The sequence below is a fragment of the Paenibacillus glycanilyticus genome, from assembly GCF_051200795.1.
In the GTDB taxonomy this organism is placed as follows: domain Bacteria; phylum Bacillota; class Bacilli; order Paenibacillales; family Paenibacillaceae; genus Pristimantibacillus; species Pristimantibacillus glycanilyticus.
Genome location: NZ_CP195155.1, coordinates 5,652,914 through 5,768,256 on the forward strand (window position 1 = coordinate 5,652,914; position 115,343 = coordinate 5,768,256).

The 115,343-nt window shown below is 49.9% G+C and carries 104 protein-coding genes, 1 pseudogene and 1 other annotated feature (2 of these 106 running past the window's edge); of the genes and pseudogenes, 26 read left to right on the plus strand and 79 right to left on the minus strand.

Annotation, left to right across the window (positions count from 1 at the left end):
• The 5 genes from ACR9FF_RS25420 to ACR9FF_RS25440 all read right to left on the minus strand — a co-directional run.
• Nucleotides 1–622: the 5' portion of a sugar phosphate isomerase/epimerase family protein gene (locus ACR9FF_RS25420; RefSeq protein WP_435166124.1), read on the minus strand. Its footprint begins 236 nt before the window's first position; the window shows 622 of its 858 coding nt (coding positions 1–622); the start codon lies at nt 620–622; its stop codon lies beyond the left edge, outside the window.
• Nucleotides 623–797: 175 nt separating this feature from the next.
• On the minus strand, nt 798–2,273 hold the full coding sequence (locus tag ACR9FF_RS25425; RefSeq protein WP_435166127.1) for a sulfatase: 1,476 nt from the start codon (nt 2,271–2,273) through the stop codon (nt 798–800).
• Between the two features lie 7 nt (nt 2,274–2,280).
• Nucleotides 2,281–3,147 carry a carbohydrate ABC transporter permease gene (locus ACR9FF_RS25430; protein ID WP_435166130.1) on the minus strand — a complete coding sequence of 289 codons (867 nt, stop codon included), beginning with the start codon at nt 3,145–3,147 and terminating at the stop codon, nt 2,281–2,283.
• A gap of 9 nt (nt 3,148–3,156) precedes the next feature.
• On the minus strand, nt 3,157–4,029 hold the full coding sequence (locus ACR9FF_RS25435; RefSeq protein WP_435166133.1) for a carbohydrate ABC transporter permease: 873 nt from the start codon (nt 4,027–4,029) through the stop codon (nt 3,157–3,159).
• Between the two features lie 69 nt (nt 4,030–4,098).
• Nucleotides 4,099–5,403, minus strand: a complete 1,305-nt coding sequence (locus ACR9FF_RS25440; RefSeq protein ID WP_435166136.1) for an ABC transporter substrate-binding protein — start codon at nt 5,401–5,403, stop codon at nt 4,099–4,101.
• Between the two features lie 214 nt (nt 5,404–5,617).
• Here ACR9FF_RS25440 and ACR9FF_RS25445 point away from each other — a divergent pair, with 214 nt between their 5' ends.
• On the plus strand, nt 5,618–6,544 hold the full coding sequence (locus ACR9FF_RS25445) for a helix-turn-helix domain-containing protein (protein WP_435166139.1): 927 nt from the start codon (nt 5,618–5,620) through the stop codon (nt 6,542–6,544).
• 17 nt (nt 6,545–6,561) lie between these two features.
• On the opposite strand, the gene ACR9FF_RS25450 is transcribed toward ACR9FF_RS25445, so the two are convergent.
• The 7 genes from ACR9FF_RS25450 to ACR9FF_RS25480 all read right to left on the minus strand — a co-directional run bounded on the left by ACR9FF_RS25450 (nt 6,562) and on the right by ACR9FF_RS25480 (nt 19,270).
• A complete protein-coding gene (locus tag ACR9FF_RS25450) occupies nt 6,562–8,217 on the minus strand; it encodes a response regulator transcription factor (protein ID WP_435166142.1) in 1,656 nt (551 codons plus the stop codon).
• Nucleotides 8,178–9,887 (minus strand): sensor histidine kinase, encoded by a 1,710-nt coding sequence (locus ACR9FF_RS25455; RefSeq protein WP_435166145.1) that lies wholly within the window; start codon nt 9,885–9,887, stop codon nt 8,178–8,180. Before ACR9FF_RS25455 ends, ACR9FF_RS25450 begins: the two co-directional genes overlap by 40 nt.
• Nucleotides 9,888–9,922: 35 nt before the next feature.
• A complete protein-coding gene (locus ACR9FF_RS25460) occupies nt 9,923–11,443 on the minus strand; it encodes an ABC transporter substrate-binding protein (RefSeq protein ID WP_201008243.1) in 1,521 nt (506 codons plus the stop codon).
• Nucleotides 11,444–11,583: 140 nt separating this feature from the next.
• Nucleotides 11,584–16,008: an S-layer homology domain-containing protein gene (locus ACR9FF_RS25465; protein WP_435166149.1), complete on the minus strand. Its 4,425-nt coding sequence runs from the start codon at nt 16,006–16,008 to the stop codon at nt 11,584–11,586.
• Between the two features lie 121 nt (nt 16,009–16,129).
• Entirely contained in the window at nt 16,130–16,960 is an 831-nt protein-coding gene (locus tag ACR9FF_RS25470) for a carbohydrate ABC transporter permease (protein ID WP_435166152.1), read from the minus strand.
• 20 nt (nt 16,961–16,980) lie between these two features.
• Nucleotides 16,981–17,850, minus strand: a complete 870-nt coding sequence (locus tag ACR9FF_RS25475; RefSeq protein WP_435166155.1) for a carbohydrate ABC transporter permease — start codon at nt 17,848–17,850, stop codon at nt 16,981–16,983.
• 85 nt (nt 17,851–17,935) lie between these two features.
• Complete coding sequence (locus tag ACR9FF_RS25480) at nt 17,936–19,270, minus strand: ABC transporter substrate-binding protein (protein WP_435166158.1); 1,335 nt, start codon at nt 19,268–19,270, stop codon at nt 17,936–17,938.
• A 242-nt stretch (nt 19,271–19,512) separates the two neighbouring features.
• Here ACR9FF_RS25480 and ACR9FF_RS25485 point away from each other — a divergent pair, with 242 nt between their 5' ends.
• Both ACR9FF_RS25485 and ACR9FF_RS25490 read left to right on the plus strand, forming a co-directional pair.
• The gene (locus tag ACR9FF_RS25485; RefSeq protein WP_435166161.1) at nt 19,513–21,048 is read left to right on the plus strand and encodes a glycoside hydrolase family 31 protein; all 1,536 of its coding nucleotides are present in this window, start codon (nt 19,513–19,515) and stop codon (nt 21,046–21,048) included.
• A 29-nt stretch (nt 21,049–21,077) separates the two neighbouring features.
• The gene (locus tag ACR9FF_RS25490) at nt 21,078–22,379 is read left to right on the plus strand and encodes a Gfo/Idh/MocA family protein (protein WP_435166164.1); all 1,302 of its coding nucleotides are present in this window, start codon (nt 21,078–21,080) and stop codon (nt 22,377–22,379) included.
• A 48-nt stretch (nt 22,380–22,427) separates the two neighbouring features.
• Here ACR9FF_RS25490 and ACR9FF_RS25495 read toward each other — a convergent pair whose 3' ends face one another.
• The 4 genes from ACR9FF_RS25495 to ACR9FF_RS25510 all read right to left on the minus strand — a co-directional run bounded on the left by ACR9FF_RS25495 (nt 22,428) and on the right by ACR9FF_RS25510 (nt 27,293).
• Entirely contained in the window at nt 22,428–25,364 is a 2,937-nt protein-coding gene (locus ACR9FF_RS25495) for a DUF4832 domain-containing protein (RefSeq protein ID WP_435166167.1), read from the minus strand.
• Nucleotides 25,365–25,521: 157 nt separating this feature from the next.
• Nucleotides 25,522–26,550, minus strand: a complete 1,029-nt coding sequence (locus ACR9FF_RS25500; protein WP_435166170.1) for a LacI family DNA-binding transcriptional regulator — start codon at nt 26,548–26,550, stop codon at nt 25,522–25,524.
• 69 nt (nt 26,551–26,619) lie between these two features.
• A complete protein-coding gene (locus ACR9FF_RS25505; RefSeq protein ID WP_435166173.1) occupies nt 26,620–27,018 on the minus strand; it encodes a DoxX family protein in 399 nt (132 codons plus the stop codon).
• 20 nt (nt 27,019–27,038) lie between these two features.
• Nucleotides 27,039–27,293, minus strand: coding sequence for a DUF896 domain-containing protein (locus tag ACR9FF_RS25510; RefSeq protein ID WP_435166176.1), 255 nt, complete (start codon nt 27,291–27,293; stop codon nt 27,039–27,041).
• A 344-nt stretch (nt 27,294–27,637) separates the two neighbouring features.
• Here ACR9FF_RS25510 and ACR9FF_RS25515 point away from each other — a divergent pair, with 344 nt between their 5' ends.
• Nucleotides 27,638–28,024, plus strand: coding sequence for a hypothetical protein (locus tag ACR9FF_RS25515; RefSeq protein ID WP_435166179.1), 387 nt, complete (start codon nt 27,638–27,640; stop codon nt 28,022–28,024).
• 4 nt (nt 28,025–28,028) lie between these two features.
• Here the strand turns inward: ACR9FF_RS25515 and ACR9FF_RS25520 are convergent, their stop codons facing one another.
• Nucleotides 28,029–28,484: a DinB family protein gene (locus ACR9FF_RS25520; protein ID WP_435166182.1), complete on the minus strand. Its 456-nt coding sequence runs from the start codon at nt 28,482–28,484 to the stop codon at nt 28,029–28,031.
• 116 nt (nt 28,485–28,600) lie between these two features.
• Between ACR9FF_RS25520 and ACR9FF_RS25525 the strand changes: the two genes are divergently transcribed.
• Nucleotides 28,601–29,491 carry a YihY/virulence factor BrkB family protein gene (locus ACR9FF_RS25525; protein WP_435166185.1) on the plus strand — a complete coding sequence of 297 codons (891 nt, stop codon included), beginning with the start codon at nt 28,601–28,603 and terminating at the stop codon, nt 29,489–29,491.
• Here the strand turns inward: ACR9FF_RS25525 and ACR9FF_RS25530 are convergent, their stop codons facing one another.
• From ACR9FF_RS25530 to ACR9FF_RS25550, 5 genes are all read right to left on the minus strand, one after another.
• Nucleotides 29,492–30,031 (minus strand): RDD family protein, encoded by a 540-nt coding sequence (locus ACR9FF_RS25530; protein WP_435166188.1) that lies wholly within the window; start codon nt 30,029–30,031, stop codon nt 29,492–29,494.
• 94 nt (nt 30,032–30,125) lie between these two features.
• A complete protein-coding gene (locus ACR9FF_RS25535; RefSeq protein ID WP_435166191.1) occupies nt 30,126–31,265 on the minus strand; it encodes a toxic anion resistance protein in 1,140 nt (379 codons plus the stop codon).
• Between the two features lie 21 nt (nt 31,266–31,286).
• On the minus strand, nt 31,287–32,975 hold the full coding sequence (locus ACR9FF_RS25540) for a VWA domain-containing protein (RefSeq protein ID WP_435166194.1): 1,689 nt from the start codon (nt 32,973–32,975) through the stop codon (nt 31,287–31,289).
• Between the two features lie 12 nt (nt 32,976–32,987).
• Nucleotides 32,988–33,719 (minus strand): hypothetical protein, encoded by a 732-nt coding sequence (locus tag ACR9FF_RS25545; RefSeq protein ID WP_435166197.1) that lies wholly within the window; start codon nt 33,717–33,719, stop codon nt 32,988–32,990.
• Between the two features lie 265 nt (nt 33,720–33,984).
• Nucleotides 33,985–34,701, minus strand: coding sequence for a DUF6199 family natural product biosynthesis protein (locus ACR9FF_RS25550; RefSeq protein WP_435166200.1), 717 nt, complete (start codon nt 34,699–34,701; stop codon nt 33,985–33,987).
• A 300-nt stretch (nt 34,702–35,001) separates the two neighbouring features.
• Here ACR9FF_RS25550 and ACR9FF_RS25555 point away from each other — a divergent pair, with 300 nt between their 5' ends.
• Together ACR9FF_RS25555 and map are read left to right on the plus strand one after the other, a co-directional pair.
• Nucleotides 35,002–35,586 (plus strand): TetR/AcrR family transcriptional regulator, encoded by a 585-nt coding sequence (locus ACR9FF_RS25555; protein WP_435166203.1) that lies wholly within the window; start codon nt 35,002–35,004, stop codon nt 35,584–35,586.
• Nucleotides 35,587–35,593: 7 nt separating this feature from the next.
• A complete protein-coding gene (gene map / locus ACR9FF_RS25560; protein ID WP_435166206.1) occupies nt 35,594–36,340 on the plus strand; it encodes a type I methionyl aminopeptidase in 747 nt (248 codons plus the stop codon).
• 62 nt (nt 36,341–36,402) lie between these two features.
• Here map and ACR9FF_RS25565 read toward each other — a convergent pair whose 3' ends face one another.
• The 21 genes from ACR9FF_RS25565 to coxB form a co-directional block, all read right to left on the minus strand.
• Nucleotides 36,403–36,843 (minus strand): cell wall hydrolase, encoded by a 441-nt coding sequence (locus tag ACR9FF_RS25565; protein WP_127495350.1) that lies wholly within the window; start codon nt 36,841–36,843, stop codon nt 36,403–36,405.
• A 322-nt stretch (nt 36,844–37,165) separates the two neighbouring features.
• Entirely contained in the window at nt 37,166–37,816 is a 651-nt protein-coding gene (locus ACR9FF_RS25570) for a DUF3885 domain-containing protein (RefSeq protein ID WP_435166209.1), read from the minus strand.
• A 62-nt stretch (nt 37,817–37,878) separates the two neighbouring features.
• The gene (locus tag ACR9FF_RS25575) at nt 37,879–38,568 is read right to left on the minus strand and encodes a DUF4304 domain-containing protein (RefSeq protein WP_435166212.1); all 690 of its coding nucleotides are present in this window, start codon (nt 38,566–38,568) and stop codon (nt 37,879–37,881) included.
• Nucleotides 38,569–38,605: 37 nt separating this feature from the next.
• A complete protein-coding gene (locus tag ACR9FF_RS25580) occupies nt 38,606–39,082 on the minus strand; it encodes a hypothetical protein (RefSeq protein ID WP_435166215.1) in 477 nt (158 codons plus the stop codon).
• 150 nt (nt 39,083–39,232) lie between these two features.
• Nucleotides 39,233–39,607 carry a DUF2185 domain-containing protein gene (locus ACR9FF_RS25585; RefSeq protein WP_435166218.1) on the minus strand — a complete coding sequence of 125 codons (375 nt, stop codon included), beginning with the start codon at nt 39,605–39,607 and terminating at the stop codon, nt 39,233–39,235.
• Nucleotides 39,608–39,786: 179 nt separating this feature from the next.
• Nucleotides 39,787–40,326, minus strand: a complete 540-nt coding sequence (locus tag ACR9FF_RS25590; protein ID WP_435166220.1) for a hypothetical protein — start codon at nt 40,324–40,326, stop codon at nt 39,787–39,789.
• Nucleotides 40,327–40,543: 217 nt separating this feature from the next.
• Complete coding sequence (locus ACR9FF_RS25595; protein ID WP_435166223.1) at nt 40,544–41,089, minus strand: GrpB family protein; 546 nt, start codon at nt 41,087–41,089, stop codon at nt 40,544–40,546.
• Nucleotides 41,090–41,498: 409 nt separating this feature from the next.
• Nucleotides 41,499–41,912, minus strand: coding sequence for a hypothetical protein (locus tag ACR9FF_RS25600; RefSeq protein WP_435166225.1), 414 nt, complete (start codon nt 41,910–41,912; stop codon nt 41,499–41,501).
• Between the two features lie 144 nt (nt 41,913–42,056).
• Entirely contained in the window at nt 42,057–42,440 is a 384-nt protein-coding gene (locus ACR9FF_RS25605) for a hypothetical protein (RefSeq protein ID WP_435166228.1), read from the minus strand.
• A gap of 516 nt (nt 42,441–42,956) precedes the next feature.
• Nucleotides 42,957–44,243 carry an IS110 family transposase gene (locus tag ACR9FF_RS25610; RefSeq protein ID WP_435166230.1) on the minus strand — a complete coding sequence of 429 codons (1,287 nt, stop codon included), beginning with the start codon at nt 44,241–44,243 and terminating at the stop codon, nt 42,957–42,959.
• Nucleotides 44,244–44,595: 352 nt separating this feature from the next.
• Complete coding sequence (locus tag ACR9FF_RS25615; RefSeq protein WP_201008376.1) at nt 44,596–45,909, minus strand: ABC transporter permease; 1,314 nt, start codon at nt 45,907–45,909, stop codon at nt 44,596–44,598.
• Nucleotides 45,902–46,807, minus strand: a complete 906-nt coding sequence (locus ACR9FF_RS25620; protein WP_435166232.1) for an ABC transporter ATP-binding protein — start codon at nt 46,805–46,807, stop codon at nt 45,902–45,904. Before ACR9FF_RS25620 ends, ACR9FF_RS25615 begins: the two co-directional genes overlap by 8 nt.
• A gap of 86 nt (nt 46,808–46,893) precedes the next feature.
• Nucleotides 46,894–47,802 carry an ABC transporter ATP-binding protein gene (locus tag ACR9FF_RS25625; protein ID WP_435166235.1) on the minus strand — a complete coding sequence of 303 codons (909 nt, stop codon included), beginning with the start codon at nt 47,800–47,802 and terminating at the stop codon, nt 46,894–46,896.
• A gap of 3 nt (nt 47,803–47,805) precedes the next feature.
• Nucleotides 47,806–48,195: a GntR family transcriptional regulator gene (locus ACR9FF_RS25630; RefSeq protein WP_248757888.1), complete on the minus strand. Its 390-nt coding sequence runs from the start codon at nt 48,193–48,195 to the stop codon at nt 47,806–47,808.
• 19 nt (nt 48,196–48,214) lie between these two features.
• Nucleotides 48,215–48,940 (minus strand): hypothetical protein, encoded by a 726-nt coding sequence (locus tag ACR9FF_RS25635; RefSeq protein ID WP_435166238.1) that lies wholly within the window; start codon nt 48,938–48,940, stop codon nt 48,215–48,217.
• Between the two features lie 163 nt (nt 48,941–49,103).
• Complete coding sequence (locus ACR9FF_RS25640) at nt 49,104–49,568, minus strand: DUF420 domain-containing protein (protein ID WP_015846848.1); 465 nt, start codon at nt 49,566–49,568, stop codon at nt 49,104–49,106.
• 33 nt (nt 49,569–49,601) lie between these two features.
• Nucleotides 49,602–50,531: a cytochrome c oxidase assembly factor CtaG gene (gene ctaG / locus ACR9FF_RS25645; RefSeq protein ID WP_435166241.1), complete on the minus strand. Its 930-nt coding sequence runs from the start codon at nt 50,529–50,531 to the stop codon at nt 49,602–49,604.
• Between the two features lie 86 nt (nt 50,532–50,617).
• A complete protein-coding gene (locus ACR9FF_RS25650; protein ID WP_015846850.1) occupies nt 50,618–50,935 on the minus strand; it encodes a cytochrome C oxidase subunit IV family protein in 318 nt (105 codons plus the stop codon).
• Between the two features lie 3 nt (nt 50,936–50,938).
• Nucleotides 50,939–51,556 carry a cytochrome (ubi)quinol oxidase subunit III gene (locus ACR9FF_RS25655; protein WP_201008371.1) on the minus strand — a complete coding sequence of 206 codons (618 nt, stop codon included), beginning with the start codon at nt 51,554–51,556 and terminating at the stop codon, nt 50,939–50,941.
• Complete coding sequence (gene ctaD / locus ACR9FF_RS25660; RefSeq protein WP_435172213.1) at nt 51,553–53,397, minus strand: cytochrome c oxidase subunit I; 1,845 nt, start codon at nt 53,395–53,397, stop codon at nt 51,553–51,555. The genes ACR9FF_RS25655 and ctaD overlap by 4 nt, the downstream gene beginning before the upstream one ends.
• 67 nt (nt 53,398–53,464) lie before the next feature.
• The gene (coxB, locus tag ACR9FF_RS25665; protein ID WP_015846853.1) at nt 53,465–54,511 is read right to left on the minus strand and encodes a cytochrome c oxidase subunit II; all 1,047 of its coding nucleotides are present in this window, start codon (nt 54,509–54,511) and stop codon (nt 53,465–53,467) included.
• Nucleotides 54,512–54,881: 370 nt separating this feature from the next.
• On the opposite strand from coxB, the gene ACR9FF_RS25670 reads away from it, so the two are divergent.
• A complete protein-coding gene (locus ACR9FF_RS25670) occupies nt 54,882–55,631 on the plus strand; it encodes a hypothetical protein (protein ID WP_127495362.1) in 750 nt (249 codons plus the stop codon).
• A 43-nt stretch (nt 55,632–55,674) separates the two neighbouring features.
• Here the strand turns inward: ACR9FF_RS25670 and ACR9FF_RS25675 are convergent, their stop codons facing one another.
• Nucleotides 55,675–56,829 (minus strand): MFS transporter, encoded by a 1,155-nt coding sequence (locus ACR9FF_RS25675; RefSeq protein ID WP_435166246.1) that lies wholly within the window; start codon nt 56,827–56,829, stop codon nt 55,675–55,677.
• A gap of 76 nt (nt 56,830–56,905) precedes the next feature.
• Nucleotides 56,906–57,880: an aldo/keto reductase family protein gene (locus ACR9FF_RS25680; RefSeq protein ID WP_127495364.1), complete on the minus strand. Its 975-nt coding sequence runs from the start codon at nt 57,878–57,880 to the stop codon at nt 56,906–56,908.
• Between the two features lie 153 nt (nt 57,881–58,033).
• Between ACR9FF_RS25680 and ACR9FF_RS25685 the strand changes: the two genes are divergently transcribed.
• Nucleotides 58,034–58,372, plus strand: coding sequence for a winged helix-turn-helix transcriptional regulator (locus ACR9FF_RS25685; protein ID WP_127495365.1), 339 nt, complete (start codon nt 58,034–58,036; stop codon nt 58,370–58,372).
• Between the two features lie 436 nt (nt 58,373–58,808).
• Here ACR9FF_RS25685 and ACR9FF_RS25690 read toward each other — a convergent pair whose 3' ends face one another.
• Genes ACR9FF_RS25690 through ACR9FF_RS25705 form a run of 4 tightly spaced genes read right to left on the minus strand, consistent with a single transcriptional unit; the run spans nt 58,809 to nt 63,080 of the window.
• Complete coding sequence (locus ACR9FF_RS25690) at nt 58,809–60,113, minus strand: GerAB/ArcD/ProY family transporter (protein WP_435166250.1); 1,305 nt, start codon at nt 60,111–60,113, stop codon at nt 58,809–58,811.
• A 1-nt stretch (nt 60,114) separates the two neighbouring features.
• Nucleotides 60,115–60,348, minus strand: a complete 234-nt coding sequence (locus tag ACR9FF_RS25695; RefSeq protein ID WP_435166253.1) for a hypothetical protein — start codon at nt 60,346–60,348, stop codon at nt 60,115–60,117.
• Nucleotides 60,349–61,524, minus strand: a complete 1,176-nt coding sequence (locus tag ACR9FF_RS25700) for a Ger(x)C family spore germination protein (protein ID WP_435166256.1) — start codon at nt 61,522–61,524, stop codon at nt 60,349–60,351.
• 26 nt (nt 61,525–61,550) lie between these two features.
• The gene (locus ACR9FF_RS25705) at nt 61,551–63,080 is read right to left on the minus strand and encodes a spore germination protein (RefSeq protein ID WP_435166259.1); all 1,530 of its coding nucleotides are present in this window, start codon (nt 63,078–63,080) and stop codon (nt 61,551–61,553) included.
• Between the two features lie 128 nt (nt 63,081–63,208).
• Between ACR9FF_RS25705 and ACR9FF_RS25710 the strand changes: the two genes are divergently transcribed.
• Entirely contained in the window at nt 63,209–63,352 is a 144-nt protein-coding gene (locus ACR9FF_RS25710) for a DUF6254 family protein (RefSeq protein ID WP_164775478.1), read from the plus strand.
• A gap of 427 nt (nt 63,353–63,779) precedes the next feature.
• On the opposite strand, the gene ACR9FF_RS25715 is transcribed toward ACR9FF_RS25710, so the two are convergent.
• From ACR9FF_RS25715 to ACR9FF_RS25765, 11 genes are all read right to left on the minus strand, one after another.
• Nucleotides 63,780–64,682: a carbohydrate ABC transporter permease gene (locus tag ACR9FF_RS25715; RefSeq protein ID WP_127495370.1), complete on the minus strand. Its 903-nt coding sequence runs from the start codon at nt 64,680–64,682 to the stop codon at nt 63,780–63,782.
• A 16-nt stretch (nt 64,683–64,698) separates the two neighbouring features.
• Complete coding sequence (locus ACR9FF_RS25720) at nt 64,699–65,661, minus strand: ABC transporter permease (protein ID WP_127495371.1); 963 nt, start codon at nt 65,659–65,661, stop codon at nt 64,699–64,701.
• 83 nt (nt 65,662–65,744) lie between these two features.
• Nucleotides 65,745–67,466, minus strand: a complete 1,722-nt coding sequence (locus ACR9FF_RS25725) for an ABC transporter substrate-binding protein (RefSeq protein ID WP_127495372.1) — start codon at nt 67,464–67,466, stop codon at nt 65,745–65,747.
• 91 nt (nt 67,467–67,557) lie between these two features.
• Nucleotides 67,558–69,117 (minus strand): response regulator transcription factor, encoded by a 1,560-nt coding sequence (locus tag ACR9FF_RS25730; protein ID WP_127495373.1) that lies wholly within the window; start codon nt 69,115–69,117, stop codon nt 67,558–67,560.
• A gap of 18 nt (nt 69,118–69,135) precedes the next feature.
• Nucleotides 69,136–70,935 (minus strand): sensor histidine kinase, encoded by a 1,800-nt coding sequence (locus tag ACR9FF_RS25735; protein WP_435166265.1) that lies wholly within the window; start codon nt 70,933–70,935, stop codon nt 69,136–69,138.
• Nucleotides 70,932–72,461 (minus strand): response regulator transcription factor, encoded by a 1,530-nt coding sequence (locus ACR9FF_RS25740; protein ID WP_435166268.1) that lies wholly within the window; start codon nt 72,459–72,461, stop codon nt 70,932–70,934. The genes ACR9FF_RS25735 and ACR9FF_RS25740 overlap by 4 nt, the downstream gene beginning before the upstream one ends.
• Before the next feature lie 199 nt (nt 72,462–72,660).
• A complete protein-coding gene (locus tag ACR9FF_RS25745; RefSeq protein ID WP_435166271.1) occupies nt 72,661–74,037 on the minus strand; it encodes an AraC family transcriptional regulator in 1,377 nt (458 codons plus the stop codon).
• Between the two features lie 84 nt (nt 74,038–74,121).
• Nucleotides 74,122–74,862, minus strand: coding sequence for a GTP cyclohydrolase II (locus ACR9FF_RS25750; protein ID WP_127495377.1), 741 nt, complete (start codon nt 74,860–74,862; stop codon nt 74,122–74,124).
• Between the two features lie 67 nt (nt 74,863–74,929).
• Nucleotides 74,930–75,856: a hypothetical protein gene (locus ACR9FF_RS25755; RefSeq protein WP_435166276.1), complete on the minus strand. Its 927-nt coding sequence runs from the start codon at nt 75,854–75,856 to the stop codon at nt 74,930–74,932.
• Between the two features lie 393 nt (nt 75,857–76,249).
• Nucleotides 76,250–76,450: a copper ion binding protein gene (locus ACR9FF_RS25760; protein ID WP_127495379.1), complete on the minus strand. Its 201-nt coding sequence runs from the start codon at nt 76,448–76,450 to the stop codon at nt 76,250–76,252.
• 20 nt (nt 76,451–76,470) lie between these two features.
• On the minus strand, nt 76,471–76,809 hold the full coding sequence (locus ACR9FF_RS25765) for a metal-sensitive transcriptional regulator (RefSeq protein ID WP_127495380.1): 339 nt from the start codon (nt 76,807–76,809) through the stop codon (nt 76,471–76,473).
• A gap of 171 nt (nt 76,810–76,980) precedes the next feature.
• Here ACR9FF_RS25765 and ACR9FF_RS25770 point away from each other — a divergent pair, with 171 nt between their 5' ends.
• On the plus strand, nt 76,981–77,712 hold the full coding sequence (locus ACR9FF_RS25770; protein ID WP_435166283.1) for a glycerophosphodiester phosphodiesterase: 732 nt from the start codon (nt 76,981–76,983) through the stop codon (nt 77,710–77,712).
• Nucleotides 77,713–77,717: 5 nt separating this feature from the next.
• On the opposite strand, the gene ACR9FF_RS25775 is transcribed toward ACR9FF_RS25770, so the two are convergent.
• From ACR9FF_RS25775 to ACR9FF_RS25810, 8 genes are all read right to left on the minus strand, one after another.
• Nucleotides 77,718–78,584, minus strand: coding sequence for a YitT family protein (locus ACR9FF_RS25775; protein ID WP_201008356.1), 867 nt, complete (start codon nt 78,582–78,584; stop codon nt 77,718–77,720).
• A 131-nt stretch (nt 78,585–78,715) separates the two neighbouring features.
• Nucleotides 78,716–79,738, minus strand: a complete 1,023-nt coding sequence (locus ACR9FF_RS25780) for an ABC transporter substrate-binding protein (protein ID WP_397369582.1) — start codon at nt 79,736–79,738, stop codon at nt 78,716–78,718.
• Between the two features lie 123 nt (nt 79,739–79,861).
• Nucleotides 79,862–80,854 (minus strand): ABC transporter permease, encoded by a 993-nt coding sequence (locus tag ACR9FF_RS25785; protein ID WP_127495436.1) that lies wholly within the window; start codon nt 80,852–80,854, stop codon nt 79,862–79,864.
• A 48-nt stretch (nt 80,855–80,902) separates the two neighbouring features.
• Complete coding sequence (locus tag ACR9FF_RS25790) at nt 80,903–82,402, minus strand: sugar ABC transporter ATP-binding protein (protein WP_435166287.1); 1,500 nt, start codon at nt 82,400–82,402, stop codon at nt 80,903–80,905.
• A 123-nt stretch (nt 82,403–82,525) separates the two neighbouring features.
• On the minus strand, nt 82,526–83,524 hold the full coding sequence (locus tag ACR9FF_RS25795; RefSeq protein ID WP_127495384.1) for a substrate-binding domain-containing protein: 999 nt from the start codon (nt 83,522–83,524) through the stop codon (nt 82,526–82,528).
• Nucleotides 83,521–85,311: a cache domain-containing sensor histidine kinase gene (locus ACR9FF_RS25800; RefSeq protein ID WP_435166291.1), complete on the minus strand. Its 1,791-nt coding sequence runs from the start codon at nt 85,309–85,311 to the stop codon at nt 83,521–83,523. Before ACR9FF_RS25800 ends, ACR9FF_RS25795 begins: the two co-directional genes overlap by 4 nt.
• Before the next feature lie 9 nt (nt 85,312–85,320).
• Nucleotides 85,321–86,937, minus strand: a complete 1,617-nt coding sequence (locus tag ACR9FF_RS25805; protein WP_435166294.1) for a response regulator — start codon at nt 86,935–86,937, stop codon at nt 85,321–85,323.
• 146 nt (nt 86,938–87,083) lie between these two features.
• Nucleotides 87,084–87,905, minus strand: a complete 822-nt coding sequence (locus ACR9FF_RS25810) for a PaaX family transcriptional regulator C-terminal domain-containing protein (RefSeq protein ID WP_435166297.1) — start codon at nt 87,903–87,905, stop codon at nt 87,084–87,086.
• Between the two features lie 133 nt (nt 87,906–88,038).
• Between ACR9FF_RS25810 and ACR9FF_RS25815 the strand changes: the two genes are divergently transcribed.
• Entirely contained in the window at nt 88,039–88,737 is a 699-nt protein-coding gene (locus tag ACR9FF_RS25815; RefSeq protein WP_435166300.1) for a metal-dependent hydrolase, read from the plus strand.
• Between the two features lie 18 nt (nt 88,738–88,755).
• The gene (locus ACR9FF_RS25820) at nt 88,756–89,682 is read left to right on the plus strand and encodes an AEC family transporter (RefSeq protein WP_435166303.1); all 927 of its coding nucleotides are present in this window, start codon (nt 88,756–88,758) and stop codon (nt 89,680–89,682) included.
• 11 nt (nt 89,683–89,693) lie between these two features.
• Here the strand turns inward: ACR9FF_RS25820 and ACR9FF_RS25825 are convergent, their stop codons facing one another.
• From ACR9FF_RS25825 to pruA, 3 genes are all read right to left on the minus strand, one after another.
• Entirely contained in the window at nt 89,694–91,379 is a 1,686-nt protein-coding gene (locus tag ACR9FF_RS25825; RefSeq protein WP_435166306.1) for a glycerol-3-phosphate dehydrogenase/oxidase, read from the minus strand.
• A gap of 110 nt (nt 91,380–91,489) precedes the next feature.
• Nucleotides 91,490–92,986: a glycerol kinase GlpK gene (glpK, locus tag ACR9FF_RS25830; RefSeq protein ID WP_435166309.1), complete on the minus strand. Its 1,497-nt coding sequence runs from the start codon at nt 92,984–92,986 to the stop codon at nt 91,490–91,492.
• A gap of 112 nt (nt 92,987–93,098) precedes the next feature.
• Entirely contained in the window at nt 93,099–94,646 is a 1,548-nt protein-coding gene (gene pruA / locus ACR9FF_RS25835) for an L-glutamate gamma-semialdehyde dehydrogenase (protein WP_435166312.1), read from the minus strand.
• Between the two features lie 92 nt (nt 94,647–94,738).
• On the opposite strand from pruA, the gene ACR9FF_RS25840 reads away from it, so the two are divergent.
• A complete protein-coding gene (locus tag ACR9FF_RS25840; RefSeq protein WP_127495392.1) occupies nt 94,739–95,656 on the plus strand; it encodes a proline dehydrogenase family protein in 918 nt (305 codons plus the stop codon).
• A gap of 702 nt (nt 95,657–96,358) precedes the next feature.
• On the opposite strand, the gene ACR9FF_RS25845 is transcribed toward ACR9FF_RS25840, so the two are convergent.
• Nucleotides 96,359–97,468: a M24 family metallopeptidase gene (locus tag ACR9FF_RS25845; RefSeq protein ID WP_435166316.1), complete on the minus strand. Its 1,110-nt coding sequence runs from the start codon at nt 97,466–97,468 to the stop codon at nt 96,359–96,361.
• 181 nt (nt 97,469–97,649) lie between these two features.
• Between ACR9FF_RS25845 and ACR9FF_RS25850 the strand changes: the two genes are divergently transcribed.
• The 3 genes from ACR9FF_RS25850 to ACR9FF_RS25860 all read left to right on the plus strand — a co-directional run bounded on the left by ACR9FF_RS25850 (nt 97,650) and on the right by ACR9FF_RS25860 (nt 99,812).
• The gene (locus ACR9FF_RS25850) at nt 97,650–98,882 is read left to right on the plus strand and encodes an aminopeptidase (RefSeq protein ID WP_435166318.1); all 1,233 of its coding nucleotides are present in this window, start codon (nt 97,650–97,652) and stop codon (nt 98,880–98,882) included.
• Nucleotides 98,883–99,414: 532 nt separating this feature from the next.
• Nucleotides 99,415–99,591, plus strand: a complete 177-nt coding sequence (locus ACR9FF_RS25855) for a hypothetical protein (protein ID WP_435166321.1) — start codon at nt 99,415–99,417, stop codon at nt 99,589–99,591.
• Nucleotides 99,592–99,635: 44 nt separating this feature from the next.
• A complete protein-coding gene (locus tag ACR9FF_RS25860) occupies nt 99,636–99,812 on the plus strand; it encodes a hypothetical protein (RefSeq protein ID WP_167200763.1) in 177 nt (58 codons plus the stop codon).
• Nucleotides 99,813–99,849: 37 nt separating this feature from the next.
• Here the strand turns inward: ACR9FF_RS25860 and ACR9FF_RS25865 are convergent, their stop codons facing one another.
• Together ACR9FF_RS25865 and ACR9FF_RS25870 are read right to left on the minus strand one after the other, a co-directional pair.
• Nucleotides 99,850–101,274, minus strand: a complete 1,425-nt coding sequence (locus ACR9FF_RS25865; protein ID WP_435166324.1) for a hypothetical protein — start codon at nt 101,272–101,274, stop codon at nt 99,850–99,852.
• A gap of 161 nt (nt 101,275–101,435) precedes the next feature.
• Nucleotides 101,436–101,609 (minus strand): annotated as a pseudogene (locus ACR9FF_RS25870) (DinB family protein); the annotation flags it as partial.
• Nucleotides 101,610–101,675: 66 nt separating this feature from the next.
• On the opposite strand from ACR9FF_RS25870, the gene ACR9FF_RS25875 reads away from it, so the two are divergent.
• The 4 genes from ACR9FF_RS25875 (at nt 101,676) to ACR9FF_RS25890 (ending at nt 104,253) form a co-directional block, all read left to right on the plus strand.
• Nucleotides 101,676–102,350, plus strand: coding sequence for a PspA/IM30 family protein (locus ACR9FF_RS25875; RefSeq protein ID WP_127495396.1), 675 nt, complete (start codon nt 101,676–101,678; stop codon nt 102,348–102,350).
• A 115-nt stretch (nt 102,351–102,465) separates the two neighbouring features.
• Nucleotides 102,466–102,867 (plus strand): DUF350 domain-containing protein, encoded by a 402-nt coding sequence (locus ACR9FF_RS25880; protein ID WP_127495397.1) that lies wholly within the window; start codon nt 102,466–102,468, stop codon nt 102,865–102,867.
• A 30-nt stretch (nt 102,868–102,897) separates the two neighbouring features.
• Nucleotides 102,898–103,404: a DUF4178 domain-containing protein gene (locus tag ACR9FF_RS25885; RefSeq protein ID WP_201008341.1), complete on the plus strand. Its 507-nt coding sequence runs from the start codon at nt 102,898–102,900 to the stop codon at nt 103,402–103,404.
• Between the two features lie 111 nt (nt 103,405–103,515).
• On the plus strand, nt 103,516–104,253 hold the full coding sequence (locus ACR9FF_RS25890) for a DUF4247 domain-containing protein (protein WP_201008340.1): 738 nt from the start codon (nt 103,516–103,518) through the stop codon (nt 104,251–104,253).
• 90 nt (nt 104,254–104,343) lie between these two features.
• Here the strand turns inward: ACR9FF_RS25890 and ACR9FF_RS25895 are convergent, their stop codons facing one another.
• The 3 genes from ACR9FF_RS25895 to ACR9FF_RS25905 form a co-directional block, all read right to left on the minus strand.
• The gene (locus ACR9FF_RS25895; RefSeq protein WP_127495400.1) at nt 104,344–106,050 is read right to left on the minus strand and encodes an extracellular solute-binding protein; all 1,707 of its coding nucleotides are present in this window, start codon (nt 106,048–106,050) and stop codon (nt 104,344–104,346) included.
• Between the two features lie 65 nt (nt 106,051–106,115).
• Nucleotides 106,116–107,030, minus strand: coding sequence for a carbohydrate ABC transporter permease (locus ACR9FF_RS25900; protein WP_435166330.1), 915 nt, complete (start codon nt 107,028–107,030; stop codon nt 106,116–106,118).
• A 58-nt stretch (nt 107,031–107,088) separates the two neighbouring features.
• Entirely contained in the window at nt 107,089–108,042 is a 954-nt protein-coding gene (locus ACR9FF_RS25905) for an ABC transporter permease (RefSeq protein WP_127495402.1), read from the minus strand.
• Between the two features lie 478 nt (nt 108,043–108,520).
• On the opposite strand from ACR9FF_RS25905, the gene ACR9FF_RS25910 reads away from it, so the two are divergent.
• From ACR9FF_RS25910 to argS, 3 genes are all read left to right on the plus strand, one after another.
• Nucleotides 108,521–109,474: an L-lactate dehydrogenase gene (locus tag ACR9FF_RS25910; protein WP_127495403.1), complete on the plus strand. Its 954-nt coding sequence runs from the start codon at nt 108,521–108,523 to the stop codon at nt 109,472–109,474.
• A gap of 49 nt (nt 109,475–109,523) precedes the next feature.
• On the plus strand, nt 109,524–109,847 hold the full coding sequence (locus ACR9FF_RS25915; protein WP_127495404.1) for a thioredoxin family protein: 324 nt from the start codon (nt 109,524–109,526) through the stop codon (nt 109,845–109,847).
• A 39-nt stretch (nt 109,848–109,886) separates the two neighbouring features.
• Nucleotides 109,887–110,134 (plus strand) — a binding site (T-box leader).
• 54 nt (nt 110,135–110,188) lie between these two features.
• Complete coding sequence (argS, locus tag ACR9FF_RS25920) at nt 110,189–111,883, plus strand: arginine--tRNA ligase (RefSeq protein ID WP_435166336.1); 1,695 nt, start codon at nt 110,189–110,191, stop codon at nt 111,881–111,883.
• Between the two features lie 51 nt (nt 111,884–111,934).
• Here argS and ACR9FF_RS25925 read toward each other — a convergent pair whose 3' ends face one another.
• The gene (locus ACR9FF_RS25925) at nt 111,935–112,423 is read right to left on the minus strand and encodes an NUDIX domain-containing protein (protein ID WP_435166339.1); all 489 of its coding nucleotides are present in this window, start codon (nt 112,421–112,423) and stop codon (nt 111,935–111,937) included.
• A gap of 143 nt (nt 112,424–112,566) precedes the next feature.
• Here ACR9FF_RS25925 and ACR9FF_RS25930 point away from each other — a divergent pair, with 143 nt between their 5' ends.
• Entirely contained in the window at nt 112,567–114,039 is a 1,473-nt protein-coding gene (locus ACR9FF_RS25930; protein ID WP_435166342.1) for a hypothetical protein, read from the plus strand.
• A gap of 101 nt (nt 114,040–114,140) precedes the next feature.
• Here the strand turns inward: ACR9FF_RS25930 and ACR9FF_RS25935 are convergent, their stop codons facing one another.
• Complete coding sequence (locus ACR9FF_RS25935) at nt 114,141–114,419, minus strand: hypothetical protein (protein ID WP_041613660.1); 279 nt, start codon at nt 114,417–114,419, stop codon at nt 114,141–114,143.
• 183 nt (nt 114,420–114,602) lie between these two features.
• Between ACR9FF_RS25935 and ACR9FF_RS25940 the strand changes: the two genes are divergently transcribed.
• Nucleotides 114,603–115,343: the 5' portion of an LLM class flavin-dependent oxidoreductase gene (locus ACR9FF_RS25940; protein WP_435166345.1), read on the plus strand. It continues 273 nt past the right edge of the window; 741 of the gene's 1,014 nt are visible here — the first part of the coding sequence; it begins with the start codon at nt 114,603–114,605; the stop codon falls past the right edge of the window.

Sequence of the window (115,343 nt, forward strand, 5' to 3'; positions counted from 1 at the left end):
AGAAGTCTTTAATATGTACCATAGCCGCATACTCGATATTATTGGAGACGCCAACAGCCGGATTTTCGTCTACGCAGACGAAGTTGCCGACGTCCAGCGTTGTTTTGAAATTGTCCCGGTCCGTTGCATGCAGGAGAGCCTGGACGCGATCGCTGGCTTGAAGGAAATAACCGTGGTTTTCAACCGTTGTCGTAATTCCCTTCGCAGCCGCGTAATCGGCGATCCGGCGGCAAGCCTCTGCCAGCTTGGGAAGCTCGTTGTTGAAATTTCGGATCGACGTATCCGGCGACGATGCCACGTCGTGGCGCATCAGACCAACGCCAAGCTTCGCCGCAATATCCACTTCCCGCATAACCCGCTCAATCTCTTGCTCGTATTCCGCTTCGCTTTTAACGGCGAAATTGGCTCCTATCAGATAATTGGAGATAACAATGCCCACCTCGTCCGCTTTACGGCGGATGTCATCAATTAATTCCGGATTCTCCGTCAAATTGAAGCCAAGCGGCACAATTTCAACATGCTCGCCGCCAATTTCGGCAATCGTGGCAATGACGTCAATAACGTCCATTTCCCCTGATTGAAGCGCTTGATAGTAGCTATAGGTGCTGATCCCAAATTTCATCGCTGAATCTTCCTCCCCTTTATGGCTGACTCATTCATTCACGTTATAGCCAAGCTAGTTTACCTATCTATCAGAATAATACCATGGTTTGGATATTGCGGATATGGAGGATTGCAGCTCACGCCAAAAACCAACTGGATTCATTTGGAAACCAGTTGGTTTTGATTCGTTACTTTTACGTATTCTCAAGACCTAGACGTTCATATTGCTCGACTGGCGAATCGTTCTCTTTCATCAGCTGTGTCAGCAGCTTTACCATCCTTGCCTCAACCTCCGCATTGTCCAAAGGCTGGGTTTGCCGCGGATCCAATTCGACATCGAATAACAAAGTACCGTATTCATGCAGATTTCCAAAAGTCTTTGCCGGAATGCGGAGCGTTTTGATGCCTTTCGTAAATGTAAATGGCTTGGCCAGCTCCAATTGCTGCAGCTCATTCGGATGGAACCGGCTGCGCATATGCGTAGGCATCAACGTGTAATCGTACAGCGGCGTATTGTCTTTGGACGCCGCCGCCTTCATATACACATAACGGCCGTCCGTCACGTTAACATGCCCGCCGTGGATGCCGAACAACGCTGCTTCGCGAACCGGCTCGTCTTTCTCAATCGTATAACGCAATGGCTTCCCTTGCATATCCTTCGGCAGCTCCACTTGGAAGAAGTCGAGCAGCGTCGCCGGAAGATCGATGGTCTGCACCAGGCTGTTTCTTCGCTCGCCCTTGACTCCTGTCCGCGGATCCCAGATAAAGAGCGGCGTATGCGCTACTTCATTGTAGAATGGCTGTACGCATTTGGCCCATTGCTCATGCTCGCCCAGCAGGAAACCGTGGTCCGTGTTTACGATCAGCAGCGTATCCTTCCACAGATCAAGGCGGTCCATCGTATCAAGAACTTTCCCTAAATAATGATCGCACATCGTCAGCAAGGCTGCATATTCGTAGCGCATATGCTCTACTTCTTCCGGTGATTCCGTAACCGGACCATACACGGGCCAATCGGCAAGCCGACCCTCATACTCATGCTCGTAGAGCTTCTTGAATTCCTCCGGACTGTAGAAAGGCTCATGCGGGTCAAACGTCTCAAGCTGGAGAAACCAGTTATCTTCCTCATGATTGGTCTCGATAAACTCCAGCCCCCCGGCGAACGTCAACGCCTGCGGAAATTGACCGGCATCTACAATATATTTGCGGTTAATCCGATCCTGACGGTACATTTTGCGGGCAATGGGATGAAGGTTGTTCAGATTGACGCTTTCCGGATTACGAACCTCTCCCTTCCATGGATCTCCTTCTTGGCCTCTGATCAGCTCGAATGACTGATAACGCGGATGATAGGTCCCGCCTCCATCTTCCCAATAATGCTGATGGTCGGTAATTAAATGGGTATACACGCCCGCTTCACCCAATCGTTCGATTGCGGAATCGTCAAAGGGCTCGAGCGGTCCCCAGCTGCGATGCAGGAAATTATATCTTCCCGTATGCAGCTCGCGGCGGGCCGGCATGCAGGGCATGCTCCCGACGTAGCTTTTATCGAACACGACGGTCCGTTCCGCCAATCGCTTGAAATTTGGGGTTCGAATCCAATCCGGCCCGCCATATGCGGATAACATATGCCGATTTAACGTGTCAAACATGACCATAATGGCTTTCATCTATTCCTCATCCTTTCACACTGGACGCCATAACGCTGCGAATGAACTGCTTCTGAAACACGAAGAACATCACGATAATCGGAAGCGATACGAGCAGGGACGCTGCCATGAGCAGGTTGTATTGAACCCCATGCTCGCCTCGGAACACTTGCAGGCCAAGCTGAAGCGTCCGCATCGACTCGCTGTTCGTGTAAATTAACGGATGGAAGAAATCATTCCATACGCTAACGAACTTGAAGATGCCAAGCGTCGCAACCAGCGGCCCGCTCTGCGGCAAATAAATCGTAAAGAATAAACGCAGATAGCCCGCTCCGTCAATAAAAGCCGCTTCGTCAAGCGCCTTCGGAAACTGCAAATAAAACTGACGTGCCATAAAGATACCAAATGCCCCTGCCAACTCGGGTATGATTAGAGCATAATAGCTATCCAGCCAGCCGTTGCCTCCCGAGCCAACAAAGTTATTCCCTCCAAATAGCGGAATCGACTTCATAATCAGAAATTGCGGGATAATGACAACCTGTGCAGGCACCATCATCCCCGCCAGCATGGCCAGGAAGATAGGCTGATTGCCTTTAAAGGAAATACGAGCGAAAGTAAAGCCCGAAAGCGAGTTGATCAGCAGGCTTCCGATTACGACAACAATCGTGACGATGGCGGTATTTTTGAAATAAGTAGGCCAATCCCCCTTCTGCAAAGCTTTCGCATAATTGTCCAGATGCCAGGTTTCCGGCAAGAGACTCATGGCTCCAAGCGAAAATTCGGCATCTCCCTTCATGGAGGTGAAGAAAGCGATCAGAAGCGGTAAGACCGTTATCGCAGAGATCAAGACAAGGACGAAATACGCCATGCCTTGTTCTGTTTTTGTCAGTTTCATTGTTCACCTCTATTCGGCCGACGCATTCCGGCTGCCCACGGCGTATTGAATAACCGTCACAACAAAGGTTGCGGCGAGGAGGAATACGGCCATGGCCGACGCATAGCCCATTTTATACTCCTGAAAGCTTGCCCCTACGATTTGGGTAACGACGGTCGTACTGGAATTGGCCGGACCGCCTCCCGTCAGCACGAAGACAAGATCGAATACCTGGAAAGAACGAATCGTAGCGGTAATAAAAAGGAACAGCGTCATCGGCTTAAGCAGCGGTATTGTAATATGCCAGAACTTGCGTAAGCCGGACGCCCCGTCGAGACTTGCGGCTTCATATAAGCTTTCCGAGATACTCTGAATACCGGAGAGAAAAATAATCATGGCGTAACCGATGCCAACCCAAATCCCAATTAGAATAACGGAGCTTAGCGAAGTCTTCGGGTCCTGCAGCCAGTTGCGGCCTTCCAAACCGATTAACTTAAGGAAGCCGTTAATAGGTCCTTGGCGCGGATCAAACAACCACAACCAGGTCATCGCGACCGCTACGGATGAAATAACCCCAGGCAAATACAAGAATGCCCGAAAAAGGGCGAGCCCCCGAAGCCTCAAGGCCAGCAAGTTAGCCAGGATAAGTCCGATAACCATGCTTGGAATAACTGTACCGATCCAATACAACGCCGTATTTTTCACAGCCCGATGAAAGATTTCGTCTCTCCACAGACGTTCAAAGTTTTTGAAGCCTACCCATTCCGGAGCATTCAGCATCGTATAGTCCGTAAAGCTTAAATAGAGCACCCAAACGATCGGCAGCAAAATAAACAATACGAACAAAACGACGCTTGGGAATATAAGCATATACGGAATGAAGCGGTTTAACCCCTTGTTCATTAGTCGTGCCTCCCGGACAGGGAAAACAGCCCGTTATGACTTTCCGGGCCGCTCTCCTCTTAATCTCCCTTACTTGGCGCTCTCGATCTCCTCTCTTGCCAGATCCGCGTTCGCCTTCAAAGCCTCTTCAACAGGACGGATCCCGTTATAGGCTTCCTCCAGCGCGAGGCGCAAATATTTCACGTTAATTGCCCAATTTCCGGAGGCACCATAGCCTTTCGCGTCGTTTAAAGCCTCAAATGCCGCAGCGTACGCCGGGCCTAGCTTCACATAGTCGTCCTTCAACGATTGAAGCGGCGGAATAGCGCCGGTCTTTGTCGTAAACTCCAATACATTGTCATCCTCGAAGAAGAATTTGATAAACTCCCAGGCTGCTTCCGGATGCTTCGTCTTCTGGGCGGCAGTCAGGAATGTGCCAAGCATCAGCGCTGTTCGTTCCCCTTCGGGACCTGCCGGCGGCAGTGCCCATCCGATGTTCTCTTCCCCAACCGTTTTCCGGAGCTCTGCAATGCCTTGCGCGGAAGTGAAGGATATGGCGGCTTGGCTGTTTTGGAACGGAGTGCCGTTTATCTGCTGCTGGTTCGATGGAATAATGGCGCCGGATTTATATAAATCAACCATCTTTTGCACCAGCTCTATCGATTTTGGCGAATCAAACGTAGGGTTACCATCCGTATCGTAGAAGTCTTCGCCGAGCAAGAACAGCAGCGATAAATACGATTGTTCTCCGTTTGAAGTCTGAATATCAATACCCGCGCGTTCCGTTGTACCGCCATTTACGACCTTAAGCTTTTCTGCAAAATCGAATATTTCGTCAAATGTTTTAGGTGGAGTCTCGGGATCAAGACCGGCTTCCTTGAAGAAATCCTTGCGCCACGCCAATGGCCGAATTTCCGGAAGAAGCAGGCCGTACTGACCGCCCTTATATTGTCCCGCCTCAAGAATATCAGGGAAGAAATCTTTCTCGCCCGCCCACTGATCCTTTTGAATGTATGGCGTTAAATCCAGGTATTTACCTTGATTTACCGTCGAGATGAGCTGACCAAAGCCTAAGCCATGAACGTCTGGCTGCAGACCTCCCGAATAAGCGACCGTCAATTTTTGAAAATAATCCGCCCAAGGGATAAACGTAGGCTCCACATGGATATCGGGATGGGCTTGTTCGAACTTCGTAATGACATCCGTAACCGCCCCTGTCAAAATTTCGTCCGTTCCCGGATACCAGAATTTCAAGGTTACCTTCTCTGACTTTTCCGTACCGTTCGAAGAAGCATTAGCGCTGCTGGCACTGCTCTCCGAATTCCCCGACGAACATGCCGATAAGATAGCTGCCGTTGAGAGCACTACCGCAAGACCAAGCGTAACTTTTTTCATATAGGCTTCCCCCTGCCAATACATAATGTTGAGACAAGCAGCGCGCCATCCGGTTTTCCGGTCTGAAATGCAAGTTCACTATTCCTGCTGGATTACTTGTATTTATGCTTATCAATGTTTAGTATTATAGCATCTAGCCCTTTTCGAGTATTTATCAGAAATGAAGATTAATGTTTCAAAAATACAGATTTTTATAGTTAAGGGGGATTGGGAAATGAACAACTTTATGGAATTCAGCAATCAAAGCTCGCTTGATCATGTCAACATCAACATCCGCTGGCTGAAGGAATGGCGATTAACGGATGTCCATCATCGCCATTTGTTTATTTTTCCATACACCGCCTTTTGGCTCGTCCTGTCCGGCACGGCAACCATTGAGCTGAACCATGTCTCTTACAAGGTGAAGGCCGGCGATATCGTATCGATCCCCTCGAAATCGGCGCAGTCCTGGAAGGAGGTTGGTCAAGATGAGCCTTTCTGCTACTTGTCTCTTGCCTGCGAAGCTACGATTGGCGTCATTGATTTAATCCGGTCCTACAGCTTCCCCCCTATCGTCTCCGATATCCCGCAGGAAGAGATTAATCGGCTCATCGCCGAATGGAGATGCCTCGCGGACGAGTACAACGATTTCATCCAGCTCTTCGACGATAAGGATGTGAAATCCATGGAGAAAGGAAGCGGGTCCTATCCGGTGTTCAAGCTGAATACGGATCAGACGATACGCCATCTCCGGATTCGCGCCAAGGGCACGTTATGGGTGCAATTGCTATGCCAGACGCTCCGGTCCCGCCTGCCCGACGAACCTGTCGCCTTCGATAACCGGGTATTTGAGGTATGCGATTACGTGGAGAAGCGGCTGCATGAACCTCCTACCCTGGATGAGATGGCCGATTTTGTGTCGCTTAGCAAGGAGCAGCTCCGTACTCTCTTTCAAGCCGCTTACGGCATTTCCCCCGTAAAATACGTCCGTCACGTTCGGCTGCAGCGGGCAAGAGACTTGCTTATGCTAACCTCCTATCCCTTGAAGGAGATTGCCAGAATGATCGGTTTCCAGGACCAGCATCACTTCTCGCGGGCATTTCAGCAAGCCGAGAATATATCTCCTCAGGCGTATAGAAAAAGGATTGCTTCGAGGGAGTAAAAGCTTTAGCCAACTTTTCATAAACCGTTCTTAAACTCCTGCGGCGTCATTCCGTATTGGGTCTTAAACAGCTTAATGAAATACTGCGGCTTCTGGTAGCCGACCTCATGCGCGATTTGGCTTATCTTTAAGTCCTTGTGCCTCAACAATTGCACCGCTTTCTCCATTCGCAGCCGAAGCACGTAGTTCGAGAAATTTTCCTTTGTCTCCTGTTTAAACAGGTTGGATACATAGACGGGATGCAGATTGACATGATCGGCCACCGTTTGCAGAGTTATATCCTTTATATTTTCTTGTATGAACCGGCGGATTCGTTCCATCAGGTCAGACCGTATGTTGTCCGAACGGCTGTCGCTATAGGCTTTGATTTGAACATAGCTGCCGAACGCCCATTCCTTTAACGGCTCCACGCTCCAGCCGGCATCAATCTTCAGCATCTTATCGATTTCTCTTCCGAACACTTCGTAAATTCGTTTGCCCTTCTTGTGCAAATAATAAGAATAGGTTTGCAGCAAGGTAACGTAGATTTGCAGCCCGTATTCGCGCGCTCCGCCGCCCGCGCCTTCAAGCTCTACGAATATCCGGTTCAGCTTGCTCTCGAATCCGTTCCATTGCTCCAAATCGATCAATTCCATAAACGTTTGGGAACGATAAAGCTCCGCAAGCGGCTGGATTTCGAAAACCTCTTTTTTTTGCTTCGCGTCAAAAAAGCTTTCGGTCTGGTAGCCGATATAATCGGTGTAGATTGATAATGCAGAATGGTACATGGGCAAAATATCGTTCGGGAACCCGCCCCAGCTGCTAAGCACAACGGAAACCTTCGACTTCAAATAAAGCTTGATCTGATGCTGGGAGAGCCTCGCCAAGTCTTCTATTATCGCAGAGTGGTCTCTGCCTGATTGCACAGACGGATTAGGCTGAACCAGAAAAATCAAATAATCATGCGAATCCTTGCAATACGCCACATGATATTTGTCCGCAAAAACCTCTTCCACAATATTAAACATGGCGTATTCGATCAACGAAAGACTATAGAGATCCGTATTCGAATAGTCTTCCTCAACTCTCATGCACAAGAGAATGGCTTCCTTCTCGGCGGAAAAAGGAAGTCCGTACAATTGAAGCTTGTCCTGCAAAGCCGATAACGGGTAGCTTTTGCCGGATAACAATTCGAACAGGAACATTTCTCTTAATTTGGGCAGGCTTTCGCGGAACCGGTAAGCGAATTTCTGCTGATTGAGCAGCTCGTTTCCTTCTTCCCTAATCCGATCGATAATGGTGCGCAGCGTCTGCTCCAATTCCTCATTCGATACCGGTTTTAATAGATAGTCGCATACCTGCTGCTGAATCGCTTCCCTCGCATATTGAAATTCATCATAGCCGGTTATAATAACCGCCTTCGTATTTTTCCATTTTTCATTGATTCGGGCAATCAATTCAAGTCCGGTCATCCCGTTCATATGAATATCCGTTACCACGATATCGACGGAGCGGTAATTCAGCAGCTCTAGAGCTTCTTCGCCTGAATAGGCCTTGTAGACATTGGAAATCCCCATTTGCTCCCACGGAAGTCCAATGGCCAAGCTGTCAACCAAATGCGTATGATCGTCCACAATCAAAATTTCGTACATGCCTACACACCTTCCTTGCCGCTCCAGCTTAGTTGCACGCATAGTCCGCCTAACTCCGATTTGCTGAGATGTACGCCCGAATCGCTGCCGTACATTAACCGCAGGCGTTGGTGAACGTTTTTCAGACCGGATTCAATTTCCTCGCTGCTCGAATGAATCTTCTTGCGCATCGATTCAATCGTTTCGTAATCGCCCCCAGTGCCATTGTCCTCCACCGCTACATGGTTCATTCCTTCTTCGCTCCAGCATCTAATGCGGATCATGCCGAATTCGGATTGGTTATTGAACGAATGCAGGATGACATTCTCTACAAGCGGCTGTACGATTAACCGCGGAACTTCGAGCTCAGCGAGCTGCGGCTCAATCTCGATCTGATATTCGAAGTCATCCCTCAGCATGCAATGAATTTCCAGATAGAAATGGATCAAGTCCAGCTCCTCTTGCAGCCTCACCATTTTGCTTCCCGTCTTAGTCGTATACCGGTAATACTTGCTTAAGTTCATGGTCATCGAGATAGCGGCTTTATTTTCCTTGAGCTCTATCATGCTTTTGATATAAGCAAGCGTGTTGTACAAAAAATGCGGATTGATCTGCGACTGCAGCTGCTTCAGCGTTGCATCCTTGGACCTGAGCTGTTCCTTGTATACATCTACGATCAGCTCCTCGATCTTGGAGGCCATGGAGTTAAATCTGTCGTACAGAAACCGGTATTCCCCCTTGGGCTTATCCGTCATCCTTACGGAATAAATCCCTTTCTCGATCAGATTCATGTTCCGGATCATCTTCCGAAACGGAATTTGAATGTTGCGGTACATCACGAAAGCCAGATAAGCCCCCATGAACAGAAGCATGCCGCTTATGAGGTAAAACATGGTCTGGTTCCGGCTGATCGGCGCCATGATATGGCTGATCGGTACATAGTCGACGAGATACCAGCCAAGCGATTCCAGCTTCTGATAATGAACCTGATACTTCGTTTTGTCGGATCGAAGAAGCATGTACCCGCTTTCCGTTGAAGGATCGATCTCCTTAAGCCGGGGAAGAAATTCGTCGATTTGTTTTACGTTAACCGAATAATTATAGATAGGGTCCGCTCCGGGATGGTACAGGAACGGATCGCCCGAGCCATTCGCTTTGAATTCCGACAAGGCGCTTCGAAGCGCGGACACGCCGAATTTAAGCACAACCCGCATACGCGCCTCGCCCGTCTCCGCCGAGTTCTCGGGATAAGACAAGATTTCCATGAAATAATCCTCGTTAGAATCGGAATAGTACTGCCAAAAGGTATCCTGCAGGGGAAACTCCTTCGGAAGCGCATTCAAGCTGGAGTTGCTTTTGATGACGATACCGGTCTTGGGATAGAGAACCGCAATGACGGCTTTCCAATCGCCGTAACCGGCAAGCCGGTTAATTTCTTCCGAGACGGTTCGATTAACTCTGTATTTGCCCAGCACATCGTCCAATAAATCGGGATACGCTAAATTTCGCACGTCCGTGCTTTCGTACAGCATTTTCTTATACGTATCCAGCCGGAAGAACAATTGGTCGAGCTGATTGGCGAACGTTTCGATCTGATACCGCTTCACCTTTATAATTTCATCGGTCAACACATCCGTGCTTGTTCGGTTCGACACCGCAAACAGGAGCAGGATCGGGATAAGTAAAATCAACAACGTAGCGATCAATTTGGTAAATATGTTGAATCTGCTCATGACTGATCGTCCTCTCAGCCTCTTGCTCATGGCATTTAATGCTGGCGTTGAAATTCGGAGAACTGCTTTTTCAATTCGGCAAAAACAATATCAAAGCCCGCTTTCTTGAGAGCTGCGAGGGCATCGTCATAATATTGGTCGTAACTGGCTATCCCGAAGTTGATAGGCTCGAATTTTTCTTTATAGACCGCCATCACTTGCGCGATCTCGTTCTTAACGGGAGCTTCGTTGAAGTGGAATCCGGATAGCTTGGAGATGCGGGAATTCTCGTCGTTCGCAAGCATATCCTCGATCACGTCATCCTCTACGTTAGCCGGAGCGATAAAATAATCCTTGTTCCGCCACATCCATTCATACATCAGCTGATCATTAGTCAATTGCTTGATTTTACCGTTATCCAGCACATAATCCTTTCCTTCAACCCCGTAAATAATAAAGTTGTAATTTTCTTTGCTTTGCAAAATCCAATTCATAAACATCATCGCGCGTTCCGGATTTTTCGACGCGGAAGTAATCATAAACGCTTCATTGCTTGGCGTCGTAATATACTTGGGCTTCTCTTTCGCCAGATAGTACTCGCGGAGCCTCGCTTCCGGATCGGCATTCCGCGCCGTTTGCAGATTTTCCATCGCCCGGGAAACAGCGCCCACGCGGAAAAGAAGCTTGCCCGCATTCTCCTGATCGATCTTCGCAGCCGGATTCCCCACGAGGTTCATGTCGATAATCCCCTTGTTCACCCAGGACTCGCGTAAATGAGCTACTTTCTTGTACAGATCGGACTCCACGTAGCTGAGCAGCTCTCCCGAATCCTCGTCCACCATAAACAGCATTCTCTCGTCCAAGGAAGAATAGTTCCGGTCCGTCAACTCTCGCCATAACAATTCATGCCCGCGGTCGGTTTCCAAATAGCCGTAATAGCTCGGATCTATCGCGTGCATGCGTTGATAGAATTGTTCCAGATCCGCTATCGTCTCAATGTCCGTCATGCCGACCTTCTCCAGCAAGTCCTGACGGACCATGACGGAGGAGAATTTCCCGGCGGATGTAAATGCCTGAGAGGGTATCGCCCAAAGCTTCCCGTCGATCCGGTTCTGCTTGAAATTATCCTCGGGTATATGTTTAACAAGATCCTGCCCGTATTGGCCAAGAAGCTCATCTAACGGCTGAATATAGCCTTTGCTGTAATAAACGGAGACGAACGGCGCGCCATACCAGAACAAGTCGTAATCTTCTCCGGTGGATAGGGCCAGCTCCAATTTTTGCTGGTAATTGGACCATGGAATATAAGTCAATTCCAAGTTCATGTTCAAATCTTTCTTGAGCCGGTCGTTCAGTTCATTCTCGACAAAATCGCCCATGCGAGACGACTGGTCTCCAGGCATAATCACCTTCAGCGTGACAAAGGATTCCGGTACGTCTTTTCCCGCGTTATCCGCTGTATCGGAATGAAGGGGTCCTGGCGATTGGGAGGAGTCAAGGTTTATATAATGGCTGAATAAGGCGAATAAGAGAGATAAGAAAAGTATCGCAACGGTACCGATCACAGCACGCTTCATCTTTGTAAGGCTTCCCCTTCACCATAGAGTCTCGAGTCTCAATGCTAGTCTACACTAATTCCAATAACGTGAATATGCTGCCGTCATAGAACAGGAGCGCATGGACGCTAACGCCATGTGCTCCCGTATTCATCTGCTTTTTAATTGATAAATTGGACGAATTGCATAAACCGTTTGATCATAACGGCGGCTTCCGCACGGGTTGCATTCGCTGCCGGATCTATGGTCGTCATGGACTTCCCTTTTATGATTCGAGCAGTGAGTAATTCGGCTATCGAAGCTTTAGCCCAAGGACTAATGGAAGCTTGATCCTTATAGTTTTCAAGAGCATTGCCGTTCGCTTGGACCGGCTTGTTCAAATAGCTAAGAGCTCTGGCTGTCATAACCGCGATTTGTTCGCGGGTGATTCGTTCATTCGGTTTAAAGGACTCATCCGCATAACCGTTAACAATCCCCGCATCAACGGCCGCTGCGACCGCATCCGCGAACCAGTCTCCTTGTGCTACGTCGCTAAAATCGGCTCCCGCAGCCGGAGAGCTAAGCCCAAGGGAACGAACAAGCAAGGCCGTAAACTCCGCGCGGGTAATCGGTTTGTCCGGCGAGAAGAGTTCAGGCGCAGTACCGTTTACGATTCGTTTCGAAGCCAGCAATTCGATTTCCGGCTTGGCCCAGTGTCCCTGAAGATCAGCGAACGTTCTGCTGCCCGAATCCGAAACCACCGCGTAAATGCTGTTCCCGTTGCGTTTGATGACAACTTCCGTGCTGCCCCCGTTAACTTGGAGGACGGATGGAACAAAAGCAAACGTCCTTGTATCCGGGTTAAATAGAAGCGCAGTCGCGTTCGCTTGATTAACGGCCCCAGGCACAATAACCGTTCTCTCGAGGTAGGTGCTGCCGAAGCCGGTTATCTCAATCGATTGTCCGTTTGCCTGGGCATAGATTTTGTAGTCCAGGGCAGGAGCTAGCAAGGTTAACCCTTCCTTGCTTGCTTGTTCAGCCAATACATCGGCCGTGCTGCCGGCAACTTTATCGATAACTACACTTAGGGTCAAATTCTCCGGAGTTGTGCCAAGCTTTTGCGCTATATCGGCCAAGCCTAAAGCTTCGACGGGAACCTTATAGCTTCCGAAATCCGTCAGGATAAGGATGGACGCATCCGATAGATCCTTCCCAGCATCCACTAAGGCAGACGAAGGAATATTCACCTTCACGCTTCCGCCGTTGTTTTTCAACTCGATAATAACGGAATTGGGATTGACGCCGGATGGCTTGCCGCGAAGTGCCTGGAAGGCGTCTTGGAGCTTCTTCGCGTCAATGGCCGCTACGGTTACGCCGTCCGTTGACCGGACAATAGTTACCGCATTTTGCCCCAGCTTGATGCCTTTATCCGTTAAATCCGGCCCTAGCTGCGAGGTTGTTCCGCCGGAGGACGGGTTCGAGCTGGAATCATTGGACGCAACCGTCACCGCGAATTGCTTCTCCAGGTTGCCGTCGGTGGATTTAGCCGTAATGACGGTGCTGCCGATTCCGACAGCCTTGACCAGGCCAGCAGCGGATACATAGGCAGCTTTACCGTTCGACGACGACCATACTACTCTTTTGTTGCCCGCTTCCGCCGGCACAACTGCGACATTAATCTGTGCGCTGGAACCGGGAGACAATTGAAGCTGGCTTGTCGTATTCGCCGTCAAGCCGGTCACTCTGACCGGAGCCTCGGCCGTACTATCCGTTACGTCTACGCTGCCTAGCTCCAGCCATCCGTCACTATTCTGCTCCTCGTTAGCGAAGCGGAACTTCTTGGCGTCTGCGTTAATCTCCTCTAACGGATTCACGTAACGCATCAGGATTTGATAGCTTCCGTTGCTTAAAGCCGGATTGCTCGTCGATTCGAACAGCTTATTGTTGTCGAATCCGTTTGTATTCGGAAGCAGGTCTTTCAAGTCCCAACCGGGTTCCCATACCTTCACGATGCCGCTTTCGGATCTGGCAGCAAGCTCTACCTTCCAGTTATAGTAGAATGGCGCTACCCCTCTGTTTTCAACCTCTACGCCGACCTTCAGATTTCCATCCGCAGCATCCAGATAGGCAGAAGGCACGTAATATTCATAACCCAATCTGCGCGATCCTTCGACAGCTCTTGCCAGCGGTTCAGACTCCAGCGGCGTTTGGAATACCCCTTGCGTAATCAGCCAGGAAGCATGGGTCAAGTTCAGGCTGGTGTAATAATCTTCGCCTTGCGCCCCCTCGATTGGCGCCGACGGTTCATTGTATACCGGCGGATCATTGTTCCACATCTTCAATTGAATTTCCGGTCTCATCTCTCCGCCCATGCTGTTCGTTTTCCAGAAATCCGTCACTCCGGCGTCTTTGACTTTGCCCCAGAAATGCCAGCCTTGGCCTCCGAGACTTGGCGGGAGGGTCTGGAAAGCAAAGGAATCGTCATGATAGCCGACATCGAAGCTTTTGGTCTTGAGCGTGCTGTTGTCCATCGGATATCTTAAGACAAGCTGCGTTTCGTTAAACGCGTTGTCCATATCGGTAAGAACCCGCTTCAGGTTGGCGTCTGTCGGCATTAAATTCGGCGATTTGATATTTCCGTCGTAAGGGTACGTATGCCATTCGCCCCAGAAGCCGATCAATCCAATGGTCAGGAAGCCGATACGCGGATCGCCGTCATAACGGGCTCCAAGCGCCCCAATGAAATTGTCCAAGGCGCCCAATAAATGTTCATCGTTATAATCAGGCGCTAGACTTGTTGCATCCTTACCGTTGTTGTATTCCGAATAGGCGTAAGTCTGCAGCCCTTCGTCCAGAAGGAATTGCGGGATTCCGGACGGCTTGTTCGGATAGTCCAGATAAACCCTGAATACGGCCTGATTGCCTCTGGCTGCAACGGCTTCAAGCCGTTTGTCCAGCTCCGTCCAATTAAAATCATTCCGGTTGTTCATCAGCTTATTAAGCGGCAGGTAGAAGAACTCCAAGCTGTAAGGCAGCTGCGTTGGCTGGTCTCTCCAATCATCGCCTTCGGTGAAATAAGACTCCTCCGAAGCATCGTAGAAAGGAAGGAAACCCTTAAGTGGATTGTCTACCGGCGCACTCCGATACGTAAGCGCCTCCGTTCCGGCTGCTGTTGCCCAAGCTGGAGGAGCCGGGTGGTCAACAGGCTCGGTTGTTGATCCTCCTCCTGATCCGCCGGTTCTGCCAGCTAACGCATAGAGGGCAATTTGGTCAATACTGAGAACATTGTCGGCTTGATTTTTCGGGCCAAAGCCGAATTGAATTTGCAAAACCTTGCTCGCATCAAACTTCGCGTCGCACGCATCGCAGCCTTGCCATGCGGACTGGGCGAACGCGCTCCAAGGAATTCTCACCATTCCCTTGTAGCCTGCGGCAATGGATAGGGATCCCCCGCCAAGTGTGGTTGTTTTCCAGCCTTCGGCACCCTGATACAATTGTACGGTTCCTCCTTCTTTCAAGGAGAATTCGCCTTTTGGCGCATCCGTAACAAGCGAGATATTCAGATCCATATTTTTATTCGTTGGCGATTGGTTATTGGCCCAGAAGGTGAGCCCGTCAAAAGCGGACCAATCCGAATCCGTCCCGTTAAAGGCAACGCGTTTAATGTTTACCCAATCGGATGCCGTTTTGCCCGGAGGAGGGGATACGGAAAACTTCATCGCTTGATTGCCGTTCGAGACATTCAAGTGATCGATCGTACGAAGGGTAGACGGTTCTCCGGATTCCCAGTCGATCCGCCAGATGTTCTGCAAGGCAGCATCGTCCGCGTACGATTCGAAATCGTCCAACATTTTATCCGCCCGATAGAGCATAACGTCATCAATCGTGATGACGTTATGCGGATAACCTGCAGGCGGGTATCCGAACTGAAGTCCCGTTACTTCGCTTGGATCAAGCACCGCTGCGCAGTCTGCCTGAACGCCGTCGCATTGCCATGCGGATTGAACGAATTGATCCCAAGCGAGCTTCACAATACCCTTGAAGCCTGCGGGAACGTTAAGCGACGCTCCATTAAACGCCGCCGGCTGCAAGCTTCCATCCGCCGCAATCGTTAAGGCATGCCCGCCTTCCTTTAATCCGAACTCGCCTTTGGCCGCAGGCGTCTGAAGCGCGACATTTAAGCTGAAATCCTTATTGTCGCTTGTTGTATTGTCCACCCAAAAGCTTATTCCGTCATACTTGGACCAATCCCTCTTGCCTGAAGGGATGGAATGGATCATATTCGACCACTCCGAATCCGTGATTGCGGTCGATAGCTGAAGGCCTTTGCTTCCGCTTGACTCACCAAGCTCTCTAGTAACGGAGCCCGGTTTGTCGGACCATGCCTCGGTCCATGCCTGCCCAAGGGCGGCATCATCCGCATAGGATTCGAAATCCTCGATAAGCCCCGGTATGTCGGAACCGGCGGTTGATACGATTGCCGGTTGCTCCGGATCCGCGCTTACCCTGCTCGCGGCATTACCAAAAAGCGTGCTCAATAACAAGGCGACAATGAGCATCGCTTTAAGTGATGTCCTTCCAATATCGTGCACGGATAACAGTTTCATCGAAATCCTCCTCTTCACTATTTGAAAGCGCTATCAATAATAAGCTTTAAATGTTGTCCCTTTTGTCCGTCATTCAAGCTGAAACAGGTTTTATCCGGACTCGCAGAAGTCCGGATACCCATTATCCTTTTGTAGCACTGAAGGCGATCCCTTCAATAAATTGTTTTTGGAAGATAAAGAAGAGAATAATCATGGGAACGACCGCCATAAAAGCGCCTGCCATTAGCACCGGATAATCCGTTCCGAACATGGACACTAACGTCGCTATGCCCGATGACAAGGTCATCTTCTCCGGAGAGCTGTTGATAATAAGCGGCCATTGCAGCTCGTTCCAAGCCCACTGTAATTGAATAATAACGATGGCTACCAAAGCGGACCGGACTAAAGGAAGCATGATATGCCAATAAATTTGGAACGGATTGCAGCCATCCAGAACCGACGCTTCCTCCAGCTCCTTCGATATGCTCATGAAAAATTGCCTTAGAAGGAAAGTGGCAAACGGGCTGATTAAGGAAGCAATCCACAAAGCGGTAACGGTGTTGACAAGTCCAAGTTCACTCATCATCATATATTGCGGCGTGTAGAACACGGGATTCGGCACCATCATGACCGAGAGAATCAAGATAAACAGAATCGAGCTTCCCGGAAAACGGATCCGGGCAAAAGCATAAGCCGCCATGGAACTAAAGATAACGGGAAACACGGTTTTCATGACCGCCGATATAACCGTGTTCAGGTAATAATGCGGGAACTCCGATTGCTTAATCGCCTCTATATATCCTCTTAAGCTGGGGGCATCCGGTAAATAACGGATCGGAATCTGCGTGGCTTCCGTCGTTGTCTTCAGCGAAGTCAGCACCATCCATACAAACGGAACAAGCATAGCGATAGCGCTGATAATAAGAATGATGTGAACAACGAGGTGAGCCTTCCTCGCCGATGAGCTGATCATAGTTGCGTCTTCCCCCTTTCTCAGTCGTAGACGACCCATTTTTTCTGGAATGCGAATTGAATGCCTGTCAGCGCAAGGTTGATCACCAGCAAAATATTGATAATGGCAGCGCCGTAATTGCGGTCATTATATATGAAGCTGTTCTGATAATAGGCATACACAAGAGAGCGAACCGACGGAAGCGCGACATTCGTCTTCCCGATAATCAGATAGATCGAGTCGAAAATCTGCGTAGCTCCAATTAATAGAATGATGCTGGTGAAAAATAGAGTTGGCGTGAGCATCGGAATGGTAATATACCGAAACTTGTTGAATCGCTTGGCGCCGTCGATATCCGCTGCTTCATACAGCGATTTCGGTATCCCTTGCAAGCCTGCGAGAACAAGCAGCATATTCATGCCGATTGCCCCCCATACGCCTACGATAACCAGCACTAGCATGGCATAATTGCCATTGGACAGCCATGCAATATGCGTCCCCAATAGATGGTTGATGAGGCCGAAATCTTTAGCGAACAAGACAACCCACACCATCGCTGCCGCGGCAGGCATAGTCACTTGAGGCAGGAAAAATATGACGCGATAAAGGGAAACCCCTTTGATCTTCGTATTCAGCAGTACGGCAAACAAGGTTGAGAGCACAAGCGTAAGGGGTACAAACATCGCTACATAAAGCAAAGTGTTGCGCAGATTTTGCCAAAACTCTTTATCGCGGAATAACTTTGCATAGTTATCGAATCCAACCCAATGATTGACGGTCCCGAAATTTTCCGAATGCTGGAAGCCTAACAGGATCGATTGGATAACCGGCCAACCCCAGAAAACCAATGTGCCTATGAGAGTCGGCGCGATCATGAAATAAGCCCACACATACCTGCTTCTGGAATTCAATTTCACCACTCCCTATTCATCGGAGACGTTCCTGACAGCAGGAACGTCTCCCGAATTCCGCTTTAGTTTAACGATACTTTCTTCATTACTTTGTATCCGCGATGGCTTGATTCATCATCTCAGCAACCTTCTTGGCGCCTTCTTCTACCGAGATGGCTCCGCCCCATGCCTGCGACATAATCTCAGGCTCTTTCGCGAACCATACCGGATACGACATCGAACCGCTTGGATACGGAGTTGCGTCGGCTACTTGCTCCGTGAATACTTTCAGATTCAGATACGGTCTCGAAGTCAGCCATGCCTCCTGCGTGCCGTTGTACGCCGGAATAGCCGCACCCATCTGCGCCGTAATTTCCGCTGCTTTTTGCGAGCCCAGGAACTTGAGGAACAGCCAAGCCTCGTCTTTGTTTTTGCCGCTTGCGGACATCACGTTGCCAAGGCCGTTAATGATATTGGCTCTTTTCACTTTGCCCATAGGCAGTTTCGCCCAATCCCATTTCCCCTTGATAATGTCGCTGCTGTCGATATCGCTGATCCGCCAGGAACCGTCGAAGATCATCGCTAACTTGCCGGATTTGAACATCTCGGTTGCTTCCATATCCGTCATTTGCTGATGAGTTGGAGAAGCGCCGTCAACGGTCATTTGATAGCGGGCTTGCAAAGCTTCGATAGAAGCCGGATCGTCGTATCCCGATTTGCTCATATCATCGGAAATGATTTTGCCGCCGTTAGCCAGCATATCGTTCCAATAGCCGGTTTGCGTATCCATCTTGGCTCCAAAGCCGTAAATGCCCTTGTCAGGCTGGCTCAGCTGCTTGGCAACCTCGGCCAGCTTGGCGTAAGTCCAAGTGTCGTCCGGATAAGGGATGCCCGCTTGATCGAACAGCTCTTTGTTGTAAGCCAGACCGATGGTATCGAAATCTTTAGGGATGCCATAGTTCTCGCCGTTCAGCGTATAAATGGAAGCAAGATTCGCCGCGTAATTATTGAGGTCGATTTCCCCGGCTGCTACTTTGCTTGTGATTGGCTCAAGGAATTTACCGGAGGCGTAAGTTGCGAATTGACCTCCGTGCATCCAGAACACGTCCGGTAGCGTCCCCGCAGGAGCGGCAGCAGACATTTTTGTCCAATAATCGGCCCATGGGATAACTTCGACCTTAACCTTGATATTTGGGTTTTGCGCCGTAAATTCTTTTGCGATCGCTTCCATAGCCGGCTGCTGAATTTTATCCCAGATGGCATAGGTAAGCGTTACGTTCTTTTTAGGTGCATCCGTTGCCTCACCGGCATTGCCGTTCTTGCTGTCGTCCGGTTTGCTCGTTGGCGCGTTGTTCGAGCTGTTGCTGCATGCAGCGGTAATTAAGGAAAGAACCATCAGGACAAGCACGAGCATGAATGAAAATTTGTTTCTTTTCACCATTTGATATCCCCCTAATAAATTGTTTAGGCAAAAATTTTGCGTAAACTCTATCATCAGCATCACCCTTGCCTCTTACACATTTAGTTTAATCGATCTCTACAAACGCTTTAAATGCCTCATTTTTAAGATTGAATGCCTTATTGTTAAGATGAAAAAAGGTTTGCATTCAAATATAGATTCCTCCATAATATCAGTAAATAATTGCGCAAATTATTTCATAAAACAAATTGGGAGTGTCTACTATGACAATCACTGCACTGCAACGGGAGCCCGGAGAATTCTGGTGGGGAGGCGTTATCAATGAGGGTCATCTTATGCCGTTTGGCGATCAGCCGCATTCGCGCGACTTGCGTTTGACCGACGACAATCAAGCTTCCCCCTTATTGCTGTCTAATCGAGGAAGATATATTTGGTCCGAAGAGCCTTTTTCCTTCTCCTTTAACGAGAGTACCTTGACGATCGATCACTCGCAGAAGATTACGATTGAAGAAGGTCATTTCACCCTTCAAGGCGCTTACCGGCATGCCTGCGTCAACCATTTCCCCCCTTCCGGCGTTACGCCGGACGAAATGGCCTTTACGGCGCCGCAATACTGCACTTGGGTAGAAATGTTCTATGAGCCGACGCAAGAGAAGCTTATTCAATACGCGAAATCTATTATCGAGAACGGCTTTCCCCCAGGCGTCCTGATCATTGACGATAATTGGATGCAGGATTACGGAACCTGGGATTTCGAGAAGCATCGTTTCCCTGATCCAGCCCGAATGATTCAGGCCCTGCATGAATTAGGGTTTAAGGTCATGCTGTGGGTATGCCCGTACGTGAGTCCGGACAGCATCACCTTCCGGCAATTAATGAGCCAAGATCTGTTGATGAAGCATGCGGACGGCACGCCTGTCTTAAGAAGATGGTGGAACGGGTACAGCGGGGTCGTGGATTATACCCGAGAGAAAGGCTCCGCATGGTTCAAGCGGCAGCTGGACAGGCTGATCGAGGATTACGGAGTTGACGGCTTCAAGCTGGACGCGGGCGAACCTATACTGCCCGGCCTGCTGAATGACGTTTCCCGGGACGTCGAATGGTCGCGTCCTATTCACCCGATGGAAGATTGCGAGGCTTACGCGCGATTGGGAATCGGATACGGGCTTAGCGAGCTGCGGATGTGCTGGAAGCTTGGAGGCCAAGCGCTTATTCAGCGGCAGCGCGATAAGACGCACACGTGGGATGCGACAGGGCTCGGGGGACTCATTTCCAATGCGATTGCTCAAGGCCTCATGGGATATGCCTATAATTGTCCCGATATGATTGGCGGAGGAATGGATGGCGATATCAACTCGCCTCATTTCCGATTCGATTCCGAACTTTTTATCCGTTTTGTTCAGTGCTCGGCTTTATTCCCCGTTATGCAGTTCTCCATGGCTCCTTGGCGGGTTCTGAGCGGCGAAGAATTATCCTGGTGCATGGATGCGGTGCAGCTCCGGACAAAGCTTGGCCCCGCTCTCCTCGAGCTTGCGAATCAGGCTGCCGCGGATGGACTGCCGATCCTGCGGAGCTTGGAATTCGTTTTTCCGAATCAAGGCTACCATGCAATCCAGGATCAATTCATGGTTGGCGACTCTATTCTGGTAGCCCCGGTATTAATTAAGGGACAACTTGCTAGAATGATCCAATTTCCGGAAGGTCGATGGCTCGGCGATGACGAAAGTGTAGTAGAGGGCCCTATCCAGCTAGAAGTTCAGGCACCGCTATCCCGATTGCCGTGGTATCGAAAAATCTAAATCGTTGCTTCGAGGAGGATGATCTTTACATGAAAAAAATCAAACTAGCCGTTATAGGAGCAGGTGCGCGAGGTTTCTTGTCCTATATGCCTTATGTTCAAAGATTTCCGAGCGAGATTGAGGTCGTCGCAGTCGCGGAACCAAGCCAAGAGAGAAGAACGAGATTTGCGGAAGCGCTAAACCTAACTGCGGATCAGCTCTATTCAACATGGGAAGAATTGCTGGGCAAGCCCAAGCTTTGCGATGCGCTTCTGATCTGCACGCAAGACCAGATGCATTACGAGCCTACGATAGCCGCTCTCCGCAAAGGGTATCATGTCCTGCTGGAGAAGCCGATGTCGAACAGTCCAAGCGAATGCGTAGCCATGGAGGCCGTGGCCCGCGAAGAGGGACGCCTGCTCTCGATCTGCCACGTTTCGAGATATACCCCTTTCTGGCAAAAAATGAAGCAGCTTATTCAAGACGGCTCCATCGGAAACGTCATGTCCATTCAACATAACGAAAATGTCGGTTACCTCCATTACGCTCATAGCTTTGTGCGGGGCAACTGGCGTAACGATACGCTCTCCAGTCCAATGATCTTGGCCAAATCCTGTCATGACATGGATCTCATTCGCTGGCTTGTGGATGCCGACTGCGCGAAGGTCAGCTCCTTCGGTTCGTTAAGCCACTTCCGGGTTGAGAATGCACCCGAAGGGTCGACCGAACGCTGCACGGATGGCTGCGCGGTAGAATCGACCTGCCCTTATTCCGCATTGCGATTCTACATGCAGGACACGAAAGCGAATCATTTTGCGGCTCTTATCGCGGATCCCCCTACCGAAACGAACAGAATGAAGGCGATCCTGGAAGGTCCTTACGGCAAATGCGTTTACAGAACGGATAATAATGTCGTCGATCATCAGACGGTAAACATGGAATTCGAGAATGGCGTTACGGTTATGTTCAGCATGAGCGGATTTACGCGGGATATTAACCGCATCGTTCAAATCATGGGGACCAAAGGGGAAATTCGCGGCGATCTGTTAAACGGCCGTATCGAGCTGTTCGATTTCTCCTCCGGCACGTTGTCGGTTATTCAAATCCCTAGGAGCCAGAGCGGTCATCAAGGCGGCGACGACGGGATCATGCGGCAATTCGTGTCCGATCTCCGGCATGAAAGGTACATCGATACCTTGACCTCCGCGCAAGCCTCGTTGGAGAGCCACTTAATGGCTTTTGCTGCCGAGAATTCAAGGCTGAATGGCGGCGCACTCGTCGACATGAAGCTCTTCCGTCAATCTTTTGCGTCAAATACAACCGGAACTATGCCAAGCGATACCGCGGTATAAAAAAAAACGAAAAGGCTGGCCTGCGCAACCGCGGGCCAGCCTTATTTTTTACTCGAAACGAATCTCGTCTATCCAGACCGTACTATTGCCTCCGTGCCAGAAGGTCATTGTCAATTGTCCGGGGCTGCTGCGGTCTACTCCGTTCGATGCCAAATTAATAGCAATATCCTTGTAGCTAGCCGTAACCGTATCCCCGCTGAAATCACCCAATGTCTTGGTCACTCCGCCAATCGTGAGCTGCATATGGTTTTGTTCCCCGCCGCTTGCGCCTTTGATGCGAATGACCAGCTTGGTGTAGCTTCCTACGTCCTGGTTAATATCCGTGCCTAACCATCCGTTGTTGTTATACTCCAGCTTCAGAGCCCCCGAATCAATAACGCCCGCATTGTTGGCGAAGCTGTTTGCGCCCGCCCATTTGCCGAGATCATTGCTTCCCGGCCAGCTAGGCGAATTGTCGAAATTATCGACCAGCAAGGCAGTGGCTCCGCCGCTTCCGGCATTGGTCGTTACATTAACCGCCGCGCTGGCTGCCGATAAATTGCCCGCCGCATCCTTTGCTTTGACCGTATACGCGTATGCCGTATTGGCATTTAACCCGCTGTCCGTAAAGCTGGTCGCGGTTGATGTGCCTGCTTGATTCCCATTTCTGTAAATGACATACTGCGATACGCCGACATTGTCCGTCGAGGCGCTCCATGCCAAGCTGACGCTGCTTGAGGTTTTGCCCGATACGCTTACGTTGGTTGGCGAAGTTGGCGCCTGCGTATCACCGTTGCTGCCGCCGGCATTAATCTGAATACGGTCAAAGTCAGGCGCCCAGCCTGTCGGGTTGGAGAAATGAATCGTGTTATTGCCTGCATTCAGCTGTACTTGCGTCTGAACGGTGCCAATGGCCGTCCAGCTACCCGTGCTAGGCATGCTCAGCGTAACCGGCGATCCTCCGTTAACCCGTATTTGCGCGGAGCGGGCTTCTCCGCTGAGGTAAGACACGGTCACCGTATACGTTCCCGCTGCAGATGCGCTGACCCCGTTAAATTGCAGCGTACCGTCATTATTTCCGACATACCCTACTTTCGAGCCTCCCGAGCAGGCGCTGCACGCGGAAATGACCGCCGCTCCGGTCCGCGTATTCGCTGAAGCCTCCGCTTCATAAGCGGTCAAAGTGCCTCCACCTCCGGAAGGGCTGGTGGTCGCGGTTACGGAGCCGCTAGCGCCGGATACGTTCCCGGCTCCATCCTTGGCTTTGACGGTGTAGACGTAGCTCGTACTTGGACTTAATCCGGTATCGGTGAAGGAGGTGCCTGTCGCAGACCCTACCATTACTCCTCCGCGATAAACGTCATAACCGGTCACGCCTACGTTGTCGGTTGAAGCCGACCACGACAAGCTGACGCTGCCCGAGGTTGTGCCGCTGACCGTCAAATTCCCCGGAACGCTTGGCGCTTGAGTATCCGCGCTTCCTCCGCCGCTATAACCGCCATCATAAGGCGTCTGGCTCAAGCTGTACGAAAGCGTGTTATCCGGCTTCAGCTGATCGAAAGGTCCGATGTTCTGATCAGCGGGATCCATGCCAATTCCCACTTTGCCAAGCGGTGTTCTTCCGCCCGTATAATAGTTCGAGTTCGCGAATCTGGCGCTAGGCTTATAGCCGGCCGGATCCAGAATGGTCAGCGCCAGGGTGTAGGTTCCCGCCGCCATATTGGACGGAATCGTAAAGGCACCGGAAACCTGTTGAACGGCTGGCGCTTGATTGTATTGACGCGTCGCGGCATTCCAATCATCGCCCGGCATCCAGTTCCGTATATCCGTGCCGCTGAAAATACCCTTCCATGCAACCGTGCGGTCGCTTCTCAGCAAGCTCGCTTCCACCGGCCAGTTATAATAGAACGGCGCGGAGCCTTTGTTCACGACCGAGAAGGACACATTCATGGAGCCGCCGGGCTGCACGCTGCCTGAGTATGTAGCCTGGTTGATGACGAACCGATAGCCGAATTCCTTCTGCATCAGCGCAGCCCCTTGCGAGACGGCGGAATTGTTCGCATCGTACAGATCAATCCAGCCCAGACTGGTGGTATGCGTTTTTTTGATCCAGTCGATCACGTAGTTCCGATGGTTCGGATCGCTTAACGTATCGTTCGGGGAATCACCCGGCTGAATATTTTTCTGCCCCCAATCGTAAGCAACCTCCCCGCCGTTAACCTGCGTTCTCCAGACATTTCTCGTCGCAATGCCTTCGCCTCCCGACAGGTCATCGATTAAGGCAAACGAATCCCACAGAAATCCGAAGTTAAAATTTTGGAAGGTATCGGGATAGCGCACTTGCACCTTCTTGTTCTGAAACGCCTGCGAAGCCGCGTTGCCTAATGCGGTCTGGAAGGCGAGCGGAATCCGGTCGGTCCCGTCCGCAAGCTTATCCGGATAAATATGATGCTCTCCCCAATTCCCCCATAGCCCCAGCTCGATGTAGGCTACTCTCGGATCGTTATCCCAAGCTTGGCCAAGCTTCTGGATGAAGGCGGTCAGACGGTTTTTCAAGGTGTCCGTTGTCCATTGCGTAGCCACGTCCCCGTGAGGAACGCCTTCCGGCCAATATTCTCCGGTGTTCGGGTATACGATGACTACGCGAGGAATAACCTTTTTGTTCTGACTTTCGATCCCCGCCCAAGCTGTATTGCTCCAATCCTTGATCTTCTGAACGGAGTCTGACGCCGCATTCTCCAAATCGGTGTATTTGATGTAGTGCTTAAACACAGTGCCGTATTCATGATTCGAGAAACTCGTGTCATTCAAAAAGCGGGTTGGCCGAAATCCCATTAAGGGGTTTTTGAACGCCTCTTGCGTTTCCGTCAAATTAACCGTGATTGCGCCAACGGCTGCTGACGCCTTATCCGGAAACGGAAAGGCAAACGAACCTCCTGTCAATAACACAAACGACAGCAAAACGGTAAACGCTTTCAAAATTGCCCTGGAACCTATCCTTCTCATCAATCATCCCTCCCATAGTGATGAAATTTACGCAAATAATTTGCGCAACTTATTTGCGCTCTTAGTATATTCTACCAGCGTTTACCTCGTCAATCTAAAAACAAAAATAGCCGTCCTCCGATCCGGCGATCGGAGGACGGCTATTCGCATCCGTTTATTACGCTTTGCCTGCCGCTTTCGAGCAGGATTCCCGCTCAATCATTTCGGTCTTAAGGCTAATGTAAACTTCGGAAATGTTCTTGCTTGTTATCAATTCGGTCAGCACTTTTACGATGACGGAGCTGATATCGTATCTAAACCTTCTTACGGTCGTTAACGGCGGAACCATGAACTCCGACAGCTTCAGATCATCAAAGCCAACCAAGGAAACGTCTTTCGGAATACGGAGGTTCATTTCGGCCAAAGCCTTCATGGCCCCGTACGCAATAATGTCGTTAAACGCGAAAATCGCGGTGATAGACGGCTGTTCCCGCATCAATTGCTTCACGGCTTCATAACCGTGCGAGGGATCAAACGCGCCCATTGCAACATTGGCGTCGGTCCATGGCATCCCCAAATCGCGGAATGCGTCTTTGCATCCGTCCAGCCGGTTCAAATTGACGAGATGATTGCGGGGTCCCGCAATCATTCCGATTCTCCGATGGCCTAATCCGTGCAAATAACGAATCACCCCGTAAGCGCCTTTTCGGTTGTCGTAGTCAATATAGTTTTGCCCCGTATTGTAGGTTCTTCCGTTCGTAAACACATAAGGGATCCCGAGTCTATTCAATTCCTCATACATCTTATCGCCCTCAACCGGGTCGAATAGGATGGCAGCGTCCACTTTCTCCTCGCCCAAAAGCTTATAGGCCGGAGACGACTGCGAGTCCGAATAATGCTTCACGATATGAACCTGATGTCCGTATGCTTCAAACTCATCCTTTAAGTGATTCAAGTCGGCGGAGGTAGACGGATCGTTATCGAAAAAGTCATTGTTGCCCGGTACGATAACGACGATATTATAAGATATTCCAACCTGGTTGGAGGGAGCAATCCCCGGCTTTAAATGCTCATTGGCAATATCCAAAACTTTTTTGCGAGTCTCCTCGCTGAAATTGCCCTGGTTGTTGATGATTCTGGATACCGTACTAATCGAAACATTTGCTTTTTTTGCGATTTCTTTTAGCTTGATGCGAGCTCCCTCCATTTCCTAAGAAACTTTTTTGCATAATAAGAAAATTATAGCGGTTGTTATCTCATCCAGTCAATCGTACCTTTAGAACAACAAGGCATCCAGCGAATAAGCTCCTGCTCCGGTCAGCGCTACGCCGATCGCTACTGCCGCGAGTACCAGCGGATATTCATACCCGTTTGCCGTTGACCACAAGCCGTTAGGCAGATGCACTTTCACTATAGCGCCTGCCATGGTGAGCACAATCATTACTCCTGCCGCTACCGTGAACAGTCCAGCGGTGAACAGTGCGCCGCCCAGCAATTCCAACATTCCCGCAAAGACCGCCATAACAACGCCAGGACGAATGCCAACCGATTCCATCCAGCCTCCCGTCCCTTTCGGACCGTATCCACCGAACAAGCCAAACAATTTCTGTGCACCATGCCCAACAAACAACAAACCTACCACTACCCGAATAATAAGAAGTCCCATATCCATCATTTTCATTCATCTCCCCAATTTTAATTAATAAGTGAATCCGTCTGGCGTTCATCTCTTAGCAAAATCGCTTTGTCGGCAGCCAGCTTCTTCGGAGTTACGTCATACCCATTGTCATCGATGATCGAGACACCCAACAGCATATCGTGAACTTGACCTCGAATCTGCTGAATATACTCCTTGCGAAGCTCTGCCTGTTCTTTTTTCTCCTGCTCGTTAAGTCCTTCAGCATGCTGTTTTCTGCTCAATTCGTTAATGCGTCCCAGAATAGCAATCATAATCGTAGGCTCCTTTGCTTAATCAATTTTATCTTTAATTTAATTATCTTGACTTAAAGATATAGGACGTAAATGATTACCCATTTTCTGCTCACTCCTTCATTCCCCTTGCATTGTGCTATACATTTGATTTGGCTGTTATCTTTAAATTAAATATCTTTAATTAAAGATAATACAAATTCGTATTGCTGTCAACAGGCAAAATAAAATTTGTTTCTTCGCTTAACCTTCCGGACCTTTCTCTTTGTGACTGAAAAAATCCCCTTCTAACGAATAGTATGGTATAAAGCCGGAATGGTATCGTACCTTATTCATTTATCCCCGTTGCTAGGAGGGAAAAACCGATGACGACCCAACTCGCTGAACGTATAAATCACTTATCTCAAAATACCACTATCATTTCTATCATGGCCGAAATGATCGCGACTATGGAGTATGACGCCAAACTCAAAAAGGAAATTCTTTTTAAAGTTGATGAAATCAGCATGGAGATCTCCAAAAAAGACAAACTCTGTTATGACGTAGTGAATGCTACCGATAACGGTGGCTATCAAAAAGCTCTGACGGTATGGAAACAATTTAGAAAGGATGTAGAGCATGCTCTAGGCGAGTTGCATAAGCGCATTCAACGGACAAGATACCCGGACGAATGGAGCGAGACCTATGAGCTCTTGAAGCGTCGAGCAGCTCTACATGATGATGAAGTGGCAAGATTAGAGCGGAAAGAATAGCAAGTTATAGCCTCGCAAACGTGATGTAATCGACTTGGACAGGCTCTGCCGATTCGGTTCGAAGTGCCCGGTTGATCTGTCCCCGGTGATATTGCCCGTGTAAGAGGACCTGCAGCAGAATATCGCGGACGGATGTTCGGAACGGAACACCGCTCTGATTCGCATAATCAATCATTTCGTCCAGCTCCGATTCCTCCAGCCCTTCGATATAAACACGATATTGCTCGGCGTTTTCTTCGAACATCGTCCGGATCGCCGTCAGGTCTTCCGCTTCCTCCCACAATGAATATTGCACGCTGCCCCTGCCCTGCAATCGGGACAGCCAGACTTGCTCCGCAACAGCGACGTGCCGAACCAGCTTCAGTAGATCCTTGTTCTTCGTTTCACTCTCCTCGAGCGCGTCCAAAATTCGCCCGTCCGCCCAGTACAGGTGGTCCATCATGCGTCTAATCGTCTTCATTTCGTTTTCCTCCTCTTCGTCTCGTCAATTACTCGACTCTCCTGTATTCGTTTTCTCAAATCCTGTTTAACATTAGGCCTCTCTTGTTTACCTTCTAAATAAGAGGGGTGAGAGCAATGAAACGAGTGTTTGCGATTCTTCCGTTTTTCAAAAATTTGTACAGCCGTTTTCGCGATGACGATGTTCCTGCTCTAGGAGCACAGCTTACATATTACTTTATTCTATCCTTTTTTCCGTTTCTAATCTTTGTGGTGAGCTTAATGAGCTTTGTCCGGTTGTCCGGAGACAGTGTCGTCGCTGAGCTTATACGCCTGCTTCCGCAGCAAACGGGTGAAGCGATTCAAACGATTCTGCAAGAGGTAACGAAGGACAGCAGAGGCACGCTGCTATCAATCGGTATGATCGCTACGCTCTGGTCAGCGTCCAATGGCGTTAACGCGGTCATTAAAGGTGTCAATAAAGCTTATGATGTCGAGGAAAACCGCCCGTTCTGGAAAGTGAGAGCGATCTCGCTTGCGGCAACGGTTGTGTTGGCCCTGGCCATTTTGCTCGCGATTGTTTTGGTTATTTTCGGAGAGGTTATCGGTAATTTTCTATTCGATTGGTTCAATTCCCCGGTAGGCTTCGGACTCATCTGGGGCACATTGAAATACGTCTTTCCCATTTCGTTCATGATTGTTGTTTTCTCGTTGCTCTACTGGATTGTACCCAACCGCAAAGTTCCTTTCAAAGCTGCCCTTCCGGGAGCTCTGTTTGCGACCTTTGGCTGGATTGCATCCTCCTTGCTGTTCCAGTTCTATATCAATAACTTTGGCAACTATTCCAAAACGTACGGAAGCATTGGCGGCATTATCATCCTGCTGATCTGGCTCTACATCAGCTCCAATATTATTATTCTGGGCGGAGAGGTCAACGCTACGCTTGAAAGCGGGCAAGCCAAGCCTTCTGTCAGTAAAACGCTGGCGAACGGCCGCGGCAAGCAAAAAACTCATTCGATTAAGCTGTAGTTAATCCTTATCCTTATATCTGATAACGGTACCCGAAATATAGTCATATAGAGTTTGTTTATTTTTGCTCCATAGTGGACTTATCAAGTATAGGAGTGCCAGACCGTAGACCGTTCCCAATAAAGAATAATAGAATGAATTGGAATAATTAGAAGGAATGACCATATGCCAGATGGTAAAATGAGCAAGCTCCCAAGGGACGAATTTCAGGGCGGAACGAAAAAGCGAGGAACCGAGTCCGATTGAATGGCCATAAATGCCAGTCACCACAATCCCCATTTTTCTTTTCCCCCATGTCGCATGGGATACAGATCCTTCGCATAAAGCAAAATAAAGATATACAGGCAGGGTAATGAACAGAAAACCAGTGACCTCCGCCAATATCGGATCTGTCGTAAACAGCGGAATCAATAAAGGGCGTATGAGATAAGATACGCCGATCAGAAAGACGATATAGCCCGCAATGATCACGTAATCCCACAAAAATGCGATGATACGGGTGCCTATAGATACGTTTATTGCATTTGCCCGTTTATTCACAACGTTACTCCTCTTGAGCTGATCGGGAACTAAGCTGCTTAGGAGCATGCAGAAAAGCGACCCGTTACGGTCGCTTTTCTGCTGGAATGCTTCTTTACAGCCCCAAAGCATTACCCTTCTCTAGCCGCAAAATATGCTTCTCGCCATCGTCGGCCAATGTCCTGAACTGGTTGATGGTTTCCCTCATTTTCGGAAGTGCCTGCTGTTTGTACGAGCTGATCGAATCAAACGCGGACAGTACATCCGCAAACGCTTGTTTCAACGTATCGACCGAGACCGTAGCTTCAATGGCTTGCTGTTGAATGGCAACGCCTTGCTCCTTCAGCATCCGGGACGTGCCGGCGATAAGGTTCGTCGTGGTCTGATTCAACAATTCGATTTTCTTGAGAACGATACCTTGATTGTACAAGGCGCTCGCCACCGTAACGGCTATTTTCAAAGCCGAAATCGTAACGGTCTTCGCCCGGTCCACGCCGCGAATGAGCTCCTTATTATTACGGATAACGACCTCGTATGCCAACATCCCTTGCTGATTAACGACCAGCATTTGCTGCAAATCCATGACACGCTGGCGCATCGGGAACAGGATTTCCTCGGTAATGAACCGAATCTTCTCGGGGTCTTCGCTGCGGCTTTTGGCCGCTTCGATCTGGGCTTCGATGGATTGGTCCATGAGCATCCCAAGCTGAATTTCCTTCTTGAGCGTTTTGGTCAGCTTTCGGATTTCATGCTGTTCGAGCTCGAGCGTCGTATTATCGTTTCTGAGCACGGCACCGCCTTTATCCAGCGACACCACGATATCGGCAATCACCTCGTCGGCCTTCTCGAACTTGAGGAAGTACGCCCGTAGCGGATTAAATAGCTTGCCGAGAAATCCTTTCTTGGCAAAGTCGATCATGCTTGGATCCAGATCCTTCAGCTGCGTATGCAATTCAGCTAACCCCTTCGCAACCGGGCCGCCCTCATCGCCGGATTTCGCAAGATTGCCGACCGAGACCTGCAGCAGGGTGTTTTTGTCGGAAGAGCGTTTCATGGTGTTCAGCCCATAGGTGTCGATCGATTGAAGAATCTCTTTGCGCTGCTCCAGCGACTCGACATCCATCGTCATAATCATTTTAACGTTGGAATCCGCTTCTTCCTTCAGCTTCGCCTCTTCCTCCGGCAATGGCTGTATGGTAGGCTCGATCTCGGCCTTCAGCTCCTCCGGACTAGATACGTTCATCGAAAATGCCATTGAAATCCCCCCTCGAATTGGTTACATTTGCACATTGAATAGATTGCCGATCTTGTACACGACATCGTCCGTATCCGCGTTAATGCTGGCCGCTTCGTTAATGCTGGAGATATTTTGCAGCGCTTGAATATTGGCGTTGTAGCCGATCGTGTAGATCGGGATCTTATACGTCTCGATTAATCCCTTGATGTCCTGCAGCGTATAGCCCTGGTTCGTCTCGCCGTCGCTAAGGACGAAGATGACAGGCTTGGTGTTGGGATCGATGGCCAATTGATCCTCGAGCAGCTTCAGCGCTACAACGATTCCGTCGAAGGTAGCCGTACCGCCGGCGGACTGCAGACTTTCCACCGCTCCGACGAATAAGGACTGCTGATTCGTGTCGTACTTCGCGATCGGCAGCTTGATGGTAACGCCGTCCGAATACGAGACGAGACCGATGCTGTTGTCCCTGCCCAGGTATTTCTGCCCCTTCAAGAGCGACTCTTTCAAACGATTAAGCGGCTCGCCGTCCATGCTTCCGGAAACGTCGGTGACGAATACCGCCGTAATCGGCTTACTGCTGTTTTTCTTCTCTTTCCATACCTTTTGCGCGGATATAAGCAGGTCGCCATCCACGGGAGCAAGCTCCGATTTGTAGGTTTCAAGACCGTTAAATCCTTTTTCCTGCGCGGACTTCATGTATTTGTCTTGCGTAACGAACTCGGCGAATTTCTTGAGAATATCCAGCTTCTCCTGCGGCAGATCGCCTAATGCGTAGAGCGGACTATCGTGCCTGAACCCAAACGGCGTAAATACGTACCCGCTTTTCAAGTCCGCGGCGTTAACGAAGGTCTGGTATTCAAGGACGAATCCGTCCAAGGCGCCCGATTTGGCCGCATCGCGCATCTGAATGGTCGTGGAGGCGATAAACGGCACATTGGACTGGAACTTTTCAAACTCCTGCACAGCTTTATCGCTCAACAAATTGGTATTATCGAAGGTATGAAGTGCCGTTACCAGAAAATTCAAGCCCGTGGAGCTTGCAAAAGGATCGGTATAGCCCATGGAGAGCTCGTTATTAGCGATAGCTTCCGTTACGGATTGGATATTGACGGAGCCGTACTTGTCGATCATGGCGTCGTACTTCGCTTTGGCAATGACGATTCCGGGAACATTGCCGACTAAACGCTTGGTCACGAGCTGCGTTTTAACCCCGCTTGCCTGAACCATTTCGCCCCATAGCTCATTCGAAGGAGTAAACGCATCGGGGACGTATTTGCCGGATTTGATATAGTCCGCTGCCGTGCCCGAGGCGATATTGCGAATCTTGACCGACACGGGCCTTCCGTTCACGGTTATATTCGCCTTGTTAAACTCGGTCGCTACGTCCGTCAGCCATCCGTCCACGCCCGTTCCCGACTTTTCCGTGGAGGAGAAAATCTCGACGAAATTGTCGTTCGTGTTGTTCACCGTGATGGGAAACTTTCCGATGTCGGGCAAGGTCGCGGCGACATCGACGGGGTCCAGGTCGATCTGGCCCTTCACGGGCGTTTCAACGGCCGGGGAGATCTTTTTGTACAGCTTGTTTAATCGATCCCCGGCATTCTCGGCCGTCACCTCCGCCTTCGATTTGCCCAGATTGGAGGTCAAGGTTACCCCGGCGTAAACAAGTCCGAAGACGACCACCAGAAGAACAACGGAGATTAACAAGAAATTACCTTTTCTTTGCATCCAGGTCACCTCTTAATTCTTGTAGTATTGGGTTTGTTTGATCAATGTGTCGATTTCCTGCATGCAAGGCATGCTGTCGATGTCGCCCGGCTCCAGGCTATCCAAGCGGGAGATCTCCAGCATGAGCTGATCCAGCTTTAACAAGATTTCCTCGTTAGTGCCGAGCGATTGCTTAGTGAAGGAAAGATATTCGCCGTACACGTTTTTTCTGGCTTGCAATAGCTCCGGCGATAATGGCGACGGCTTCCGCCCCGAAACGCTTTCGAATTCCGATGCGTCGAACGTATGCAGCCGATTGAGAATGCTCCTGACGTTCAGATAGAACAGCTTCTCCACCTCGTAGATGACGGAGGAAAACTTCTTATAGCTTAGTTCCGAGGGATCGAATCGCTGTTTCAAGACCTCGAGCAGCGTGTTTCTTTTCTTCTGCATGCGTTCCAGCTGACGTAAAGCCAAGCCGATATCCTCTTCTAAAACCTTAATGCGCCGGAAGCGAGATAATGCCTCGATATAATCGTCATGCGTCTTCATCTCCTTCACCGGCAGAGCTGCCTTGGCTTTAAATAGGAAGGAATAACACCCATAGGTCAGCGTGATGGCGCTGGCGACGAGAAAAGTCACGCCGATTGCCGAGGAGAGCGCGTTGCCGCCAATCTCGATTCCAATAAATCCGCGGGAGAAAACGACAATATTCAACGCTACGACACCAAGTGTCAAACCAAGCAGTTTTATGTATCTGGTCACGCTTAATCGAGCACCCCTTTGCCAAAATCTCGTCTCACTATCATTGTACAACACTGTTAAATCTTGGTGCTAGAATTTTATGGCTAAGAGATTAATTCCTAGAAAAACCGTACATCGTTTTAAATACTGACAAAAGCAGGCATTATCGGGCATATACGCGCGTGAGGCAGCTCACGTTTCCGTTTTCAAGAAAAATCGCAAATAGGCGCTGGAAAATAGAACCTGCTATGCAGAAAAACCACCTCGGCGGGTGGTTTGGAAATCCTTAATACGACAATGATTTGATAAGCAGTGACATAGCAAGTACGATTACGACAATTCCCCCTGCTTTTGACGAAAAGTAATAAAAATCGCTGGGCTCTTGGCTATTCGTCCATATCCACTTAAGGGAAATCAGGAACAAGAAATTCTGAAACCACTCATACTTAAAGAGGCACCAGCCGTATACCATCAACACGAGCGCTCCAATAAAAGCAATGAGGTTTCCCCGTTCCGGCTGATACTCCGGATAGGCGGCCAACATAATCCAAGAGGGCCAATAACGTTCATCGTTCTCCCCCAAAATTCTTTTATTGCCTTCATAGGCGGCTATCATTATCGAAGGCTCTCCGCGTTCATCATAAGTCATTAAAGAACCATCCTGGTCCACGATTGTGTAATAGTGCCCATCGGCATATTCCACCTTATATTCGGTCGATTCAGGCCCTTGCGATCTAATCACTCTAAATATTTCCTCTTCGATATATACCTCCCGGACAGGGTCCTTAATGACAACTTTAATGTCTGGACCATAGGAGGACTTGTAGGTGATGAAATTTGCTTCATTACTGGTTGTTTTATATGCGATTCCATCCACTTTTAGGACATTCTCGAAAAAATACCATCTGGCGAACAAGGCGATGGCTGCGCTTGCGGCAATTATGCCAATGATTGTGAAGCAGGCTTTTAAGCGAAACCCTTTGGGCTGCATAACCGGGTTCATTTAAGGTCCCCTTTCCTTGGACGAGCTTAACAGCAATTCAATAATCCATATATATCAATAAAATGCAATATTTATATACGCTTCATTTTCCGCTTTTGTTGCACTGTCCTGCTCTCTAGCAGAATCTCAATACTGGAGAATATAAGAAAAACCCAGGCACGATATGGTTCAGACTCAAGGCTACTTAAATGAACGGCTTATTACCGCAACACTCCGGACAACAATTGCATTTCGCCGCTTCATGCGTTACTATTTTTATATCGACAAATATGCAGGTCTAAATAAGGAGGATAACACGTCATGTGTCCCCGTACCAAAGAACAAAATGAGCAGATACGTTTACAGCGCAGAGAACAGATTCTGGACGTCGCCGCTCGCTCCTACTTCCGCACGGGCGGCAGCTTTGATATTCGGGACGTCGCCCGCGAGGCGGGGCTTGGTTACGGCACCGTATACCATTATTATCCCAACCGGCATTTGTTAATAGAAGATGTGTTAGAAAGCGGCTTCGAGCGATGCGAGCAAGTAACAGCAGAGTGGAAAAACAACAGCGGCAGCTCCCGGGATGACCGCCAGTTATTGGCGTATTGCATAGCACTGCTTCGGCTGTGGCAGTCGGACGCCCGCGCCTATCTCGTCTATAAAATGGCGTCGGAACATTATGCTGGCTTGCCTGAAAAAGATCGGCAGCACGCCAAAAGAAATTTTATGGAACGGCTGTACGTTCCACTCCAATCAATCGCCCAATGCGAAGACGACAGCGTTGACCATATGCTCGCCGTGCTGGTCGGTTGCTGCGGGATGCACTACTATTCGGGCAATTCCGACCTGGACGTTGATCGAATCGCCCTACTCGCTATGCAAGCTATTACGAAGGAGTCCTGATACGAACATGGTCATTTTAAAAAGCATGCATGAAATCGAGTCTATCCGCAAGGCATGCCAAGTGGTGGCTGAGTGCCATCGTACAATTGCCCCGCTTATCAAACCGGGTATTACCACCAACGAGATTGAGCGCATATTCGAGGAAATTATGCGGAAGCACGGCGCAAGGCCCTACCAAAAAGGCTATAAAGGCTATCCGTACGCGACCTGTGCCTCCGCGAACGATGTGATCGCGCATGGCTTCCCTAGCAATAAACCGCTTGAGGAAGGCGATATTGTCACGATCGACACGGTCGCTGAGCTCGATGGCTGGCTCGGCGATTCGGCCTGGAGTTATGCGGTCGGACAGATCTCCCCGACAGCCGAGAAGCTGATGCGTGTCACGAAGGAATGCCTTGACCTGGGCATCGAGCAGGCGCTGCCAGGCAATCGGCTCGGCGACGTGACGAGCGTGATTCAGCGGCATGCGGAGTCACACGGTTTCGGCGTCGTGCGCGACCTACTCGCCCATGGTATCGGCCGTAACCTGCACGAGGAGCCAACTTATATGCATGTCGGCAAGCCCGGAAAAGGCCCCCGTATCAAGGAAGGCATGGTGTTCACGATTGAGCCCATGATCACCGAAGGCACCTACTTGATGACAATCGATTCCGACGGATGGACCGCTCGAACGTTGGATCATAAGCTAGCCGCTCAATATGAGCATACTATTGCCATTACGGCCGAAGGTCCGCAAATTTTGACTGCGCAATAGAAAACAAAAAAAGCCGCGATTTACGCGGCACTAAATGAGATTAAGAGTTCATTATGAGCTCTTTACGTATTATATATATTTTCGCATTCCTTCACGGTAGGTTGATAGAAGCAATGCTTCTTCCAGCGTCCTACGAGCGGCTGATCGTACCAGGTATCCGGGCATGGTCCGGGATTCTCGAACGATCCCGGACGGAAATACCATAGGGAGAATTCTCCCGGCCAATTCCGCTCCCCGTTCACTGCCCGTTGCGCCAGACGGCGTTCCCTGTCCCTCGCACCCTGATAGTACAAACTATGCTGCAATGCTTCAAATGCATGAGGCTGCTCAATCATTTGGGGAATTGTCCGGATATTTTTAAAATCGGAGCAATTTCCTCTTATACGGTTAATGCCGACATTTCCAACAAGCAGCATGCCCATTTCGCCTTCGGTCTCAGCTTCAGCGCGGAGTAACCTTGCCAACATATCGATATCGCGACTCCTGGCTTTTACAACTGCCATTGACTCACCTCTTTAGCTTTCTAGACTCATCATATTATAGGCAAAGCGGAAGTGTTACTCGGACCAAAGAAGAGCGCGATGATAAAAAATCAGACTGCATGATTTGCAGTCTGATTTTTTGTGAGCAATAGTTACGAGTGAGACTAAAAGATGCTGAATCCAAGACAATTTATAGCTGGCTACTGTTTTTATAGATACTATTGAGATCCAGATCCTTTATCTACAGTTTGCCAATGAAGGATTACCTTTGAACACGATCTGCTGCCATTTTGTTGTTTTGAACTAATGTTCTCCGTTAGTTCAACGAGCAGTTCGCTGTTTTTCATCTCATTCCAAATATTCGATTAATTTTTTCCCTGTCATAATCTAAAATCCAATCATTAAATTCGTTATACAATTTTATTAATTCTTCCGTATGGACTGCAACTATGTCTAGTCCACGGTCATCGTACATATGAAACACGATATTCTTCTTAGGGTGAATGAAGTAAATTCGGTCCGAAATATAATTTCCTATGCTCGGAAAATCAGCATAGCCAATGGCTTCCAATATGCCTTTGTAATCTACTTTCTTTACGTGACATAACAAACTATAACTTTTAGAATATCCCCATAACTGGTTAGTATCTTCATCGTAGTCTGGTTTTTCTTCGAAACAAATAACCTGTTTTGCGATTTCCGTGTCCACATATCTTGCGAATACATTAACCCCGTCGGGATTAATGATCTCATAGGGTGGCTGTGTCTCAAATGTTCCCCTAACAATATACAATTCGTCAATTTCCGAAAATACTGACTCAAATAAAGTCTCAGAACGTTTTTTAACTGTTTCAAAATACGAGGGGTCCTCTACTCCCCTATATGGGATACCCAACTCAAAGCGAATTCCTATATCTGAGTTATAAAATAGTGGGGGTTCTAATGATATTCCGTGTAAATTTGATCGCATATAATCCTGAAAATCTGTGTTCATTTCATCACCTTTATCATTAATTGTTCCACTATCGTTCCCCGTTAGCTCAATACCCTAGTGCTTTAAACAGGTAGTTTTAATCCTAGTGTTTGAGCGAATTCTTTTAACATCTCATAATAATTAGGATTATCTATTTTTATATTCCAAGCAATGATTAATGCCTCTTGAGATTTATATTTGTTGCCAATGGTACAGTAAAGCGGAATTAAATCAAATTGTGAAACACGAGGGCCCTCTTCTACAACAATCTGTTTCTCAATTTCATTAATTACATCGTCCGAATTATTTAAATTATCTAGATAAGGGAATACAAGTGTGACTAAATTATCTATTATGTTTTGAGCCATAGAGTAAATATCGGTACTTTCTATAATGTTATAATCGGGATGTCGAAATCCATTTTCCAATAGATGCCTTAGATCGCCTGCAATGATAGGTCTGTAACTTTGGTAGGAGAACCAATTATTTGGCTGATTACGATTTAAAATTATGAAGTACGGTTTAGAAAATATAGCTATGTCTAATGTAAAGCTGTAGTAATCAGGCAAATTCCAGCTTGATGGTGCAAAATGAACAATTTGAACAATCTCTCTAGATTCTTTAACAAAGGTAGCATTTTTTTTCTTGAAACCTCTCTCTTTAAAAAGAGGGGCTATTTCAGTTACCATTTTTTTAAACATCTCTTTTGGTATCGTTTTTCTCACCTCTGTTAATTGAATAAGCAACCTCATCAGATGAGCTTTAGCATTCAACTATCGTTCTTCTTTAGCTTAATGCCTTAATTAATCTCTAATCCCAAAAATTAAAAATAACTTCCCCGACTGTTTTAGGTTTCCAATGAAAGATTTGGTTTAGTTCCGCCTTATTTAGGCTGTTTTCGTTTAGCACGGTATGAGTTCTTTCATCGAGTATTAATCGTTGATTAAGCACAACTACAGGCAATACCCTAAACCCAGTGTTAAAGGCATCCACATCATTAAAAAGGGAGTCAACAGCAAATTTAATATCGAAGTATTGAACTGAAGAAGCAAATGCAACGAAGGGATAGGAACTGTTTAACAAGATGAAAGTGCTTGTGCTCTTGTTTTCCCAGCCAAGTTCTGCTTTATAAAAGTTCTGTGATACATGTGGTTCTTCAAAGGATAAAAACTTCCCATTAGAGTAGTTTGCCAACGTGTAACAGAGCCTTTTGAATTGTAACGAATCAACCTTTGTTCTATCATCGACAGGGAAGCCGGATATACCGTCCAAAAGCAACATTTTCATCACCTACCTCTCATTTTGTCTTCCACCTTACAGATGCTTAATTTCTACATATATTGGAACTATCCTGCTGCCCGTTTACGTAATAAAGCTGCCGATCACACGCAGGCAGCTTCAAAAGTTTTGGGTATTCAACTATCGTTCCCCGATAGTTTAACGAACTATTGATGCATCAGTCTTGTGGATTCCCCACTCCTCATCAAGTTCAAACTCACCATCTGTTCCTCGAATGTAGGCTGTGCCTGGAGGTGAATCCAAGAGAGGAATTATTTCGGGATCGTAATTACATATCGTATTTACTTGGTAAACACCGTGATTATCAGAATTATCCATATAATCTTGATCTTCATCCCCAGCCATAAAACGCCATCCACTGTCAGGCCGCCCGTCTTGGTAAGGCTCTTCTCTATACATGAAGCCGATCTTACAACCATCAACCGTTATTCTGTCTGTTGCAATGCAGCCCTCTTGGGAATCGATCAACCTTACAATCTGATCAGGCGAAAGTGAGTATTTCTTCTCGGGCATATTAATTAAATCTCCTTAGATAACTATGTGATAATGCTACTAAACCACATTCAACTATCGTTCCCAGTTACTTCAATGAAGTTAATTATTTGACTTCTTCTTACTGAGATGAATTCTCAAGACCAAATGTACAATACCAAGAAGCAGAATTAACGTGAGCAAAGATTTGTTTTGAGGCATTATTTGTTTTCATTAATTATCGGTCCAGCAATAGTTAGAAGGGTATCGTCATCAAAATTATTAAAGTCCATCGTTATTGAACCTTTCGTTGTGTTATAGATTAGCAGTGTATGTTCACCAACTTTAGACCTCTCAACGAGTTCAGTGCCTATTGTAATCATTCCATTGTCTAGCTCTTCGGGTAGATTGCTATGTGTGATTAAAATAGATGTGTCGCCTGGATAAGGTCCGTATAAAATTTTTCTTTCACTGTTTCCTTTTTCATCATCCGAAAGCTTCTCTAGTTTTCCTTTGTTTTTGGTGTATGCGATAACAACCTTCTGATTGTCACCGATAAATTTACCCTGTTCATCCTTTGGTGGGAAAACATGTTGAACGGAACTAATTTCATATCCATCAATTGTAGGTATTTTAAAAGAGGATGCTATTTGATCTACGTTCTTTTGCGCTTCAGCTAATTCATCCTTCGAACTATTTTTTTGACATCCTGAAATTAATAATACGATCGCTAAAAAGAATATGAATCCAAATTTCTTCATAAATATCGCCCCTCATTTTAGATTTTACATTTAAGGAAAGTCCAGTGCATAAACTATATATTCATTAAATCCATGTCATCCCCTTTATATATTCCTTATTTTGGGATCAGTGTTCATTAAGTATATACGTAATGAAGCTCTATTTGTTGCGCAGCCCGTTACTTCAATGGGAAACGGCAGCCGATCATCTGGCCGGCTGCCGTCGTGTTTAATTGAACTATAGTTCCTCGTTAGCGTAATCAACGGAGGTCATTTTCTTACTCAATTTTGCCTTTTGAATTACATCAATAATAAATGGATGTTTGGCATTGGTATAGGCAACCCTGTCATGATGATTCTTTTCTGCAAATTCTTTTTTTAATTGATTGTACTGCTTAAGCACATCTGGATGGGTTCTTAAATAATCCCTAAATAAAATATTGTTATTCCACTCTTCGCTTCCATGAACGTAAATATGTAAATGATGCGTTCCTGCTCTCCATTCTCCTCTTCTGAAGAACCTTCTGTTAGGGAATTCTTTATGATAAACATGTTCATACCCTATCTTTGCTAGGGGTTCAATAAACTCTTCAACTTCTTTTAAATCGTTTACTCCGACCATGAAGTCGATAATCGGTTTTGCCCCTAGACCCTGAACAGAAGTACTGCCAATATGTTCAATCGCAATTGCTTTATCAGTCATAATCTCCTTTATTTTGCTTTGCTCCCCTTGGTATTTAAATGGCCATTCATCTTTATATTCTTCAATCTTCACCGTTTCCATATTTCCCCTCCCTCTATCTGAGCATCCATTATTTTATCACAGATAATTGAAGTAATCTGCCCTTTCAAAAAAACAGCAGCCAATACATTCTGCCGCTGTTGTGTTGATTTAAACTATAGATGTCCCGGTTATTTAATTAAATTCTGAAATGCTTGTAGGAGGAACACTTTAAATATCAATATTAATAGTACAGCAATTATCCCAATAAAGAATCCAATAAATGAAACAACTACAAGTTTAAATTTGTTCATGATTCATACTCCACTTCATGATAATGCTTTTTTTCTACAAATTTACCATGAATGAAGTACCATCCCAATACAACAATTTGTTCCAGTAACCTGCCCTTTAGTTGAGAAACGTCAGCAGCCGGTCAGTATTGACCGACTGCTGAACTGCTTATGTTGAGCTATCGTTCCTCATTACCTGAATGACCTGAGTCTAAAATTTGAATGAGTTGTTTCAAATCATCACCACTGATAGTTGCAACTTTAAACTGTATATAGTCCGCGATGACTGCCGAAGGACTATCTTCATTAATCCATAATTCAAAATTTGTAATTCTTAATACTTCTCCCTTGCGTTCTAACCAAAATTGGTAATTTGAATCATTAGCATCCCCCATCTTCCCATACTCCCATTTAAGTCCACCAGTGATTTTGTTTAGTTTATTAATTTGGTCGCTATCGCTGACTATAGAGAACTCGACAGGTCTCTCTGTCATATTAGCAACCCTTATCCACTCGGAAATACTATCGTCTTTTGAGCACGCACCCAAAATAAGTAAAATAGCTAACACAAATACAACTTTAATTCTCTTCATATTTCCTCCCCCCCATAATCCCTAACTACAATAGACACTCACTAGAGTACCACAATTATCCTGCACGTTAGTTGAGAAAAGCAGTCGGTCATAGTGACCGACTGCTACCCTCCTGGAGCTAACGTGTCCCGTTAGTGCAACCCCTTAAGAATTATCAATATCTATCTCAAACCAGTCAGGATGCTCACCTCTTGTTATAACACCATCCATAGGGAACACCATATCTATAAATTCCCCTGTATATGCATCAAGATCAACTGCAACGCCATCAATATTAATGGTCCAGGTTCTATCTCTAGTTAATTGATTCCAGAATGTATCTTCATTTAACCAACTACTTTCAGCACCGTTATTCGTGTTATATGTTAAATCCATGTTACGGTTTACTGCATCAAGGTACATTATTGCTTTGGATAGGGCTTGATTTTCCGGAAGAAGAGGCTTTTGAATTTGATACAATCCAATAACCAGAGTAACCATTATAAGCAACAAGATAATCAAAACCCCAATTTTCTTACCGACACGCACTACATTCCCCCCTCATGTTAGTTATCACTTTGTATTGAAACTATAGTTCCTCGATAGCATCTGTCGCGGCTTGTTCATCACTTCATAATACCACATATTGGAACTATCCTCCCTCTATGGAGAATTACTATTCTCTTAAATTCTCATGTTTCCTTAGATTTTGTACGTTTTTCTTTCATACCAGACAATCATTAGATGGAACAAGGTTGTAGAATATGTAAAATATGGGGCGGGGAAAGTGCAAAAATATATCTACTCAGACCACTCATTTAAAAAAGTGGACATTCTGGAGATATATGGTTGCACCTTTGGATCTCCACTTAGGCTCATGGCGGTCAACCCTCCCATGTCTCACAGAGTCTTCGCTCCCACATTCCTTCATTCAACCTGTCCATGAGGTGGAGGTCGGATATGCTGCCCGACAGGATCTTCGTCCGTATGATAGTTCTGTTCCGACTCATCCGTGCTTCAATTGTCTGTATTCCGTATGAATGTTCTACTAAGAAAGCATAGAATCTAAGCTGCTAACGACAATGCTGTAAACTGGGGGATATCCTGTAACATCGTTTCTTCACTAAACCAATGCCCCTTTTTCAGGACACCAAAGAGAACTCGAATTAGCTTGTTGCATAACGCAATGAGCGACTGCATCTTTTTCAAGGGATTATTTGGTCGTTTCGTATAATACTGATGCAATGCCTTAAACGCTCGGTTCTTAGCCACCAGTGGCATCATGACGCGAAATAGCAACGCTCGTAGTCGCTTACGACCTCGCTTCGTAATCTTCGTTTGTCCCTTGTGTTTACCGGACGTGTTTTCTTTTAGATTCAAGCCGGCGAGCTTAATGATTTGTTTCGGATGCCGGTAATACGTAATGTCACCAACTTCAGCGAGAAAACCGGCTATACTATCCCGGCCAATGCCTTTTATGTCCAGTAATTGCTTCACATGGGGGATTTGCTCCAAGAGCTCATCCAGCCTTGCCTCAAGCTCTTCAAACTTACTCTCAAGCAACTCGTACTGCGTTAACAACAGTTGAAGCTCTAGTTTTGCTAGTGCGGTCCCTTCTCGTATACCAACAGAACGGCTTGCCGCTGCTTTCAGACTTCTCATACGCTCGATGCCCAGACCTCGCTTGGCAACCTTTCTGAGGTGACTCAGCAGCGCTTCTTCAGACTCAGAAACCAGCTCATGGGGCAACAAACAAAGACTGAGCATTTGGCGTGCTGACTTGCATTCCCAGTCCTTAAATACCGTGAGAAACTCTGGAAAATACCGATCCAACCAGTTATGAACGCGGCCTTGCACCACGCGCAGGTCAGTCGACAGATGATCGCGAATTTTCATCGCTTCCCTTAGTTCGGCATAGATGCCCTGGGGAAGGTTGGGTACAGCATATCTCCCGTCTTTGACGAGCTGTGCGATGACTTTAGCATCTTTTATGTCATTCTTGGTTGGTGAATTGTCATCCAATTCTTTGCTTTTCTTCACATGGAGCGGATTAACCACAGCGCACGTAACATGCTGTTCTCTTAAAAAATGGGCCAGGTTCAGCCAGTAGTGGCCGGTTGGTTCCATGCCAACGATGACATCCTGGAACCCTTGCTCCGTCGCAAGCTTTCTGAACCAGTTAACGAACATTTCGAAGCCTTCACGGTCGTTCTCAAACGCAATTGATTTCCCGAACTCGACTCCGCGGTAGTCTTGTGCTCGAGCAACGTGTTTGAATTTAGCAATGTCTACACCGACAATTAAGGTAGAAGAAGTAATTTGATTAATGCGTTCATTTTGAGTAGAATTCATCTTGTAGTCTCCTTGGTTTGTATTTGGATCCGGTCGCTGGCGAGCATCTGGGACCCTCATACATCATACCAAGGAGTCTTTTTGTTTCTCAAACCTCGTATTTCTCCATAATAGGAATGCTGCCCGTTAGCTTAATGATGTTTACGGCAGTCTAAATCTTTATCAGGGTTTGTAAATGGCTTTATGAACGAAAAAACGAGCCTTAGAAGCGATTCTAGAGGCTCATTTTCTTTGATTTTAATTGTCTATCTTGTAAATTTTCTTATTTTTACCTGTGAATTGTCTTGTTTTATCTTGTAAACTGTCTAATCTATAACCTTTACTCACTCACATTTTTTATACCTATTTATAGCTATACTTTATACGCCTTCATAGCCTTCCTTAACTCTTTCCAGCTCGGACGTTTACCGTAGAGCAGAACGCCGGTACGGTAAATCTTCGCGGACAGCCAGCCCGCCGCGTAAATGCTTACGAGCAGGATCGCGATGGAGACAATAACCTGCCAGATTGGCGGATTGGCGAGCCCGACGCGAAGCAGCATGACGAACGGCGAGAAGAACGGGATAAACGAAGTGACTTTTACAAGCATCGTATCCGGACTGGAAATGCTGAACGTGGTAATGTAGAAGCCAGCCAGCGACAGCATGGTAATGGGCATAACGGCTTGACCCAGATCCTCGGTACGGCTGACGATGGAACCAACCGCCGCGAACAAAGTCGCGTACAACAGGAAGCCCATTACATAGAACAGCAAGCCATAAACCAGCAGCAGCGGATCCACCTTCGAAAGATCAATATTATATTGCATGAACGCCGAGTTGTTATGCGGCAGGTTGATGTTGATAATGACAACAACCAAGTATGCTACCATTTGCGTTAGGCTTACCACAAACATGCCGAAAATTTTGCCAAACATTTGTTTTAGCGGCGATACGCTAGTAACGATAATCTCCATGACGCGCGAGCTTTTCTCCGCCGTAATTTCCGAGGCAATCATCTGGCCGGAAACCATAATACCGAAGAACAAGAGCAGCAATAGAAGGGTTACAAAGCCCATATCCACGCCTTGCTGAGACTCGGTCTTGCCATTGCCCGCTCCGCCTGCACCGTCGCTTGCCGCGATCTGCATCGTATTAATAACAACTGGATTTAGCAGCATAGATTTTTGCTGATCCGTCAATCCGCTGTCTTTCAGGACAATGTCGGTTTTTACGATTTGAATGCCCTGCTCCAGCGCCTGCGACGTTTTCTCGTCCATCAGCTTCTCGGATTTATAAGTTACGGTAGGCAGCCCCGTCTCGTTGACGGGACCAAATAGCAGATAGCCTTTAATTTTCTTATCCGCGACGGCGGCTTTTAACGTCTTCTCGTTCTGCTCCGTGGAGCCCGTATCCGGATACTCGATGAGCTTGATTGCCGGCTTGTCTTGACCGGCGTACGTTTGGCGCAGCTGCTCCGCGATTTTGGTGCCTTCAACTGCACGCGCATCAATGGCATAACCAATGTTAGCTGGTTTATCGCTGTTTTTATCAAACAAAGATATAATATAAGGCAGGTTTGAACCAATACATAAGATGACGACAAAGATCAACGTCGTAATGAGAAAGGATTTACCCTTGAACTTGTTCTTCATCGTGAAGCCTGCTACCGTCCAGAAACTATTCATGCAGATCACCGCCTACCACTTTAATAAAGATTTCGTTTAATGTCGGCTCCATAATCTCGAACTTGTGAATGGTCGTCTGCTCTAGGGCATGGCGCAAAATATTCGACGCCGAGCTCTCCTCCGCAATGCCAACCACGTAGCCGTATTCATGCTTCTGCACACCGGTTACCCCGCTTAGCCCTTCAAGGCCGGTGACTTCTCCTTCCGTGCGAAGAACAACCTTCTCCCGCGGGTAACGTTTCTTGATGTCTCTTAAGCTGCCTTGCAGAACAGGATTCGAACGATGAAGAATCGTAATGTTGCGGCATAACTCCTCGACATGCTCCATCCGGTGCGTAGAGAACAGCATTGTAGTTCCGGAATCCCGCAATTCCTTAACCGTAGACTTCAACAGCTCCACGTTAACCGGGTCAAGACCGCTGAAAGCTTCGTCCAAAATAACGATACGCGGACGATGTATAACCGAAGCGATAAACTGGATTTTCTGCTGATTGCCTTTGGACAGCTCCTCGATTCTTTTGCCGTAATATTCGGGAACCTCGAACCGGTCCAGCCAACGCTTCAGGTTGGCATCCGCGTCCTTCTTGTCCATCCCGCGCAGCTGCGCCAGATAAATCAGCTGATCGCTTACCTTAACGCGCGGATACAATCCGCGTTCTTCCGGCAAGTAGCCCAGCATGCTGAGCTGCTCCTGCGTATAAAGCTGGCCGTTGTACAAAATCCTGCCCTCATCCGGATAGATCAGTCCCAGCACCATCCGCATCGTTGTTGTTTTGCCGGCACCGTTGGCTCCAAGCAATCCGTAAATTTCCCCTTGTTCCACCTCAAAGCTGATTCCGTTAACCGCCTTCTTCTCCCCGTACTGCTTATGCACTTGATCTACTATTAATGGCTTCATGTATTATTCCTCCTAAAAAGAATGATCACCCAAACGGCTAGATTTAGCAGTTCGTGATGATTCTTGCTTCGAAAGCATTCCTCAAACTATGCCCGGAGCCGTGTCCGTTCCTGCTCAACCAATATGGCCAAAATGTCATCCAGCTGCAAAGCCTGCCGGTGCGTAATCGTAATATTTTCCTGACCGCACCAGTCTTCGGCATCCGGAGCCATCCGCGTAATAACGCGGAGCATACCGCCGCCAGTATCCTCAATTCCGCATTGGCCCGGCATAGCTTGAACCCGCTTGCGGTTAACCTGCTCCCCATGCACGTAGAAGGCATGCCAGCTTCCGAACAGCTCATCCTTCTCGTATACGCCTAGCACGCGCCCATGTATCATAAATACGATATAATCGGCGAGACGCTTCACTTCTTCAACGATATGGGACGCCATCAGAATCGTCCGGTCGCCAGGCTCCATGTAACGGTGAAGGACATCAATCATCGTCCGCCAAGCCAGCGGGTCAAGTCCCGACGAAGGCTCATCCAAGAGAAGCAGCTCCGGGTGATGCGACAGAATTAATGCGAATTCGTATTTGCGCCGCATCCCTTTGGACATTTTGCCAAGCTTGATGCCGTCATCGACTTCAAATAGCCGAAGCAGCTCCTGATAACGGTTCACATCCCATTCGGGATACCATTTCTTCACGAATTCCGTCTTGGCAGAAGCCTTCAGTCTATTATCATGCGGGGAGAACAACTCCGGCAAAAAACCGACTCTGCTCTTCGTCTGCCAGTCTTCATCCTCGGAAATGTTTTTACCCAGAAGCTTGATATCCCCTTTTTGAGGCTTAATCAAATCCAGAATGAGCTTAAAGGTTGAGCTTTTACCGGAGCCGTTAGGCCCTACGATGGCCGTCACGTAACCCTTTGGCACCTCGAGCTGAATGGGTCCCAGTTGAAAATGCGTCCGTTGCAGCTCAACTTCCTTCAAACTTATTGCATTTTCGTTCATCTTCTACCCTCCAAACTTTCGATCCAGCACTTCCTGGAACAGCTTCGTCAGCTCTTCCCGCGTGCATTGTACAAGCTTGCCGGCTTCAACGGCCGCCTCGAGCGCTTCCGTAACCGCGTCCAGACGGTACCGGTCCATCGCATTCTGCTCAATCCGGGCTACATACGTTCCGGTTCCTTGCTTCGTCCGGAGCAGCCCTTCATTCTCCAAATCCTGATAAACCCGACGCACAGTAATCACACTGCATTTGAGCAGTTGCGCCAGCTCCCGGATGGAGGGCAATAACGTTCCTTCTTCCAGCTGCCCGCTTACGATTAGCGCTCTTAGCTGTACTTCAATCTGATAATAGAGCGGTTCCGCGCTTTGTTCGTTAATATGAATTGGCAGCCACACAGTCTCACCTTCTTCCAAATCAGGAGCTTACCGTAGTCTTTTTTGTATAATGGCGGCTCTTAAGCCGCTTTTTGATAATCATATAGCCCAAGTACATCGTAATGACGCACACGAGGAATGCGGCAGCGGTATACCACCATTGTCCCTTCTCTAGTCCGTCCAGCAATCCAAGCACGATACCGGCATTGAAAAAACCAAGCACCGCGCAAATTGCCGCATAGATAACAACGCTGATATAGCAGAACATCGCGTAGGCCTTTCCGGTATGACCGATTTCAAAGTACACGTACAAGACAGCCATCGATAGGGCGTAAAAATACCAGAATAAAGCGTACAACAGATAAGCTCCGACAGATAAATGGTCATGCAGGCGGTCAACCAGTATATATTGGGTCGTGAAAAATAACGTCAGTACCAAGGCCAGCACCATAACCAGCTGAAGCATTCTTCCGATTACAAGGTGGGAGAGCGGAATCGGCAGCGTCCGCCATTCGGCCAGCTTGCCGGTGAAGGTATCCTCCCGCCAGAAGCGCATCGTCGTCTTATTCATTACGAATGCCAAGCTTGGAAATGTAACGATAAAGATCATATCGAGCACCCAAGACATGATTCTTTCCGTATCGTTGTAGACCGCAATTGTTATCAAAGCCAGATACAGACTAAATAAAAAAGTAAATAAAATTCCAACCCAATCCCGCGTAAGCTCATGCTTAGCAATATGCCAGGCTCCTTGCCGTAAGTTCAAAAGCCCCTCTCCTTCCGAAGCACAGTCATCATACTGTGTATATCCTTATACACAGTATATACACAGCGATGCTATAGAGTCAACATATTTTACCATTTTGACAAAAAAAGAGAGTGTGTCTCATGAACTGAGACACACTCTCTAGCTTTTCAGGAATACAATTCTACCAGCCAAAAATCGCATCAATAACCGGCTTGGTATGGCCTCCCGGATACATCATATAAAGAAGGATATACACGGCAACGCCTGTAATCGCCGTGAAGAACCAGATGACCGAAGTTACTTTTCCCCACTTCCTGTGCTTCGCGTATTTCTCCCTGAAGCCCAGTACAAGTGTTGTTATGCCAAATACGGCTGCTACCGTTGCAAGAACGATATGGAACAACAAGAAGGTTAAGTAATAAGGCTTTAAGCTATCCGGTCCCCCCCATTCCGTATTACCGACAAGTACGGTCCGGGATGAATAGATGATGAAGAAGATGAGAGCTGCAATAGCCGCGGCAATCATCACTTTCTTATGTTGATCGAGCCTCCGCTTAATAGCCAGATTCCAGCCGATCGCGACCAGAATCGCGCTTATGACGATAAAGCTCGTACTGATCGTAGGAAAAATTGTGTACTTGTCCAATGCTATCCCACCTAAAAAGAATTATCCGCTCTATTATACCGTGCCTTTGTTCATGTTGGACAGATCAATTGGCGCTTCATTTGTCGCATTTGTTACATCGTCATCCTTATGCTCGCGTTTGAACCAGTGGAAGAAGATATAAGCCAGAATGACGCCGTACATGAACTCTTGCAGCAGCTTCATGACGATACCGCCAAGCTGCTGATCCTCCTCCGGGCTTCCCAGAAGGTTGAAGAACTGTGGTCCATCAAACAGCGTAAGCAGCTGGGAAGGATCGCTTACGCAATACCCCATCGCTTTCACCCAAGTATCGGGATTGCTATATACCGCATACATCGGCGTGCTCGCGAAAATAATAAAAGCACAAGCCGGCGTCAGGAGTACGCCGTTGGCAAATACATAGGCCATCTTCTTCAGATCGGTAAGGCGATTCCATTCCGGTACCGGATTCGCGATCTGTGCCCACATCAACATGGCCGCAACAAGCAGGATAAAATAAACAAGCCGGTGCAGCCAGAAATGCGTCATCACATAATCGTTTAGAAGCGGTACATGATAGAGCGAGAACAACATGTTAAACGTTAAAATCGCCGCAATCGGATGCGTCATAAAGCGTAGCTTCTTCCAGCCTTGGGCAGCGAGCATTCTCTGCCAGATAAAAGGTGGTACCGAGAGCAGCAGCATTGGCGGCACAATCAAATAAGAGACGGACATGTCTATCATATGGAACGTAAACATCATGTGGCCAAGCAAGCTGAACGGGCCTCCCTGCACGAGGTAGAACATGACCGCTGCGCTCACGAACATGATTTTCTGCCAGACTGTCGCCTTATCCGCGTGCGGTGCATGCTTCTCCCGCCATGGTCCAATCAGATAGAAGTAGAGAATCACAACGGCGATCATGAAGAACAAAAACCATGGGGTCCACAACTCTTCAAAGCTGAAATACTGTAAGCCAAGCATCGATGGCAGCTCCTTTCAAATATCTGCAAAAAAGGAGGGCCCGTAACTGTATTGGGGACCCTCCTCTTTTCAATTATGCAATAACGTTACCACCAAGCCCAATATTCCGCCATGATGACACACGTGAATACGACGAATACGCCAAACAGGATACCGATAATCGCGAACGTATGGCCGCGATCCTTCATATGCATCCAGAACGCCATCTGTACAAATACTTGCAAGATTGCGCAGCCGATAAGAATGATGTAGATGAAGTCGGTGTTAATCTCACCGCCGGCGACAGCCGCGAAAGCGATCAATGTCAGCAGGATCGAGAAGATAAAGGCAACGATGTGTTTCTTAGGTCCTTCAACCTTATGACGAACCGGACGTTGTTCCTCCGTGGTATGATTGCTTGCCATGGATTAGCCCACCTTTCCCATCAGGTAAACGACGGTGAAGATAAATACCCAGACAACGTCGATGAAGTGCCAGTAGATGCCGGCAACGTATGCTTTAGGAGCAGTTGTAACCGTCAGGCCTTTCTTCAGCAATTGTCCGATCAGAAGCGAGATCCACACGATACCAAACGCTACGTGAGCGCCGTGGAAGCCAACCAATGTATAGAACGAGGAGCTGAATGCACTCGTTGTAAATCCATGTCCTTCATGAACGTAATTCGTGAACTCGTAAATCTCCAAGCCAAGGAAGCCAAGACCCAGAATAACCGTAATGACCAGCCACCAGATCATTGCTTTTACCTTTTGCAGGTGAAGAGCTTGAGTTGCGAATACGCTCGTAAGCGAGGAGGTCAGGAGCAAGCCGGTTGCAAGCGCAACGAGCGGAAGCTCGAACAGCTCTTGCGATTTGGGACCGTCAAGCACTTGATCGCGGAGAGCAAGGAACGCCGAGAAGAGCGTTCCGAACAATACCGTTTCCGCGCCAAGGAATAACCAGAAACCAAGAATCTTATTGCGACCCTCGAGGGTTGCTTTTTCAGGCTCATGAGGCAATTGGCCTTCAGTATGGGAATGTGCACTCATGCTTTAACCCCCTTATCTTGCAGTTCTTCCGGTTCGATATGGAAGCCGTGATCATCGATCAGGGAACGGATAATCATACATGCAAATGTAATGATCAGACCGATACCGCCTACAACGAATCCTGCTTCAATACCTGCGATTTTACCCCATTCGCCATGCGAGTACATAAGACCAAGACCTGTAATAAACAAGCCGATCGCCATAAACAATGGCAGAATAGACGGGGATGGCATATGGATCGAACCGATCGGTTCAGCCGGTGTCATTTCTTTATGACCATCCATTTTTTCTTTCCAGTATGCATCATAACCGCGTACAAGCGGAGTTTGCTTGAAGTTGTATTCCGGAGCCGGCGAAGGAATCGTCCACTCCAGCGTACGGCCGTCTTCCCAAGGATCGTTTGCTGCGTTTTTCGGCTTGAACGCCGTAACGACAACATTCAGAAGGAAGAAGATCGTACCCAGACCCATCAGCATTGCGCCGATTGTACTGACCAAGTTCAGTTCATTGAAGCCCAGACCGTCCAGATAAGTCCAGATCCGGCGCGGCATACCCATCAGACCAAGGAAATGCTGTACGAAGAATGTCAGATGGAAGCCGATAAAGAATGTCCAGAACGTCAGCTTTGCCAGACCTTCGTTAAGCATGCGGCCGAACATCTTAGGCCACCAGTAATGAAGACCAGCAAAGAGACCCAATACAAGACCGCCAACGATAACGTAGTGGAAATGCGCTACGACGAAGTAGGAGTCGTGGTACTGGAAGTCGGCAGGAGCCGCTGCCAGCATGACACCGGTTACACCGCCCATTACGAACGTTGGGATAAAACCTACGGCAAACAGGTTTGCTGCATTGAATTTAATCGAACCGCCCCACAACGTGAACAGCCAGTTAAAGATCTTGATACCTGTCGGAACCGCGATCAGCATCGTTGCAATGGAGAACAAACCGTTCGCAACCGGTCCAAGACCTGTCGTGAACATGTGATGCGCCCATACCATGAAGCCCAAGAAACCGATCAGGATTGTAGCAAAGACCATCGAGCTGTATCCGAACAACCGTTTACGCGAGAACGTGCTGACAACTTCGGAGATAACACCGAATGCCGGCAGGATCAGGATATAAACCTCAGGATGCCCGAAGATCCAGAAAATATGCTCCCAGAGAACGGCATTACCGCCGCCGGAAGGATCAAAGAAGTTTGCGTCGAATATGCGGTCGAACATGAGGGCCGCAAGGCCAACTGTCAGTGCAGGGAATGCGAACAGGATCAGCGCCGAAGTAATGAATACGGACCAAGTAAACATCGGCATGCGCATGAAGGTCATTCCCGGAGCGCGCATATTAATAATCGTTACCAAGAAGTTAATACCGCCGACCAGCGTACCGATACCCGCAATCTGCAAGCCTAGCACGTAATAGTCAAAACCGTGGTCGCCGTTAAATGTAGTGCCCGAAAGCGGTGCGTAAGCCGTCCAGCCGCCGTCCGGTGCAGCGCCAGTAAACCAGCTGACATTCAGCAGGACTGCGCCAAAGAAGAAAGTCCAGAAGCCAATTGCGTTTACGAATGGGTACGCAACGTCGCGCGCGCCAATCTGCAGCGGTACAATCGCGTTCATCAATGCGAAGATGACTGGCATCGCTGCAAGGAAGATCATTGTAGTACCGTGCATCGTAAGCAGCTCGTTATATGTATCCGCGCTAACGAAATCGTTAAGCGGTTTCCACAGCTGAATCCGAATGAGAAGTGCTTCCAACCCGCCGACCAGGAAGAAAAAACCGCCGGCGATTAAATACAATATACCGATTTTTTTGTGGTCAACCGTTGTCAGCCAGTCCATCAGGCCGGAATAACGTTTAACCGCATGTCCATGAGCCAAGGTAGGTACCTCCTTTAATCACCGATGATTATTGTTGATAGTCGAGAGTCAATTCCGATAAATATTTAGAAATTCCGTCAAGCTCTTGTTGAGTAAGATCAACCTTAGGCATCAGCGTGCCAGGTTTTACAGCCGACGGATCTTCAATCCAGCGATGCAGGTTGTCGTAAGTCGAACCTTCGTTGGAATATTTCGGATCATCAGTGTTAACGAGAATACCACCGACAGTCTCACGGCTGCCGATACCAGTCAGGTTAGGGAATGCCGGACCGCCTTGATCGCCTACGGCGTGGCAAGTCAGACACTTGCTGACAAATGCTTCTTTAATAGCTGGGTCGCTTGGAAGCGCAACCGGAGCTTGCAAAGCAGCAGTCCAACGGTCAAACGAAGCCTCGTCCACCGATTTTACTTTAAAGTCCATTAAGCCGTGCGAAGGTCCGCAAAGCTCGGCGCATTTACCTAAGTAAACGCCTTCTTTTGGAGCCGAGAAGTACATGATGTTTACGTTAGCTCCAGGGTTAGCATCGATTTTACCGGCAAGAGACGGAATCCAGAACGAGTGAAGAACGTCTGCTGATTTCGCTTCGATGGAGATCGTCTTGCCTTTAGGAATTACCAATTCCTGTGCAGTCTTAATTCCGAGTTCAGGATACTCGAATTCCCACCAATATTGGTGAGCGGTTACAACAACCTTAACCGCCTCCGGATCTTTTGTGTGATCCTTTGAGAGGTTAAATACCGATTGGATGGTTGGTACGCCCAGGATGATCAGCAGGATAATCGGAATGACCGTCCAGATAATCTCCAGCTTATGGTTACCTTCCACTTGTTTCGGAATGGTGTTGTCGCCGGGACGTCTGCGGAAACGAATAATTACATAGAAAGAAATCGCAAACACGACCACAATCACGATGAGCATGATTGAAATCGCCAGCTTCATCAGTCCGAACTGCTCTTCCGCTACAGGACCTTGGGGCCTCAGCGTGGACAAGTCACTTCGTCCGCATGCCGACAGCACGAGCACCATCAAGGCCAGAAGCGGTGCAAGCTTTCTAAAAAACTGCCACCGATTCATCAATAATCAACCCCACTTTTGACGTTTTCGCAGATGCTAACATCTTAGTAATAATGCGGCAAACTGCGTGTTTCACAGATGTTATGACAACTACTGGAACTAAATCACTTAATTAAATATAAAGTTGCTGTACTTATTTGTCAATGTTCCACAGAGAGTTCACAAATTGTTCTCAAAGCTGTCAAAAACTCAGGTTTTTCACGGTTTCGCGGCTTTGACAAAGTGATTAAAAACATGCTATCAAACACGGTTTCCCTACCTACATTGTGCACCAAACCCATGGTCAATTATGTATGGAGGCCAAAGTGTATATTTCATCGTTCCCTACAAACCCTATTCCTATAACTGCCCGAATGGAGGCTGATTACCCATGAACAAACGAGTATCCGGATTATTGATGATTTCTTGTTTATTGATAAGCATGACTGCGGCCTGCGGTTATGAGAAGCTCAGCAGAAGCAGCGATCACGATTACGGTAGCCGGAAAGCCGGAGACGCCAAAATGCTCGGCGGCAAAATGTACGGGACTTCTTCCGCCAACAATCCCCGCCAGCATGACAATGCCTTTTTCGAATACAGCAATAAGCTGTCTAATGAAGTTTCCAAGCTTGGCGGCGTAGGCACCGCCATCGTAATGCTCACCGACAAGAATGCCTATGTAGGCCTTGCTCTCGATTGGTCGGCCGTTGGCACCAAGAGCGCAGGGCGTACCGACGAACAGGACCGCAGCGGTTCAAGCGAGGGCGTATACAATCATGACACCGGCAGTCAACGCTGGGATAACCGTCATCTGGTCACGCCCTATAACTCCCTATTCACTGTAAATGACCACAGCATGCTTTCCCCTGAGCTGAAGCAGACCGTAGCCGTAAAGGTCAGGGAGCTTGCCCCGGCTGTCCAGGAAGTGCATATTTCGGCCAACATGGATTTTGTGAACGAACTTAACGAATATGCGAAAGAAGCCTGGATGAATCATTCCCTTACTCCATGGCTCCAGGACTTTAATACCCTCGTGAAATACCAGTTTGCGGGCGGAGATATCATGCCGCAAAAGATTAAGGATTACGATAATATGCGCGCCAAACAAAAAAACGGACAATCCATTATTCCTACCCATTAATGAATTTCCAAAAAAATCTCTTCTATTATATATGCAAAAAGGATCAGGTTGCCCTGATCCTTTTCATTTGATTCACATTCCGCTGAATAAGCAGTCCGCAGCAAGCCCCGATAAACGACAAAGCCGACATGCACGCGTACAAAGGAGGTCCCCCTATCCAGTCAAAGAGCCAGCCACCCACCGTCGAGGATATAATACTCGATATCCCGAACAGCAGCATCGCGAGTATCGTTTGTCCGGTCGCTTTCCACTGCTCCGGAATCAAGGTGTACAGATATTGAATGGATGCTGCATAGAACAGGACAAACGAAACGCCCTGCAAAAGCTGCAGCCATACAATCGCAACCGGGTTATCCCACCAGGCAGAGAGGGCAAAACGAATCACATAAAAAAACGCCGCTACGGAGATGAACTGCAGTTCCTTGCCCGGCTTGATGAACCGGTTAATTAAAGCGAAGAATGCGACCTCGGCCAGCGTCATTATGAACCAGGCCAATCCAACCATCCCTACCCCGCCGCCAAGGCTTTGCACGTACAAGCCGACGTAGCTGTCGTTCATCCGGTGCGGGATCGCGATCAGAAGCACCAGCAGCAGAAACTGTACGGTACGCTTGTCCTTGAAGAAGGGCTTCATATCCCGCCAAGCCACCGGCTTGCCGGCTGCCGGAGTTTCGGGCAGCATGGCGCAGAGCAAAAACGCGAGAACGCCGTAAGCGGCAAACAGATACATAAAGCTGCCCATTCCGTACCTGTCGCCAATATAGCCTATTATATAGGAAGCGACAGCATACCCAAGCGCGCCGTACATCCGGACGGTACCAAAGCCAACCCCCGCTTTTTCCGCCAAGCGGTAATTCATGCTCTCGGTTAACGGGTCGGCCGGCATCAGGAAGAAGTACATTGCCGCCGTCAGCGCAAATGCGGCTGGCATTAGCGATATCGAGAACAGCGCCATCCCAAGTCCAATCGAAGCCATGAGCAGGATCAAGAGCACTGCCTTGACCGTTTTATATTTATCGCTGATCATTCCCCAGAGCGGCTGCGAGACCACTCCGATAATGCTTCCCGTCCCCAGAATAACCCCGATCTCCGATGCCGTAATGCCTTTCTCCGCGAAATATAACGGAAGGAACGACAGAAACATCGCAAACATCGAGAAATAGAAGAAGTTGTATCCCCTTAGCAAAACAAGCTTCATATCTTATCTTTCATCCCTTCATTAAACCTGAACCCATCATACCCTATTTAAATGAAGGAATGCATTCGAAACTTGCTTAACGAAGCGGAGCAAATCCTTCAATCTCAGATAGAATTTCATCTGCGCGCGCAAGTACTTCGTCCGTCAATACTAGATCGATAGCCCCCAGGTTCTCTTTGATTTGCGAAGGCCGGCTTGAGCCGATGATTGCGGAGCTTACACCAGGCTGGCGCAGCACCCAGGCAAGGGCAAATTGCGATAAGGTACCGCCGATTTCGCCCGCCAGCTGCTCCAGCTTTTGAACGCAGGCCAGTACATCCTCCCGCATATAGCTATTGATGACGAAGTTCGTACGGTCATTAGCCGCGCGGCTGTCTGAAGGGGCAGCTTGTCCCGGTTTGTATTTACCCGTCAACACGCCCTGTGCCAGAGGAGAGAACACGACTTGCCCAAGGCCCTCTCTTTCGCTTACCGGGAGTACTTCCTTCTCGATATAACGCTCAATCATATTGTAGATCGGCTGGTTGGAGACTAGAGGGCGAAGACCAAGGCGTTTACCGATCCCAACCGCATCGGTAATTTGCGCGCCCGTCCACTCGCTGATTCCCGCATAGAGAACTTTGCCGGAGGCAACCAGATCGTCTAATGCTCGAAGAGTCTCTTCCACCGGGGTTTCCGCGTCATAGCGGTGACACTGGTATAGGTCAATATAATCCGTGCCGAGACGTTTTAAGCTGGCATCGCATTGCTCCATAATATGTTTGCGCGACAAACCGCGGTCATTAGGGCCGGCGTCCATCGGAAAATACACTTTGGTAGCCAGCACGTAGCTGCTGCGCCGGAATTCCTTAAGGGCTTCGCCCATTACCTTCTCGGCTTCTCCCCGGTTATACGCATTTGCCGTATCGAAGAAGTTAATCCCGTTCTCATACGCATACCGGATACATTCTCTTGCCGTATCTTTCTCCGTGGCGTCGCCGTATGTAAGCCAGCTTCCAAGACCAATCTCGCTAACCTTTAATCCGCTGCCTCCGAGTCTTCTGTATTTCATCCGTTGACTCCTCCTCGCCTGATCTCTTTCAAGGCTAAGTGTAAGGCAGGCCGTATTCTTTTTAAAGTAGTGAATGTTTTTTTAATTTATTATTTCTATTATATATACTATACTGGAGGTAACTTTGGCTCGTTAAGAAAGAAAGGAGCTTTAATGATCATGAACGCGAATAATTACATTCCGAAAGAACCCGAAACAATTGAATGCAATATCGAAAAAACGCTGGACGTCATAGGCGGCAAATGGGCATTTCTTGTGATCAGAGAGTTATTCTGCGGTACAAAAAGATTCGGTGAGCTTCAACGTCTGATTCCGGCGGTTAGTCCGCGGGCATTGACCAGTACGCTTCGCCACCTGGAGGAAAAAGGCGTGCTTGAACGGCAGGTTTTCCCTACCGTACCCGTGACGGTTGAATATACGCTTACGCCAAAAGGCGAGGACCTGCATGCGATTCTGAAGCAAATGAAGCTTTGGGCAGCCAAATGGACCTAACAATTTCTTACTTTTACTTGCTTTTTCTGGCGAGTCATCGTATACTATAAAAGTTGTGTTATATTTAACCCCTGTATATCCCTCCAAAAAACAGAAAAATTCATGATTTCCTCGAATTTCGATTTTTCTTTTTCTGTTAATTCCAATCCTTACGAACAGTAAGAACTTTGATTCACACTGGCGCGGTCTAGGAGCCGCAAGGACGGAAGAGAGGCAGGGCTTTCGTTGTTTTAAAGTATGCTTACAAGCTGCTTTGCCCGTTACGCAAAGCAACCCAGAGTATGCGCAAGATGAACATCTCACACAAATCTTGTTGCAATTAACAAGGGATATGAACCACGCGGTCAGCATGATGCTGCAAGTAATACAAGCCGCCGAGGTTAAATATAAGGTACACAAGCCAACGGCACCCGCTTAAGGGTGCCGTTATCCATTTCTAGCTGTTTTTCCCTCTTGATGAGTATCCTTTGCTGTACTCCTTGAAGCTCAGAAAGACGCATAACACAAGGAAGCAGATAAACAAGGTGGCTCCTATATCGCCATAAATCCCCCGCATATTGCCGGCCATCGTACCCGCAACCACAGAGACGATCGCGCAGGCCAGCGTCAGCCATACCCCTATTCCGTAACCGGATATATTCAAATCGGGCGGCATACTCTTTTTCTTCCGGACGGCAAGTCCAATAAACAAGCTTCCAAGGAACAGGATCTGTACGCCAAACGATAACGGCAGCATGCCAAAAGCGTAAAATAACGAAACTTCATCCGTATTATCGAATGAAATGGCTGCCAGTATCGTAATGACGATCCCCATTGGCAAATTGATAAAATCGAATTTCTTTTTCTTCGTATAGGATGCAATTCCCGTCAGGATGGCTATGTAGAGCGCCGCGAATTTGATCAGCAGAATAGGTACGTAAAGCGAGATGAGGAACAGGTCGATTCTGTCCAGAAAGTCAGTAATGTGAATCTGCTGTACCAGAATCCAGCCGATGTAGAGCACCCTTGAGGAAAGGATCGGGCTTACGACGCTAACGACACAAAACAGCCAGATCGTCAGAAACATAGCGGAGTAAATGACCCCCACTTTCATGGCTATGTAGATATCGCGCGGCTTCCTCACATGATGCAGGAAGGACCCGAATATGATCAAATCCGTGAAGGAGCCTAAGGCAAGCATGCCTCCCTTTAACGGCTGGGCTATTCCACCGCTTAGAAACGGCTTCAGCTTCTGCATATCAATCTCGTTCAGGAGCAGCAGCGGCGTAAGAACATACAGGGACAGGAACAGCGTGATAAACACGACGTTTGTCCGGAATAAATGCTCCATGGATCCTCCTGCATAATAGGCGAGCAGAAGCATCGTCATGAGCAAGATATAAATCTGCGGCGTACGCAGCAGAATAGAGGAGCTGAAAAAGTCGCTGTATATACGCAGCTGACTAATTAAATCCAGTGTCAGGTACGCGATTAGTATGCCGTTCAGCAGCCCGCCAAGCCATTTGCCGCAGGAATACTGCATCATTTCGTACATATTTTTTTCCGGGTTGAAGCGCAGCATCCTCCACAGCAAATACGCCATAAAGATGCCGTACGGAATCGGAAACAAATAAGCGTACCAAGCATCTTGATTGGAAGCCATCGTAATAGCCGTCGGCATCGTGTTCATATTGGAAGCAATCAGCAATGATCCAACCAGCATAGACATTTGCATGGTCGTAACTTTCATCCGGTCCTGCATGCTAGACCCCCTGCCCTCTCATCAGAACGTAAACGCCCATAACCATTGCCCGCATGAAGGTAATGTTCATAATGGAGTATATTTTGTGGTTGACGCAAAAAACGATTAACAGGGCGATGACACCCACCACTGTGAAAAACATTGCCTTGCTTGATCCGTCTTTCATGTTTTTCCATTTCACCTTCGCCGTGCCAATCACTAGAAAGATCACAAAAACGATAAACCCTAAATCCATCTATTGATCCTTCCTTCCCAGATTCTCGCTGGTCATCCCGAACCTGTACAAGTTCGCAGTTGCGGAAACTTCGAATTTAATTTTAGGGAAAATCGTATCCCACTCGTTGCGGTATTGCTTGGTCCATATTTGAGGGTATGCACGGTATACGTGAAGTCCAAATCCGACGGCATCGCAATTGGCATGCTGCATGCTATCCAGCGCGAGCTTGATGTCTTCCACCACCCGCTTGGTCACCAGTTGCTCGATCTGCTTACGCTGCTCGTAATCGTCATAGTTTCTGTTCAGATTCCTGTCCTCGTTAACGCTGACTTTCACTTTCGAATGAATACGAAAGCTAAGATTACCGTTCTGAATGATCGGTTTGATGCTAACCTTAGCCTCATTGATGGCTAATGTAAGGTAATTACCTTGATCGCTAATAGTCTCGTCGTATTTACGGAATTGTTGATTGAGCAGCCGGAGGCCAATGGCCGTGCTCCCTTTGGCTACCCCGGTCATTTTTCCGCTATTCGTAAGCGCAAAACCTTCGATCAGAACATCCTCTGCCTCCGACCCCTTGATGTTTGTTCTCACTTTCTCTACATAAGGAAAAAAGGCATCCTCCCCGATCGCGATAATCTTGCTGATAATATCCTTCACGGAAATCCGTACGCTTGCCTCGGATTGAAGAAGCTCCCTCATCGATTCCGCGGAGAAGCGCTCAAGACGAGTATCGGCGTTCAGCACATCCACCGCTTTGCCTTTTGTTATGGCTATGAAGGCGGTTAACCGGTTTTCCGGTGTACGGGTTAAGGCATCGATAACCGTTTTTACCCCTTCGGTCCTTGCCAGGTCTTCACCAATAATAATGACGCGCCGATGACCGAAAAACAGATGCCTTGGCAGACGGAACTGAAGCTTCGAGACCGCTTCGCGAACCGTTTTGCCGGTTTCGGTCTTGATAGCGAACGGCTTTTGCCCGCCGGAGCCGCCTCCGCCGCCCATGCTTCCCATATTGCCTGGGAGAGGTATAAGTACGCTAACCCTGAAGCTATCGTCTTCTTTATCGATGGCGCTTGCCAGTACAAAAGCGACGTCGTTAATTTCACGCCGGTCCCAACAGCCCGTCAGCGTGAGGAGCATGCCTACACATACGCTGATGGAAACCACACGCCATATTCGGATTATTTTCATACGGATATAGGATACTCCTCTCCTGCTTATTCTGGCTGCGGACGCTGACGCTCTAGGTTGTCGGGAGTCAAATACTTCGGACGCTTCCGCATCTTCCACCAAGGCGCGCGAACCATGACATCCTTCATATCGCTTAGATCAATCGGCGTAACCGGGGCCAGATAAGGAATGCCAAACGTCGTCAGCTTTGCCAAGTGACCAACAACAACCATGGCCGCGATCATAATACCAAGCAAGCCAAAGATCGAAGCAAGCAGCATGATCGGGAATCGAAGCATCCGGATGGCGATCGCCGCATTGTAACGAGGCAAGGTAAAGGATGCAATACCCGTCATTGAGACGACGATAACCATCGCCGCCGACACGATACCAGCCTGAACGGCAGCCTGACCTACTACAAGCGCTCCCAGGATACTGACGGCCTGACCGACAGTCCGGGGCAGCCGTACGCCCGCTTCGCGAAGCGCTTCGAAGGCGATCTCCATAATTAACGCTTCCACGACGGCGGGGAAAGGAATCGCTTCGCGCGAGGCCGCGATGCTTAGCAGCAGGTTGGTCGGAATCATCTCCGGATGATAGGTAGAAACCGCGATATACAATGCCGGGGCAAACAAGGCGACAAACAAACTGAATAATCTCAACCATCGCAATAAAGTGCCTAACATAAACCGCTCATAATAATCCTCACTTGCCTGCAGCCACTGCCAGAAGCCAAACGGAGCGATCAAGGCAAACGGGGTGCCGTCTACAAGGATGGCAACCCGGCCTTCCAGAAGCGATGCCGCCACCGTGTCCGGACGTTCCGTCGTTTGCACTTGAGGGAACGGAGAGAAGCCTTGATCCTGGACAAACTCTTCGATATAACCGCTCTCCAATACGCCGTCGATATGAATCCGGCTTAAGCGGTCTTCCACTTCTTGCAGCAGCTTGGGATTAACGATTCCGGCCATATAGGTAAGGATTACGTTCGTATTCGTCTCGGTTCCGATCACGAAGGACTTCATCTTGAGCCGCGGCGACTTGATCTTGCTTCGCACAAGCGATGTATTCGTACGGAGATGCTCATTAAAGCCCTCGCGTGGACCACGAACGACGGTTTCCGTCTCGGGTTCGGCTACGCTGCGGCGGATGCCGCCTCTGAGGCCTAGGCAGACCGCAGTGTCTTGCCCGTCAACGAACAGAACGCTGTCGCCCGACAACAGGTTGGTAAGCAGCTCTTTGTAGAATTGAATCTTGGAGGCTTGGGCAACCGGAAGCGTAGTTTCGGTTATCAAGTCAATGGTAAACTCGCCGCCCTCAAGGATCATAAGCGCCTTCATCGCCGCATCCACGGCACTGGTCGTAACCATCCCGTCCACATAGCAGAGCAGCGCCTTGGGACCATTCTCGATCTCGAATTCGCGCATCACGATATCCGAGCTGTCTTTGAAGAGCTCCTCCATTATTTTGCCGTTCGCTTCTACAGTGGGCCGGATGGGCACATCCTGGAACTTGTTAATCGCGTAATGATCCAATTTCCCTTCGGGTAAGCTTCTGGCCTTGGTTTTCGTCGGCACTGTTGTCACCACCGTTCATTAATACAGGTTATGATTACCTATTTCGCCTAAATTATGATGAGCGTTCTCTTCTGCATGATTCGGTGCCCAAAGCGCCAACCTATTGCTTAGGAAGGGAGGGAATGACCATGACATCGCCAAAAAACCGCCGCGAAAACGCTTGGAAGCAGCGTAAGCATACGCAGCATCCAACGCATGGCAAAGTGAAATCCTTCGATGAATTGAGCAAGGAAGTTGGACGGACTAATCCTAATGATGTAGAGATTTACTAAGGTGAGGTAGCTGCGCTTAATGGCAGCTTAGATTAGAGAGATGTAAGATGGGCAGCCGCTGCGCGGAAATAACGTCCTTCCGATCGCTGTTGCCCCCGAATTTCTTTGAATGTAATCCGCTTATTGCGGATGAAATTCGGGGGCAAAGGCGCACACTTCGTTTCTCCAGTACGTTATTTCCGCTCCGCTCCCTCACCTTTTCTTTTTTGAGACCGTGTCGGCAGTCAGCTTACCCTGACTGCCGAGCTTACATACCGCTCAGTTTTACCCGTTGATTCAAGGAATCCTCGAGCAATGGCGATCGGAAGAACATTTGAATGCGCAGTTCGCCTCTTTAAACAAACGAATGCGCAGTCGCTTTTTAACCACGACAAAAAAGACCATCCTTTAGGGCAATGCCCCTTAGGATGGTCTTTCTGTCGTTTGGTTATTCTTTTACGCCGCCGAGCTGCATGCCGACAACGAAGTATTTCTGCAGGAACGGATAAACAACGAGAATCGGCAAGGATGCGACGATTGTAATGGCAGCGCGGATCGACAGAGGCGTAACCATTGCTTTTGCCGCGCTGGCATCGCCGCCGTTTTGCAGCGCCGGATTACTGTTGGAGTTCATCGCCGACGAGAGAAGCTTCATCAGCTCATACTGAAGCGTGCTGAGCTCCTGCTTGGAAGAGGTGAACAGGAACGTATCGAACCAAGAGTTCCACTGTCCTACCGCTACGAACAAAGCCACCGTTGCGAGTACCGGCTGGCAGAGCGGCAGAATGACCTGCAGGAAGATGCGGAAGTCGCCAGCACCGTCTACTTTTGCCGACTCGATCAGGCTCTCCGACAACGTACCGATATACGTGCGGATGACGATCATGTTAAAAGCGCTAACCAGGCCAGGAACGATGTACACCAGGAAGTTATTGAGAAGGTGAAGGTCCTTAACCAAGAAGTAATACGGAATCAGACCCGCGTTAAAGTACATCGTCATTACGATAATAATCGTGATTGGCTTACGGAAAGCATATTCCTTCCGGCTTACCGTATAGGCCAGCATCGTCGTAAGGAACAAGCTGAGCACGGTTGCCAGAACGGTACGCGCGATCGAGATAAAGAAGGCATTAAATACGGTGCCTGTAACAAATACCGCCTTATAGTTCTGAAGCGTCCATTCCCGCGGCCAGACGTAAATACCGCCCCGAATCGTATCAAGCCCCGCATTAAAGGATACGGCTAGCGTATTCAAGAAGGGGTAGAGCGTAACTACGGCCAGCAATATCATGATGATGGCATTGACTGTACCAAAAATCGCCGGCTCAAGCTGAAGTGTTCTTTTTCTCATTGTAATCCCCTCCTTATCAAATAAGCCTTTCTTCGCCGAATCGCTTCGCTATCGTATTGGCGGCGTAGATAAGCGTGATGCTGACAACCGTCTTGAATATACCTGCTGCGGTTGCAAGCGAATAGTTGCCCTGCTTGAGTCCGTATTTCAGTACGAATATATCTATGGTCTCCGACCAATCGACTACAACGCCATTGCCAAGCAAATATTGCACTTCAAAGCCAGCTTCCAGAATCCAGCCCAGGTTCATGATGAGCAAAATAATAACGATGGACTTGATGCCTGGCAGCGTTATATACCACATCTTATGGTAACGGTTAGCCCCGTCAATCTCCGCCGCCTCATACAGGGATGGATCAATCGAGGTAATCGCCGCCAGATAGATGATTGCATTCCAACCGACTTCTTTCCATACATGCGATGCGCCAACAATGCCCCAGAAATATTTAGGCTCACTAAGCCACATGATAGGCTCGTGAATAATCCCAAGCTTCATCAATACTTCATTGACGATACCGCCATCCACGGACAGCGAAGTTGCAACAATTCCAGTTACGATAATCCACGATAGAAAATGCGGCAAATACGAAATCGTTTGAATCGAACGTTTAAACAGCTTGTTCTTCACTTCGTTTAACAGAATCGCGAAAACAATGGCCGTTACGAAGCCTAATACCATGTTAATGGCACTCATGCCAATCGTATTACGCAAAACGCGCAAGAAACTGTCATCGGTAAACAAGAATTTAAACTGCTTTAAGCCAACCCACTCTTGCTCGCCGAAAGATTTTGCCGGCTTGTAATTCTGGAAAGCCATTGTCCAGCCCCAAATCGGGTAATACGAGAAGAGCATGACATAAATGAGTACGGGCAGCGACATCCACATAAGCTGACCCTGGTTTTTGAACCGCTTGGATTTGCGGGTCTTCTTAGGCTGGATAGCAGCCTCTACAGCTATAGTATCTACAGGTTTCGCCATCTCTCTTCCTTCCTCCGCTCCAAAGATAAAGCGGAAGGGCTGAGGCAGTCTGCTTCATCCCTTCCGCTTTCTGCTGCCTTACATTAATTGGTGCTCCAATTTTTAATACGCCATTGAATTTGTTCGTTAATGCGGTCCTCGTAAGCTTTTACGTTGATTTTCTTATACTCGTTTACGTAATCCTGCCATACTTTATCGAATTGATCAGGTTTCGACATAATCGCTCTAGGCAGGAATTTCAGCGAAGCATCCGTCATTTTCTTGTTGGCAATCGAAGCATCGGAGCCGTCAATCAGGTCGATCTGCCAAGCCGGGTAGTAAACCGGGTTATCCGGCGGCATCGAGAAGAATTCCGTCCATGTTTTGTGGCCGTAAGCATTCAGAACTTCTTTGTCGACATCTTTCAAGCTGTCATAGAATTCTACAGGGTCTCCGCCCGGCGATGTTGCATTGCCGTCGCTCAAAGTACCTTCAATCTTAGGCAGGTATCCGTAAATGCCGTCTCCGAGGTTAGCAAGCTTCCAAGCCGGATCCTCGTAGTTTTTGCGTTGCTCAGGCGTTCTGGTATATTTGCCGTCTGCGCCAACTTGATAGTCAACGCCTTCTTCGCCCCAAGTGAACATCTTCTGGTATTTCTCATCCATCAGCTGTTCAAGCGCTTGAATAATGCGTTTCGGATCCTTCGCGTCTACCGAAATACCAAAGCCGTTGTTCAAGTTGATAACGGCGCGGTCGCGGTAGTAGTCCTTAGTGCTTGTGTCATAAACAAGCGGGAAGCCTACGTAAGTGCGGTCGGACTTGCCTTGCGTATTCAGGGAATCTTCCGCGGTTTGGAAGTTCCAGTGCTGGTCGAACATACCAAGGACATTGCCTTGAGTCAGCTTCGCCAGATACTGGTCATAGTTTTGAGTGAAAGCTTCTTTATCCATCAGCCCTTCGTTGTACAGGCCATTCAATTCTTTATAGTAGGTTTTCGAAATATCCTGTGTCGCGAAAACGCTTGCCACGCCATTGTCTACAACAACGCCGCCGTCGTTTGGATGTCCTGTCAGATGCTCAGGCGCATTCAGCAGGCCGAATGTCCGCCAGTCGGACGCGAGTGTCGTAAAGCCGATTGTTTTCTGACCGTCGATTTCAGGATATTTCGCCTGATATTCGCGGATCAGCTTCATATAATCATCAAGAGTTTGGAGTTTAGGATAACCGAATTCCTTCAGTACGGCTTTTTGAATCCAGAAGGCTGGACCGCTGTAGAACGTTTCGTTCACATTGCCTTGATACGCGCCGTAGTTAGGCAGCCAGTAAATGTGGCCGTCGGAAGGATCCTTCATCCGGTTCCAGTATTTCGCGTAATGCTCTTTCAGCTTTGGAGCATACTGCTCAATAAGATCTTCAAGCGGAATAACAGCACCCGCCGATACAAGCTTAGGGTCCGCGGTAATCAAATCAGGATAGTCGCCGCCGGCAATCATAACGCCAAGCTTTTGCTCAAGGTCGCCTACCAGGAATTCCGTCTTAAACGTAATGCCCAGATCTTCTTTAATTTTTTTGAACAGCTTGTTGTCCGGTGTTGGCGATTGGCCAGGAGCCCCGATAAAAGCGGAGATCTCGATTGGCTTCAATGCCTCATCCGTTGCATTTGTGCCCGAATTGCCTGCGTTCGCAGATGCAGATGGCGCAGCGGACGCATCGCTGTTACTATTTTTGCCACCGTTATTGCCATTACTGCACGCTGCAACCGTTAAACTCAAGGCAACCGCGACTGCCATAGTTGTCAACAATGGCTTTTTTGCTTTAACCCCCATTTGCTTCTCCTCCTACGGATTGTGTGCTTACCTCTACATTATGAAGCATTTGAATGCGTTTACATCATAATCAGAGTTAAGCATTATACCCCTACGATTTAAGGTGGGGTATTGTTTTTTTATACTCGGCAAGCTTCATGCCGAAGCGTTTCTCGAATTGCTTCAGGAAATGTTGATAGCTGCAATAACCAAGCCTCTCCGCCAGTGCTGACCCCGAAATATCCTGGTTATGGAGCAGTTTCTTCGCATCGTTCATCCGCAGTTGATGAATATATTCATGAATGCTGACGCCGTATTTTCTGGTAAAAGCCTGCCCCAGGTAAACCGGATTCATATAAAAGATTTCCCCTATCTCCTTCACCGTAACGGATTCGCAGTAGTGCTGGCGCAAATATTCCTCTACCTTGGCAATAGTTCCTCCCTGCTGCCGGCTTCGGCACAATGACAATTCTTCACGGCACATTAGGCAAAAGCTCAGCAAAAACGCATGCAGCTTCATCAAAGAATGCTCATTCGCCCCAACAAGCGGATACCCGGTCTTCTCAAGCATCTGGTCCGCGTCCCCGCCAAGCTCTTTGTAAATGCCGGAGCACTGCACCATAATGTGGGTAGAAAAGGCGGAGATCAAGGAAGGCATCGTTCTTTTATCGGCGAAATGATCAAAGATCTGCTGCAGGCGCTCTACAATCCTCTCTTCATCATTGGTTTCAACGGCCTCAATGATTTTTTCGGCTGCCTCCCATAGATGCGAATCATAGCCAAAGCCCTGCTCCTTAATCTCGTCATAGTAGAGAGGTCTCTCTCTACGGTCATAAAAGAGATAAGCACCCGCTTCCTCGGCGTGCCGGTAAGAGCTTCCAAGCTGCTCCGGCTCCTTCACCAGACTGCCGACTACCATGCTGAGGCTTCCGCGAATCGATCCCCGGAGCGCTTTGTAAAGAAGCTCTGCCGCATCCTGCATAGCCGACTTGCTATCGTCCCGAAGTATACAGGCCATCCCGAAAGAGGTCAGCTCCTGATCCAATATGCAGCCTCCGGCTCCTCCTTCGACTTGCCCCTTCTCAAGCAGTTTCTCAACCTCTTCCACCGCGGATGTTAATTCCGATTCGTCCACTGCAACACGCATGTATACCCATCCGGCAGCCTCTGCGGAGATGCGTTTAATGGAAGTTTGGTCAGCATCGGAAAGTTCCTCGCCGCGAAGCAATGCGGTTAACGCGCGTCTCTGCGCGCAGCGCTCCGTATAGCGGACAACCTTCTGTTTGCGGGTCTCTTCCTCCAATGTTTTGTTCAAACATTCCAGCACTTCATCGGCTTCATCGCTCATAATCGGTTTGGTCAAATAATGCGAGACGCCCAGCTGCAAAGCGCGCCTTGCATACTCGAAATCGCTGTAGCCGCTCATAACGACGAATTTAGTCTGTTTATGGCCCTCCAGCCTCATCTGGGAAATAAGCTCCAGTCCGTCCATGATCGGCATGCGAATATCCGTAACGACTAAATCGGGCTTGGATTCCCGGATCAGGCGGGCTGCTTCTTCGCCGTCTCCGCAGACCGATTCCACCTCGAATCCATTCTTCTTCCAATCGATTAATAATTGAAGACCCTCAATTGCAAACGGCTCATCATCAACGAGCAAAACACGGTACATACTGCTCCCCCTTTCCAATTACGAAGCCGCGCCCGGCTTTGTCTGGTTATTCTCAAGCTGGTGAAGAGGTATTTGATAGCTCACGGTCAGCCCGCCCCCCGGGCCGTTCATCATCCGGAACTGTACGCTTTCATGGTAAAAAAGCTCCAGCCTGCGGTACACGTTGCGAAGACCGACATGTCCTTCCATCGCATGCTCCGAACGGACCGCCTGCTGAATCCGGTCCAGTGCCTCCTGCTCCATGCCGATTCCGTTATCGGCTACGGAGACCGTTAACCCCCGTTCGGACATGCGAGCCTCGATTCTGACGGCTCCTCCGCCTTTAATCGCCTGCAGCCCGTGCTTGCAGGCATTCTCCGCGAGCGGCTGAATGCTCATGATCGGTACCCGGACGTCATTCGCAAGCGGATCAATATCAACAACATAATCAAACCGATCGCCGAAACGGAATTTCTCAATCTGCAGGTACATCAAGGTGAACTGCAGCTCCTCCTTCAGCGGTACCAGATCGTCTGCCCGCCGGAGCAGCCTCCGGAGAAGAAGCGATAGGCTTTTTATAATTTCGGTCACATCCTTGTAACCGTTTTTCGTCGCCACAACAAGAAGGGCATTTAAAGTATTGAACAGGAAATGCGGATTCATCTGGCTCTGAAGCATATTCATCTCCATTCGCACCCGCTCGACCTCCAGGCTTTTCTGATGAATCTCGAGTTTGTAGACGTCGTTAATCAGCGTATTGATTTTCCTGGTCATCATATTGTAGGTGTTAATAAGTCCGCCAATCTCGTCTTTTCCTTCCGGGAGAGTGACCTGATCGAACCGCTCATTGCGCACGCGGTCCATATGCCGGGCCAACTTCTTGATCCGATAATGGTAAGAACGGAGCATAACGAATATTAACAGCGAAGGAATAAGCGTGCTTATGACCGCAAGCCACAGGATGGAACGCCGCGCCTCATCCAAAAGAGTCGTAATCCGGTCGTTGTTAGCCCTGCCAACCAATTTCCATCCTTGCACGTAACTGACTGTGCCCAGATTGGATACAAAAACGTCTCCCTTTGCCCAATCCGACATATCGGCATCATAAACCGACTTGCCGCGTCCGCCCGATTCCGCCACAACCTGATTCTGCTCGTTTACCAGCTCCAGCTGCAGGCTGTCGCTTTCCCTGCTCAAAATATCGTAGATTTTATCCACGTTCAAATCGATCCTTAGAAATTTGCGGTATTGCGGCTTTACAATGCTAAAGCCTTGATCCATGTCGCTGATGACGCTTATTTTCTTTGCCGGGCCCGTAGTTCCCGACGCCTCGGAATAAGCAATGACGCGAAAAGCATGACCCGGCTGGCTTAACAATGGCCCCAGCCAAGGACTTTTTTCTTCCGGGGCATTAATGACGTAATAATTGTTACCGGTCTGAATGGTATGGTTGTACGTATAAATCCGGATTTCCAAAATGTTCGGGTACACCGGCATGTAACGCTTCAGCTTATTGCGGAGAACGCTGTCATAGCTCTCGTAAGAGGAGACAGGGCTGTCGTAGGTTTTGTCGAGCACCTCGTTCAGGGAATCGTCGCCTTCGATGGAATGGCTCACCGCAACGCTTTCGTCAATCATGCTGTGAAGCTCCGCCGCGGCCCGGTCCATCGATTTGCGAAGGTTCTCCTGTTCGCGAATCCGGATATTGTCCGAGTTCTGCTGGTAGAAAAAAACGTTGATGCCGATAATGGGAATGAGGATGCATAACAAGTAAATCATTAGAAACTTCAGGTTTAGGGGAATATCGTTGATTTTATTCGAAAACAGCCTGTTCTTCACTCAAGACAATCCCCTTTTTGGTTTGATTTATAAGCCGATGGCGATACTTTCGTCAGGGACTTGAAGACGGAGCCGAAGTATTCCGTGCTGTGATAGCCAAGCTCGTTCGCAATGGTGGACACCTTCAGATCCGTTCGAAGCAACAGCTTCTTCGCTTCCTTAATCCTCAGAAGATGCATATAGTCGTTAAAGCAATAGCCGGTTACCCTCTTGAACTGCTGGCCCATATAGACCGGGTTCAGGCGGAATAGCTCCGCAAGGTCCTTCAACTGCAGCTTCTCCCGGTAATGATCGGTTACGAAGGCAACGGCCTCCTGGAGCCGGCCTTCCGGCCTCTTGCTGTTCAGCTCGTCGATCTGCCCGGCTGCCTGCAGGCACGCTGCCGACAACTGTTCCCGCACATTCCCCAGCAGGCCGTATGGAGGCAGAATCCATTCCGGCGGATTGGCCGGATCCCCGCCGGCTTTATGATAAGCGCGAAGCAGTCCGCCCTGCAGATACGAGAGAGTTGCCGTCAAGCTGCTTGCCGGTTTATGGGTTCCTTCAACAAACTCGACGAGTGCGGTGGCAGCCTGTTCAATTGCGGAAAAATCGTTACGTTCTACCGCCGCTAATAAAGCCTCTGCCCGGCTTGCCGCATCCTCCCACCGCCAATGCGTCTGTTCATCCCTGTGCTCATACCAAAAGACACCCGCCCGTCCCTTATACAAGCCTCTGCTTCGGAGATCCTGAAGCTGCGTATTCAGCTGTCTCAGATGCCGCCAGCCCCGCGTTTCCCCACTAACATAAATCGAGCACGAAGGCCACCGGCCGGAAAGCCTCTCCACCATCCGCCTAATGCCCGCGTCTAATCCCTCTTCCTGTCCATCCTGCTGCGGGGACCATACCAGCAGCCCGATTGAACCCGATGGCTCCTCCATGCATCCGAAGCCGGCCGGCAGCCCTGACAATTCAGCTTCCACTTCTTCCATAGTCGGCCCGGGCTTTCCAGCCTTTGCGTCCAAAACAATCAGTCTCCCCGTTGCCTCCGCCAAGCAGCCCAGATGGGAGGTCAAGGCTGTCCGAGCCTCCTCGCTCTCCTCCTGCAGCGCTCTGGCAAATACGATGGATAACGATTCGCTCGCCGATGCCTCCATGCTGTTCCGCTGGTCCATGTCTAACCGAAGCGAATCGAGCAATTCATGTATTTCTTCTTCGATAAGCGGCTTTAACAGGTACTGCTCTATCTGATGACGGATCGCAAACTGCGCGGCGTCAAACCGCGAATACCCGCTCACAATCACCGTTTTTATCTCTTTCAGCCCTTGGCTTTGCTTCATTTGCCGGATTAGCTCAAGCCCATCCATAACCGGCATCTGCAGATCGGTAAATACAAGATCGGGCACTTCCCGCTCCATAACCTCAAGCGCTTCCCTGCCGTCCGAAACCGCCCAGCAAAGCCGGAACCCATGCGATTCCCAATCGACCATGGTTCTCCAGCCCTCCAGCATAAACGGTTCATCATCTACAACAAGTACGTTGTACATGCGAGCACCACCTTTCAGACGTTTATCTTCGTCGTCAATACCTACCCTCAGTGTCACATAGGGTTACACCATCAGCAATGTTAAAAAGTTAAGATTTATTGGATTATCTTAAGATAAAATGTAAGCGTTTACGATTCATTTTGCAACAAAATTGCAAAACCCCGGTTCCCCGGGGTACTGCGGCATTTGCCCGAATCGGTTAAAATGACTGCTCGGACAAACGGTATTTCGCGGGGCTGACCCCCACCGTCAATTTGAATAAACGGCTGAAGTAGGTATGATCGGCATAACCGACCAGCTCGCCCACCTGATAGATTTTCAAATTGGTCTCTCTCATAAGCCGGATGGCCTGATGGATCCGAATGCTCGTCAGATGGTGAGTAAAAGTAGCGCCGGTCTGCGAGCTGAACTGATTGCTTAAATAATTGGGCGTCACGCCAAGCCGCTTCGCCAGGCTGACGAGAGACAGCCCTTTGTCCCCGTACTCGGCCTCCATAATCTGCATCGCGGAACGGATAATGCGGCTCACGAACTCGTAACGGAGCAGCTTTCCGTCCGTTTCCTCCGTATGCCCCAGCTGCCGCAGACTGTTCAGGTACAAGGAACGCAGCTCCGACACCGCCGCGGTAATCCCGCCAAAGCCCAGCTTGATCGGAATGCCTAGCCGCTCTTCAAGTTCTCTTTTTTTCTTGAGCACGATCTCTTCCATATTCGGAACCGCATGCCTCGAGGTCAGAACGGCTGCATTCATAAAAGGAGGATCATCGATAACAACGACTGTCCCAAGCTCCTTCATATCCTCGGTCAGCTGTTCCTTCATCCAGAAACGGTCGGTCGATTGCCAGAACGGTTTGTCCTCCATTTGAAACGTAAACACTCCCACCCAGCGGAAGGAAGGCAGGGTTGCCTCATCCCTCTGAAGATCGCGCATATACGGCTCGGAGAACAAGGTCTGAACCTTCTTCTCCAGGGAGCTCTGCTCGCGGTGGCGCAATAAGGGAACGGAAGATTCGCCTTGAGGCCTTCCGGCGCTTCCGGAATAGGGCTGCGTCAGGCTTCTTGCTTCCATTGTTAGAATCAGCAGGATCTGCATGACCTTCACCCGGATATCCAGCCGCCTAGCGATATCGCTTTCCGGCTCGCCCGAACAGATCTCCATTAATTCTTCAATATGAGGCATCAGCTGCTGCATGGTAGGCGATTCCGCCCGGAACAAATGCTGCTCGATCCGGCTCAGCAAGCAAAACAAATCCGGGTCGTCCACATCCAGGTGCATCGAAAAATAAGTCATCGCTTCATCCGAAGCGTTACGGCTGTGATGAACCTCATCCGGCCGGATCAGCAGCAGATCCCCTGCCCGCTGGATGTATTCCTTGCCGGTGATCACGGTTGACTGGCTCCCCTGAAGCACGATATTGAGCTCCAGCAGCGGATGCTGATGCTCCTTGTAGGACCAGCCTTTTCCGACGGTGCGCCAATGCGTGCCTAACAGCTGAAAGGCAAGCCGAAAGCTTTCAAGTATGATTTCATGAATGACTTCAGGCACTTCCCCGTCCCGATTCGTCTGCCAAGTCACGCGACCTCACCGCTTCCTGCGCTTTTTCTTGAATTATATCACAGGAGTTATAGAGATGTGACGTACTCATTATATGGAATGCCGCTACTGCTCCGGACAACCGCTGACGAGATGACCCGAACGGTTGATCTTCGTCTGCAAATATTTTTCGTTATACTCCGACACGTCTCCCCAGAGCGGAATCCGGTCTGCCACGTCAAGCCCGGCATTGCGCAGCGCATCCAGCTTGCGAGGGTTGTTCGTAATAAGCGTAACTGGCTTATCCTTCGGCCGTAAGGAGCGCAGTACCCGGATTGCATCGCCGTAGTTGCGCGCATCATCCACAAACCCGAGGTTAAGATTCGCCTCTACGGTATCGTAGCCCTGCTCCTGAAGCAAATAAGCCATCGCTTTGCTGAACAGCCCGATACCGCGCCCTTCATGATTCGCTAGGTAAAAGAGCGCTCCCGTCCCGTGCGCCACGATCATCTTCATCGACTGATGCAGCTGGTAACCGCAGTCGCAGCGCTTGCTGCCGAATATGTCTCCCGTATGGCAGATGCTGTGCATCCGGATGAAAGCATCGTCCGCATGCTCGAAATCCCCATAGACAAGCACGCTCGACTGCTGCATCTCCGCAAGATTGGCGCCGGACAGCTTATCTATAATATCCTCAAGCTTGTCCACTTCCTCCTTGCATAACAGCCAGCAATACCAATGAAATATAGCCGTTTGATCATCCAGATTAACCGGCAGCTTAATGGGGCCAACCAAATAAATCTCCCCGTCCTCGCTGTCGATATGCCGGATTTTCCCTTCGAGAATCGAAATAACCTTATCATTCATGGTTCACTAGACCATCCCTTCGCTTCCATTATTGACCTAGGTTGCGCAACGACAAGGGCTGCTATGCTTATTCGCCGACTTTAATCGTATAGGAAGCGGTAAATATATCGCCGTGGCGCTGGAACTGGCCCCATACCTTGTAAAGCCCCGGAGCAGGGAAGGTCGTCTCGAATAATGCTTCCGGTCCCGCCGTCTGCCCCTCCTTCGGATGAACATGCAAATAATGCTTAAGATCAGAGCTGACGATAACCACATGGCCGGCCGCGCCGAGGTAAGGCTCCATATCCCCCGCCGGTTCGCCTGTTGCCTCATCCTTGAAGGAGAAAGCGAGCGGCGTTTCCTTACCCGCGTGCAGCTCGCCGGTTTGCAGTGATACGACGGTATTTTGGGCCGTCTCAACAAGCTTCTTGTCCGGTACAAGCGGAACGGCGGCAGCTGTTTTGCCCCCTACCGTCACCTCTGCCTGAGCAACCTGATGAGTTCCTCCGGCGGGGATAAAATCCGCGAAGAGCTGATAGGCCCCGCCTTTCGGAAAGACGGTATCGACCGTAAATTGCCCTTGTCCTTCATCGACCGGATGAAGATGCTGAAATTCGCTCAGATCACTGCTGACCGTAATGAGATGAATCTCCCTCTCATGGCTTAAAGTAAAATTTTGAACCGGACGGCCGTGCGTATCCTTGAAGCTAAGCTGAATAGTTGCGTTATTGCCGGCCTCAGGCTGCTGCGGCAAGAAGCTCCATTGTACGGTAGCGCTCTGGTTATGCCCTTTCTCATGAGCATGATGATGCTCATGACCGGCGGCGGTGTCGCCCGTTAGCCGCGTGCCGGCTTGATTAAAGGTTACTCCGGATGCGGACGCAGCAGCTGCTGCGGCGGAACCGGATGCGGCCCAGCCCGTTTGGCTGGATGTATAGGCAGCCGACAAAAGAACGGCCATAAGTCCGATATGTAACGTGCGATTTCGATTTTTTCGATTGCGTTTATGCATCATGCGTGATATTCGCCCCTTCCATTTATCCCTAACAATATACCCACAGCCGGTATAAGCTAATCACCCAGGGAGAGGGCAAAAAGCCCCCAATCCCGCGTGGATAAGGGGCTTGAGGGCTTTTAAATACCAGAAAACGCACGTTGTACAAACTGCAGGATATTCGCCTATTCCAGGTAAGACGGGCACGTTATGTTGTACAGAATGCAGGATATTTGTCCCTATTGGAGCCATTGTGGGCTGTTTTGCACCGATATGCTGCATTCCGTGCAATGTAGAACCTTGCATCGACCAAAGATGCCTCATTATCCTGCATAAAGTACAACGTAAGGGCAGCTCATCACAAAAAGGCGCTGCCTGACTCCGTCGGAGCTGGCAGCGCCTTTTTATAGCCGGTTAAACGACATCGTAGCCTTGATCTTCAATCGCTTCCTTGATCGCATCAAGCGATACCTTTTTCTCATCATACTGGACCGTTACTTTGCCCGCAGCCAAATCCACGGAGCCGCTTGCCCCTGCTCCGGTAACGGCCTTCTCCACCGCGCTTACGCAATGTCCGCAAGACATGCCTTCAACCTTCAACGTAACATTTGCCATAACACAAATCCCTCCCGATCTTATTTCATTAATTTATTTACGGTAACGAGCAGCTCGTCAATAACTTCACTTTCTCCCGCCTGAATGCGCTCGATCACGCAGCTTTTCAGATGACCTTCCAGCAGAAGCTTCCCAACACCGTTCAACGCAGACTGCACCGCGGCAATCTGGTTCAGCACATCATCGCAATACGTATCCTTCTCAATCATTGCCTTAACGCCACGGATCTGACCTTCAATCCGGTTGAGTCGCGATACGAGATTGGATTTCATTTTATCGGAATGATGGCTCTTCCGCTCGGCACCTTGTTGTTCCGGTTCGGTCGAATGGCAATGCTCGGTCTTCTCTTGTTCAATCATCTTTAAATACCTCCAGGGGGTATGGCATAGTCTTATCATATCATACCCCTAGGGGGTATGCAATCCGCAATTTGAGCATAAACATCATTAAGATTAATATGCCGCAAACAAATCGGAAGTAAAGTAAAATCAATTCAATTTTATGATGAAGATGGGAGTGGAAGAACGGTTATGACTACACTTGTGAATTATGCGCACCGGGGAGCTTCCGGCAATTATCCGGAGAACACGATGATCGCCTTCGAGAAGGCGATTGAGCTTGGCGCAACAGGGATCGAGACCGATGTTCAGATGACCAAGGACGGCAAGCTGGTGCTCATCCACGATGAGATGCTGAGACGGACAACCGGCGTGAACACCCTTGTCGCGGATATGCCCTCCGATGAACTGCTGCAGCTGGATGCCGGCAGCTGGTTCTCTCCGAGCTTTAAGGACGCAAGAATTCCGACACTCGTGCAGCTGCTGGACCTTGCCAAGCGGACCGGGACGATCATCAACATCGAACTAAAAAACGGCATCGTACCTTACCCCGGATTGGAGCAAAAGGTAATCGAAACCGTTCGTGCTTGCGGCATGGAGAATCAGGTGATCCTCTCCAGCTTTAATCATTATTCGCTTATCGAGTGCAAGCGGCTGGCTCCGGAAATTCGGACTGGCATCTTGTACATGGAAGGCTTATACCGTCCGTGGAAATACGCCTTGTCGATTGGAGCATCCGCCCTGCATGCCTCGCATTTTGCCGTGCTGCCGGACTGGGTTGCGGAAGCCGCCCAGCATGGCGTTATCTATAACGTGTTTACGGTCAATGAACCGGCCGAGATGAAGCGTCTGATCCAGGCGGGAGTCGCAGGCATCATTACCGATTACCCGGAACGGCTCACTAATCTGCTAAACAAGCTTTAATCCGTTTAGTGGATGCTTTTCTTCGTAAAGCCGCCGCCTTGTACGTCGGCAACATTTTCAATCGCGATAAACGCTCTTGTATCAATATCGTGAACAATCGCTTTCAGCTTCGCCACTTCCAGACGGCTGACTACGCAATAAACCATTTGCGTTTCTTCCCTGGAGTAACCGCCGCGTGCCTGGATATAAGTCGTGCTGCGTCCCAGGCGCGTCATAATCGTTTCGGCGATTTCTTCGTACGCGCTGGAAATAATCGTGACGGATTTGGATTCCTCGATACCTTCAACAACAATGTCCATGACCTTGGTTGCGAGATAATAGGTGACCATCGAATACATTGCGGAATTCCATTCAAACACAAATCCTGCGAGGATAAAGATAAAGACGTTGACGATCATGATAATCTGTCCGACCGGCATGCCGAATTTTTTCGATGCCAGAATCGCAAGAATCTCTGTGCCGTCCAGGGAACCGCCGAACCGGATAACCAGACCAACGCCCGCTCCTAGAATGATCCCGCCGAACAGGACGGCAAGCAGTTTTTCTTCGGTAAAGGCATGTACGTGATGAAGCAGCTGCGTGGTAATCGACATAACGGCGATGCCGTAGAGAGTGGATATGGCAAACGTTTTGCCAATCTGCTTGAAGCCGATGAACAGAAACGGAATGTTCAGGATAAAGATGAATAGACCAAGGGGCAAGTGGGTTAATTCGGATACCATAATGGAGATACCGGTGATGCCACCGTCGATTACATCATTTGGTACGAGGAATAATTCCAGTGAAACACCCATTAATACGGAACCAATCGTGATAAAAATAGCCCTTTTAAAAATCTCTAAACCGGATATTTTTTTGTGCTCTTTTGCCATCGTGACCTCCAACCTTTTCTTTTTAGGGTAACACAATCCTCAGGTCTTTTCAAAAAATGCGGACAAAAAAATAGCAGCCGGCGTCATCTTATATGACACCCGACTGCTATTTTGTTCCACTATTTTACTGATTATTCATATAGTACCGCTTTAATTTCATCGCTGTCGATATTGGACTTATCGTAGTAATAGAAGCCCGTATCGATGGTGGACTCTACCTTCTCGCCGCGAATCGCTTCGACGGCAGCCTTCACCGTCTCGTAACCGATGCCGACCGGATTTTGCGTAATGGCTCCAGCCATAACGCCGCTCTTGATCGCGTCGATTTGCGCTTTGCCCGAGTCGAAGCCGATTACGGTAATTTGGCCTTCCTTCTTCAGCTCGGTTACGGCGTTGATCACGCCAACCGCGGAGCCTTCGTTCGCGCCGAAGAAGCCTTTAATATTCGGATGAGCCTGAATCATCGCTTTCGCGAGGTCCGTCGATTTCAGATGGTCGCCGCCGCCGTATTGAATGTCGACAATCTTAATATTCGGATATTTCTCTTTGATCCGGTTCACGAAGCCGTCGCGGCGGTCAACGCCCGTAACAGAGGTCTGGTCATGCACGATGACGCCAATCTCGCCTTCTCCGCCGATTAACTCCGCCATTTTGTCGGCAGCGAGAGCGGCAGCGGCCACGTTATTGGTGGAAGCGGTTGTGATCGGAATATCGCTGTCTACGCCGGAGTCGAAGGCGATAACCGGAATGCCTGCGTCCTTCGCCTTTTGCAGGAGCGGAACGGAAGCTTGGCTGTCGAGAGCGGCAAAACCAATCGCGCTAGGCTTCTTGTCGAGAGCGGCCTGAAGCATTTCGATCTGTTTGTCGACCTGCGCTTCGGTCTCCGGTCCTTCGAAGGTGATCTCCACGTTGAACTCCGTAGCGGCTTTTTCCGCCCCGGCTTTTACCGCCTGCCAGAATTGATGCTGGAAGCCCTTCGATATAATCGGGATGTAAATTTTGTCTCCGCTCGCTTTGGTTCCGCCGTTGTTCGTGCTGGTTTTACCGCCCGTATTGCCCGTGTTCTTCGAATTGTCCGAGTTATTCGACCCGCAGGCGCTAAGCATAACAACCGTCATTAACGCAACTAACAGCAATGCCGTAACCTTTTTCACCGAAATCTCCCCTTTGATTTTTGGATTCAATCAGATCTTGGATTTCAATCATCCTCTATAGAATCTTGGTTCCCCAGTTAGCGAGACTTGCTAAGAGACCAAAGTTTCTAGCGTTAATCGGGTTTACGCTTTGCGTCGGCGCAGAATGTCCGCATAAACCGCAAGCAAGATGACGATGCCGACCACAACGGTCTGCCATTCCTGCGGAACGGACAAAATGCGAAGGCCGTTCGTCAGCACGCTCATAATCAGAGCGCCGATAACCGTGCCTACGATTGTACCCTTCCCCCCGCTAAGCGAGGTGCCGCCAATGACAACCGCCGCTATAGCCTCAAGCTCGTAACCGGCGCCAAGCGCAGGCTGGGCGGAGTTGAGCCGGGACGCAATCAGAATACCCGCCAGACCGGTGAAAACGCCGGTAAGCGTGTAGATTACGATTTTCCAATAGTTCACGTTAACGCCTGACAGCCTGGTTGCTTCCTCATTGCTGCCAAGAGCAAAGTTATAACGGCCGACGATCGTTTTGGACAACAGAATGCTTCCGATAATCGCGGCGATGAAGAAAATGACAACTGCATTCGGGATGGCAAAGCCCGGGATAAGCTTGTCGAAGAACGAACCCTGCGACACCTCGCTGAACACCGGATGATCGTTGAAGTAGATCGGCTTCGTACCGGAGATGACAAGAGCAAGGCCTTTGGCGATCATCATCATGGCAAGGGTTGCGATAAAGGGAGGGATCTTAAGCCTGGCGACCATCACGCCGGACAACAGCCCGCAAACGGCACCCGTCAGGATGCCACCGATAATGCCAATCGGAACCGGCAGCCCCCAATACGTAATAAACACCCCGGTCATTACCGCGCTTAAGGTCATCACCGTTCCGACCGACAAATCAATGCCGCCCGTAATAATGACAAACGTAGAGCCCAGCGCCAGGACGCCGGTCACCGCGGTTGAGAGCAGAATCCCTACGATATTGGAGAATTGAAAAAAGTTGCTGGACGAAAAGGTGAATACGAGAATAAGGACGATCAGACTGGCAAAAGCAAGCACCTGCTGCAGAACGCCCGGCTTCAGAATAATCGCGGTCTGCTTGCCGCCAAGCTGCGCCATTTCGGCTTTTGGCTGCATTTTCATAGAGATTCCCCCTAAACTCCGTTGTTAAGCTCTTAATGTCGCATATCTCATAATCTGCTCCTGCGTGGCTTCCTCGCGGTCCAGCTCACCCGTGATGCGTCCTTCGCACATCACGATGATGCGGTGGCTCATCCGCAAAATCTCCGGAAGCTCCGAGGAGATCATAATGATCGATTTGCCCTTGGCGGCCAGATCGTTCAGCAGCTTGTAGATTTCGCTTTTTGCTCCAACATCGATCCCGCGGGTCGGCTCATCAAAGATCAGAATGTCGCAACCCTGGGTCAGCCATTTGCCGATGACAACCTTCTGCTGATTGCCTCCCGAAAGGAATTTGACGTCCTGATCGATATGAGGCGTCTTCACCTTCAGCATCTCGACAATCTGCTCGGCCGCCTTCGCAATCTTGCTCCGGTTCACCCAGCCCACCCCATTCACGTATTGCCGGAGCGAAGCGACCGCCACGTTGGTCTTCACATCCATCTCCACGATGCAGCCGTACCGCTTGCGGTCCTCCGACAAGTATCCGATTCCCGCCTGCACCGCGTCATAAGGCTGCTTCATTACTACCTTGCGACCATGCACCGTTATCTCGCCCGAATCGATCGGATCGGCGCCAAAAATCGCTCTCGCCACCTCGGTCCGACCCGCTCCAATCAGCCCCGCGAAGCCGATGATTTCTCCTTTGCGGAGCTTGAAGCTGATATTGTCGAGCGCTCCCTTGCGGCTTAGCCCCTTCACCTCAAGAACCGTCTCGCTGTTCTCCGCTATCCGGTTCTGCTTGGTGCTGTCGTAGATCTCGCGGCCAACCATCATCGCAATGATCTGCTCGTTCGTAACGGAAGCCGTCGGCACCGTATCGATGTATCGACCGTCCCGCATGACGGTAATCCGGTCGGTAATCCGCTTCAGCTCATCCATCCGGTGCGAGATGTAGACGATGCCAACTCCGCTTGCTCTAAGCTGGTTTATAATAACGAACAGATCATCGATCTCCGTATCGCTCAGCGCCGCGGTTGGTTCGTCCATGATGAGCACCTTGGCGTCGTAAGACAACGCTTTGGCGATCTCCACCATCTGCTGCTTCGCTACGGTAAGATTGGCGACCGGTTCATCCGGATCCAGCTCCATGTTCAGCCGCTTGAACAACCGCTCGACCTTCCGCTTCAGCTCCCGCTCGTTCAGAAACAGCCGAAGTCCCCGCCGAGGCTCGCGTCCGATATAGATGTTCTGCGCCACCGTCAGATCAGGGGCTAGATTAAGCTCCTGGTGGATGATCGAAATGCCCAGGTTTTGAGCTGTTTTCGAATTGGGAATCTCGACTTCCGTTCCGTCGTATACGATGCTTCCCCCATCCTTTTGATACACGCCGGTCAGCACCTTCATCATGGTAGACTTGCCCGCCCCATTCTCTCCGACCAGCGCGTGCACCTCGCCCCGCCTTAACTCGAAGCGGCAATCCTGCAGGGCTTGAACGCCCGGAAAATACTTATTGATTCCTTCCATGCGAACGAGTATGTCCTTCATGCCCAATCACTCCATCCCGCTGTAACTAAGCTCATTCTAAAGCGCTTTCGCTTTTGCCAGAATGGAATAATGTATTTGAATAGTTGAAAAAAATCTGTTCTGTTCCTATTGAAAAAAGAAAAGCTACTCTCCCACAAAGGGGAAGAGCAGCTTCTGATTTTGTTCCGTATACATATTGTCTTTGTTGATAATGACCGATTCCGTATCGATCAGCTTCGGCACCTTCTTGCCCCGCACCGCTTCAATGGCCGTCTTTACGCTGAGATAGCCCATATTGTATGGCTTCTGGACAATGGTCGCCTGCAGCACGCCGCTTTCAATCAGCTTTACTTCATCTACCGAGCTGTCGAAGCCGACAAGCTTTACTTTCCCGCTGAGCCCAAGCTCTTCAATGGCCCGTCCGGCGCCAACGGTAGAAGGCTCATTTAGCCCAACAATCCCTTCAATGCCGGGATCTTTGGCGAGAAGCTCTTTGGTCAGCTCATAGGCCTTCTCGAGCCGCCCTTCGCTATAGAGCGTACTTGCCACCGCAATGTGCGAGTGTCCGTCCAGCCACTGCCGCACGCCTTTTTCCCGCTCAAGCTGCGACGAGGTTCCGTAAACGTAACTCATTATGGCGATTTTCGAGGAAGCGGATTCCGGCAGCAGCTTGGCCATCTCTTCTCCGGCCTTCTCCCCGGCCGCAATATTATCCGTTGCGATAAAACTGAGCGCATCGTCGCTGTTAATGCGGGAATCCACCGTAATAAGCTTGATACCTGCCTTAACGATCTGTTGGGCGACAGGAACGAGCCGGTTATAATCGGTGGCGGCCATCACGATCGCATCCGGCTTCTGCCGGATCGCCTGCTCGAGCTGCTCCATCTGGATATCGATCTCCGTCTCGGACGGAGGTCCAATCACCGTGACATTGGCGCCGAATTCATTCGCCGCGTCCTCAACTCCGGTGATGAGCACCTTCCAGAAATCAATCGCCGAGCTTTTTGCTTTTACCGTAACGATGATGTCGACGGGCTTCTCCGTACGCTGGCTTGCCGCCCATTTATAGATACCAACGACAGCAATCACGATAAGAACCGCGGTAATGGCGATAGATGCCGATTTGCGTCTATACTCGCTCATGCGCCAACACCTCCAGCCAATTCATCGCCTTCAATGGCGGCAATCCGTACCGTTACGGTCGTCCCTTCATCCGGTACGCTTCTGTACGTCAGGCCGTAATCCTTCCCGAAATAAAGCTGGATTCGCTCATGGACATTCACCACGCCAACGCCTTTGCTTTCCCGGTCGTTTCTCCTTGGCTCCAGAATGGTACGGAGCGCCTCCGCCTCCATCCCAACGCCGTTATCGCTCACTTCCAGCCATATATAACCTTCTCGCTTGCCGCCGGTAACCTGAATCGTCCCCGTCCCGATTCTGTTCTTGATGCCGTGGTAGATCGCATTCTCAAGCAGCGGCTGGAGCAGCACCTTCAGCGTGCGGTACCCGTAAATATCCGGATCCACGTCGATATGGAAATCCAGCTTGTCCTTGTACCGGATTTTCTGAATCGTCAGGTAGTTGGCAACATGTTCAATCTCCGTACGGATCGGGACCAGCTCCTGTCCTCTGCTGATGGAGGAGCGGAACAGCCGCGCCAGTGCGGAGGTCATCAGAACTACCTCGTCCGTCTTTTTCCCCTCGGCCATCCATATAATCGAATCCAGCGTATTGTACAAAAAATGCGGGTTAATCTGCGCCTGCAGCGCCGTCAGCTCGCTCTTCCGCTTAATCTCCTGCTCCCGGACGACCTGGCTCATCAGCTCCTCGATCTTGACGACCATCAGGTTAAACGTGCGGGCTAGAGAAGCAATTTCCCTCGGATTGCCGATAGGCACCCGGATGTTGAAGATCCCTTTCTCCACCTTCTTCATATGCTCCTGCAGCTGCTTGATCGGACGGGACAGATTACGAGAAATGAAGACGGCAAGCAATAGGCCTACGATCAAGCAAAAGACTCCCGCGGCTACCATCGACAGCTGCATTTCGCGTTTGTTGCCGATTAATTCGTTGACGTAGGACACGCCAACGATTTTCCAGCCGAAGCCGGTATCCTGAATCGTATAGATCCGGCTTGTCTTCCCTTCCTCGGTCGTAAAGCTGCCGCTGCCCTTCGCCAGCACCTCGTCGATTTTCTCCGACTTCAGATTGCTGTAGATCAACTGCTGCTGCGGATGGTAGACGATATTGCCGCTCTCATCCACGATAAATACATACCCGCGTTTGCTTAAGTCAATGTTGTTCAGCGTGTCGTTGATGACGCTGAAGTTCAAGTCGACAAGCAGCACGCCGCGCGGCTCCGTCTGATCCTTGCTCCATAGCTCCCGGCTGAGCGATACGACCCAGTCGTATTCATCCTTGAACATATGCTGGACATGGGAGGAAGACACGACGATGCGACCCGATGCTTCCTGCGCGCTTGTGTACCAGGGCTGCTCCGCCAGCCTGATGCTTGGATTCAGCTCGACATGCTCGCGGTCCGAGACGAATCGGCCGTTGTAGCCAATCACGTTAATCGAAGCGATATCTTTGCGAGAAGCCATAATGGAGTGAAAAGACGCGGAGATCCGCTGCTCGCGCGCCAGCTCCTCCGCGCTTGTCCCGTTATTTCCCTCTTCGCTTACAAGCTCGCGGACATCCTCGTTGCTGAGCGCGAGCATCGATATATTTTCCATGCTGGTAATGTAGGTCTGGATGTTAGCATTTACCTGGCGGATCAGCTCCGCCGTATAGTCCTGGGCCGTCTCGCGGACGGACGAGGCCGACAGCTGGTAAGAGATGATGCCAAGCAGGATGGCCGTAAGAAGAATGAGACAAGCGGAGGCGGCGGCGATATTCGTCTGAATGCTTTTAAATTTAAATAATTCCATAAGCGCGCCTCATGCCTGTTCCGCCGCCGTCCGATGACGGTAATCCGTTGGGGACTCCCCCGTGTGCTTCTTGAACAAAACGCTGAAATACTGCGCATCGCTATAGCCGGTTCTAGCGGCAATCTCGTAGGTCCGGAGACCGGTAAATTTCAGCAGCTCCTTCGCTTTATCCATTCGGACCGCAGTCAGGTATTCGATAAAGGTTCTGCCGGTATGGGCTTTAAAAGCCGCGCTGAAATAGCTGACGCTCATATGAACCTGCTTGCAGACGCCTTTCACCGATAGATTCTCGTCCTCGTAATTCGTTTCCAGATAAGCGATCGCTTCCGCAATCTGTAACCGGCACTGGTCATGGCGTGTTGCCGTTACGCTGTGAACGGCTTGCCGGCAGGCCGTCTTCAGCCATTCCCCGATCTCTTCCATTGTCCTGAACCGGTAGATTTCGGTCATCGGATTAATGCCTTCTCCGAACACTTCGGACTCCTTGCAGCCGATATCGCCAAGCGACTGCATGACGGCAAGAATCGTTTTTTGAATACGCAAATAGCAGTGATCAATGCTGGTCAGTTCTGCCTTGTTATATCGGATCAGCGCTTCGATAGCCCGCTCTACTTCATCCGCCGTACCCGTCTTGATTCCCGCTATTAATTCACGGTCGAACTCTGCCGGATGCCCGGCCGGCGAGCTTCTGCGCTTCTCCATGTCCAGTATGCTGATAACACTGTTGTCGCCAAGCACAAGCCGATAATCCAATGCCGCAGCCGCAGCCTTGCAGGTCTCTCTGATTCTCGTACAGCTATGAACGGTCATCCCGATTCCGACCGAAACGGTCAGCTTCAGGAATTGGACCGCCGATTGCCGGATACGCTCAGCGAGCTCCTGGGCCTTCTCTTGCAGCAGCTCCTCGCGATCCCCGCTAAGGACGGCCATCACCCGTTCCTCTCTGCTGCGGAAAACAACGGCCCCCGGTTCCGCGCTAATAATTTCCTGCGCGATATTGTATATGGCAAATCTAAGCAGCTCCCGGTCCGTGTCCGCGCCGCCCTGCTCTTCCAGCCGGTCCGTGTCGATTGCCAACGCCAGATAGCAAGGTCCCGTCAATTGAATCTGGAAATAGTGCAGACGCGACGCAATCTCCTTCTCGCTTAAGGCCATCGTCGACATCCGCTCGAGGAAACGTTCCTTGAGGAGCGGCATGCTCTCATGCAGCTGGCTTTGCAGCCGGGCCAGATCCTCCCGCTCTCTCTTCTCCTCGTCCAGCTCCTGCCGGAGCTTATGCAGCATCGCGGAGAACTCGGCAGCCGTTACCGGCTTCAGGATGAAATCCTTTACCTTCAACTTCAGCGCCTGCTGCGCGTATTCGAAATCGTCGTATCCGGTCAGGATCACGACCTTTGTCTCCGGATACCGTTCCATGACTTCGCGGGACAAGGCCAGCCCGTCCATAAACGGCATGTTAATATCCGTCAGCACGATATGCGGCCGCAGCCGTTCGATCTCCTCCAGCGCCTGCACGCCATTCTCGCAATCCGCCACGCACCGAAAGCCAAGCTCCTCCCACGGTATGCGTTCCCTGATGCCTTCCCTTACGACCGCTTCATCGTCAACCAGCAATATCGTATACAAGGACGTTCCCCCTACTGCCTATCAGGATTGGAATTGTATGCGCTTTTATTATAGTCAGCGAAATAGATTTCCGGCAATGAGGAAAAAGAACAGCGCAAAAAACCTCACTGTCCGTGAGGCTCCTCCTTGCTCATGCGGCATCTCCTCTAGCGTCCGAGGAAATGCTCCACAAAGGCGCGGTAAGGCGATTGCTCGGGTATCGCTTGTGCGATTTGGCGCAGGCTTGCCTGAAACTGCTGCATTTGCCACTTTCCTGTCCAATCGTCCGGAAGCAGCGGATCCGGAAGCATAGGATCGCGTAAGCCAAGCTCCGCAATGATCTCGCCAAGTTCGAGAAAAAGGACAAATAATTGCAGTCCGTCCTCATCTCCCGTATGCTCAAGCAACGCCAAAGCAGGTACCAGGTGCTCCTGTAACCATCGGTCTTTATCCCGATACAACGCCTGCAGCTCCTCAAGCGGCCATAGACGGAAGGAGTGCTCCGGCGTGATGTCATTATGTACAATCCTTGTACTCGTCACCGTTATATATCCGGCAACCTCGCACTGCCGGCCGAGCCGGATGACCTCATCCCTGTAATCCCATGGCGAGACATAGACGCTTTTATAAAGCGAACCAAACCCCAGCTGTAACAGCTCCGATCGGAAGCTATCCCTTCTGCGTCGTTCCGACTCCGGAATCTCGAACATAACCATGCACCATTGCCCATCCCATTCCTTTTCGTACAAACCGGGTTTAGCGTTAATGATCCGGATAAATTCCTCGCCAAGAGGCGTTGCCTTATATCGGGAACGTTCCGCCGATTCGGCATAACCTTCCTTCTTCAGCCTGGAAAGAGCGTTGCGCACAATCTGATGGGAGATGCCCCGCGCTTCATACACCTCGATAAGCCTGCCGACGGCTGCGCCCGATCCGGCTCCGTCCCCGCTGGTCAGGAGATACAGCAACTGTTTCTCTATCGATAACAAAGGCTCCACGGCTCCTTTGACAAAAATAAACAAAAAAAGATTGACATTTATTCACCGTCAATAATATAACATAAATATAAACGTTCGTATATAAATTGGTTATAAAATTCATTTTGAAAGCGAGGCCTCGCTTATGCGCATTGTTTATCACGGACATTCCTGCATCCAAGTGACCCATGATGCCGTTTCCGTCATCATCGACCCTTTTTTGACCGGTAATCCGCTCGCCGTCTCCAAAAGTCTGGAACAGATTGAGACGCAATACATCCTGCTGACCCACGGTCATTCCGATCATATCACCGATGCCATTCCGCTGGCAAAACAAAACCATGCCCCGATTATTGCCGTTGAAGAGCTGGCCATCCATCTGGGAAGGCATGGCGTTCAGGTCGAGCCGATGCATGTCGGCGGAGCTTGGGACTTTCCGTTTGGGCGCGTCAATCTGACGCCGGCTCTTCATACTTCATCCGCCCTATCCGAGGATGGCCAGATTGTCTATACCGGATCACCGGTCGGAATTATTCTCGAGATAGACGGGTTTACCCTCTATCATGCGGGAGATACCGGATTGTTTGGCGATATGCGTCTGATTGGGGAACGTTTCGATATCGACATTGCCTTCCTGCCGATTGGCGGACGATTTACGATGGGTCCGGAAGACGCCGCAATTGCCGCGTCATGGATTAAAGCGCGCCGCGTCATTCCCATTCATTACGATACATTCCCTATCATTAAGCAGGATGCCTCTCTTTTCGTTCAGATGCTTCTGCAGCGAGGGCTTGCCGGTCAAGTACTTGCGCCAGGCGAGCAAGTGGTTATTCACTCAAGCTAATCAAAGGAGTTGCTCTCATTGAATATATGGCATACCTTCCTCTACATTATCGTTCCGATCCTTATTCCGCTCGCAATCGGCGCACTGCTCCATCGCAAGTTCAAGTTCGAGCTTGGCGGTTTCTCCAAGATGCTTATGTATTTCTACATTCCCGCCCTTGCTTTTGTAAAAGTGTATGAAGCCGAGCTGACCGCTTCCTTGATCGGTACCATCTTCGTTTTCCTCGCTGCGCAGTTCATCCTCATTGTCCTGCTCGGTCATGGCGTAAGCCGGATGCTTCGCCACCCAAAGCCGCTTGCCGCCAGCTTCTCGAACAGCATCGCCTTAACGAATAACGGCAATATCGGTATCCCGGTTAATGCCATGGCGTTCAAGCACGATCCGTTTGCGATGTCCATTCAGATGATGGTCGTAACCTTTGAGCTGTTCGCAACCTTCACCTTTGGCCTGCTGAATGCCAGCAGGGCGGCAAGCGGGCTAAAAAAATCGCTGCTGCAATTTGTTAAAATGCCCGTCCTGTATGCCATTATCGCCGGAACACTGCTGCGGCTCGCCCATATTGACATGCCGGAACCGCTGCTGACGCCTTTATCAACCATTGCCGACGGGATGCTCAGCTTCGCATTGCTCACGATTGGCGCACAGATGGCATCCACGATGCTTAAGCTTCATACGATTACCGTCTTGTGGAGCAGTCTCCTCCGCCTTGCTGCAGCTCCCGTTATAGCCTGGCTGCTTCTTGAGCTCATGCATATAGAAGGCGTTACGGCGCAGGCGCTCTTTATCGCAAGCGCGATTCCGACTAGCCGCAACAGTGCCGCACTTGCCCTTGAATACAACAATGAGCCTGGCTTTGCAGCCCAGGCCGTGCTGTTCTCCACCCTGCTCAGCAGCGTAACGCTAACGATCATCATCCAGCTGTCGGGCACGCTATTCCCGGCATAACCATGCTAGCCCTACTCCATCGGCTCCACCGCCAGCTGGAGCTCGCGCTCCAGCTGCTCCGCATAAGCCGCGCTGACGCCGGGCGACCAACCGAATAGCTCCGCCATATAGCGGTGCACGCCGTTCTTCCAGCGGATGACCCGGCTGCGGTCGAACAGGAGGCTGCCGCTGCGGCGGATCCAGAAATCGACCGGCTTGCAGGCCATCTCATGACGGATGGCATAAAGCAGCTCAAGAAGGAGCGTAACCGGAAGCTTTCGGCGGATCGCTTCTTCCTGCGCTTCGGGCATAAGGCCGAGCACGGTATCGATGTTGGACCCGAACCGGCGGACAAGCCGTTCCGCATCCGGGCCGGCAAGCCCCGCTTTGGCGGCAGCCGCCTTTTTATCCGCGATAAATCGCTCATATCCACCGGACCCGCCAACATCGCCGCCCGAGATCGGAAGCGTCTTCGTCCGGCTCTCGCCTATCCCGCTCCGCCCGGCTTTAACGAGCTGCTCTGCGGCCTGGTCCATAACCGTCTCGGCCATTTTCCGGTAGCCGGTCAGCTTGCCGCCTGCCATGGAGAGAAGGCCCGAAGGCGACACCAGCACCTCGTCGCGCCGGGAAATCTCCGACGGGTCTTTCCCTTCCTGATGAATAAGCGGCCGTACGCCGGCCCAGCTCGATTCCACGTCCTCGGCTTTCAGCCCAAGCGTAGGAAACATATCGTTAGCCGCCTTCAAAATATACGTTCTGTCAGCAACGGTCATCCGCGGATGGACAAGGTCCTCCTTGTAATCGGTATCGGTTGTGCCGATATACGTCTTTCCGTCGCGGGGAATCGCAAACAGCATCCTCCCGTCTTCCGAGTCGAAATAGATGGCCTGACCAAGCGGAAAACGTCTCTGGTCGAATACGAGATGGACGCCTTTCGTATGATGGAGCGTCTTCCCCTTCTTGGATCCGTCCTTCTCCCGTATCGCGTCAACCCAAGGACCTGCGGCATTGATCGTAACCTTTGCCTTCACCTGTCCCGTATTTCCCGTCAGGCGGTCCCTCACGTCCGCGCCAACGATCCGCCCGTTCTCGTACTGCAGCGATTCGGCCTTCACGTAAGAGATCGCGCAAGCTCCGAGCTCTACGGCTTTTTTCATCACTTCTATCGTTAATCGGGCATCGTCGGTACGGTACTCGACATAATAGCCGCCGCCCTTCAGGCCCTCCCGCTTCAGAAGCGGTTCGCGCGTGACCGTCTCGTCTTTTCCAAGCATTTTTCTCCGCTCGGCGCGTTTGACCCCTGCCAGAAAGTCATACAATCGAAGACCAAGCGAAGTACTAAACATCCCGAAGGTACCGCCTTTATAGATCGGGAGCAGCATCCATTCCGGCGTTGTCACATGCGGCCCGTTCTCGTATACAATCTCGCGTTCCTTGCCGACCTCGGCTACAACTCCAATCTCGAGCTGCTTCAAGTAACGCAGACCGCCATGCACCAGCTTGGTCGAGCGGCTTGACGTCCCCGCGGCGAAATCCTGCATCTCCACCAGCGCCGTCTTTAATCCCCGCGTAACCGCATCAAGCGCGATCCCCGCCCCGGTAATGCCTCCGCCAATAATAAGCAGATCGTATTCCTCCGCCTGCAGCCGCCCGAACTGCTCCTCTCTCTTTAGAGCGTTAAAAGTTGGTCCTCCCCCATGCCCGTTCCCGCTTGCCATTACGAACAGCTCCTATCGCAAATTCTTTATCTTCTGTGGAAAAAAGAAAACCGCGAACATTTCTCCATTATGCTATTACGCATGATGAAGAACTGCCACGGTCTATTCCCTTATCGAAAAGCCATTGCCGCCTTTACGGCTTTCTGCCAACCGGCATACAGCTGTTCTACCCGCTCCTGTGCCATCGCCGGCTCAAAAACGAGGTCCAGCCGCCGCTGCTCCAAAATCTCCCCGCGGCCCTGCCAGTAGCCAACTGCAAGCCCAGCCAAATAAGCGGCGCCAAGCGCCGTTGTCTCGCTGATGACCGGCCGTTCAACCGGCACGCCAAGCAGATCGCTCTGGAACTGCATGAGCAAATTGTTGCGGATTGCGCCGCCGTCCACGCATAGCGTTTGCAGCGGAATGCCCGCCGACTGCTCCATCGCGTCCAGCACATCCTTCGTCTGATACGCAATGGACTCAAGCGTTGCCCGGACAAAATGCTCGCGCCGGGTTCCGCGCGTCATGCCGAATACCGCGCCGCGGACTTCGCTGTCCCAATAAGGCGTACCTAGCCCGACAAAGGCGGGAACAACGTAAACGCCTTCCGTCGAATCCACGGAAGAAGCCAGCTTTTCGCTCTCCTCCGAGGACCCGATCAATTCCATGCCGTCGCGAAGCCACTGCACCGCCGAGCCCGCTACAAAGACGCTGCCTTCAAGCGCGTATTCTACCTGCCCGTCAAAGCCCCAGGCGATGGTCGTGAGCAGGCCATGCTCCGAACGGATCGGCTCCGTGCCCGTATTCATGAGCATAAAGCAGCCGGTGCCGTACGTGTTTTTCGCTTCGCCTCTCTCAAAGCATCCATGCCCGAACAAAGCGGCCTGCTGGTCGCCGGCAGCGCCCGCGATAGCAATAGGCCCGCCAAACAACGCCGCTTCCGTTGTGCCGTACACCTCGGAAGACGAGCGCACCTCCGGCAGCATGGAAGCCGGAATGTCCAGCCATTCGAGCAGGTCCGCATCCCACTTCAGCTCATGAATGTTGTACAGCAGCGTCCGCGACGCGTTCGAGTAGTCCGTCACATGAACCGCTCCGCCGGTCAGCTTCCAGATCAGCCAGCTGTCCACGGTGCCGAATAACAGCTTGCCGGCCGCGGCTTTGTCACGCGCTCCCTCTACCTCGTCGAGCACCCATTTCGCCTTTGTTCCGGAGAAATACGGGTCGATCAAGAGCCCGGTTTTCTCCCGGATCGGCATTTCATGGCCAGCTTCCTTCAGCGCTTCGCAAATGCCAGACGTCTGGCGCGATTGCCAGACGACGGCGTTATAAACGGGCTTGCCCGTCGTTTTGTCCCAGATGATCGTCGTCTCCCGCTGGTTCGAGATGCCGATTGCGGCGATGCGCTCCGCCTTCAGGCCCTCCTTCGCAAGCAGCTCGCGTATCACCTTCAGCGAGGTTTCCCACAGCTGCACGGCGTCCTGCTCTACCCAGCCCGGATGCGGAAACGCGCAGTCCACCGCCGTCTGGGCAATTGCGCGCGGGTTCCCCGCTTTATCGAATAAAATCGCACGTGTGCTCGTTGTCCCTTGGTCCAGCGCGATGATATAGGTTTCCTGCTGCGTCATAATGATCGATCCCCTTTTTCCATGAATCCTGCATTTCCCAAGTACCCGCTTCCACTATTGTATTCTATTCGAGGCGCTGAGCCAAACTCCCTTTGCCGGACGCTTACATTCCTTAATATCTCTCCGATACGATCTTTGCCTGCGTGAACAGCAGCAGGTAATCGCGGCCGCCCGCCTTGGAATCCGTACCCGACATATTGAACCCGCCAAACGGATGGGCGCCAACAAGCGCACCCGTGCATTTGCGGTTTAAATATAAATTGCCTGCCATAAACTCGCGTCGAGCCTGCTCCAGATGCGCCCGGTTTCTCGAGATCACGGCCCCCGTCAAGCCAAATTCCGTATTGTTCGCGATCTCAAGAGCATTCTCGAACGATTCGGCTCTCGTAAAAGCAAGCACCGGGCCAAAAATCTCCTCCAGCGAAATGCGCGCATTCGCATCTACATCCGCAAAGATCGTAGGCTCGATAAAATAACCGACCGAATCATCGGATGCTCCACCGGCGACCAGTCTGCCTTCTCCCTTGCCGATCTCGATATACTCCTGGATTTTGCGGAATGCCTTATCATCGATAACGGCCCCTACATTCGTGCTGGCATCAGCAGGATCGCCTACCTTAAGCCGGTTAGTCCGGTCCAGAACCTTCGCGAGCACTTCGTCGTACACCGCTTCGTGGACGATGGCTCTCGAGCAGGCGGAGCATTTTTGCCCGGAAAAGCCAAAGGCCGAAGCTACAATCGAATCCGCGGCCAGATCCAGATCCGCTTCCGCATCCACGATGATCGCGTCTTTGCCGCCCATTTCGGCAATGACGCGCTTGATCCATTTTTGCCCCGGCTGCGTCTTTGCCGCCCGTTCGTTTATCCTTAATCCAACCTCTCGGGAACCGGTAAAGCTAACGAACCGCGTCAGCGGATGATCCACCAGATAATCGCCAACCTCGCTGCCCGGACCAGGCAAATAATTGACAACGCCCGCAGGGACGCCGGCTTCCTCGAGCAGCTCGAAAAACTGCGCCGCAATAACCGACGTCGGGCTGGCCGGCTTCAGGACAACCGTGTTGCCGCATACGAGAGCGGCCGTAGTCATGCCCGCCATAATAGCGAGAGGGAAATTCCATGGCGGAATGACAATACCGACGCCAAGCGGAATATAATAAAGTTGATTCTCCTCATCGTCAAGAGGAGTCAGAGGCTGCGGCTTGCTTATGCGCTGCAGCTCGCGCGCGTAAAATTCCATAAAGTCTATCGCTTCCGCCGTATCCGCATCTGCCTCGGCTCGCGTTTTGCCCGCTTCAACCGTCATCCATGCGGAAAACTCATGCTTGCGCCGCCGCAGCAGTGCCGCTGCTTTATATAAATACCTGGCCCGTTCGTTTGGCTCGGTAAACTTCCAGCTGTCGAAGGTGCGAGCCGCTGTCTGAATGGCCTCTTCCGCAAGACTGGCATCCGCTTGGGAAACTACGCCGATCACCTGATTTTTGGAGGCCGGATTCGTGGACGGCAAGGTCCGCGTCGTCGTAATCCGGCGGCCACCGATCACCAGCGGATATTCCCTGCCCAGCTTGGAACCCACCAATTCAAGCGCCGCATCGTACGCCTTGTTATTTGCTTCCGACTGAAAGTTCGTGAAAGGTTCATTCTTAAATGTTGCCCTCATACCCGCATCCCCCTTCGATACATGCTCACTATTCCATTTATAGTTCATCCGGCAGGACGTTATGTTTTTTACTTAGAAAGGAGCGATAGACAATGGGTGCAGGCCTTTACCGCCGAACACTGCTAGGCATCACCGGCAACAAGCTTGTGGAGCATCTGTCCATCCGCTACGGCCGCAAGCTCGCTTCCAAATTCATCGCCGGCGACAATCTGGAAGAAGCGATGGATCGAACGGAGGAGCTCAACAGTCAGGGCATTATGGTGACGCTGGACCATCTTGGAGAAGGGATCAAGGACTTGAAGGAAGCCGAGGGCTACAGGGATGAGTACTTAAAGATTGTCCGCGAGATCGCAAGGCGCAAAGTGAATGCCAACGTCTCGCTCAAGCCGACCCAATTCGGTCTTGCGCTGGATAAGGAGCAATGCCACTCCAATATCCGGGCGGTTGTGTCGGAGGCGAAGTACAGCCGGATTTTTGTCCGGCTCGATATGGAGGATACGCCGTATACGCAGGCGACCATCGATCTGGTGCGGAGGCTTCATGCCGGCTGGATGACCAATGTCGGCACCGTCATTCAAGCGTATTTGCACCGGTCCGAAGAGGATGTAAAGGCGCTGAGCAAGGAAAAGGTTAATCTGCGGCTGGTGAAAGGGGCTTACAAAGAGCCCCCGGAGGTGGCGTACCAGAATGCGGGGCAAGTGCTCGGCAACTTCAAAAAGCTTATCGAGCATCGCCTGAAGAACGGAGTATATACGGCCGTTGCCTCGCATGACGATAAGGTCATCAACTTCACCAAGGCTTTCGCCGAGGCGAACAATATCTCGAAGGATGCCTTCGAGTTCCAGATGCTCTACGGCCTTCGCATGGGCAAGCAAGCCGAGCTAGCCCAAGAAGGCTACCGCGTCCGCTGCTACGTGCCGTACGGCACGATGTGGTACCCGTATTACACCCGCCGTTTGGCCGAGAAGCCGGCGAACCTGGTGTTGGTTTTGAGGAATATGTTTAAGTAACCGCAAATTTCAACGATGTACTTTAGTTGAAATTTGTCGGGTAACCGCAAAGTGTAACGGCGCTTATCTGTTACACTTTGTAGGGGACCGCAAGTTTCAAGAATAAACTCTCGCAGCCTCCCTCACCCCGCTAACGAAACGTAGTATCGTTATTTCTGGAAAAAAGGCCGTTTTCTAAATCTAACGAAACCTGGTATCGCTATTCGGTCGTTTTCAAGCCAAATGTAGCTCATTCGCCCCAAATAACGATACTGAGTTCGTTAGAAATCACAGCGGCCCAAAAACCGCCAAATAAGGTGTTATAGTTTCGTTAGCGCCGCGCGAGGGCCCATCCAACGTTGTGCTCAGTAAAATATCACAAAAAGAAATCCCTGCGGGTACGCAGGGATTTCTTTTTTCCGGCTACATGGGCCGAGGTCGTAAGGACTCAAGCGGGCTGCAGGCGGACTCAAAGCCAACGCCCCCCATCCCGGCTAACGAAACGTAGTATCGTTATTTCCGGAAAAACGGCCGTTTTCAGATTCTAACGAAACCTGGTATCGCTATTAGGTCGTTTTCAAGCCAAATGTAGCTCATTTGAATCAAATAACGTTACACAGTTTCGTTAGAGATCATAGCGCCTCCAATAACGCCAAATAAGGTGCTGTAGTTTCGTTAGCGCCGGCGACGCGAAGGCTATCCCACTACCGCCACATCGCTCTACTAGTTGCCCAGCAAAATCAGCTCTTTCGGATAGCTGGTCAGCACGCGGACGGAACCGTCCGCTTGAATGTACACGTCGTCCTCAATCCGGACGCCTCCGATCACCGGATCATAAATGCCCGGTTCAATCGTAAACAGCAGACCCGGCTCGATAACCGATTGATTTTGCCCCGAAACGGAAGGCTGCTCATGCACATCCATGCCAAAGCCATGGCCGAGACGATGCGTGAACAGCGGCCCAAAGCCCTTCTGCTCAATGACGTCGCGGGCCGCTTTATCCACGGAAGCCAGCGTTACGCCTGCTTTGGCCGCCGCGATCCCTGCCATGTTGGCGGCAAGCACCGTATCATAGATGGCGCGCTGCTCTTTGGAAGCCTCCCCCATCACAAACGTTCTCGTAATGTCGGAGCAGTAGCCGCCGGCCTGAACGCCGATATCGATCAGCACAAAGTTGCCATGCTTGATCGTGTCGTAGCCCGGCGTGCCATGCGGCAGCGCGGAACGGGCGCCGGTCAGCACGATGGATTCAAACGCCGGACGGTCCGCGCCAAGCTTGCGCATCTGATACTCGATCTCTGCCGTCAGCTCAAGCTCCGTCATGCCGATTTTGGCATGGGAAGCGGCGTGCGCCACAACCTTTTCCACCATTAGAACGGCATTCTGCACCTTGCTGATTTCTTCCTCGCTTTTTTTCGTGCGCAGGGACAGAATAAAGCCTTCGAGATCAACGAAACGCGCGCCGCCTAAAGCATCCTGAATACGCTCAGCCTTGGCGATCGAGACCGCTTCCTTCTCAATGCCCGCTGCCGCAACACCCGACGCCGTATGCTGCTTCAGCACCTCGTAGGCATTCTGCGTATCCGAGATTGGCACAAGCTTGCCGTTCCCGCCAAACGGCTCCGCCGCCGACAGGTCGAGAAGCGGCATGTACAGCGTCTCCTCCCCCGTCCTCGCATCCAATGCCAACGCTAGGAACCGCTCATGCGGATTGCAGGAAAAGCCCGTAAAATAATATACATTCGTCGGAGACGTGATAAAGGCGATATCGATGCCGTTCTCTTTCAAATAAGCAGCCAGCTGCCCTTTTCTCTGTTGCCAAATGGATTCCATGCATATTCACTCCGTTTCTCAGTAAAAGCTTTCCCTGCTATTATAACGCCGTCTCGCGCGGTAACCAAACCATTCTGCCTCTCCTCTACCATTTTGAAATTCCTCGAAAATAAGTTCATACTATAGCTATAGGGTCCACAGGAAACTATACATAACGTTAACGAGAGAGGAATGAAGCCCCGTGCTGACTTTTGAGCAAAAATTAAACAACTATGCGGACATCATCGTAAAAATCGGAGCGAACATACAACAAGGGCAATCGGTTATGGTTAATGCGACAATTGACGCGCCAGAGCTCGTCCGACTCGTCGTGAAAAAAGCGTACGAAGCCGGTGCCTACCAAGTGAAGGTATTCTGGCATGACGACGCCGTATCCCGCATTCATTATGATCTTGCTTCGCTTGAATCGTTCCTGGAGGAGCCGAAATGGTCCGCCGGCGAAAAGCTCGAGATGGCGGAAAAAGGTGCTGCCTCCATTACGATCGGATCCGCCGATCCCGATCTGCTCCGCGGAGTATCGCAGGAAAAAATCCGCAACGCGGACCGTACGGCGCGCAAAGCTAACGAGAAATACCGTCAAATGTCCCAGGCTTTCAAATTTACCTGGTCGCTGGCAACAGCCCCTTCCGCCGCATGGGCAGCCAAGGTCTTCCCGGATCTTCCGCAGGAAGAGCAAGTCGCAAAGCTGTGGGATACGATCTTCCAAATGGTGCGTGCCGACCAGCCGGATCCAATCGCCGCTTGGGAAGCGCATATTAAGCAGCTGAAATCCAAGGCGCAATATTTGAACGATAAAGCCTATAAATATTTGCATTACGTTGCCCCTGGCACCGACCTGACGCTAGAAATGCCCAAAGATCAAATCTGGCTTGGCGGCAGCAAGCAAAATGAACAAGGCACCTGGTTCGTTCCGAACCTGCCAACCGAAGAAGTCTACTCGGCACCGCTTCGTACCGGCGTAAACGGAACCATCTCCAGCACCAAGCCGCTCAGCTATAACGGCAATATCGTCGACAACTTCTCGTTCACCTTCGAGAACGGCCGCGTGGTCGATTTCAAGGCGGAGCAAGGCGAGGAAGCCATTAAAGGCCTGCTCGATACCGACGACGCAGCGAAGTTCCTCGGCGAAGTTGCCCTAGTGCCGCATACCTCGCCCATTTCGGATTCGAATATTTTGTTCTATAAAACGATCTTCGACGAAAATGCTTCCTGCCACTTGGCTCTGGGCAGCGCCTACGCGTCCTGCATCAAGGGCGGCGCCGGCCTGTCGCGCGAGGAGCTGCTCGAAAGAGGACTGAACCAAAGCATGGCGCATACCGACTTCATGGTAGGCTCCGCCGAGCTCAACCTCTACGGCATCACCGAAGACGGCACCCGCGAGCCCATCTTGGTTAACGGCAACTGGGCGTTTTAATCGATAATGATCCTGCCGAGAAAACATCTCCCTCCAGTTGCTGTTGAAATCGTGAGGGGTAATCGACGGTGATCCTGCCGAGAAAACATCTCCCTCCAGTTGCTGTTGAAATCGAGATATTTGAATAAATTGTCTAAGGTTTTATCTCGATTTCAAAGGCAAGCGTTACACTCTTCCGGGAGATATTTTCTCTTCGGATCCTATCGATTATTTTTTGAAATAAAGGGGTAGAATAGGATTTCAAAACCTGTTCTGCCCCTTTTTCTGCCCACACACCGATTGATAGGTGGAGAAGGAATAGTATCTCATGGAGGAGCGTTAGCGCTTGCCTTTGTTACTCTTGATATTACCGCTGAAAATTCGATCAGAATATCAAGATAACAACAGCAACCGGAAGGAGATACTTTTCTGCGTAACCAGATCAATCTCCCATCCCGATACTTTCCTGCGTAACAACATCAATATATTAGCCGCGACCGAATCTACCTATCAATCATAGACTATACCAGTCTATCAGGAGGAGGCTCCCCCCTTGATTCATCAAAACGTGAAGTCCTACCGCTACCGCGTCGGCCGCAACAACTACATCGTTATTAATATTTATCAGACGGCCAAGGCATCTGCCGAAGCCGGCAACGTGCTCGCGAGCAACGCCGTTAACGTGCAAATTATGAAGCAGCTGGTGAAGCAAAAGAATCGCAAACGTTAATCCGCCTCTACAGTCGTCCATTCCATGGCGAGGAGGTGATTCAAATGGGTCGTAAAAGAACGAAATCCGCTGACAAGAACATTGTCAAATGGAGCAAAGGCACAACCAACGTCCGCGTTGGCCAATCGGCGAACGCAACGATTAACCAAGGCGGCAACGCGTTTGCCATTAACGCTACCGAGATTGGCGTCGTCCGTATCCGTCCTGGCGCGCAGGGCTAATCAGATCCAAAAGAAAGCAGGGCTGTTCGCGTGGAGGTCAAGCTCCGCGCGTCAGCCCTGCTTTTTTCACGATGATCCGCACGACATATAGCACGCTGACCACCGTCATCATATCGAAGCAGACGTTAAACAGGAACAAATGTTTGCCGAGATCCGCCTCCCCGTCGCCAACAAGGGGGACGGTAAAGCCAGACATCCCGACAAGCGCAAGAACAAACAAAGCCTCCAGATACAGCCGCTGCTGCAACGATCTCCAACGCCTTATATACTCGACGGTAAGCACGGCCAGATAAGCCGCGGCAAACGCCGCAATAAACCAAAGTTTGCTCGGCATAACCTTCAGTTTAAACGTACTCCAGGTGCTATAAGCGTAGCTGACCGCCCCGTAAGGCTTGCCCGCCTCCTTCTCGTAGCTTCCCAGATAAAAAGGCCGGATACTCATTCCGTTCTTCGCAGCTCGCTTCAGCTTCTGCAGGAATCTGTCCGGATGTTTTGCGTAATACAGCAGCACATCTTTATGGCTGATCCCCTCAAGCGCCGCAACAATGCGGGGGTCGTTCTGCTTGATTACCGTATCCTTCTGAAAAAAATTCGTTCCGGCATTCACCTTGAATGCCTCCGGCAATCCCAGCTCCCTAAGATCCGACGCCGGGTCCGGCGAGTCCTTGAGTACACCAAAGAACACCGTTTGATACAGGTTAATATGCTTCAGTCCGCTTGGAGCAGCGGCATACATTGTAACGGTAGCAAGCAGCAGCACGGCCGACCAGATTCCGACCGTCCATCGCCATGCCCGGTCAGCACGCAGCTTCCAGTAACGCAAGCCCAGCAGCAGAAGCAGGAGCCCAATTGGGGCGTTTTGCAGCTTCGTGCCGACAAGACAAACCGCCGACAAATAAAAGGCCGTCAGAAGCCAGACCGAAGGCTTGTCCGAATGCGGCAAAGCAAGCGCCAATCCGAACGTAAGCAGCATAAAGATGACGGTGACCGCTTCGCCGAAAAACGAGTTGAAATAAGCGACGTATCCAATATCCAGAAATACAAGCGCCAAGCTTGCGATAAGCACGGTATTAAAGACGATCGAACGCTGCTTATTGAATTTAACGATGACATACAAGGCCGCGACATACAGCACCGAATACAGCAACGATAGGATCCGGATGTCAAACGTCTGCGAGTTGACCGCTCTGCCGATTATTCCCGCAATAAAAACGGGGATGATCTGGGAGGAAATATATCTATCCGCCGAGAACGGCCCGTAATGATACAACCTATGAAAATATCCGAAATACTTGTCCCGGTAAGATTCGCCGGGATCGGCGAAGTCGATACCGCCTGCCAGCATCATACGGTAAAAGTCGCCATTATTCGCAACCCCGACGGGGCTGAAAAATAACAGCGGCAACAAGACAGCGGCTGCAACGATAACGGCCAGCCACTCCAAACGAATCCTTATTTTCAAATAGTACCTCCGACAAATCTCAACATTTTTGCATGTATGACCTGACTTCCGGACTAGGACTTTATGTGGACATCCTCTGTTGTGGATATGTTATTAACTTTATGTAAAGTCCCACTATAATTGGGGATTACTCATGTTGATAATGTGGATAAACCTGTGGATTAATTAAATTGCCCGTACAGGAAAAAGATATAATCCGTTGCAATGCCCGGATGCCCCTGTTGTCTTAGTATTGCCGTCACGTTCCCCCGGTGATACGTACCATGGTTAACAACATGCTGAATAAACCGGGCACCACTTTTTCCCGAACTATCGAAATGAAACCTAATCGAGCGTATAATCGTATGTAGGTGATATAAGCTCCAATATTGAAAATCGAAAATTCCGGGAGGATGTTTAAAATGTCTATTTTCAAACGACTTCGTGACCTTACTTTATCGAATGTATACGCTCTGATCGAGAAAGCGGAAGATCCGATCAAGCTGACTGACCAATATATCCGTGACATGCAAGAAGATCTTGAGGATGCCGAAAAAGCCGTAGCGGCCCAAATCGCTCTCGAGAAAAAATTCAAGCAGCTGTACGAAGAGCAAGCTCAGCTCGTGGAAAAACGCGGCGAGCAAGCGCATATCGCGGCTCAAGCTCAGAACATCGACCTTGCCCGCCGTGCGCTGGAAGAGAAAAAATCGGCTGAAGCGAAAGCCGCCGAATACAAAACAAGCTTTGACAACAACAAAGCGATGGCGGATAACCTCCGCGCGAAGCTCGACGAAATGCGCAAACAGCTGACCGAGATGAAAAACAAACGCGAGACGCTGGTTGCCCGCTACCAAGCGGCCAAAGCGCAAGAGCACATCAACAAATCGCTTGCGGGCTTCAGCTCCGATTCCGCTTCCGCAGGCCTGAAGCGCATGGAAGAAAAAATGCTTCAAGCCGAAGCGCGCGCCGAAGCATCGAACGAACTTGCCCAGTCCAAAGGCAAATCGCTTGACGACGAGTTCGCGGCTCTTGGCAAGGACAAAGCGGTTGAAGACGAGCTGGCCGCTCTGATGAGACAGTACGAAAAGAAGGAATAGCTCCTGCTCGCATGGAATAAAATGGACTGACGCAAACATGTCCGCCGGCGCCATAGCTTAACGGCAGCGCCGGCGGATTTTGCGGTTCTATTACTTTATTGGGGGAAAGATGGTCATGACTTGGACGGATTTGCTTCAAATTCCGGTGTGGACAGGCGCTGGGGCGCTGCTGCTTTTTATCCTCATGTATTTAGACTCATTGTCCACGAAATACCATGATTTTAAGGAAATGAAAGATGGTAATATGGCTGTAGCGGTCCGTTTCGTCATGAAGCTGGGCGCACAGGCCTACATCCTTGCATCGTCGATCGGACAGGCAACGTACATGTGGGAAGCTCTTGTGATCTCGCTTGTATCGTTTATCACCCTGCTGATTGTCGAAGCGATTTTCCGGATTATATTTGGTGCCATTGCCGGCATTCAGCTGGACAAAGGCATTCACGAGGGCAAGGTCGGCTACGCGTTAATCGCCGGGTCCCTTCACATTGCGGGTGCGCTGATTATTGCTTCGGTCTAACAGAACGATCGTACGAAGGAGTAAACCTAGATGAGCATTTTTAAACGGATTAAAAATATTATGGCAAAGCCTGAGCCGGTGAAAGCGGAGAAAAGCATCCTGTCTCTAGCTCCCGGCGATGTATGCGAAGTTTCCCTGGTCACGTATCAAGTTACCGGCAGCAGCCGGAACCGCAGCCGCAACGCGGTTGTGCTGACGCTGCAGGACGGAAGCGACATCCGTTATCTCTCGATTGAAGAACGCGAAAGAACGGTTTTCGCGCTGTACGAGCAAATCGATGGAAGACTGGATACGTTTGACGAAGTACCAACTACCCTTGAGCTGGATGACCGGGCTTATCACATGGAAGAGAACTTCTCGGGTATGATCGCGGCCAACGGCAAAACGCCGTTTATGCAAGGCGGCGAGCAATACGTATGGCAATATCAGTCCGACGATATGAAGCTGCTCCGAGTGGAATGGCTGGACGGACGCTTCATGCTGTATGTCGGCGAATCCGTGCTGCCCGCGGATGTCCGCGTGATCCGGGGCGCATAGGGCGAAGCTATCTTTAAGATTAAGCTTTCGAAGCAAGAATTGCTTCGCAATTCTTTAAGTTTATGCTTTCGAAGTAAGAATTGCTTCGCAATTCTTTTTAGGAGGAGCAAGATGAAGAAGTGGTGGCTTCATAGCATCAAAATTATTCTATTACTCAGCCTCGTCATTCCCATGCTTGCGGCCTGCGCCATCTCCGACACCGTAAAGGAGAAGTACCCGCTTGAATCGGTGAACGGTTCGGGCAGCCAGACGTCTTACGTCTACCGGGCTGCGGACCAGACCGTTCCGGAGGTCGCCAAGCAGCTTGTCGATAAGAAGAAGCCGGAGCAGCAGTCTGCGGAAAGTACCGAGAGGATGTTCCTCGTCTACAGCGATGAGGTCATCCAGATCCAGCAGGCTCCCGATGATCCGTCGGACTCCCTGATCGAGATCGACTCCAAGGAATACGTACGCAACAACTACAGCAGCAGCTTCCTGGAGGGCTACCTGCTCGCCAGCGTGCTGAGCGATCTGTTCGATAACGGCAGGTACGGTCATGGCAATTACCGCGGTTACTCCCAGAAGGATGTCTACAAACCGAAGACCACTTACCATACGCCAACCGATCAGGATCTGAAAAAAGCACCGCCAATGACGGTGAACCGTAGCGGATCCATCTTAAAACGTTCGAAGAACGCCGACTCCACTGCTGTCGGATCAGGCAGCAGCAGCTCCACCGGCAAGACCGGCAAGGTCATTACCGGCGGCTCGTCATCAAGCTCATCGAAGAAGAGCTCGGTCTTCACCAAGCCGAAAAAATCGGCGCCGAAGATCCGGATGGGCTCCGGCCGCGTTTCGCGGCGACGGTGACGATGCGCATGCTTACTGTGAATGGAGCAATAAACACAAATAAACCGCCCGGGCGACCGGGCGGTTTATTTGTGTTCGTCCTATTATATCTTAGAAGCCAATGTCATTCCGTTCCGCGGCTTTTTGAGCGACAAACTCGGTCATTTCCTCGACACCGGCATCCTTGAATTTGTCTTGGGCTTTGTGAAGGATTTTCAAAGCTTCATCATCCGATTTCGCGAAGTAGGCTTTCTGCAATTCCGCGTTAAAATCAAAGCTACCTACCTTGTCGCGATATTGCTGATATTTCGGCCATTCTCTTTCCAGATAAGAGGCGCTTACTTTATCAATGATTTTAATCGGCATTTTCGCCGAGAAGCTTTCCTCCAGCTTATCCCATTGCGTTTTTTGATCATCCGTTTTCGGCCATGTCACCGTATCGGAGAATGCGCCAGTGAATCTGCCCGGCAGGAAGCTAAGTCCTTCGTCGCGCTTCAGGTCCGGATTGTCGTCAAATTGCTTCTTCACGTCCGGAATCCATTGCGGTCTTCCGTCCACCATCGTGTAATCCTTGCCTTCAATACCCCAGTACGCGAGCAGACGGCCTTCGTCGCTGTTTACGAAATCAATATAACGCAGTGCCGCATCCGGGTCTTTGATCTTCGCGCTCAAGAAGATCGCAGGGAATCCGGAACGTCCTGGCTTCTCAACCTGCGTAGCGATTTCGCCATTTTTATTCTTCATTGGACCAAGCAGCTCGTATTGCATTTCCGGATTCGTCTTATACAGCGTTTTGGACAGATCGCCAAGCATAGGCTGAGCTCCGAATACGGCAAGCTTGCCGGTGGTCAGCTTCTCCATCGCTGTCGTGTCGGTGTTGCTGAATGCTTCGGGATCGAACAGTCCGCCCTGGATCAACTTGCGCAAATACATCATTTTGTCTTCTTCGTCTTTGGACAAAGCCCAGAAGGTCAGCTTGCCGTTTTCCTCGCGGAAGTCCGAAATATTGTAACCCGTCCAGCCCTTCGTGAATTGGCTGGAATCCCAACCGTTGTGCAGCGTTCCGGAAGGGATAACCGGCTTGCCGCTAATATCTTTGAAATTGCCGTTTTTGATCTTCTCCAGCAAATCGTACAGCTTATCCTGAGTATCGATATCAGCCGCATTTACATTCAGCGCCTTCAAAATATCGCCGCGGGCATAAAGGCCATAATTCCAGTTATGAATGCTTTCGATCGAACCGTCCGGCGTCTCCGTCGGAATAATATATTGCTTGCCCTTCAGATCAGGGCTATTCATGTCAAACTCGGCAAAGTCCTTCGCTATGCCAGTCGTGACCAGTCTCTTAATATTCGGATATTTATCGAGATAAGGCGTTAAGTCAAGAAGCTGACCTTCCAGAGCGGCTTTTTTGATAACTTGACCTTCACCGCCGGTTGTCGACCAGTACGGAGCGTTTACGATATCCGGAACCGTGCCTGAAGCGAACATGGTATTCAGCTTCTCGACTTCACTTGTCGTGATGGATTCCATCTTGAGCGTGACGCCAGTCTTGTCTCTAATCGCTTTTGCTACCGGATTGTTCTCTTGATCTTGCGGGAAACCCGCTCCGCCGCCATTCCAGGCGCTCAGGAACGTTAACGTGACCTGCTTGGGTGCATCCGCTTCTTTTTGCCCCGTATTCGTTGCATTGCCTGCAGACGCAGACGCATCTGGTGCGTTGTTCCCCCCGTTATCGCTGCACGCTGTCATCGACAATGCAAGCAGCGGGATCGCGGCAGCCAGGCCAAGAGAACCTTTTAATCTGGTTTTACGCATTTGACAAGCCCCTCTCATTTTTTAATTGTATATATAAAAGGCAATGCCTCTTATACCCCTCGCGACTACTCTTTGAGCGAACCTACCAGTACACCCTTTACGAAGAACCGTTGAAGGAACGGATACACGCAAAGGATCGGAGTGGTAATGATGATAACGAACGTCATTCGGAGCGCTTCCGGCGTTACGCCCCGCAGCTCCATTTGGGATTGGCTCATGTTTTGGATGGACGATCCGCCGCTTGAACCCGTCATGGTCTGGAAGGACGCTTCGCTTATCATTTTGTTCAGGAACGTCGCCGCAGGCTGAAGGTTTTCTTTCGAGATGAAGAACTGCCCGGTAAACCAGTCGTTCCACACGCCAACCCCTACAAACAAAGCTATGGTAGCCAATACCGGCATGGAAAGCGGGAGAATGATGCGGGCAAACACCTGCAGTTCGCTTGCCCCGTCGATTCGGGCCGACTCCGACAAGCTGGGAGGGATCCCGTCAAAAAACGTCTTCATGACAATCGCGTTAAAAAAGTCGTACAGCACGGGCAGCACCAGCACCCAATACGTATCGATAATATGAATTTGCCGGTACAAGATGAAGGTCGGAATCAATCCGCCGCTGAACAAGGTCGTAAAGAAGAAGAAAAAGACGATGTATTTCCTTCCCGGCAGACCTTTCCGCGAAAGACCGTAAGCGAGCAAGGAAGTCAGCATGACGGAGCATAGGGTAACGATTACCGTCCTTGAAACGGAAATCCAAAAGGCATTCAAAACCTGCGGATTATTAAATGCCTTGGCGTAGTTCTCAAGCGTAAATACGCGAGGGTATAAGTAAATGCCGCCTTTCATGGCGTCGTAGCCGTCATTAAACGAAAGCGCCAAAAAATAAATAAAGGGGTAGAGTGCCGTCAGGCAAAATAGGAGCAAAACGGTATAATTCAAGGTCGAATATATCTTATCGGCTGCCGACATTCTTCTCGTGCCCATTCCCGCACCTCCTCAAATGAATTGTGAAGCAATAGATTCATGCAGAGATTGCCTTTCATCACCATAAAGACACGTCGCTTACTTTCTTGGCTATCTTGTTGACCGTTATGATGAGGATGAGCGAGATGGCCGATTTGAATAAGCCGATCGCCGTGGAATAAGCGAATTGTCCTTGCTGGATACCCGTCTTAAGCACGTAGGTGTCCAATATCTCAGAGACGCTTAAGGTAGCTGGCGTCTGCATTAGCCATATTTGGTCAAACCCGGCATTCAGAATGCCGCTTAGGGAGAAAATCAGCAGAATGCCGATCGTAGGCACCAAGGTTGGCAGCGTGATTTTGAACAGCTTGCTCCAGCGGCCCGCCCCGTCTATTTCCGCGGCTTCATACAAGTGTGGATCAATGTTGGTTAACGCGGCCAAATAAATGATCGAGCCCCAGCCGATGCCCTTCCAGATGTCGGAGGAAATGACGAGCGGATAAAATAAGGACGGCATTCCCATAAAAAAGATCGAATCGAGCCCCATTTTTTCGCGAATGTCATTCACAAGACCAACGTTGGGAGAAAGAATTTTTTGCATCAGCGTTACGACTACGACCCAGGATACAAAGTGCGGCAGGTAAGAAATCGTTTGGAAGATGCGCTTGATTTTGCTGCGCATCACGGCGTTAAGCATTAAAGCAAGAACTAGCGGTGCCGGGAATCCGAACAGCAGCTTAAGACCGCTGATCGACAGCGTATTTTTGAGAACGGAATAAAAATTGGAATCATTCAAGAACTGCTTGAAAAACCGCAGCCCTTCCCATGGACTTCCCATTATTCCGAGATTGTACTTAAAATCTTTAAATGCGATCAAAACGCCATACATCGGATAATAGCTGAACACCAAATACCAAATAACAGCTGGAAGCATAAACAAGTACGCATGCCTGAAATACCAAACTCTAGACCAAGTCTGGTTCTTTTTTTTGGGTATCGGCATAACTTCGGCTTTTGCCTCATTCACAATCATTGTCTCTTCCACCTCCTAAAATGGATAACACACAATCGCGGAATCGGATAACTCTCCCTCTTAAGGTGAAAGCGGTTTCATATATATTAATATAATATATTTAATATATACAATCAATACGACCAATGAACGAATTTAGGGGGAATTTGGGCAAAAAAGCTTATTTTTTAAACAAAATACAGGTATTTCTTCTTTTTTCTAGCCCACTCATTTCACATTAATCTATATAATATATTAAATATGTTTGTCGCATCATGTAGGATCATGGAGATTTTAGTCGCATTATCGCTAATCCTCGCTTTCGCCGGCAAGACTTTAGACATAGCCTTACGGCGGAAGCGCCATTCTCACAGCCTATGTTCGTCCGCTTATCCGAAGCGTAAGAAAGACAAACATGACCGTAACTTCGCCGTCACATCATTGGTATGCAAGCCCATATACTAGAAGTAACAACACTTGGGTAAGGGGCTGGATGGGCATGAGGAGCAAAGCGCGCAAGATAGCGATCGTCGGGGTTGGCAACGTGGGTTCAAGCTGCGCGTATTCCCTTATCAATCAGTCGATATGCGACGAGATCATGCTAATCGGACGAACTCCTGACAGAGCAGTGGCCCAAGCGCTCGATATGTCGCATGGCATGGAATTTATTCATTCCCGCACGAAGATTTATACCGGTACGTATGAGGATTGCTCGGATATGGACGTCGTTATTTTGTCCGCAGGCGGCTATCCGCCTAAAGGCCAGGACCGGATGGGCATGCTAAGCACGGTCGCAGATATCTATGGCGATATCATTCCGCGGATTATGGGCAGCGGGTTTAACGGTATTTTTCTGGCGGCGGCTAATCCGGTTGACGTGGTTACTTATATCGTATGGAAACTGTCAGGTCTACCCCGAAGCCAGGTTATAGGTTCCGGCACATCCATTGACTCCGCCCGGCTCAAAACGCTGCTCTGCGAGCATTTCTCCGTCGACCCGCGCAGCGTGCACGGCTACGTGCTGGGCGAACACGGGGAATCCCAATTCCCGGCGTGGTCGCATGTGACGATTGGCGGCAAGCCTATTCAAGATATTTTGAACCAGCATCCCGTCCGGTTCGGCCATCTCAAGCTGAATGAAATTGCCGAGCAGACCAAGAATGCAGGCTGGGAAATTTACACCCGCATGGGCTCCACCCATTACGGCATCGGCAATGCGCTTGCTTACATTACCCGCTCCGTTCTGTACGATGAACACCGTATCATCGCCGTCTCCTCTATCCTCGAGCAGGAATACAACCAGACGGGCGTTGCGGCAGGCGTTCCCGCCATCATTACCCGCAGCGGCGTCAAAGAAATTATTGAGCTTAATTTGACGCAGGAGGAGGATCGGCGGATGGATTTTTCATGCCGGATCATTCGCGGGGCAATTGAGCAGTTGAAGCTGGGATGATACAATGGAGGACATCATTTAATCTTAGTATCAGGGAGATAACCGTCCTATGTCTTTGAACCAGCTAACTGATCAACAGCTGCAGGAAGCAATCGCGAGCGGAGGCTCCGTGCTTGTTCTGTACCGCAGCACCTTCTGCACCCCCTGCCATACGATTGCCGGACAGCTCGAGGCCGCCATCCCTTCTCTTCGCGGCGAAATGACCGTTGCTTCGGTCAATATCGATCTGTTCCCGCAGACTGCCGCTCCGCTTGAGCTGCGCGCCGTTCCCGCCATGGCCTTGTATAAGGATGGGGAACCGATTACGGTGATGCGTACTTTCGTGGCTTGCCAGTCGTTTATTCAAATTCTTAACCATCGCATGAAACAATAGATTGATTATTCAGATAACATCAAGTATGATGTTCGTTATATAACATCGAGGAACGGGACAGTAGCAAGGGCGATGACCATGAGCAGCGAGCCGGGGTGGTGAAAGCCGGCGATGGCACCTTTTGCGAAGAGGACCCGGGAGATGGCTCGCCGAACCTTTATACAGTAGGCCTGCCCGGTTCAGAACCGTTACAACGGCGAGATGCTTCCAGCAGCGCGTTTATTTCACATTTCCGCCTGCCTGCAAGCAACAAGAGTGGCACCGCGGGATGAACCCCCGTCTCTTACGAGACGGGGGTTTTATGTTTTATTTTGACCACCATTTTTCGGGAGGCTTGCCTTATGTTAAAAGAAATGATTGCCGTCAGCCTGGCGGAGCACTGCTCTTTATCCAGCCAGCAAATTGAGGAGCTTCTGGAGTTTCCGCCTAACGAGCAGCATGGCGACGTTGCTTTCCCCTGCTTTGCCTTGTCGAAGCTGATGAAGCAAAGCCCGGCGCTAATCGCCGGACAACTGGCGGCTTCCCTGCCGGAGAGCAGCCGGTGGACGATATCCGCTGCCGGTCCCTACCTGAACTTCAAGTTCAACCGCGCCGCGGCAATCGAACAATTCGCACGGAATGGCGGAGCGCAAATACCGCAGATTGGCGGAGGCAAACGCGTTATTATCGACATGTCCTCCCCCAATATCGCCAAGCCGTTTGGCATCGGGCATCTGCGCTCGACGATGATTGGCAACGCCCTTTACAACCTGCTTCGCAAGGTGGGCTACGATACGGTTAACGTTAATCATCTAGGAGACTGGGGAACCCAATTCGGCAAAATGATTACAGCTTACCTGAAATGGGGAGACCCCGCCGGCAAAGCCGAGGATCCGATTAAAGCCTACCTCGAGCTATATGTTCGTTTCCATGAGGAATCGGAGCACCAGCCGGATCTGGAGTCGGAAGCACGGGAATGGTTCGTCAAGCTGGAGAGCGGCGACCCGGAAGCCAACCGCTATTGGCGAATGTTTATCGAGGACAGTCTAGCCGCCTTCAACAAGCTGTACGACCGCCTCGGCGTAGCTTTCGACCATTACCTTGGCGAAAGCTTCTATAACGACAAGATGGATGCGGTAGTCGATCAACTGACCCGTCAAGGCTTGCTCCAGGAGAGCGATGGCGCGTTAGTTGTGCGGCTGGATGAAGAAGGACTTCCTCCTTGCATCATCAAAAAATCCGATGGCTCCTCGATCTACGCCACGCGCGATCTAGCCACCGCGATCTACCGGCACGATCAGATGTTGGGCAATGAACTGCTGTATGTGGTTGGCGCGGAGCAATCCTTGCATTTCCGCCAGTTATTCCTGGTGCTCGAGCGGATGGGCTTCGATTGGGCGAAAGAATGCAAGCATATCCCGTTTGGCCTGATGCTGATGGACGGGCAAAAAATGTCTACACGCAGAGGAAAGGTCGTCTTCCTGGAGGATGTTCTAGATGAAGCGGCAGCTCATGCTCTTCGCATTATCGAGGACAAGAACCCTGCTCTCACCGGTAAAGCCGAGGTTGCGGAAGCCGTTGGCGTTGGCGCCGTTATCTTTGGCGACTTGCTCCACTCGCGGCTCCATGAAATAAACTTCTCGCTCGAGGACGTCGTTAACTTCGAAGGCGAGACGGGGCCTTACGTGCAATATACTTACGCAAGAACGCAAAGCTTGCTTCGCAAGGCGGGCAGCAGCGCTCCTGCAGAACCCGGTGGATATGCCGATGCAGCCGATTACCGCTATGCCGAAAGCGACCCATCCTGGCAGCTGGCGAAGGCCTTGATGCGCTATCCGGATGCGCTTGCGCAAGCAGCGCAGCGTTATGAGCCTTCCGTTGCCGCCCGTTATCTGATCGAGCTCGCCCAGACGTTTAACCGGTTCTATCACCACGAGAAAATCATTACCGGGAATCCGGCCGAACAAGCCGCGAAGCTGGCGCTTGTCCGCATGACGGCCGATACTCTCGAAGACGGATTAAAGCTGCTGGGAGTCAAAGCGCTGAAGGAAATGTGATGCGCAAAGGGGCAGCCGCTTATTGATTGCGGACTGCCCCTTCGCTTTTGATCATAGCTTGCTCTGCTTGCTTTGCTGGATATCGTATTCCTCTGCATAATTGCGGTACTCTGCACCACGGCAATAGTTGATGATATCCTCTTGAATCTCCGGATACAGCACAATGGCAGGCAGCTCCGAAATCGGGATCCATTTGACTCCAATCTGAGTGGAATCAGGAATATCCGGGAATTGGGGGGATGAACCTTTTTTTAGCTTGCATGCAAATGTAACCCCTACCGAATGCGTATCTCCGTAAATGTAATTATTTTTTACCGGCTGATATTCGTAAACAAACGCTACGGGACCAACTTCCACCTCAACGCAAGCCTCTTCCATAGCTTCCCGTTTCGCGGCTTCCACGAGCGTTTCCCCGGGTTCAACGCCGCCCGCCGGCAGATTATAATGCACGCCTTCGTCATTATCGTTCTTGAACTCGATCAATAGAATCGCGTCGTCCTCCACAATTAATGCGCATGCCCGAAGACGAATTTTCTCCAAGGTATCCCCTGCCTTCGATTATTATTGTTCCAGCGCTCCATATTCTTTTCCCCAATCGCAACTTTCCTTGTTTTTCCAAAAGTATATAGTTATAGGTTTATACAGCGGATCATGAGACGGATTGAAAGCGGGGTGTACGCATATTGAAATGGAAATTAGCTTGGAAAATAGCTGCCGGCGTTCTCGCCGCAGTTATCCTTTTTACCGCGGTGCAGCTAATCCAGCTCTACCATAACCGCAGCTCTGCGGTATATCAGCGAATTATTAACCAAGACGGGTACAGTCTCTCGTTGGTTAAGGAAGGCGTCGCTGTAGAGTTTTTTCTGAAGCCGGAATGGATTCCGAAGGAGATTGGCGAAACCAAGCTTAATCTTGTAATAGCGAAGAAGTTTGATTCGGATATTGTGTTGGAGAAGGTCGGCAAACGCGAAAAGGATTTGTATATCCAGCTTAATGTCGTTCCGCATCCGAACCCGAAATCCGGGCAGCTTTTGAATATTTCCCATATTACTAACGATAGTTTTACCCATACAAACGGCCCAGAGTGGATAATTACCGATACAAGCGGGAAAGACGTGCTAGGAGGAACTTACGGAGGCGGCGAAGGTCCAGGAAATGCTATATCCGTTGATATTCCTGACACGCAGCTCGCAAAGTTTGCTCAAGGGGTTCATGTCCGGTACTCAGGTTTTTATTTATACGGGTATACGAAGCTGAACCAATCGACCATTTCGATTTGGCTGTCCGCCCTTTTCCCCCTCATCGTTATTGGCTGTCTGATTATGCTTTACCGCAAACGCTCGGAACCGGAGAAACACCTGGGCTGGAAGCTTATCGGACATATGCTGCTTGGCGGTTTTACGTTTACCTTAAACGGTTTGCGGCTGCCGCTTGGTTTTGTAGTATACCTGTTATTTTTCCGAAAACCAAGGCCTAATCTTTCCGTTAAGGATAAGGCTGCCCTGCTTGGTTTAGCCATGTATGTCTTGCAAATCGTGATGCCTCCTGTTATGAATCATTTCGATTCCGTACCTAAGCAGAGCATTTTGCGTCATGTATCGGTCGAACAGCTTGGAGTGGATGGCTTGTTGAAGATGGTAATCGCCCGCGCGCCGGTAAGCAATCAGGCCCGAATTGAGAGCTTTGAAACCGTGTTGGACGAATATGGCGAAGTGAAGGAGCTATTGTTCCAATTCGTTGATTCTGTTGCAAATGGCCGCTATACCCACATAAGCGCTGTCTACCATGCTTCGGAACAATCCGTTACGCTGAAGCGCAGCACATCGGATGGATGGCTGCAATTTCCACAAACCATCCTGGCAGATAACTTCATCAATAAAGTTCAGGAGCTTGCATTGTTGAAGCTGAAACCCGCAGGCGGCGATCACCGTTATGTAAAGATTGAATTGGATCCGTTATTCGGGAGCTATGCGATGAAAAGTGAGTCTAACTTCGGAATTGATGAAAAGGGCGTCTACTCCATTGGAGATAATCAGCTTCCGGTGACGACAACCCGCTTAATCGTATGCGCGCCGCAGTCCTTAGATAGAATGTCCGCGTGCGAGGACCAGATCAATTATTACTTTAACATCGTAGAAGGCGGAGAGCGGAAATAATAGCTGTGGCAAAACGACAAACGGCTTCTGCCCGGGTGAATCGCCGTCCTTGAGGACAATGGTTCACACGTGGCAGAAGCCGTTTCATCATTTTAGAAAGCTTAAGCTCTCATGGAAGCAGGAATAAAATCATGCTCATTCACTTGACGGTCGAACAGCTCTGCATTTTTCTCAAAGCAGCCGCAGTAGTAGTCTTTCATGCACAGCGGGCATGGAACGTTGAGCAGACGCGTTACGCCTGTCAGATGCCACTCTGGTTTGTTGCTGTAGAAAAGTCTTGCTCTGGAGCCGTCGGCAAGCGTCATAATGTACTGGAATAAACCGGATTTCAGGTCTTTGTCCGCTAAGGTTACGCTCTTAATTTGAAGTTTCGAATTCAAGATCTTCACCCTTACTATTCGTATTCAAGCTTGTGTAATAATACCCTTTATAGCGCCTGAAGTCAATATTTGCGGCATGGGATGCGGCTCTGACGCCTACTGTACTTATTTTTGTAACAGTTCGCAAATTAGGGTATAATCAAGGTTGCACATACTTACATGCACAGGAGGTGCACCGCACTCATGATCAAACTGGGTATTCTCGACCAGTCACATATTAACGAAGGTCAGAAAGCGGCTTCCACGCTGGCGGACACGACCCGTCTGGCACAAGAAGCGGAAAGACTGGGATACGGCCGTTACTGGATCTCCGAGCATCATGCCGGCAAAATGCTATCCTTCTCCAGCCCGGAGATTCTGATCGCCCATCTGGCTGCGGCAACCTCGCGCATCCGCGTAGGCTCCGGCGGCATCATGCTGCCACATTACAGCTCCTACAAGGTTGCGGAGAACTTCAAGCTGCTCGAAGCTCTTCATCCTGGCCGAATCGATGTTGGCCTTGGCCGTGCCCCCGGCGGCATGCCAACGGCGACCCGTGCGCTTCAGGAAAACAAGTTTGTGGATATTAACAAGTATCCACAGCAAATTATCGATTTAATCGGTTACCTCCGGGGAAAAATGCCGGAAGGCCATCCTTTTGCCGGATTGCATGCCGCTCCTTCCATCGAGCAGGTACCCGAGGTCTGGCTGCTTGGCTCGAGCTACGAGAGCGCCCGGATTGCCGCGCAGCTTGGAACGAACTACGCGTTTGCGCAGTTTTTCGGTACGCCGGGCGGCGAGACCGCGATGAAGCATTACCATGAGAACTTCGAGCCGTCCGTGCTGTACGACAAGCCGCATTCGATGATCGCCGTGCTGGCTATCTGCGCGGATACGGAGGAAGAGGCTAACGAGCTTGCGCTCAGCACGGATCTATTCTTCCTT

Coding starts and splice junctions, on each gene's coding strand:
- ACR9FF_RS25765 (WP_127495380.1), bottom strand. CDS start 76,809: ATGATTGAACAAGAGAAGACCGAGCATTGCCATTCGACCGAACCGGAA.
- ACR9FF_RS25915 (WP_127495404.1), top strand. CDS start 109,524: ATGTCTTTGAACCAGCTAACTGATCAACAGCTGCAGGAAGCAATCGCG.
- ACR9FF_RS25565 (WP_127495350.1), bottom strand. CDS start 36,843: ATGGCAGTTGTAAAAGCCAGGAGTCGCGATATCGATATGTTGGCAAGG.
- ACR9FF_RS25500 (WP_435166170.1), bottom strand. CDS start 26,550: ATGGAGGGAGCTCGCATCAAGCTAAAAGAAATCGCAAAAAAAGCAAAT.
- ACR9FF_RS25815 (WP_435166300.1), top strand. CDS start 88,039: ATGCGCATTGTTTATCACGGACATTCCTGCATCCAAGTGACCCATGAT.
- pruA (WP_435166312.1), bottom strand. CDS start 94,646: ATGAGGGCAACATTTAAGAATGAACCTTTCACGAACTTTCAGTCGGAA.
- ACR9FF_RS25730 (WP_127495373.1), bottom strand. CDS start 69,117: ATGTACCGTGTTTTGCTCGTTGATGATGAGCCGTTTGCAATTGAGGGT.
- ACR9FF_RS25910 (WP_127495403.1), top strand. CDS start 108,521: ATGAGGAGCAAAGCGCGCAAGATAGCGATCGTCGGGGTTGGCAACGTG.
- ACR9FF_RS25600 (WP_435166225.1), bottom strand. CDS start 41,912: ATGAAGAGAATTAAAGTTGTATTTGTGTTAGCTATTTTACTTATTTTG.
- ACR9FF_RS25425 (WP_435166127.1), bottom strand. CDS start 2,273: ATGAAAGCCATTATGGTCATGTTTGACACGTTAAATCGGCATATGTTA.
- ACR9FF_RS25790 (WP_435166287.1), bottom strand. CDS start 82,402: ATGAAGGACATACTCGTTCGCATGGAAGGAATCAATAAGTATTTTCCG.
- ACR9FF_RS25480 (WP_435166158.1), bottom strand. CDS start 19,270: ATGGTGAAAAGAAACAAATTTTCATTCATGCTCGTGCTTGTCCTGATG.
- ACR9FF_RS25900 (WP_435166330.1), bottom strand. CDS start 107,030: ATGGGCACGAGAAGAATGTCGGCAGCCGATAAGATATATTCGACCTTG.
- ACR9FF_RS25445 (WP_435166139.1), top strand. CDS start 5,618: ATGAACAACTTTATGGAATTCAGCAATCAAAGCTCGCTTGATCATGTC.
- ACR9FF_RS25890 (WP_201008340.1), top strand. CDS start 103,516: ATGAAGAAGTGGTGGCTTCATAGCATCAAAATTATTCTATTACTCAGC.
- ACR9FF_RS25720 (WP_127495371.1), bottom strand. CDS start 65,661: ATGGCGAAACCTGTAGATACTATAGCTGTAGAGGCTGCTATCCAGCCT.
- ACR9FF_RS25670 (WP_127495362.1), top strand. CDS start 54,882: ATGAACAAACGAGTATCCGGATTATTGATGATTTCTTGTTTATTGATA.
- ACR9FF_RS25610 (WP_435166230.1), bottom strand. CDS start 44,243: ATGAATTCTACTCAAAATGAACGCATTAATCAAATTACTTCTTCTACC.
- ACR9FF_RS25590 (WP_435166220.1), bottom strand. CDS start 40,326: ATGAAGAAATTTGGATTCATATTCTTTTTAGCGATCGTATTATTAATT.
- ACR9FF_RS25760 (WP_127495379.1), bottom strand. CDS start 76,450: ATGGCAAATGTTACGTTGAAGGTTGAAGGCATGTCTTGCGGACATTGC.
- ACR9FF_RS25795 (WP_127495384.1), bottom strand. CDS start 83,524: ATGAGCGAGTATAGACGCAAATCGGCATCTATCGCCATTACCGCGGTT.
- ACR9FF_RS25655 (WP_201008371.1), bottom strand. CDS start 51,556: ATGAGTGCACATTCCCATACTGAAGGCCAATTGCCTCATGAGCCTGAA.
- ACR9FF_RS25695 (WP_435166253.1), bottom strand. CDS start 60,348: ATGGATTTAGGGTTTATCGTTTTTGTGATCTTTCTAGTGATTGGCACG.
- ACR9FF_RS25860 (WP_167200763.1), top strand. CDS start 99,636: ATGGGTCGTAAAAGAACGAAATCCGCTGACAAGAACATTGTCAAATGG.
- ACR9FF_RS25650 (WP_015846850.1), bottom strand. CDS start 50,935: ATGGCAAGCAATCATACCACGGAGGAACAACGTCCGGTTCGTCATAAG.
- ACR9FF_RS25905 (WP_127495402.1), bottom strand. CDS start 108,042: ATGATTGTGAATGAGGCAAAAGCCGAAGTTATGCCGATACCCAAAAAA.
- ACR9FF_RS25580 (WP_435166215.1), bottom strand. CDS start 39,082: ATGAAAATGTTGCTTTTGGACGGTATATCCGGCTTCCCTGTCGATGAT.
- ACR9FF_RS25595 (WP_435166223.1), bottom strand. CDS start 41,089: ATGGAAACGGTGAAGATTGAAGAATATAAAGATGAATGGCCATTTAAA.
- ctaG (WP_435166241.1), bottom strand. CDS start 50,531: ATGCTTGGCTTACAGTATTTCAGCTTTGAAGAGTTGTGGACCCCATGG.
- ACR9FF_RS25880 (WP_127495397.1), top strand. CDS start 102,466: ATGACTTGGACGGATTTGCTTCAAATTCCGGTGTGGACAGGCGCTGGG.
- ACR9FF_RS25520 (WP_435166182.1), bottom strand. CDS start 28,484: ATGAAGACGATTAGACGCATGATGGACCACCTGTACTGGGCGGACGGG.
- ACR9FF_RS25495 (WP_435166167.1), bottom strand. CDS start 25,364: ATGAGAAGGATAGGTTCCAGGGCAATTTTGAAAGCGTTTACCGTTTTG.
- ACR9FF_RS25845 (WP_435166316.1), bottom strand. CDS start 97,468: ATGGAATCCATTTGGCAACAGAGAAAAGGGCAGCTGGCTGCTTATTTG.
- ACR9FF_RS25455 (WP_435166145.1), bottom strand. CDS start 9,887: ATGAGCAGATTCAACATATTTACCAAATTGATCGCTACGTTGTTGATT.
- glpK (WP_435166309.1), bottom strand. CDS start 92,986: ATGACGCAGCAGGAAACCTATATCATCGCGCTGGACCAAGGGACAACG.
- ACR9FF_RS25895 (WP_127495400.1), bottom strand. CDS start 106,050: ATGCGTAAAACCAGATTAAAAGGTTCTCTTGGCCTGGCTGCCGCGATC.
- ACR9FF_RS25770 (WP_435166283.1), top strand. CDS start 76,981: ATGACTACACTTGTGAATTATGCGCACCGGGGAGCTTCCGGCAATTAT.
- ACR9FF_RS25435 (WP_435166133.1), bottom strand. CDS start 4,029: ATGAACAAGGGGTTAAACCGCTTCATTCCGTATATGCTTATATTCCCA.
- ACR9FF_RS25785 (WP_127495436.1), bottom strand. CDS start 80,854: ATGGCGCAGCTTGGCGGCAAGCAGACCGCGATTATTCTGAAGCCGGGC.
- ACR9FF_RS25775 (WP_201008356.1), bottom strand. CDS start 78,584: ATGGCAAAAGAGCACAAAAAAATATCCGGTTTAGAGATTTTTAAAAGG.
- ACR9FF_RS25875 (WP_127495396.1), top strand. CDS start 101,676: ATGTCTATTTTCAAACGACTTCGTGACCTTACTTTATCGAATGTATAC.
- ACR9FF_RS25700 (WP_435166256.1), bottom strand. CDS start 61,524: ATGAAAATAATCCGAATATGGCGTGTGGTTTCCATCAGCGTATGTGTA.
- ACR9FF_RS25585 (WP_435166218.1), bottom strand. CDS start 39,607: ATGCCCGAGAAGAAATACTCACTTTCGCCTGATCAGATTGTAAGGTTG.
- ACR9FF_RS25710 (WP_164775478.1), top strand. CDS start 63,209: ATGACATCGCCAAAAAACCGCCGCGAAAACGCTTGGAAGCAGCGTAAG.
- ACR9FF_RS25715 (WP_127495370.1), bottom strand. CDS start 64,682: ATGAGAAAAAGAACACTTCAGCTTGAGCCGGCGATTTTTGGTACAGTC.
- ACR9FF_RS25675 (WP_435166246.1), bottom strand. CDS start 56,829: ATGAAGCTTGTTTTGCTAAGGGGATACAACTTCTTCTATTTCTCGATG.
- ACR9FF_RS25755 (WP_435166276.1), bottom strand. CDS start 75,856: ATGATGCATAAACGCAATCGAAAAAATCGAAATCGCACGTTACATATC.
- ACR9FF_RS25450 (WP_435166142.1), bottom strand. CDS start 8,217: ATGCGTGCAACTAAGCTGGAGCGGCAAGGAAGGTGTGTAGGCATGTAC.
- ACR9FF_RS25550 (WP_435166200.1), bottom strand. CDS start 34,701: ATGAACCCGGTTATGCAGCCCAAAGGGTTTCGCTTAAAAGCCTGCTTC.
- map (WP_435166206.1), top strand. CDS start 35,594: ATGGTCATTTTAAAAAGCATGCATGAAATCGAGTCTATCCGCAAGGCA.
- argS (WP_435166336.1), top strand. CDS start 110,189: ATGTTAAAAGAAATGATTGCCGTCAGCCTGGCGGAGCACTGCTCTTTA.
- ACR9FF_RS25825 (WP_435166306.1), bottom strand. CDS start 91,379: ATGGCAAGCGGGAACGGGCATGGGGGAGGACCAACTTTTAACGCTCTA.
- ACR9FF_RS25470 (WP_435166152.1), bottom strand. CDS start 16,960: ATGATCAGCTCATCGGCGAGGAAGGCTCACCTCGTTGTTCACATCATT.
- ACR9FF_RS25460 (WP_201008243.1), bottom strand. CDS start 11,443: ATGAAGCGTGCTGTGATCGGTACCGTTGCGATACTTTTCTTATCTCTC.
- ACR9FF_RS25515 (WP_435166179.1), top strand. CDS start 27,638: ATGACGACCCAACTCGCTGAACGTATAAATCACTTATCTCAAAATACC.
- ACR9FF_RS25625 (WP_435166235.1), bottom strand. CDS start 47,802: ATGAACGAAAATGCAATAAGTTTGAAGGAAGTTGAGCTGCAACGGACG.
- ACR9FF_RS25620 (WP_435166232.1), bottom strand. CDS start 46,807: ATGAAGCCATTAATAGTAGATCAAGTGCATAAGCAGTACGGGGAGAAG.
- ACR9FF_RS25615 (WP_201008376.1), bottom strand. CDS start 45,909: ATGAATAGTTTCTGGACGGTAGCAGGCTTCACGATGAAGAACAAGTTC.
- ACR9FF_RS25570 (WP_435166209.1), bottom strand. CDS start 37,816: ATGAACACAGATTTTCAGGATTATATGCGATCAAATTTACACGGAATA.
- ACR9FF_RS25540 (WP_435166194.1), bottom strand. CDS start 32,975: ATGCAAAGAAAAGGTAATTTCTTGTTAATCTCCGTTGTTCTTCTGGTG.
- ACR9FF_RS25690 (WP_435166250.1), bottom strand. CDS start 60,113: ATGCAGGACCGGATGAAAGTTACGACCATGCAAATGTCTATGCTGGTT.
- ACR9FF_RS25490 (WP_435166164.1), top strand. CDS start 21,078: ATGAAAAAAATCAAACTAGCCGTTATAGGAGCAGGTGCGCGAGGTTTC.
- ACR9FF_RS25485 (WP_435166161.1), top strand. CDS start 19,513: ATGACAATCACTGCACTGCAACGGGAGCCCGGAGAATTCTGGTGGGGA.
- ACR9FF_RS25505 (WP_435166173.1), bottom strand. CDS start 27,018: ATGATGGATATGGGACTTCTTATTATTCGGGTAGTGGTAGGTTTGTTG.
- ACR9FF_RS25680 (WP_127495364.1), bottom strand. CDS start 57,880: ATGAAATACAGAAGACTCGGAGGCAGCGGATTAAAGGTTAGCGAGATT.
- ACR9FF_RS25840 (WP_127495392.1), top strand. CDS start 94,739: ATGGGTGCAGGCCTTTACCGCCGAACACTGCTAGGCATCACCGGCAAC.
- ACR9FF_RS25740 (WP_435166268.1), bottom strand. CDS start 72,461: ATGTACAACGTACTTGTTGTAGATGATGAACCGTTTATGCTGGAGGGC.
- ACR9FF_RS25800 (WP_435166291.1), bottom strand. CDS start 85,311: ATGGAATTATTTAAATTTAAAAGCATTCAGACGAATATCGCCGCCGCC.
- ACR9FF_RS25535 (WP_435166191.1), bottom strand. CDS start 31,265: ATGGCATTTTCGATGAACGTATCTAGTCCGGAGGAGCTGAAGGCCGAG.
- coxB (WP_015846853.1), bottom strand. CDS start 54,511: ATGAATCGGTGGCAGTTTTTTAGAAAGCTTGCACCGCTTCTGGCCTTG.
- ACR9FF_RS25885 (WP_201008341.1), top strand. CDS start 102,898: ATGAGCATTTTTAAACGGATTAAAAATATTATGGCAAAGCCTGAGCCG.
- ACR9FF_RS25440 (WP_435166136.1), bottom strand. CDS start 5,403: ATGAAAAAAGTTACGCTTGGTCTTGCGGTAGTGCTCTCAACGGCAGCT.
- ctaD (WP_435172213.1), bottom strand. CDS start 53,397: ATGGACTGGCTGACAACGGTTGACCACAAAAAAATCGGTATATTGTAT.
- ACR9FF_RS25555 (WP_435166203.1), top strand. CDS start 35,002: ATGTGTCCCCGTACCAAAGAACAAAATGAGCAGATACGTTTACAGCGC.
- ACR9FF_RS25510 (WP_435166176.1), bottom strand. CDS start 27,293: ATGATTGCTATTCTGGGACGCATTAACGAATTGAGCAGAAAACAGCAT.
- ACR9FF_RS25465 (WP_435166149.1), bottom strand. CDS start 16,008: ATGAAACTGTTATCCGTGCACGATATTGGAAGGACATCACTTAAAGCG.
- ACR9FF_RS25430 (WP_435166130.1), bottom strand. CDS start 3,147: ATGAAACTGACAAAAACAGAACAAGGCATGGCGTATTTCGTCCTTGTC.
- ACR9FF_RS25525 (WP_435166185.1), top strand. CDS start 28,601: ATGAAACGAGTGTTTGCGATTCTTCCGTTTTTCAAAAATTTGTACAGC.
- ACR9FF_RS25685 (WP_127495365.1), top strand. CDS start 58,034: ATGATCATGAACGCGAATAATTACATTCCGAAAGAACCCGAAACAATT.
- ACR9FF_RS25750 (WP_127495377.1), bottom strand. CDS start 74,862: ATGAATGATAAGGTTATTTCGATTCTCGAAGGGAAAATCCGGCATATC.
- ACR9FF_RS25725 (WP_127495372.1), bottom strand. CDS start 67,466: ATGGGGGTTAAAGCAAAAAAGCCATTGTTGACAACTATGGCAGTCGCG.